Here is a 115,343-nt window from a genome sequence, read left to right as displayed (position 1 = left end):
GTTATTAATATTCCAAGTAAAATTGCTCCTCTAACATTATAACTTAAAAGTATCGATATTATAATAATTCCTATAATCGCAAGCAATCCGTTTCCCGAAGTTATATTTCCAAGTCCTATTAATGTGGCATCATTATTAACTATAATTTGAGAATTTTGAAGTCCAATAAAAGCTATAAAAAGTCCAATTCCTACCGATATCGCTCTTTTCATATTAAGAGGGATACTATTAACTATAGCCTCTCTTACATTAAAAGCCGTAAGAATTATAAATATAATTCCTTCAATTAAAACCGCAGTTAAAGCAGTTTGCCAACTTTGTCCCATTCCTATAACTACAGTATATGCAAAAAATGCGTTCAATCCCATTCCAGGCGCCAATGCGAAAGGAAGATTTGCCAAAAGCGCCATTACCAAAGTGGCTATTAAAGAAGATATAACGGTAGCCGTAAATACAGCTCCTTTATCCATTCCCGTTGCTCCAAGTATATCGGGATTAACGGCTAATATATAAGCCATTGTCATAAAAGTTGTAAATCCCGCTATAATTTCAGTTTTAATATTTGTTCCGTTTTCTTTTAATTTAAAAAACTTTTCCATAAATAGAATCCTATATATTTTTATTTTTTCATTTCTATGAAAGATAATATTTTATACGATAGATTTATTTTTGTCAATTAATATTAATGGTTTAGTTTATTATCATATAATTAAAAACTATAAAATTAAATTCTCTTAATTATAATAAATAATTTTATCTACAATTAATACTTTACACTAAATAATTTTTACTATAATATAAAATTCTATGACAAAAAGAAACAATATAAATAATAAATTAGAAATATTAAAAGAATATACCAAAGAAAATTTTTTAATTTCTTTAACAAATAAAGGAATATATAACAGAGCGTTAAAAGATTTTAAAAATATAAAAAATATAAAAATCGAAGAAGCGGAAGATAAAATAAAAATTTCGTTTGATAATATTGAAATATTTTTTACAGAAATCATAAAAGAAACAAAATGCAATTGTCCTTCTCAAAATATTTGTAAACATATAATTATAGCTTTATTATATATAAAAGAATATTCAAAATCTTTTGAAAATAAAAATTCTAAAAATAAAAAAATAAATAAAATTCCTAATAAAAATATTTTTGAAGAATTAAATAATTCAAAAAAAATAAAAATTAAAAAAAAAGAAAAAATTATAGACGATAATATTTTAAACATTTCAAAAAATTTTATAGAAAATATTTTTGCAAAAGGATTTTATGCATGCAATGAAAAAGATTTTGACAAAGCCGAACAAATCGCTACAAAATTAAATATTAACAATATGCCCGAACTTTCTAAACTTTTTAGAAGTTTATCTCGAAACATAGATGCCATGTTAAATAAAACAATTCTATTCAATAAAATATTTACAATGCATACAATATCTAAAATCTATAATACGATTAGAGCTATTGAAAACGCTAAAAAAAATAAAGACGATAAAACTTTTAAATTATTAACGGGCGAGATTAAAAGCGAATATATTGGCAAAAATTCGGGAGAGTTTATAGGTTTGGGAGCTTATCCTTTAATTTCTTCAAGTTATTTAGGTTTAACTTCTATACTTTATAATTTAAACTCTAAAAAAATTTATTTCTTTTCTCATGTAGTTCCGACATTTTACGATAATTCAAAAAATTCTTATGACGATATTCTTTATAATTATAGAAAAAAAATTCATTTGGAAAATAATATTTCTATCGAAGATATTTCAAAACATAAAATAAAATTAACAAATTATAAAATAAATAACGAAGAGAGAATTTCAGATAGTAAAAAAACTTCTGCAATTTTAAATAAAAGAATAGATTATAATTTTTTAAAAAATATTATTAAAGATTGCAATTTATTTATTTCAAATTATGACGATTTAAAAAATATAGATTTTAAATATAATTATTTTAATAATAAAAATAAAGTAAAATTTTTTATTGTCGAATTTCAAAAAATAGAAAATATTAATTTCGATAAAGTTAATCAAATTCTTTTTTTCGATATTATAAATAATAATCAAAGTTTAACTTTAAACATAAAATATAATTTGATTAATTCAAAAGGATTCGATTATATAAAAAATTATAGAAACTCAAAATTAGACAAAAATAAATTTATGGTTTTTTCAGCTATAGAAAAATTAAAATATTTTCCAATAAGCGTTATAAATATTAATTCCGTTATAAATATATTTTTTGAAAATTAAATTTAAATTATTTCGATAATTATAAATACAAATAAAAAATAACGGCGAGATTATGATAAAAGAATCTATTGAATATATATTATCCGATTACAGTATTTTAGAAATAGCGACAAGAATAATGGTAGCTTATATAATGGGAATTTTTATAGGTTGGGAGAGAGCGCAACATAAAAAACCTATCGGAAGTAGAACGACAAGCATAGTATGTATGGGCGCTGCGATTTTATCATGCTATGAAGAAGTTTTTGCAAAAACTATAATGCTTCAAAATTACGAACTTGTAAATATAGGCGGCGAGATATTATACACGACTCCAGATTATAATAGAATAACCGCTCAAATAGTTTCGGGAATAGGTTTTTTGGGAGCGGGAATGATTATACAAAATAGAGGAAAACTTCATGGAATTACGACAGCCGCTATAGTTTGGGTTACTGCATGTTTGGGAATTGTAATCGGTTCTGGGCAATGGGTTTTATCGGGAATAGGTTGCTTATGCATATTTTTAAGTTCTTCAATTTATAGAGTTCCTTATTTTATGGCTAAAAAAAGAAAAACTTTATTTTATTTAATAGAATACTCCGACAGAATAAATATTGAAGATGAGCTTGAAAGATTTGGAATAAGAACGGTTAATATAGAAATAGTCGGTTGGAATGAATCTCAAAATAAAGACTTTGAATCTCCAAATTTGATAAGTAAAATTTCTATAATAGTTCCAAATGTTGATTATAAAAATTTAGAAAATATTTTTAAAAGTTTATCTATTAAGCCAATAAAAAAACTTTCAAATATGAGAGAGAAAGTGGATTTATAGAATGTTTAAATAAATATTAATTAAAAGAAGTTTATTTTTTAACAAAAATTACCATATGATTTGTAGTAAATGTTGAATTATAGTAAAAATATTCTATAAAAAATGTTTAAAATACTAATAATTTTAAAAATTAATATTTACATTATTTATAAATAATGTATAATTAAATTAACAGTTCCGCAGGGCTTATCTATTGATAGCTCACTCTGCGGACATATTTTTTAAATTATGATTTAACTATGTCAAGTTATAATAAACCTTATAAATCAATAGACGAGCATATAGAACTTCTTAAAAATAGAGGATTAAAAATAACTAACGAGAATTTTGCAAAAAATTTATTAAAGAGTTTAAACTATTATAATTTTAGCGGTTATTTGTATGTTTTTGAAAATAAAGACCCAAATAAAAGAAGCCATCGGTTTGAGGATACGACTTTTGAAGAAGTGTATAGATTTTTTAATATAGATACAAAAATAAGGCAATTACTTTTTTCTTGTATTTCGTATATAGAAATATATATGAGAAATGTTATAAGCAGATGTTTTTCAGAGTTATACAGTGACCCATTTTTGAATTATAAATTACCTAATTATAAAAATATTAATAAAAATCTTATTAAGGATGCCGAAAACTCTAAAGAAAAATTTATTATGCATTATAAAGATAAATATTATAGTAATTTCCCGAAACTCCCAATATGGATAAGCATTGAAATTATGAGTTTAGGGACCCTATCTAAATTTTTTGCTTCTTCAGAAAATAAATTAAAATGTGAAATAGCAAAATATATGAATATTTATCATCATATATATCTAAATAGTTGGTTATATTCTATATCGTTTATCAGAAATAAATGCGCTCATCATTCAAGATTATTATGTTTGCCATTAAATAAGATACCTATTATACCAAAGAAAAACAATATACGGTTAGCCTCTAATTATGAATGGAATATATTGCCGAAAGATAGTCTTTTTAATTTTATCATTACTTTAGAATATTTGGTAAAGAAATCGGAAATATATAAGACTTCCACTTTATTTTTTATAAATAAAATATATCAGCAATTATATAAATTAAGCCAAGATAATTTATTGAAAAATAAAGATTTTTTATTAAACGAAATAGGAATTCCTAAAAATTGGAAAGGGGATAAATTTTTTATAAGTTAGATTTAATAAATATTTCATTATAAAAATATTTAAGAATTAAAATTTACTTTATAAAAATTTATTTAAGTTACACTGTTTTATTATTTCTTGCTATACAAATATCTAAATATTCAGATAAAGAATTATATAAAAATTCTTTTTTGTCAATTTGAATTAAAAATACTTGCCCTTTTTCATTAACAATGATTAGTTTTGCATCTATTCCTAAATCTTCTAATACAAAACTATCCAATGGGAAATTTTTATTAACGCTTCTTTCTTGTTTTGTGACTTCAACTACATTTAAATATCCACTAACATTTAATCCAAACCATTCTTTTGAACTAAATCTTATAGTTCCAAATTCTTTTAAAAATTCAATATATTCTTCTGGAAAAGTAATATTTAACTCTTGTTGAGCCAATTTTATCTGACTTGCAGAACAACCTCCTACTTTTTCTAAATCTTTAATACAGTTTAATTTTTCTATTATATTACTCATTATTTTACCTCCATAATATTTAAATATTTATTCTATTTTTCCAATGATTTTCTCTTTCTGGGTCCCATTGATTTCCATCTCCATGAACTTCAGTTGGTTTGCTGTTATCATGTAGTATAGTATGATTTCCACCTGTTCTATGTTGTTCAAATGTCAATTCAGCTAAAGGCGAATCTGGACGCTGTCCTATATGATGCAACTGAATAGGCTTCCCATTTTTATCTAATGGAGCAAATCCTTTTTCCATTCTTTCTGCATTTGTCATTTCTCTTTTAAATGGGTCGCTTTTTTGTTCCATATCTATATCAGGTTTGATAAGACATTTCTTACCGTTTATTTCAGCTTGAACCAATCCAGCTTTTTTATATATTTTATATTCTTTCCATGAACCTATTGCATTCACAATTTCATTACTCCATCCTGTTAATATTTTTATTATTAATTTTTCAAATATAAAAGACAAAGCAGCAATTTTATTTATGACTAATAATAAAATTAACAATAATAAAATAATTAAAATTATAATTAATAATATTTTTAAATCAATATTAAATTTGTTTTTACTATCGACTTTAATTAAATTAGTTTGAAGTTCAAAAGTTTCTTCAACCAAATCAATAAAAATATCGGCTCTTCTATTGATAGCTCTTCCTTCTTCTGTGCGATTGTCGGCTATAGAATTGCTATAACCGAAAGATTTTAATGCTATATTTTGCAAATTACGGTTAGTAAATATTATATTGCTTACGGTTAATGCCCTTTGAAGTCCAAGTTTATAATTATACTCAGCTCTGCCTTTACTATCGGTATGTCCTTCTATATAAATTTTTACAATATTTTTATTAGTTTCTAAACTTGGTATTATTGAATCTTCTATAAATTCTCTTCCTAAATTAAATTTATTAAAATCAAAATTAACTCTCACTATTTGTATTTTATTCGTTTTATACAAATTAGTGGATATTACTTCTCTATATTCTTTATTATTATTAGAAGAACAAGAAATTATAGAATAAAAATAGAATTAATAGTAATTTCTTCATAAAAACATCCTTAAAATACATTCTACAAAAAGCCTCTTAAGATATTATATTTATTAGATAAATACATATAATATTAGTTAGAATACCATTAAAAAGTCAAGCGTTTTATATAATTTATAATAATTTTATTCGCTTTAATGATTATAATTATAATATTTCTAAAAATAAATTTCAACCGTTTTTATTGACTAATTATAGTTTATAATTATAATAAGTAATAAAATTAAATCGCATAAAATAAAGTTTGTCGAATATATTATACTTTATAAATCGATAAAAAAGTTTATTAAATATTATTTGGAGGAAAAATAATTTGGATGTTTATAAAATCAACGATATTGAAGAGATTATAAAAAATAATTCTTATCTTGGAAGAGGCATAATAATTGGCAAAAGCAATGACGGAAAAAATGCCGTTTGCTCTTATTTTATTATGGGAAGAAGTTCAAATAGTAGAAATCGTATTTTTTCTTTTAAGGATAATATTTTATATACCGAGCCTTTAGATAAAAATAAAACTGTAAATCCCGAACTTATAATTTACGCTGCATTAAGAGAGTATAAAAATAAACTTATTATAACCAATGGCAATCAAACAGATACGATATTTAACGGATTAAAAGATAAAATAAGTTTTGAAGAATCTTTAAAAAGTAGAAAATTTGAGCCTGATTCTCCGCATTTTACTCCAAGAATAAGCGGACTATTATGTTTTAAAGACAATGATTTTGATTATAAAATAAGCATTCTAAAAAGCGCAAATAAAGAAGGCGAGGCTTGTTATAGATATACTTTCGATTATGAATCCGTATGCGGAATTGGACATTTTATACATACTTATTTGCAAGACAATAATCCTCTTCCTTCATTTTACGGCGAGCCAAAAAAAATAGAAATTTTAAACGATATTGACGAGTTTACAAATAAAATTTGGCAATCATTAAACGAAGATAATAAAATATCTATATTTTCGCGTTATACGAATTTGAAAACGGGAGAAAAAATCGATAGAATTATTAATAAATATAAATTATAAGGAGCATACAAAATGAAAGAATTTCAATTAAAATACGGATGCAATCCAAATCAAAAACCTGCAAAAATTTTTATGAAAGAAGGATGCGAACTTCCAATAAAAATATTAAACGGAAATCCTGGATATATAAATTTTATGGACGCTTTTAACGGTTGGCAACTTGTTAAAGAACTTAAAGAAGCTATTGGACTTCCTTCGGCTACTTCTTTTAAGCATGTAAGTCCTACATCCGCGGCGGTTGGCTCTCCTCTTTCAAATAAATTAAAAAAAATATATTTCTATGACGATATTGACGAATTAAACGATTCTCCTATTGCCTGCGCTTATGCAAGAGCGAGAGGAACTGATAGAATGTCTTCTTTTGGCGATTGGATAGCTCTTTCCGATAAATGCGATAAAACTACCGCAAAATTAATCGCGCGGGAAGTTTCAGACGGAATAATAGCGCCCGAATATACTAAAGAAGCTCTTGAAATTTTAAAATCTAAAAGAAACGGAAATTATAATATTATAATTATCGATAAAAATTATATTCCTTCTAAAAAAGAAAATAGAGATATTTTTGGAATAACTTTTGAACAAGAAAGAAACAATTTTAAAATAGATAAAAATTTACTTTCTAATATCGTGACGGAAAATAAAAATTTAACTGAAAATGCAATAAGAGATATTATAATATCGCTTATAACTCTTAAATATACTCAATCAAATTCTGTTTGCTACGCTTACGATGGACAGGCTATAGGAGTTGGAGCGGGACAACAATCGCGAATTCATTGCGTTCGTCTTGCGGGAGATAAAGCTAATACTTGGTTTTTAAGAGGGCATGAAAAAGTTTTAAATCTTTCTTTTAAAGATTCTTTAAGTAGAGCTGAAAGAGATAATATTATAGACGGATATATTAATAAAAATGAAGAGGATGTTTGCGAAGAAGGAATTTGGCAAAAATATTTTGACAAAAAACCCGAAAAGTTTACCGAAAAAGAAATAAAAGAATATCTTTCGGAAATAGACGAAGTTTCTTTAGGTTCGGATGCATTTTTTCCTTTTTACGATAATATAGATAGAGCAAAAAAAAGCGGAGTAAAATATATAGCTCAACCAGGCGGTTCTTTAAAAGATAATCTTGTTATAGAAAGATGCAATAAATATAAAATGGTTATGGCTTTTACTGAAATGAGATTATTTCATCATTAAAATTATAAAAAATTTATAAATAGGATAAAACATGAAAATTTTAGTTATAGGAAGCGGCGGAAGAGAGCATGCGATAATAAAAAAAATAAAACAAAATAAAAATGTATCTGAAATTTACGCTATCCCAGGAAACGGCGGAATTGAAAGAGACGCTATTTGCATTGATATTAAAGCGACTGATATAAACGCTATAAAAGATTTTGCTAAAAAAAATAATATCGATTACGCTATAGTGACTCCTGACGACCCTCTCGTTGCAGGTTTGGTTGACGCTTTGGAAGAAATAAAAATTCCATGTTTCGGACCAAATAAAAATGCGGCGATTATTGAAGGAAGTAAAGTATTTGCAAAAAATTTAATGAAAAAATATAAAATCCCGACTGCGAAATACGAAACATTTGAAAGCTATGATAAAGCGATTGAATATTTGAAAACCGCTTCAATGCCTACTGTAATTAAAGCCGATGGACTTGCGCTCGGCAAAGGCGTGATTATAGCGGAAACTAAAGAAAAAGCTTTTGACACGGTAAAAAATATTATAAAAGATAAAGCTTTTGGAAAATCGGGAGATAGAATAGTTATAGAAGAATTTTTAGAAGGAGTCGAAATTTCAATTCTTTCTTTTACGGACGGAAAAACTATAATTCCTATGATTTCATCTATGGACCATAAAAGAATCGGAGATAAAGATACGGGATTAAATACTGGAGGCATGGGAACGATTGCCCCAAATCCTTATTATACAAAAGAAATAGCAAAAGAATGTTTTGATAAAATTTTTATTCCGACTATTTCGGCAATGAATAAAGAAGGAAGAACTTTTAAGGGTTGTTTATATTTCGGACTTATGATTACAAAAGACGGTGCTAAAGTAATAGAATATAATTGTAGATTTGGCGACCCTGAAACTCAAGTAATTTTGCCTTTATTAAAAAGCGATTTGCTTGATATTATGATTGCCACTACTAACGGAAATTTAGATAAAGTAAAAGTTGAATTTGAAAATAAATCTGCAGCCTGCATAATTATGGCAAGCGAAGGTTATCCTTTAGAATATAAAAAAGGTTTCGCTATAAATATTCCTAAAGATATTATTGAAAGAGTTTATTTTGCGGGAGTTAAAAAAGAAAACGAAAAACTTTTTACTAACGGAGGAAGAGTATTGGGAATAACAAATATCGCCGATACTTTGGATAAAGCGATTAAACTTTCTTATGAAGACGCAAGACAAATTTCGTTTGAAAGCGCTTATTATAGAAAAGATATAGGCGAGAAAGCTTTACTTAAAAAAGGAAATAATTAAAAATGGTTTATAGAATATTCGTAGAAAAAAAAGACGGTTTTAATAACGAAGCAAAATCTTTATATTCGGATATAACGGAATTTTTAGGAATAAAAAGATTAAATAAATTAAGAATTTTTAATCGATATGACGCCGAAAATATTTCTGAAAAAATTTTTGATTATGCAATAAAAACCGTTTTCTCTGAACCTCAACTTGATAATGTTTATAAAGAATTAAATATAAATAAAGCGTTTGTTTTTGCAACGGAATATTTGCCTGGACAATTTGACCAAAGAGCGGAAAGCGCATCTCAATGCATTCAAATTATATCTCAAGGCAAAAAGCCTTTAATTAAAACCGCAAAAGTTTACGCTTTATACGGAAATCTAACAAAGAAAGATATTGAAGAAATAAAAAAATATATTATAAATCCCGTTGAAATAAGAGAGGCAAATTTTCTAAAACCAGGCACATTAAAAGAAAAATATAAAATTCCAAAAACCGTAAAAATGTTAAAAGGTTTTATAGATTTAAACGATAAGGAACTTTTTGATTTTATAAAGTCTTATGATTTGGCTATGGATTTTGACGATTTAAAATTTTGCCGTGAATATTTTTTATCAGAAAAAAGAAACCCGACTATAACCGAAATAAAAGTAATAGACACTTATTGGTCCGACCATTGCAGGCACACGACATTTTTAACGATTATAGATAATGTAGAATTTGAAGACGAATTATTACAAAAAACTTATAAAGAATATCTTACAATTAGAAAAGAATTAAAAGATAATAAACCAATTTGTCTTATGGATTTAGCTACCGTTTTAATAAAATATTTCAAAAAAAATGGAAAGCTTAAAAAACTTGACGAATCGGAAGAGATTAACGCTTGCTCTGTAAAAATAAATATAGAAGTTGACGGAAAAATTGAAAATTGGATTTTGCTTTTCAAAAACGAAACTCATAATCATCCAACCGAAATAGAGCCTTTTGGAGGAGCGGCTACCTGCATAGGCGGAGCTATAAGAGACCCGCTTTCTGGGAGAGGTTATGTTTATGGCGCTATGAGAATTACGGGAGCTGCAAATCCTACGGTTTCAATTTCTAAAACTTTAAAAGGCAAATTGCCCCAAAGAAAAATAGTCACAACGGCGGCGGAAGGATATTCTTCTTATGGAAATCAAATAGGTTTGGCTACGGGAATTGTCGATGAAATTTATCATAATGGATATTTAGCAAAACACATGGAAATTGGAGCGGTTATAGCGGCTGTTCCCGAAAAAAATATTAAAAGAAAAAAACCGATTGCGGGCGATATAGTCATTCTTATAGGCGGAAGCACGGGAAGAGACGGATGCGGAGGCGCTACAGGTTCTTCAAAATCCCATACTGAAGAATCGATTGAAATATGCGGAGCTGAAGTTCAAAAAGGAAACGCTCCCGAAGAGAGAAAACTTCAAAGACTTTTTAGAAATCCAAAAGTTTCAAAACTTATAAAAAAATGCAATGATTTCGGAGCTGGCGGCGTTTCGGTTGCAATAGGCGAACTTTCTGACGGAATCGATATAAATCTTAACGCTATTTTGAAAAAATACGAAGGACTTGACGGAACGGAACTTGCAATATCCGAATCGCAAGAGAGAATGGCTGTAGTTATTGACAAAAAAGATATTGAAAAATTTTTAAGTTTTGCTAAAGAGGAAAATTTGCATGCTGTTAAAGTTGCTACGATAAAGAAAGAATCAAAATTAACAATGTTTTGGAATGGAAAAAAAATAGTCGATATATCGAGAGAATTTTTAAACTCAAACGGAGCAAAAAAACATATAAATGCAAAAATTAAATCTTTTAAAAATTTTGATAAAAAAATTCCAATAGATTTTGTAAAAGGTTATAAATCTCTTTTATCAGATATTAATGTATGCTCTAAACGAGGACTTTCGGAAAGATTCGATTCTACTATAGGAGCGGGAACGGTTTTAATGCCTTTCGGAGGAAAATTTCAACTTACGCCAATACAAGCGATGGTTCAAAAAATTTCAGTTGAAAAAAAAGAAACTAATAATTGTTCTTTAATGAGTTATGGTTTTAATCCTTTTATAATGGAGAAGAGTCCTTATCATGGAGCTTATTTTTCCGTAATAGAATCGGTTTGCAAATTAATAGCTACAGGTTCAGACTTTAAAGAAATATATCTTACTTTTCAAGAATATTTTGAAAAATTGGGAAAAGATAAAAATCGTTGGGGAAAACCTTTGGCTGCGCTTTTAGGAGCTTTTAAAGCTCAAAAAGAACTTGAAATTTGCTCGATAGGCGGAAAGGATTCTATGAGCGGAAGTTTTGAAAATATCAATGTTCCTCCGACTTTAGTGTCGTTTGCCATCTCTACAGCGAAGATAAAAAATATTATATCGCCCGAATTTAAAAAGTCTAAAAATAAAGTTTATCTTATAAAACCTAAATACGATAAAAATGGACTGCCCGAAACAAAATCTTTATTGTCTATTTTTTATAAAATAAATAATTTAATGAAAAATAAAAAAATTCTTTCATGCTATACATTAACCTACGGCGGAATTGCAGAAGCGGTTTATAAAATGTGCATAGGAAACGGATTTGGATTTGAATATAATTCTAAAATTTCATTAAAAGATTTATTTAAATATAATTACGGCGGATTTATTATAGAAACCGAAGAAAATATTGACGAAATATATTTAGGAAAAATAATTTCTGAAAAATATATTTTATACAAAAAAGAAAAAATTGACTTAAAAAAATTATCTTTAATTTACGAAAACAAACTTGAAAAAATATATTCTTGCAATATTAAAACCTATAAAAAACCGATTAAAAATTTTTCTTACGAAACAAAAAATAGAATCGTCTCAAAAATTAAAATTGCAAAACCAAAAGTTATTATTCCCGTTTTTCCTGGGACAAATTGCGAATACGAAAGCGCAAAAGCTTTTGAATATGCGGGAGCGAAAGCAAAGATTATGGTTATAAATAATTTGTCTTCGGATAATATTAAAAAAAGCGTTGATAATTTTTCAAAAGAATTAAAAACCTCTCAAATAATTTTTATTCCTGGCGGATTTTCGGGAGGAGACGAACCTGATGGAAGCGGAAAATTTATAACAGCATTTTTTAGAAATCATATTATAAAAGAAGAGACGATAAAACTTTTAGATAAGCGAGGCGGATTAATATTAGGAATATGCAACGGATTTCAAGCGTTAATTAAATTAGGATTAGTTCCTTTTGGCAAGATAATCGAAACGGATGAAAATTGTCCGACTCTTACTTTTAATGAGATTTCAAGGCATCAATCAAAAATTGTGAGAACGAGAATCGCTTCAAATAAATCTCCTTGGCTTTCTTATATGAATGTAGGCGATATAGTAAGCGTCCCGATATCTCATGGCGAAGGCAGATTTATTGCAAGTGAAGATTTAATAAAAAAACTTTCAGAAAACGGACAGATTGCAACTCAATATGTTGATTTTAAAGGAGACGCTTCAAACGATATTAGATTTAACCCAAACGGTTCTATATATGCAATAGAAGGAATTACATCTCCCGATGGAAGAGTTTTTGGAAAAATGGGACATAGCGAAAGAATCGGAAAAGGATTATATAAAAATGTTTTGGGAAATTACGACATAAAAATGTTTAAGTCGGCGGTTGAATATTTTAAATAAAAATGATTGAGAAAAAATAAACAAAAAAGTGTATTGCTAGCAATGACGATATCCTGCAAACAGAATACTTAATTGATTACAGCATGCATATTATCGTTTTTGATTAAAATGTATAAAAAATTTAAATATTAACTCTTTACTTTTTGAAATTATAACCTTTTTTAATTTAAACTTATTTCAAAAATGAAATTTCTAAAAAATTTAGCTCTAATAGTAAATTATCAATTAAAAATAGCTAAATTTTATAAAATCATCATATTTTTTCTTAATTTTTTTATTATAATGTTTGACATATTTTTTTAATGTTATATAATTTTAATTATGATAAATATAAATTACAGTTTCATGAAGCCAAGCCAAGCCAAGCCAAGCCAAGCCAAGCCAAGCCAAGCCAAGCATTTGCTTTAAACTTTTTAAAATTTTATGTTTACTTATTAATTACAAAAACTATTATATTTATTTGGAATTCATATTTGGTAAAATCATTTATTCAATTAAATGTTTTTATAAATTATTTTTATTAAATTAAAATAAGGAGTTATTATGTTATCAGTTTTATTATATTCTTTTTTATCTATGCTTGTTGCAATACTTTTAAACAAGATATTCGAATTTGTTAAAATTAGAATAGTTGTCGCTTCTATATTATCGTTAATAGCGTTATTATCCTTAATAGTGTATGCAAGGCAAAGCGTTTTTCATACGATATTATGCTTATTAATGTTATTTAGTATATTCTTAAAAATAATACAAGATATTGTAGTATTCAAAATAAGAAAACTTAATTATGTAAAATTTGTAAGTTTTGTCTATTATTTTGGTGTTTATACCATGTCTATTTTATATATATTTTATTCGGTATCGTTAGAAATTAGCGGAAATAATATTATCTTACATAATATAACTTTAAGAATAATCGCTTTTATTTTTGTAATTGGTTCATTATTTTATTCTTTTGATTTAGTAATATTTATGCGTAAAATGTCAAAAGTTATTAAAAGTTTAACATATAGTAATTTTGAAGGTTTATGCGAAAAATTAGAAATACATTATAAAGACGAAAAAACTAAAATTAAAAAACAGAAAAAAGCTAAAGAGGATGACGAAATTGAAGGTAAAAGAGCTATACTAATGTTAACTTTAGAAAGATTAATAGATAAAAATAAAGTTAATACAGTTCATTTATCTAATACCGATATATATTTTAATCCAGATTTTTTGAATACTTGTAAATCTTTAGCCGAAGATATTTCTAAATTGGATGTTAGAGTTGATAAAAATATAGCTATAAACAGTATTAAAGAAACTCTTTCGTTACCAAATAATTTATTATCCGACTTTTTTATTATTGAAAATGATAATATAAAATTGCATGAATTTGACGATGGCGATTTTTTCGTAAACGATATTAATGTAGATAAAATAGTAGTCTGCGCTTCATGTGGTAAAGCAAAATTATCGTCTATGATGGAAAATATAGAAGGTGAATGGTTCTGTTCCGATATGTGCGAAGAAACGGAAAATTTATGTTATAAAATAGCTTATGATAAAGATTTTGGAGAAAAACCTATAGGAGAAAGCATAAGCGATGGCGGAGCTATGGGTGTTGCTTCTATTAGTGCCTCACAATATTTTAATGAAGAAGCAAGAAGTATTTTTAGTAAAGGGGGTGGACATGGAGTAGCTGCCGAGAGAATAAATGATTTTATAGATAGAATTCAAGGAAAAGATGCAAAGATACTTGGAGATGATAACGCTAAAGACGGAGCGGATAGAATAGTTGATGGCATTAAAATTCAAACCAAATATTACGCAACGGCTCGAGAAAGCGTAAACAAGGCTTTTAGAGATGGCAAATATAGATATATGGATAATGGAAAACCTATGCAGTTGGAAGTTCCAAAAGACCAATATGAGGCAGCCATAAAAGAAATGGAAAAAAGAATAGAAAACGGTGAAGTTCAGGGTATAACCGACCCTAATGATGCTAAAAATATCATTAGAAAGGGACATCTAACTCAAGAGCAGGCTGTAAATACGACTAAATTCGGAACTATAGAAAGTTTACTATATGATTTTAGAAAAGGAGCAATTATTGGATTTTCTGCTGGCGGAATATCATTTGCTATTAATACGGCTATTACATATTGGCGAACTAAAGATATGAAACTTGCTATAAAATCTTCAGCAATAATTGGAATAAAAACGGCTGGAAAAACAACTGCTATATTTATGGTATCCGCTCAAATGCAAAGAATACCTCAAGTTAAGTTATTTTTAGATGAAGCTATAAATTTTAACTTCAATAAATTACCAAATGGTAAATTTTTAAGAGGCGGATTGTATAAAATAGGAAGGAGTGGCAATGCAAGTCATACAGCTAAAAGCACTCCAACAGAAATAGCCAACAGAACATTACGAGGTGCTGCTGTTGCTGCGTCATCAACTATAGCCGTTACTTCGACTATTGAAATTATAAGAATGGCTAGAGGTAGAATATCTGGAATGCAATGTATTAAAAATATAGTCGTTTCGGCAAGCGGAGTTACGGGCGGGACTATAGGGGGACTTGTAGGAGGCGTTTTATTATCGCCTATACCTATAGTTGGCCCTATAGTCGGTTCTTTTGTTGGAGGTGCTGTCGGAGGAATGGTAGCTACAACTGTTGCTAAAACTGTAATGGATGAGTTTATAGTAGACGATACTGTTGCAATGATGGAAATTGTCACAAGACATTTAGAATATTTGGCTTCAAACTTCTTATTATCCGATAAAGAGATGAAATTATTAACAAATGAAGTAGACAATATAATAACTCAAAATAAAGCTTTCTTGGAATATGTATTTGCTTCAAGTTATAGAAGAGCGTTTGTTAACAGCAAATTAAAACCTATAGTTGTTAGAATAATAAAAGATAGAGCAAAAATACCTTACGAGGCTTTAGAAGAGAAAAATATTATAGATGTTATAGCTGAAGAAGTTCCAGCTTAATAGTATTTTTTAATCTAAATAATTTTTTGTTTATTATATTAATTTAATCCAAACGCTTAAATTAATAATATTTAAAATAGAAAAATTATAACCATACTAAAAAATTTATAAATCAAATAATTAAATGTTTTAAAAATAAAATATATAAAATAATAATTTAAAAATCTATAACAGAATTTTGAATTTTATTATTATAAAAACTAATATTACGAAATAAAACGCCAAACTTCTTTAAATATATTTTCTCTCAAAATCTCTCTATTCAATTTTATTTTATCTAAAATATCAATCCCGATTTTAATCTCTTTCAAAGATTTTCTTATCTGCCAAAAACCGCAATCCCATAAAGAAATTTTATATTTATTCAAATTTATTTTTTCAATATTTTCGTAAAAAAATTTATATAATTCTTTTCCGATATTTAATAAATCAAAAGATTCTTTCGTCATAATTTTTTCTTTATTTTTTAAATATTCAAATGCAAATCTTTTTTCGTTGTTATAATCAAAAAAATTATTATTTGAAAAAACTTCTTTATAATCAAAAGGATAAAAATGATTTTCTATTTTATAATATTTATCTTTATAAAAAACATTATTCATTGAAACCGTTTGATTAGAGCTTGCAAATAAACTCCAAATAACGCAGTCGATTTTAAACTTTTCGCTTAATCCTTCAATATCGCATTTCGGAATTATAAATTGGTCGCTTCCGTTAAGCCAATTAACTTTTGTAATTCTTCTAATCGCATGAATAATCATAGCCTTTTGAAAATTATCTTTTGTTATTGAAAGAGAGCCTGCGGATGCTTGAGGAGCTGAAAATATAGCGGTTAAATTTTGTTTTTGCAAATCGCTTCCGCAACTCATAAGAGAGCCTAAAAAACCATCGCAAATTTTATCTCTAATATCGCTCCCCGAAACTTTAACTTTTATGGCGGAAGATAACGGAACGAAAGAGCGCGAATTTCTAACTCTCTTTATCCATTTATTTAATAATTTTTCTCTATCGACTACGGCATAATTTTTTTTGCCGATTTTATCACAATTATTATTTAATATATTCAATAAAATATTTTCATTTTTTATATTATAATTATTTGCAATTTTCCAAATTATAAAACTTACGGGAAACGGAATAGCTTTTGAAGTGCTTTCAAAATTTAAAGAAGAAAAAACAAATCCGTTTACAAATTTATAATTGCAAACATTATCTCTAAATCTTTGATTATTATTCGCCTTTATATAATTTATCTTTGAAAAAATCGCCAAATAAATATTTTTTGAGTTTACAAATTCTTTATTTATTCTAAACATAAATTGAGCAGATAATTCTCGCGAAGATTCTCCCAATTTATTTTTATGCATAATATCTCTTATCAAACTTGAGCTTACATTTTTTTTGCTTTTAGAATTTGTTCCCGCAACCTGACTCGTAGCGTAAGGCGGATTTATAAATATAAGCCAATTCAATTTTTTATTTTGCAAATCTGATTTTAATTTATTTGGAATTTTTTTATAATCAAATATTTTAAATATTTTTTCTTTTGATTTTATATTTTCTTCTATATCATCATTTAAATAATCGTATTGAAATACGCATGCGTTTTTAAATTTATCTTTGCAATAATTTATATCTTCTTTGTCTATAGTCGACATATACAAATATTGATAAACCGATTTATCTAAATAATATTCCAAATTTCCTTTTCCGCATGCCATATCCCAAATTCTATAATTTCCGCTTTTTAATTCTTCTATGCTTATTATTTTATTTATATATTCCAAAGATTTTTTAGCGAATATTAAAGGAGTGTAGAATTCTCCTAAATATCTTTTTTTTGAATCATGTTCTTTCATTTTATATTTTATAATTTAATCGAATATTAAAATCTTGCGCTCAAATAAGGCATTGGATTTTTATGGTCGCCGTTTATTCTAACTTCAAAATGACAATGAATTCCCGTAGTTCTTCCCGTATTTCCAATAAGCGCAATTTTATCGCCTCTTTTAACTTTATGCCCGACACTAACTAAAAGTTTTGAATTATGTCCATAAGCGGTTTGATAGCCGTTCGCATGATTTATTATAAGAAACCAACCATATCCGTTTCTCCAACCAGCATAAGAAATCACGCCATCGGCAACCGCTAAAATCGGAGTTCCGTAAGGTCCCGCGATATCGACTCCGTAATGATAACTTTTTTCTTTAGTAAAAGGCGATAATCTCGCTCCAAATCCGCTTGAAATTCTTCCGCCGCCAGCAACGGGCCAACCTGTTGGAATTTCTTTATGCAATATAGAAGATATTTTTAAAAAAGATAAAATATTTTTTTGATATATATCGACTTCATTTAAAATTTTGTTTATATTAGTGGCTTCATTTTTTTTAATAGAATAGTTATCGTTATAATCTATGCTATAAGAAATATTTTTTAAATAATTATTATAATCTATTAAAGCCGAAGAATATCTATTTATTGAAGTTTTATAATCTTGTATTAATTTATAAGTTTGAGCTTCTCTATCGGATAGAGCGATATAAAAATTACCCGCATTTTTTTGTCTATAATAAGCGTCTATTCCCGTATAAACCAAAGACGAAAATATTAAAAGTAAATATAATATAATAAAATTATTAATCGGCTATCTTATTCCTTTTTCGTCATCGTTATAAAATAAGAGTATGCTTCTTTCGTTATTTCCTTTTTTTATAATAGTGTTAATTATAATTTTGAAAAAATTTCTTATTCCGCTAGTTAAATTATATAAGGCTTTAAAAAATTTATTTATCTTTCCAATAAATTTGCTTCTTGATTTTACATAAGGATTTTTATAAATTTTTACTTTTTTCTTCTTAAGCGATTTATAAAAATATTTATTTAAACTTTTATCGCTTTTAGAATTTTTTTTATCTATTTTTTCATTTTTAGAATCTAAATTACCTACAAATTTACTCGCAATATCTTTAGCTTCTTTTGAGCTTTCTTCCGTTATATAATATTTATCTAATTCGGCGTTTAATTCTTCAGTTTTGTCAAATAAATCTCTCGTCTGAATAATACTCTCCTCGTTTATAAACTATCAAATAAACTATTCTCTTTATAGTTATCGTCATATATTTTTGAAACATTTAAATAAGAAAAAGCCTTTTTTGTGGCGACTCTTCCTTTCGACGTTCTCTTTATAAAACCGCATTGAATCAAATAAGGCTCAATAATATCTTCTATAGTTTCTATTTGTTCGGATAATGAAACTGAAATAGTGTCTATTCCAACAGGTCCTCCGTTATAATGTTTAACTATAGCGTTTAAGTATTGTCTATCAAGCGCTTCAAATCCGTTTTTATCGACTCCCAATTTTTCCATAGAATCGCATGCAAAATTTTCATCCATTTTTATAACATTTGAAACTATTGCAAAGTCAAATATTCTCCTTAAAAGTCTATTTGCAATTCTTGGCGTTCCTCTCGCTCTCGATGCTATAGAATGCGCAGCCGAATCGGTTATTTCTATATTTAAAAAATTTGAACTTCTTTTAACTATATTAGCCAAATCGCTTTCGTTATAAAATTCCAATCTTTCCACTATTCCGAATCTGTCGTATAAAGGCGTGCTTAAAAGTCCGCTTCTTGTAGTCGCTCCGATAAGAGTAAAATGAGGCAGTTTAACTCTAAAACTTTTCGCGCTCGTTCCTTCTCCAACTTTTATATCTACAAAAAAATCTTCCATTGCAGAATATAAAACTTCTTCTACAACCGTTTTTAATCTGTGAATTTCGTCTATAAATAATATATCTTTTTCTCCCAAAGTCGTTAATATAGAAGCTAAATCTCCAGGTCTTTCTATAACGGGAGCGGATGTAGATTTTATATTGCATCCAAGTTCATTCGCTATAATTTGAGCGAGAGTAGTTTTTCCCAAACCAGGCGGTCCGTAAAAAAGTATATGGTCCAAAGAAACATCTATTTTTTTTGCGCTTTCTATATAAACATTTAATTTAGACTTTATATTATCTTGTCCTATAAAATCGTAAAAACCTTTAGGTCTTATAGAAGTATTTTCCAAATTATCGTAAGAAGTTTCTTCGGCATTTGTTAAACTTTGATTTTCTTTTTCCATATTTATTTTTATTAAGCAATTAAAATAATTCTGATATTATATTACAATAATAATTATTAGTCTATATATAATATTTTAAATATTTAACTATTATTCTCGCCATACCAATCTACATTTCTTGAAAAATACATTCCCGCCGCTATAACTATAAATAATCCTAAAGTTCCCATAAGAAAAGCGTAATCGGTAAGTTGCAATATGCCAAATAAAAATATATAAATCAAAATTTCTACAATAGCCATATAGAGAATATATTTTTTCGATTTTATTATATAACCTATATACATTGAAGTTAATAAAACTACCATAATCGCGCTTATTAAATAACTTAAATTAAAATTTATATGCTCTGAAATCGCAAGCAGTAATAAATAAAATATCGCGTTAGATATTCCAATCAATATATATTGAACGGGATGAATTCGTTTTTTAGAAATTACCTCGCATAAAAATAAAACAAAGAAAGGAATAAATATAAAAAGTATAGAATATTTCACGCTTCTTAAAATTTTTTGATAATTATCGTTAAGAAGTAAAAAAGATATTATTACATTATTTGCATTTTGATTATCTTTAAATTCATATTCGTTATTTTTATCTTCTTCTTCGCTTGTCCAATATTTATTATATGAAGTATTAAAGCTTGCGATATTCCATTCCGCATTAAATCCGTTTTTAGACAATTCTCTTTTTGTAGGAAGAAATCCGCCCGTAAAACTTGGGTCGCTCCATTTTGAAGATATATTAAAATAATTATCCGAAGCCATAGGATTTATAATCAAAGAATTTCCGCCTTGAATATCAATGCTCGTTTCAAATTCAAAACCGTTAAATAATTTTTCTTTTGAAATATTAAATAAAAATATATTGCTAAACATAGGCAAATTTATTTTTACGGTTTTCTCGTAATATTTAAGCTCTTCGTTTTCGTTTATAATTATTTTAGGCAATTTGAGTAAATTCTTTTTATTTCTAATTCCAAATATAATAATCGCTTCGTCAAATAATATTTCGGCGTCTTTTTCATTTAAATTATACAAATCAGAATTATATTTATCAAACTTTCCTTTTATATTTAAAGTCGAATTTAAAACGGGAACTTTAAATATTCCTCTTTTAAGCAAACTTATTTCAACATTTCCAAAAATATTATAACTATTTGGCATATAAAAAATATATTCTCTTTTATAAGTTATTTCTTTCGTGTTTTCGTATATAACTTTTTTCAAATAAGGAATCGCGATAATCAAACCTTCTATATTTGCCTCTCCTCCGATTGGCTCTATTATCGAGTCTACGGCTTCAGATTGATAATTTTTTCTATCTCTCACAACCGAGTCGATAAAAGTCATGGGAATTAAAAGGAAAAGCCCCAATATAAGAATAGTAAAAATTTTAAATCCAAAAGTTTTTGAAACATTATAAATATTTTTTATCATAATTAAAACTCCAATTTAGAAAATATAATTTTTTTATTAATATAATTATAGTCGATTAAATATTTTTAACAAGATGAATTATTTAGTATTTCTTTTTGACGCTGCCCGTATTTACCAATGGTAGACTTTAGTCTGATGCGATTCTTTCTTGACAAGAAAATAACAAAGAATTTGATTTAGAAATCCACAAACTTTAATAAACCATATCAAATTTTCTATCAACAATATATTAAAAAATCTTTATGTTTTAACATACATTTTTATTTAGAATACTATAAATCTATAGTGGATTTTTCAAATACAAAATTATTGAATATTGAAACCGAATATATTGAAGATTTTAAATTTAATATTTGGTAAACTTTAATTAATAGCGGTTGGTTTAGAGAATATAACGACGATATTACCGAAATAATAGAAGAATTGGAAAGCATAATTGCAAACAATTAAATAATTATTAAAAAATATAATTCCCAAATTTATCGACTTTTATTTTCAATTCCTCTTTATCTATTTGAAACAAATCGTAGCCCGTTTTTAAATCTTTCCAAAAATTAATTAATTCTTCGCTATAATATTTTTTATAATAATCAAAATTTGAATTCGTCATTTTGAACGGAAATATATAAACGGGTATTTTCTTCTGTCCGCAATCCGTAGCGTAAACAGAATAAAGATAAACTTCTTTGATTTTATCGTCCGTTATCGGAATGCATCCTATTGTAACAGTCGAGCCATGAATAAATATGTCGCCTCCGAGTTTCGATTTGTAGCCTTTTATTTTATCCGAAGCGTTTGGATAATTTATTCCCAAAGACAAATAATAAGAACTTGCGGGATTAAAAATTTCTATATTGTAAAAACCTTCGGGAACTTGCAAATCTCCTTCTTTTCGTTTTGGTCCAAGCACTCCCGATTTTTCAGCTATATTATATTCGCAAATTTTTTTATAGATTTTATCCGATTTATTTTTAGCGTATAATTCCAAAATCGCTTCTTCTTTAAAAGCTATCATTAATATATTTAATTCTTCGATTTTTATATTATTATTTTTCAAATTATTTTCGATTAAATTATATTTCTCTTTTATCGCATCCCGAACTCTGCCATACATTTTTTGTTCGTTTATAAAATTGCCTGAAAATAGTAAATTATTCATTATAGCCAATATTAAAATTATTTTAAACATTTTAAGCCTCGATATATTATCGATATTATCGGAGATTTTTCAATTGATAAAAAATATTATTTATTATATGATTTAAATTATAAACTTAAATATTATTGGAGGAATAATGTTAACTTTTAAGAAAATAGACGATAAAGAAATGCAAAATATAATCGACACTAAAGAAGTAAGCGACAATATAAAAAACGCTTCTGAAAATGTTTTAGCGATTTTTACGCAAGATTGGTGTGGAGATTGGAAAGGTTTAGAAAGAGAATTAAAAGCAAACGAAGAAAACTCGCCTGTTGATATTACAATTTTTATTTGTTTATATAACGAGAGTCCTTTATACGAATCTTTTATGAACTTCAAAGAAAATACTTGGAATAACGAATTGATTCCGTATTTACGATATTATAAAAAAGGCGAATTATTGAAGGATGGAAATCATTTGCCTTTTCAAAGATTAATTAAAGTTTTTGAATAATGTTTAAAATAGAAAGGGCAAAAATAAACGATATAGAAGAAATATCCGATTTGGTAAAAAGAATTTATTTAAAATATAATTCTAAAATCGACAGCGAAGAAGGAATAAATAATATATTAACTTTTATGTCTAAAGAAAATATGCGATTAAGATTTTATATAGAAGGCGCTTTAATGTTAGTCGCAAGAGATAAAAATAACAAAATAGTCGGAGCTATAGAATTAAAAAATTTTGAACATATTTCGCTTTTCTTTGTTGACGATAAATATTTTAAATTCGGAATTGGAAAGAAACTTTTTGAAGAGGTTAAAAATATTTTAGAGCTTGAAAAATACAGCGTCAATGCAAGCGATTACGCTTTGGAGTTTTATAAAAGGTTAGGATTTATTCAAATAACCGATTCTATAAAAATTGAAAACGGAGTTCATTTTTATCCTATGCTTTACTAAAAAATAATTAAAACTCCTTACCATAAATAATAAATTCGTTTATAAAAGTTTCGTTAGAATTTTCGGCGGAAAAATATCTAAATTTGAAATTTTTTCCCGTAGATTTGCAGATTTTCAAAAGTGTCGAATTATTTTTAATATCATTCAATGTATTTTCTTTAACCGCCGTAAAATATATATCTTTATTTTCTAAAATAAAATATATATCTCCTTCTAAAATATAATTGAAAACTATTTTATCGGGAGGAAAATAAAAAACTTTAGTCATTGTGGTAATTTCGTCAATCCTACTTGGAAGACTTTGATTTATTCTTTTTACAAATTCCTCAACAATATTTTCTCTGTTTTGCCTTTGGCGCGGAAAATAATCGAAGAAAAAATAATTAGCCAAGCCAATAAGTAATGCAAGAGATAAAATATAATTTCTATAAGGTTTTAGTTTGTTTATAAAATTTTTCATTTTCATTCCTTTAAATTTAATTAAATAACCTCTGAATTATAAATAGTTTTCAAATAAAGTCAAATTATTTATATAAGCATTGTTTTTTATAATAAAAAAATATATTATTTAGTAATAATTTTTTGAGGCTGATTTATGGAATTAAAAGTATTAAATAAACAAAATAATTCAAGAATGTGTTTGGTTTGCGGATTTAAAAACGATTTAAGTTTAAAAGCGGAATTTTACGAATTGGAAGACAAATCTTTATGCGCGCTTGTAAAATTCAAAGATGTTCATCAAGGTTATCCCGCGAGAGTTCATGGCGGAATTTTGGCGGCTATTTTAGACGAAACTATTGGCAGAGCAATGATGCCTTACACGGGAGAAGAAAAATGGGGAGTCACTATTTCATTAACAACAAAATATAAAAAGCCTGTTCCAATAAACGAAGAGATAAGGATAATTGGAAAAATCACCTCCGACAACGGACGAGTTTACGAAGGCGAAGGTTATATACTTTTAAATGACGACAAAATCGCGGCAACCGCAAAAGGAACTTATCTTTGTATGGGGCTTGATAAAATCGCTGAAATGGACCCAGAAAGCAAAGAAGATTGGTTTGTCGAGAAAAAAGAAAGCGACCCTAAAATTATAAATATTCCTTAAATTTTATAATATTACCGTTTTACCTAACATATTTATATCTATATCTTTAAAAGAATTATCAATTAACATTTTAATTTTTTTTACTCCAAGTTTTTTTAATTCTTCAATTGCTTCATAATAAAATTTATCCAAACCGTTAATTGAATGAGCGTCAGTATTTAGCATTAAAGGGATATTCATTTTCAAAATTTTTTTAATCGTCATTTTATTAGGATAATGAGCGTCAAGATTTGATTTACTCATAAGCTTTATATTAACTTCGACTATGCAATTATTTTCTTTTATATTTTCTAAAACTTCTTCGACTTTTTCAATATACCAATACTCCTCTTCGGTAAAATATTCCTTTTTTAAATTATATTTTCTAACCAAATCTAAATGTCCAATAATATCGGGTTTTTGAGTATTTGTCATTTTAATTATATTGTCAAAATATTTTTCTATAACGATTTTTATGTTTCCGAAATGTTTAATCGTTTCTTCAAAATTATCTTTCGACATATCAATGCAAAAATAATTTTTATTGTCGTCTATAAAATGAACAGAACCTATTCTATAATCGAGAGCCATTTCTTTATCGGTATTTTTATTTAAGTTGGAATAATAATCCGCTTCTATGCCAGAATAAATTTGAATTTTGTCTTTGTATATTTCTTTATATTTTTTTATATCGCTTAAATATTTAATCGTGCCTTCTTTCGTCATAGAACAATCGTCTTTAATAAAATTTGAATGCCCAGAAAAACCTAAACTTATAAATTCTTTTTCTATCGCGTATTTTATATTTTCTTCTATAGAATTTTTACCATCGCAATAATTTGTATGCGTATGCAAATTTGAAATATATTTCATTTATAAAAAGCCTTTATTTTTTTACAAATTATAACATAAATTACATTAAAATAAAATTTATTTTTGAAATCTAATTAATTAAAATTAATTAGAATTATATTTTTTATAAAAAATAACCCCGCTATTAAAAAGCAGGGTTATTTATATAGATTAGTATTTTTTAATTATCTTCTTTTAGAAACAACCTTTTTCTTTGAAGCCGTTTTTTTATTTGTAGACTTCTTTTTTAATACTTTTTTAGCGTTTGACTTTTTAGCCGAAGCTTTTAAAGTTTTTCCCGCTTTTTTTACAGCCTTTTTTATATTTTTAGAGGCTTTTTTAACGGCTTTATTTACCGTCTTTTTAGCAGTTTGTTTAGCTTTTTTCTTTTGTTCTATAACGCCTTGCGCTGCTGCGAGTCTAGCTATCGGCACTCTATAAGGAGAACAACTTACATAATTTAAACCTATATCATGGCAGAACATAACGGTAGCAGGGTCGCCTCCATGCTCTCCGCATATTCCTATAATAAGTTTTTTATTTGTCGCTCTTCCTTTTTCAACTCCTATTTTCAAAAGCTCTCCTATTCCTTCTTGGTCTAAAGATTGGAAAGGGTCTTTTTCGTATATCTCTTTATCGACATAATCTTTTAAGAATTTGCTCGCGTCGTCTCTCGAGAAACCGCCTCCCATTTGAGTTAAGTCATTTGTTCCGAATGAGAAGAATTCCGCTTCCGTGGCGATTTTATCAGCTACTAAAGCGGCTCTTGGCACTTCTATCATAGTTCCAACTTTATAAGAAACTCTTACTCCCTCTTTTTCAAATACTTCTTCGGCTATTTTTATTATTCTATCTTTTATAATTTTTAGCTCTTTCAAAGTTCCAACCAAAGGAATCATTATTTCAGGATGAACTTTAACTCCGTTTTTGCTTACTTTAACCGCAGCTTCAATTATCGCTTTTGCTTGCATATCGTATATTTCAGGATAAGTTATACCAAGACGGCAACCTCTATGTCCAAGCATTGGGTTAACTTCATGCAAACTATCTCTTATCGCTCTTAATTTCTCGAAAGCTACTCCCATATCGTTTGATAATTCTTCTAATTGAGAATCTTCATGAGGAATAAACTCATGCAAAGGCGGGTCCAAAAGTCTAACCGTTACGGGATAACCATCCATAGCTTTAAATATTCCAATAAAATCTTCCATTTGCATTGGGAATAAATTATCCAAAGCTTCATCATATAATCTTTTTGGCTCTCTATAAGCGTCTTTTAATTCGCTAACCAAATTATTTTTTCCCGCTCTTTCAACTTCGCTTATTTGAGCTTGCAATTGTTTAACATCTTCGGCAACTAGTATTAATTGTCTAACGCTTTTAATTCTATCGGCATTAAAAAACATATGCTCCGTTCTGCATAATCCTATTCCTTCCGCTCCAAAACTTCGCGCTATTTGAGCGTCATGAGGAGTGTCGGCATTTGTATGAACTTCCAATTTTCTTGTATCGTCAGCCCATTTCATAAGCTTTTTAAAATCTTCAGACATTTCTGCTTCTTTAGTCGCAACTTGTCCTAACATTACCTCGCCCGTAGAACCGTCTATTGAAATATAATCTCCTTCTTTTACAATCTCATTTCCCACTTTCATACTTCCTGAAGAATAATCTATATCTAAAGCGCTACATCCCGCAACGCAGCATTTTCCCATTCCTCTTGCAACAACGGCTGCATGAGATGTCGCTCCGCCTCTTGCCGTTAAAATACCTTCTGCGGCATTCATACCTTTAATATCTTCTGGGCTTGTTTCTATTCTAACGAGTATTACATTTTCGCCTTCTTCTTTTTGTTTTTCCGCTCTATCCGCTGCAAATACTACTTTACCAACGGCGGCTCCAGGCGAAGCGTTTAATCCTTTTGCCAAAATCGTAGCTTCTTTTTTAGCTTCTGGGTCGAAAGTAGGATGCAAAAGCTGGTCTAAATCTGAAGGATTAACTCTCATTATAGCTTCTTCTTTTGAAATTATATTAGCTTCTGCAAGTTCAACCGCTATTCTAACCGCTGCGGCTGCCGTTCTTTTTCCGTTTCTTGTTTGAAGCATATAAAGTTTGCCTTCTTGAATCGTAAATTCCATATCTTGCATATCGCTATAATATTTTTCTAATTGATTTTTATAACTTACAAGCTGTTTATATACATTAGGCATAACTTCTTCAAGCGAAGGATATTTTCCTTTTCTTTCAAATTCGCTTATATTATTATTTTTAGCCCAATCTAAACTGCCTTCAAGAGTAATTTCTTGAGGAGTTCTTATTCCTGCAACGACATCTTCGCCTTGAGCGTTTATTAAAAACTCTCCGTAGAATTTATTTTCGCCCGTTGCTGGATTACGAGAGAAACAAACTCCCGTAGCGGAAGTATCGCCCATATTTCCAAATACCATTGCCTGAACATTAACCGCTGTTCCTAAAAGATTTCTTATATCGTTTAATTTTCTATAGGCTTCGGCTCTTGGATTATTCCAACTTCTAAATACCGCATTTATAGCATGCCATAATTGAACTTTTGGGTCTTCTGGGAAATCTTCTCCCATTTCTCTTTTATACATTTCTTTATATTTATCAACAACTTCTTTTAAGTCATCAACATTTAAATCCGTATCTTTAACTTCTTTTGCAGGTTTGCCTACTCTGGTAGCTATAGAATGTTTTGCATTGTCTAATATCTCTTCAAATTTATCATGGTCGACTCCCATAGCCACATCGCCAAACATTTGAATAAATCTTCTGTAAGCGTCCCATGCGAATCTTGGATTATTAGTTTTCTTAATCATTCCATTAACCACTTTTTCATTAATGCCCAAATTAAGAATAGTATCCATCATTCCTGGCATTGAGATTGCAGCTCCCGAACGAACAGAAACCAATAAAGGTTTTTCTTCGTTGCCGAATTCCATATTCATAGCTTTTTCAAGCTTCTTAATATTTTCGTCTACGAGTTTTTTCAAATCTTTCGGATACGATTTATTTTTTGAATAATAATCGCATACTTCGGTTGTGATTGTAAAACCCGCTGGAACTGGAACTTTGCTTTCCGTCATTTGAGCCAAACCCAAACCTTTACCGCCTAAAAGCGCTTTAGTTTCTTTAGCTCCTTCCGACTTACCGTTCCCAAAAAAGTAAACCATTTTTTTTAATGCCATAATAAGCCCCCGTAAAATAATCTTATTAATATATATTTATTATATAGTTATTTTTTTTATTGTCAATTTTTATTTTAAAAAATTTTTATAATAATTAAAATTTTAAGATATATAAGTCGACAATTAAATATAGTATTCTTTAATTAAAATATATACTTAATTTTAAATTATTGTATAATATTGTAATTAGAAAATAAGGAATTATTATGAAACTTAAAATTCATAATTTTATTATATTATTTTTTTTAATAATTATGATTATAACATGCCAAAGTTCTATAGTTATATCTAATAACCGAAGAAATGATAAAATAAATAATGCGGCTACAAATAATATAATAACAAATATTATAGCCAATAATACGAGAACAAATAATATTGCAACAAATCAAGCTCAAAAAAATATACAACCGCAAATACAAATTGCATATCAATATAGATTAACCGAAAGAGGAAAAATTTTAATAGTTCCTGAAAATATACTTTTTGAACAAAATAGCAGTAAAGTTAATGTCAATAGATACGAAAAAACTATAATATATGTTTCTTCTTTATTAGGATTAACAAATATTATGAATATAATTGTCGAAGGACATACGGATAATTCTAGACGAGAAAATGTTGATAATTCATCTTATAATTTAAGCAGAACTAACGATATATTATATTTATACGATAGCAAAAAAAATGAAACCAATTTATCATATTTGCGAGCTGTGGCTGTATCGTCATATTTAACAAACGCTATGAAAATAAAATTAATAAATATAGGCGTTCAGAATTTAATTAATCCTTATGACACTGACGCTTTAAATAGGAGAGTAGAGTTTATTATAATAGAAAATTCAAGCGATATTGATATTTATAATAATTATTTTAGGAATAATTAAATATAGATTTTTTAATAAAAGCCATATTAAAATATAATAACAAAAATTATTATGATAATTTGCGAAATTCTAATTTAATTATTAATTGACATAAAAAAAACATTGTATATAATTAAAGTAATTTAATAAAAATATTTTATAAAGAAAGAAGGATAAAAAATGAAATTAAAACATACGATAGATTTTATTAAAAAAGATACGGTTGCGATTTTTGTAAAAGTTGAAAAAGAGCAGCCAAAAGTTTGCACTTTCGATAAGGAATATATAGATTTGTTTAATAGTTTGGTTAAAGATAAATATTATACAATCTCTACTCCGTTTGCTTTTGCATTTTCTAAAAATACGAGAGTAATTTATATAACTTATAGAGAAGTTAAAAATTATATGTATGAAACTTGGAAATGCGCTGGAGCTTCTTTAATAAAAATAATGAAAGATTTGCATATAAGCGATATTGAAGTCGATATGGCGGAATTATTTGCAGAAATAGGCTCTATGGAATCATACGAACAATTTTGTTTAGGAATGCTTTTAGCTTCTTATAATTTCAATAATTATTTGGGAGAAAAAAGATTAAAAGAAAAAACGAATATTAAAAACATACTTTTAGTTTCAGAACATAAAAAAGACACAGAAAACGCGATAGCGAGAGCGTCTCAAATAGCGGAAAATATTTTTTGGACAAGAGATATGGTTAATGAGCCTAGCAATGTAATTAATTCTTTAACATTTATTGAAAGAGCTAAAAAAATTGCAGAAAAGAAAAAAATTACAACGACTATTTTGGATGAGAAACAATTAAAAAATCTAAATATGAACGGAATTTTGGGAGTAAACGCTGGAAGTAAAAATCCCCCAAGATTATTTGTCGCTCAATATAAAAATAGTAAAGCTAAAAAGCATATAGTTTTAGTCGGAAAAGGAATAACTTTCGATACGGGCGGAATGTCGTTAAAACCTTCGGATGCTATGCTTGGAATGAAAGACGATATGGCGGGAGCGGCTGCGGTTTGCGGAGCTTTATTTTTAATAGCCGATAGAGGATTAAAGGCTAATGTCACGGTAATTTGTCCTTTAACGGATAATAAAACGGGAAGCGGCGCTATTAATCCTGGCGATATTTTGAAAATGCATAACGGAGTCACCGTAGAAGTGGTAAATACGGACGCTGAAGGAAGACTTATACTTTCGGACGCTTTATCTTACGGAATAAAAAAATATAAACCCGATTATATAATCGATATTGCCACTTTAACGGGAGCTTGTTCAATCGCTTTGGGAAAACATGCCACAGGATTATTATCAACCGATGAAAAGTTGGCGAATATTATTAAAGACGCTGGAAACGACACTTACGAAAGAGTTTGGGAACTTCCTTTATTTGAAGAATATAAAGAATCTATAAAATCGGATATTGCCGATATAAAAAATACGGGCGGAAGAGAAGCGGGAACTATTACAGCAGGACAGTTTTTATCGTATTTTACAGAAGGAAGCAAATGGGCGCATTTGGATATAGCATGCACTTCTTATTCAAATGTCGCTGAAAAATATACTTCAAAAGGCGCTACTGGAGTAGGAGTTTATCTGCTTGCCAAGACTGTGGAAAAATTAGTTGAAAACGAATAAATAAAAATTATGTAAATAATAATAAATAATTTAAGAGGGATTTATTTTTATAAGTTCCTCTTTTTTAGTTTTATACTTTATATAAAGCTTGTATTTATTTGTATATTTTCAAAAACATAATCTCTACTTATTATTCATACTCTCTTGTTTTAATTTTTTATCTATAATTGAGCGTTTTGATAATTCGTCTTTTATATCATTTAAAGTTATATTTTTTTCAACCATTAAAACCAAACTATGGTAAAACAAATCTGAAAGCTCGTATATAATCTCTTCCTTGCTTCCGTTTTTAGCGCCAATTATAACTTCGGAAGATTCTTCGCCGATTTTTTTTAATATCTTATCAATTCCGCTATTAAAAAGGTAAGTCGTATATGAGCCTTCAGTCATATTTATTTTTCGTCCTCTTATAAGTTCGTATAATTTATATATTGAAAAATCTTTATAATTTTCTTTTTGATAAACTTCATTCATAAAACAAGATTCCGCTCCAGTATGGCATGCGGGACCGTCTTTAATAACTTCTATAACCAAAGCGTCATTATCGCAATCGCTTTTAATATTTTGTATATGCTGATAATTTTTTGAAGTCTCGCCTTTTCTCCAAAGTTCTTTTCTGCTTCTGCTATAGAAACAAGTTTTGCCTTCTTTTAAGCTTATCTCTAAACTCTCTTTATTCATGTAGGCTAAAGTTAAAACTTCTTTCGTATAATAATCAATTATTATAGCGGGAATTAATCCTTTATCGTCAAATTTTAATTTATCAATGTTTAAAATATTTTGCATAATTTATAATCTCACTTTTATATTATTATTTTTTAAATATTCTTTTAAATCTTTTATATCTATCTCTTTAAAATGAAATATCGAAGCGGCAAGCCCAGCGTCAACTCCTTTCACTTCAAAAACTTCTTTAAAATGTTCCATAGTTCCCGCTCCGCCCGAAGCTATTATTGGAATTGAAACATTGCTCGCTATTTCTTTTAATAAATCTATATCAAAGCCGTTTTTAATTCCGTCCGTGTCGATGCTGTTTATTACAAGCTCGCCCGCTCCGTTTTTCTCTCCATTAATAACCCATTCTATAGCGTCAATATTAGTATTCTCTCTTCCGCCTTTAACAAATACTAAATATTTATTATTAACTTTTTTTATATCAACGGAAAGAACAACGCATTGATTTCCGTATTTTTCCGCAGCTTCTCTTATCAAATTAGGATTTTTAACCGCTCCAGAATTCACGCTAACTTTATCGGCTCCAGATTTTAAAACTCTGTCAAAATCTTCTATAGTATTTATTCCGCCTCCAACAGTTAATGGAATAAAAATTTCTTTCGCAACTTTTTCAAGCGCGCTTACGAATAAATTTCTATTTTCATAAGAAGCCGTTATATCGTAAAATACAAGTTCGTCAGCCATAGAATTATTATAATATTTTGCAAGCTCAACAGGGTCGTTCACATCTTTAAGCCCGATAAAATTCGCACCTTTTACAACTCTTCCGTCTTTAACATCCAAACATGGTATAATTCTTTTAGTTATCATTATTTATTCCAAAAATTATTTTGCAATTTTTATTATTTTTTTCAAATCTATTTTTTTTTCGTATATTGCTTTTCCAACAATAGCTCCGTCAATATTCATTTCTTTAAGTTTTATAATTTCCTCTTCATAAGTTATTCCGCCCGAAGCGATTATATTGCAAGAGATTTTATTTTTAAGCTCTTTATAAATATTCAAATTAGTTCCCGATAGTTTTCCGTCTTTCGATATATCGGTATAAATTATAGTTTCAATTCCCATATCGTCAAGTTTTTTGCAAAAATCTATAGAATCTTCTTTTTTAATTTCTTTCCATCCTTTAATTGCAATCATTCTATCTCTAGCGTCTACCGATACGGCGATATTTTTTTTATACTTATTTATCATTTTCTCCAAAAAATCTAAATTTTCAACGGCAATAGTTCCAAGTATAACTCTTCCAACTCCGATATCCAAATATTTTTTTATCGTCTCTTCGCTTCTTATTCCGCCTCCGACTTGAGTAAATAAATCGCATTTTTTAATTATTTTTTCTATCGTCTTAAAATTAAAAGTATTTCCTCCTCTCGCTCCGTCCAAATCTACAATATGCAAATTTTCGCCTCCGCTTTCAATAAAAAAATCTAATACTTCCATAGGATTTGTAAAATAAGTTTTTTTATTATTATAATCTCCTTCGACTAATCGAACTACTTCTCCGTTTTTCAAATCTATCGCGGGAAATATTTTCATTTTATAATCTCTCCTTAATTATAAATCAAATCTTTAAAACCTTTTAAAATATTAAGTCCCGTGTTTCCGCTTTTTTCGGGATGAAATTGTATTCCGTAAATATTATTTTTTTTAACAACCGCGGGAATTTCAATATCGTATTCGCTGCCTGCTATTATGCTTTTAGAACAATTTTTTGCATAATATGAATGAACAAAATAAACAAATTCGTTATTCTTAATATATTTAAAAATTTTATCTTCTTTCTTTATATTTAAATTATTCCAACCCATATGCGGAACTTTTAATTCTTTATTTTTCAAATCTTTTTCTATAGGACAAATTTCCCCTTCTATTAAACCGAGTCCTTTATATTCTCCATACTCAAAACTTTTATCAAAAAACATTTGCATTCCTAAACATATTCCTAAAATTATTTTTCCTTTTTTGCTTTCTTCAACTAAAGTTTCTTTTAAAATTCCACAGTTCTTTTTTTCTAATTTTTCAATTGCGTCTCTAAACGCTCCGACTCCCGGCAAAATTATTGCGGCGGATTTTTTTATAATATTTTCTCTATCCGTTAATTTATTTTCTATGCCGACATAATTTAAAGAAGACATTAAAGAAAATAAATTTCCAACTCCATAATCTATTATCGCAACCATTTATAATATGCCTTTAGTTGATAAAATTTCGTCTTTGTATTTTTCGTCTATTTCTACGGCTTGAGATAAAGCTTTAGCAAAACCTTTAAAAATAGATTCTATAATATGATGCGTATTTTCTCCATGAAAAGTTTTTATATGCATCGTTATATTCATGGAATTTGTAAAAGCCGTAAAAAATTCTTTAACCAATTCCGTGTCGAAATCTCCAATTTTTTGATTAATCAAATCGGCGTCAAAAATTAAATGACTTCTTCCGCATATATCAATCGCTACCAAAGTTAAAGCTTCGCACATTGGCATAAAAAAATTGCCGTATCTTTTTATTCCTTTTAAATCTCCCAAAGCTTCGGCGAAACATTTTCCTAAAACTATAGCCGTGTCTTCAACCGAATGATGATAATCTATATGAGTGTCGCCATCGCATATAGTTTCTAAATCGAATCTTCCATGTCGAGCAAATAAATCGAGCATATGGTCTAAAAATCCAACTTTAGTTTTATTTAAATATTTTCCCGTTCCGTCTATATTTAATTTAATTTTAATTTTAGTTTCGTTTGTATTTCTTTCAATTTCCGATTTTCTCATTTTAAATTCTCCTTAAAATAAAAAATATAAAAGTATAAAAATATTTAATTAATAATTTCTTTCAAAGCGTTTATAAAAATAATCATTTCTTCATAAGTTCCTATAGTCACTCTTATAAAATTATTAATAATTTCTTTTTTAAAATATCTAACCAAAATTCCTTTCTCTTTCAATTTCAAATAAATATTCTCGCCCAAAATTTTATTATGCGATATAAATAAAAAATTTGATTTTGAATCTAAAACCTTAAAACCTAATTTTTTTAATTCTTCTTTAGTTTTTTCTCTCGTTATTATAATTTTTGAAACGGACTTTTTAAAATATTCTTCGTCTTTAAAAGCTTCGATTCCCGCTAAAATTGAAAGCCTATTTATAGTGTAAGAATTAAAAGAAAATTTTATATTTTTAAGCCCTTTTATCAATTCTTTATTTCCAATGGCAAATCCTAAACGCATTCCTGCCAAGCTTCTCGATTTTGAAAAAGTTTGAATGACAAGCAAATTATTATATTTGTTTATAAGTTTAATCGCCGACTCTCCGCCAAAATCTATATAAGCTTCGTCTATTATAACGATATTATTTAAGTTATTTTTAATTATCTCTTCAATTTCGTTTAATTCTAATAAAAGTCCCGTTGGAGCGTTTGGGTTTGCAATAATTATTCCCGAATCTAAATTTTTATAATTATTTATATCTATAGAAAAATCTTCTTTAAGAGGAATTTTTTTTTCGCTTAAATCAAATAAATCGGAATAAACGGAATAAAAACTATAGGTTATATTAGGATAATAAATTTTATCTTTTTTATTAAAAAATGCCATAAAAGAAAACGCCAATATTTCGTCAGAACCGTTTCCAATAAAAATATTTTCGCTTTCAAGTTTATATTTTTCTGCAATTATATTTTTCAAAACGCTAATATCTGGGTCGGGATAAAGACGCAAATCGTTAAAATCGCTTTCTATAATAGTTTTTTTTACATTTTTTGAAGGAGGATAAGGAGATTCGTTTGTATTAAGTTTAATATATTTTTTATCTTTAGGTTGTTCGCCTTGAACATAAGGAATAACGGAATTCGCTTTATCGCTTAAAAATTTATTCATATTAAACTCTTCATTAATTATTTTTGAAAGTATTATTATATATGATATTTGATATAAATAAAAGTATTTATAAAATATTTTCTTTTATAAAAATAATATTTTTTAAAACTGAATGATAAAAATAACCTATTGTAAAAGATATTATAATCAATAATTTAAATTCAATCTAAAATTGAGAGGATATAAAAATTTAAAGCCATTATTTACCCCCCCCCTTTTTTTTTATGAATTTATAAAAGAATTTATTTCTAAAATTATCTCGCCATTTTCTAATCTTCATTCAAATGTTTTAAAATATTCAAAATCTATTTTTCGTGTATTTTCGTTCATAACTATAAAACCTCATTAATCAAATTTATATTTGTATAAATAATATAGCTATTAATAAATAATTTTAAGTCTATAAATATTATAATTCTATTTTTCAAATCTCAATTTTATAGAATTTGCATGCGCTTCCAATTTTTCATTTTCTGCAAAATTAATTACATTATCTTTAACTTTTTTCAAAGCGTCTTTAGTATAATAAGTGTAATAAGATTTTTTAATAAAATCATCAACCGAAAGAGGAGAAGAAAATTTTGCAGTTCCGCTTGTTGGCAAAACATGATTCGTGCCAGATAAATAATCTCCCAAAGCTTCGGGAGTGTTCGCTCCTAAAAATATAGAGCCTGCATTTTTTATTTTTGATAAAATTGAAAAAGGTTCTTTTATATTTATTTCCAAATGTTCGGGAGCTAATTCATTGCTTATAAAAATCGCCTCTTCGATAGTATTAGTTATAATTATTTTTCCGTTATTTTTTATCGATTCTTCCGCTATTTCTTTTCTGCTTAAATTTTTTAATTGTTTATATAATTCTTCTTTTACTTTACTTGCTATATTTTCGCTTGTCGTAATTAAAACGCTTGAGGCTAATTTATCATGTTCGGCTTGAGCGAGCATATCTGCAGCAATATGAATCGGATTTGCATTTTCATCCGCTATAATTAAAATTTCGCTCGGTCCTGCAAACATATCTATAGAAATTTCGCCATAAACGAGTCTCTTTGCCGTTGCGACATAAATATTTCCAGGTCCTACTATTTTGTAAACTTTAGGGACGCTTTCAGTTCCATAACTTAAAGCCGCAATTGCCTGCGCTCCGCCAATTTTAAAAACTCTATCGACTCCAGATATTTTTGCAGCAGCCAAAATAATATCGCTTATTTTCCCATTTTTATTTGGAGGCGAGACAAGAATAATTTCAGGCACTTTAGCAACTTTCGCGGGAATAACATTCATTAAAACCGTTGAAGGATAAATTGCAGTTCCGCCAGGAATATAAACGCCGACTTTTTCAATCGGATTTATTATTTGTCCCATAACGATTCCGTTTTCTTCGTTAGTTATGAATCCATTTCTAATTTGTTTTTTATGGAATTTTTCAATATTCTTATAAGCCAAATGCAAAGTTTTTTTAAATTTATTATCTATTCTATTATAAGCTCCGTCAATTTCTTTTTTAGAAACTTCCAAAATTTTTGTGTCGGCTTTATCAAATTCTTTATTATATTTAATCAAAGCCTTATCGCCGTTTTTTTTTACATCTTCAATTATCGCTTTAACTTTTTTATTAATATTATCATAACTAAATTGACTTCTTGCTAAAATTGGTTTTAAAGAATCTCCGTTTTTATAATTTATAATTTTAATCATAATACTTCCTCAATATTTTTAACTATCTCTGTTATTAAATTATTTTTAAACTTGAAACTCACTTTATTTACAATCAATCTTGAGCTTATATAATCTACTATATCTTTAATCACAATTAAATTATTTTCTTTTAAAGTGCTTCCCGTTTCCACAATATCTATAATAACATCGGATAAATTAAGTATCGGCGCTAATTCTACCGAACCGTTTAATTTTATTATTTCGACATCTCTATTTATAGAATCAAAATATTTTTTCGACACATTTATATATTTTGTGGCGACTCTTAATCTTCTCTCAATATCTTCTTTATAATCCTTAATTGAAGCCATACATATTTTGCATTTTCCAAATTTCAAATCTAATAATTCGTAAATATCATGAGAGTTTTCAAGCAAAATATCTTTTCCTACAATTCCAATATCTGCGACTCCTTTTTCTACATAAATTCCGACATCGGAAGGTTTGACAATTAAATATCTTATTCCTTTATTTTCAAAAACAAGTTTTCTATTGTCTTCAAGCAATTCTTTATTTTCGTATCCTATCTTTTTAAATAAATCGTAGACTTTTTTTAATAATCTGCCTTTCGGCAAAGCTATATTAATTTTATTCATTTTATAATTTTCTTTTTTATTTTAATGAAATTTATTTTTTATTTATTTTTGTTTATTATTAAAATCATTATATAATAAAATTAAATTTTTTGTAGTAAAAACAAGATAATTATTGAATTGAAATTATAAATGTTATGATAAAATATGGATTGATTTAATTTTAATGACTAACAATTTAAGAAATCTTTATTTTTTAGTAGTAATAATTTATAATACTATAATAAAAAATATTTAAATAATATAAATACAAAATTAAAATGAGTAAAAAAAATAACGCCGAAATAGAAATAAAAGCTTACATTGAAAATGTAAAATCAACTTTAGATTTTTTATATAAGAACGCAAAATTCAAAAAAAAATATTTTAAAAAAGATATTTATTTTGCCAAAAACTCCGAGATAAAAAGCGGAAATATAAATTTAAATAATTGCATAAGATTAAGAATTGAACATGGCGGTTATACTTTTTGCTCAAAAATAAGAAGTATAATAGACGCAGTTGAAGTTAATGAAGAGAGAGAGATTAAAGTAAGCAAAAAAAAATCTAAATTCATAATCAATTTTTTATCTTCTTTAATGGATTATAGAGAATATGTTAAAAAAGAAAAAAAAGGTTATGCTTTCAAATATAAAAACGCTTTAATTGAAGTGTCGAATATAAAAAATTTGGGCGACTTTATAGAAATTGAATTTTTAAATAATGAAGAGTCGATAGAAAATCAAATAAAAAAATTAAAATCGATATTAAAAGAAATAGGAATTGAAGAATCTTCTATAGAAACAGAACCTTATATAAACCTTCTTAAAAAAAAATTATAAAGAAAAATTTATTTTACCGTTTTCAACATTAACGCTTGCCACAAAAATTTTAACTCTATCTCCAAGTTCATAAGCTTTTACTTTTTCTATAAAAACGCATTGCATATCTTGATAAAATCTATAATCAGAACCGACATAATGCGACTCAATAAATCCTTCAATTTCAAGCCCTTCGATTTCAACAGTTATTCCGTATTTAGACATAGAGCTTATAATTCCAAAATATTCGTCTCCGAGTCTGTCTTTCATGAATCTTGCCGCTTTAACTTGTCTAACATTTCTTTCGGCTTTATTTGAAGTTTTATCAAGAATAGATAATTTATCGAAAGAATCTTTGCATAAATCTTTTAATTTTAAATCTATCTCTTTATCTTTATTTATTAAAACCGATTTAACTATTCTATGAATAAGCAAATCTGCATATCTTCTTATTGGCGATGTAAAATAAGTATAATAATCTAATCCTAAACCGAAATGACTTTTATTTACTATGCTATAAGAAGATGGCGTCATAGAACGAAGCAAAACGGAAGTAAGCAAATTTTCTTCCGCTTTTCCTTTTACTCTTTCTATAAATTCTTTTATATCGTATCCGCCATTTTCAAGTTTTTTTAATTCATAGCCTTTATTATGAGCGAGTATTTTAAAATTATTAAATCTATATTCGTCAGGCAAACCATGATATCTAAATATTACTCCGTCATAATCTTTTAATTTTTTAGCTATTTCGCTATTTGCCAAAAGCATTAATTCCTCTATTATATGAGCGGATTGCTTTTTTTCTTCTCCGTAAAATTCTATAGGAATTCCTTCCTCGTTTAAAACTATTTTTATATCGTTATTGTCGAATTCTATTCCTATGCCTTCTTTTCTTTTTTTATATAAAATATTTTTTACATCCAAAGAATTATTTATTAATTCCAAAAGCCAATTTTCTTCTTCGACTTTTTTATTTATAATATCTTCCGCATAATTATAAGATAATCTTCTGTCGGATTTTATTAAACTTTTTAAAATATTAGATTCTAAAATATTGCCTTCTTTATCAATAATAAAAATTAAAGTTAAGGCAAATCTTTCTTCGTTTTCATTTAAAGACATTATATTATTTGATAAAATCTCGGGAAACATATTATAAACTTTATCGATTAAATAAGATGAATTTCCTCTGCTTTTAGCTTCCAAATCTAAAGGAGAATCAATATCTATAAAATGGCTTACATCCGATATATGAACATAAACTTTATAATTATCTTCAATTTTTTCTACGCTTATTGCATCGTCCAAATCTTTTGAAGTTTCGCCGTCTATAGTTATTGTTTTTATTTCTCTTAAGTCAATTCTATCTTTACAATCAAATATTGCATTATTATTTATTTCGTTTGCGATTTTTAATAATTCTTCGCTAAAATCGGATTTTATATTATAAGCTTCCGCTATGATTTTTGAATCCAATTTTGCATTTTGCGGATTTACCGATATTTTTTTATTTTGAATTGTTTTAGGAGCTATTTCTTTTCCTTCAAGTTTATTTATATATTCTCTTCCTTCTTTCGTAATTTTTAATAAATTATTGTCCGTTTTTTGAATATAATTTTCGCTAATCGCTTTTCTTATTAAATTAGTCAATGCGGTTTTTTCGATTACGGTTTTTGAATTGAATTTTATAAATACATTATAATCAATTTGATTTTTTATTAATTTTCTTATTAACTCTTCAATAGTTATCATAAATTTATAAATGAAATTAATTTTTAAATAATAAAAAGTATTATTTATTTTTCAAATCTTCCAAATATCCAGATTCTTCAAGTTTTTGTTTGAATTCTGATTCAGAAAGAATATTTTTTATGCCTATAACTTTTACGCCTTTATCGATAGCTTCTTTGAACATATCAATAAAATTTACAGGACAAAATATAATATCATAATTAACGGCAGAATGTTCGCAGCCCGATAAAGCGCAAGTTTGAATATCAAAATCTTTAATTTCTAACGATTTTAATACATTTTCAGTCGTTTTCTTCATCATTAAACTTGTTCCCGTTCCGTTAGCGCAGGATACTAATACTTTTAACATAATTTTATCCTCCATATTATAACTTAATATTAATTTATAATAAATTTAGTAAACCCTCTTCGTCAATATCATTTTTTATTAATTTTTCAACTTTTTCATCGTCTCCCAAAAAGTCCGCAAGTTCGGCGATTGCATCCTGATGTCCATCCGAATCTTCAGCCGCTAATGTAAAAAACAAATAAACTTTTTCTTCGGTTTTATAAAAATCAACGCCGTTTTTCACTTTTAGAAAACTCATTCCTTTTTTTATAACGCCTTCTTCGGGGCGAGAATGCGGCATTGCAACTCCATCCATAAGAACAATATAAGGACCGTTTTTATAAACATTATCGATAATCGCTTGAATATATCTTTCTTCAATATTGCCGTTTCTTACCAAAGACTCCGCTCCGATTTTCAAAGCCTCTTCCCAATTTGCTACCGAATCGACTATTTTTACATTTCCTTTTATAAACTCTTTAAGCATAAAAGCTCCAAATAAATTAAATAATAGCCTTATATTATAGTATTTTTATTTTTTGTCAAATTTTTGAAAATAATATATATATAAAATTCGCAATTTTTTTGCTATTATATAAATGAATTATAAGCCTTATATACCGAAATTTAATATATAACAATTATTTTAAAAATAGGTTATTATTATTAATATTAATATATTTGGAGGCGCGCCCTAGTGCGTAAAAAAAAGCGCTCTTTATTTAAAATGTATATGGCGACAACCTTGTTAGCTTTTTTAATTCCGACAATTTTTAGCGCGACTTTGGTTTTGAAAAATAAGCAAAAATATTTAGACAATATCGTATCTTATATAAATAGAGTCTCACCAATAAATATATCGATATCGGATATTAGCGTATCTTATAAATTAGAAATTATTTTAGAAGATGTTAAACTATATTCAAAAAATAATTCAAACGCTTTTTTTGATTTAGATTTTGCTTCCGTTAGATTTAATCCTTTAAGGCTTTTAATAAATAGAGATATTTTTTATATGTTTAGCGAAGCCGATATTAATAACGCTAATTTTTATCCCGCTTTATTTGACAATTCTATTTTTAATAAAAAAACAGATAAGCCTTCAAAAAACAACAGCGATATAAAAACCGCTATAGATAATATTACCGATTTGTTTATTGATAAAAATATAAGAATAAAAAAATTCTCTACAAAAATTGTAGACAACGGCGAAGTGTCAGAAATATCTCTCGATTCTTTAAATGGAAATTTTAGAACTTATAGATATTTTTTATCTTATAATATTAATTTGCCCGATAAAACTTCAATATATTTTTCGATGGAAAGCAGTCCCGATTTATCTGAAATTCATTCTATAATATTAGGACATGACGAAAAGAAAGATTTATTTAAATATAATTTAGATTTTACAAACGATTATAATGATAAAATGGAAGGAGAGTTAAAAAACTACGATGATATTTTGGCGAATTTAATATACGATTATAACGATAAGAGATTAGATTTTTCAATTACAAATATCGATATAGACAAAAATACTATTTACAAATTAATGAATATAGCTTTGGATACGCCGATAGTTCATAAATTCGTCAAATTAGACAATAACAGAATAAAAAGCATAAGCAACTCTATTGAAGGATTTAAATATGCAAATATAAATGTTGTTGGAAATAGAAAAGAAAATGAAAATTTATATTTGGATATGGATTTGAAAGCGAAAGATAAATTTTACGATTTATTTGTGAAAGCTAAATTAACTAATAATAATATAGTTCTGTCAAACGCTATAATGAATTTATTAAACGGAAATATAATAGCAAGCGGAATAATTCCTATAGAAAATCCTATATTAAGCAAATTAGAATTAAATATTAACGATATATACGCTGGAGCAAATAATCTCTATTCAAAATTAACTTTAAAACCAATATCTTCAAGCAAAGAAAAAATTATAACGAGATTTACGATGCATGAATTAAGTTATAACGGAGCTTTAAAAGAACCTTTGGCTTGGAATATAATTTATAAAATTAAAGATAAAGAAGTAGATATTAATTTAGTTGAAGATAAATATAAAGAGCCTTTAAACGCTAATATTTCATTAGATAATACAAAACCCGTAATTGTAAACGCAAAAGGAACTATTCCTCAAGATATTTTTATTGTAATTTTAGGAAGAAATCCTATCGATAATTTATCTTCTTTAAATGTTAATTATAGTATGAGCAACGCTTTATATACGGACGGAAAGGGAAATATTCATTCTTTAGAATTGGCTTCGAGAAAAATTTATACGGAAGAATATTTAATAAGAATAGGCGCTTTGGCTTATAGCAATATAATAGAGCTTAACGATATTTATTATAAACTATCCGATAGCGGCGATATAAAAGCTAAAGCAAATATAGAATACGATAAAAAATTTAATGTAAAACTTAACGGAAATGTTGAAAGTCCTTTTGGAAAATATAATTTAAACGGTTTTACTTTAGATGCTACAAACGGAAATAAAATAATTTACGCCTCTACCGAAAAATCGGAAATTATCGCAAACGGTTCTATAACGACAAACGGAATTTTGAATTTAAATATTAAAACGCCTAAAGAATTAAGTATAAATAATAATGTTATTAACGCTGATATTTCAATCGACAATTATACTCAAAAACCTTTTTATATTTACGGAAATGTAAAATTCGATAAAAATGTCGCTCCGATTTTTACTTTAAATACTCAATTCGAGCTTTCAAATCAAAGTTTAGTTTTCACAAATATAATTGTAGATTATGGCGCAAATAGAGTTATGGGAAACGGAATTTTGGATAATAGAGACGGAATTAATAAATTTACGGCTTTATTTAAATCGGCGGATAATGACGGCGGATTGGTAATAGACGCTTCGATTAATAAAAATAATGTTTATGGAAAATTAACCGTTTCGGATTTGCCTTTTAATTTGAATTACGCCAACGGAATTTATGGAATATTATCGGCGGATGCTACCGTTATCGGTTTATTAAATAATCCAATTATTTATCTTGATAGATTTAATATAAAAAATTTGGAATTATTGGAAGATAGATTTGATATTTCATTAACGGGTTATTATGGAAAAAACGAATTTGAGTTTAAAGATTTTGTTATGACTAAAACGGGACAAGGCGGAATGGTTATAACTAAAGCGTTTAAAAAACCTCAACAGATTAGAATTCCTTACGCTTATTTTTCAAAAGATTTACAGAATATGCAAATAGAAGTTGATAATCTATTTATCTACAGTTCGTATAGCGGAAATATAAATTATAATATGAGAAAATTGCCAAATGGAATTTCGGAATATAGAATTCAAACGAGTCCGATAACGATTAACAGAAGAATATTGCCCGAATTTGGAACTATAATGACTTACTCGGACAATCTAATATCTTTTACAAATAATAAAACGCATGGAATAAACGGAACTATTTTAAGAGAAGAAAAAGAAAATAAAACTAAATTAAATTATATATACGATAATAATCAAATGCTAAATATAGACGGAGTTATAAGAAACGCTAAAAATAATCAAGTAGATTTATTATTAACTTCAAGCAAACTCAATGTTGAAATATTTGAAATATTTAATGTAATTTTTACCGAAATACAATCTTCGCCTACAAATTTTATAATCGATAATAAGCCTTACACTTTATACGCGAGAGTTCATGGCGATAAAGATAATTTGGCTATAAACGGAAGATTTTTAGGGCATGGCAAAAAAGTAAAGATAGCTTATTTTTCAGACATATTCGATAACGCTATAGTAGATTTTAATTTTGACGGAAATATGTTTAATATTAATAATTTAACTTTCTATACGAAAAGAAAAAAGAATTTAAGCGTTACGGGAGAGGCGGAAATTTTTAGAAACGCCGTAAATTATATGGATTTCGATTTGCTTTCTTCAGACGAACAATTAGGACTTTTGGAAGGCGATATAGATTTTAATGTGGCGAAAATAAAAGGACCTTTGCATTTGGATATGAATGTCGGCGGAAACTTATCCGCTCCAAGAATCGGCGGAATATTAACTTTAATGAAAAGCGATATTCAAATTAACACTATAAATAATAGAAATACTTATTCACAGCATATTTATGGAATAGCAAGCAGAATATATTGGGATTTTATAATCGAAGCTTGGAAACAGGTTAGAGCTTATAATGCTTTAGTTGGAGATTTTTATTTGGAAGAAGGCTCTAAAATGGGAGTTTATAGTTCCATAATGGACGGAATAGAATTAACGGGAACGATTAATTTGGCAAGAGGAAATATTTATTATTTACAAAATATATATAAATTAGAAAGCGGTTCTATAACTTTTCCGAATAATAACAGTTCTGACCCTATAATAGAAGCTACGGCTTTTGCAAATAAAAAATATTATCCTTCTACTGCAAATAATACATCTTCAGAATCTTTTGAAAATGAAGTATCGAGAGAGAGCATTACTTTATATATGGAAATGAACGCGAGATTATCTCAATTATTATATCCCGATACTTCGGGAATATTGCCCGTTAGATTTTACACAATACCTACATTAGGACAATATCAAGTAAATCAATTAGCGGGAATACCGCAAGGAACTTTTGACAATAGAGAAGAGCAGATGTATGCTCAAACTACAAGTTATTTTAATAGCAGAAGCGAAAATAATAATCAAGTCGGACAGGTTGTGGGAAGCTATAGCGATTTAATATTTGGAAATACTATTTTAAGACCTTTTGAAAGATGGATAATGAGAATTGGAATAATAGATTCTTTTAATATAAGCAGCTCCGCCGTAAATAATATTATAACTTATAATAATAATTTGAGTCTTGCTAAATTTTTTAATAATACGAGCGCAAGTATTGGAAAAACTTTTTCAAAATATTTGTATGTAAAATGGGATATTACTTATAACGCTAAAGACCCGAATAGACCGAATCTTTTTGGCAGACCTAAAGATTCTTTCTATTTTGATAATAGAGTCGGTTTTGAAATATCAGCTCCAATTATTTGGCAAAATTACAGACTTGCAAATTTGACATTTGAATATAAAATAAACCCACAATACATTCAAGAAATAGGGCAAGATTTTAATTTAATCGGTCGTTGGAGATTCAAAACTAGATTTTGATATTGTTGGCAACTTGGAGATTTTAGTGAATTTTTGTAAAAAATATTTTATTATTTTATTTTCTGTATTTATTCTTTTATTTACTTTTATTTTATTAATAGCCGTTGAAAGCGATTTTGATAATTTAAAAAACGCGAGAAATATAGCCGCTTACGAAGGATTAATAATAAACGATATAGAAGTAACGGGCGAGGTTAGACTTACTGAAACTCAAATAAAAAATAGTTTTCCGATTAAAGCGGGAAGCAAATTTTCAAGAGCCGAAATTAACGAAGCGATAAAAAAATTATTCGATACTCAATCTTTTGAAAGAGTCGCAATCGATGCGAGAAGCGATGGAAACGGAGTAATATTAAATATAATCGTAGCCGAAAGATTTTTAATAAAAGACATTACATATACGGGAAATAAAAGATTAACAAGAACGGCTTTAAACGATGTTATAAAACCTATAATGAAAGCGGGCGACCCTTATATTCCGCAGAATTTAAATGACGCTGTTAATTCTATAATAACGAATTATCAAGATAAAGGATATTTAAAAGCTTATGTAAAACCGAAAGTTACTGAAAATAAAGAATTGTTTGAAGTAAATATAGAAATGGATATTGTCGAAGGAAACGAGATAAAAGTTGCATTTATAAAATTTCATGGAAATACGCATTTTTCGGATAACGAACTTAAAAGGCAAATGTCCACTAAAGAAAACGGATTTTTATCTTTAGGAAAATTTAACGAATTCAAATTTGAAGACGATAAAGCAAAAGTAGTAAAATATTACGCCGACAGAGGATATTATAAAGCCGCGGTAGATAATGTTAAATTTACTTATCAATGGAGAGACCCGCAGATAAAAGACGACCAGGATTTGATAATCGATATTTATTTAACGGAAGGCGAAAAATATTATTTTGGAGATATAGGATTTAAAGGAAATTTAATTATTACTTCGGATAATATACAAAAAGATATAAAATCGAAAAAAGGCGCTTTATATAATTATACTTATCATATGACGGATTATCAAGGAATTCAAAATAAATATTCTGAAAGAGGATACATATTTAGGCAAGTTATTCCCGTTATTACCGTAAACGAAGATGCAAAGATAGTAAATATTATGTATGATATAGTTGAAAATGATAAAGCGCATATAGAAAATATTTCAATAGCGGGAAATACAAAAACAAAAGATTTCGTTATACAAAGATACATTGATATAAAACCAGGCGAAGTTTTCAATTCAGTAAAAATTCAAAGAGTGCAGGAAAGATTATATAATACGCAATTTTTTGAAAATATAAATATAAATGTAAAACCAGGCTCTGCAGAAGGATTAATGGAATTAGCATTAAATGTAACGGACGGAAGGTCGGCTATGGTTTCAGGCGGAGGAGGATTTTCAACAGGTTCGGGTTTTAAAGTTTTCGCTTCAATTAGAGAAATGAATTTTTTGGGAAGAGGTTTGCAAATAGGATTAAGCGGAGAATTCGGACAGAATCAAAGAAGAATAGCTTTCAATTTTGCCGAGCCTTATTTACTTAATTTGCCAATATATTTGGGATTGGATTTATCTTATTTTTACGAAAATGTAAACACAGGCGACCAAATAGGCACGGGAGATTTTGGGCTTCCTAAATATTCTTATTATACAAGGCACGGTTTAGAGGGAATAGTTCGTGTCGGATATTATTTTTACGATTATTATTCTACATTCTTAACTTTCGATACATTAGTTCAACAATATATGCAATGGGATGACCAAGGAGCGAGCGATAGCGGACCAGACCATGTTTTGAATGATATTAAAAAATATTTGAAACATAGAATAGAGAAAAAAGTTGGAGGAAATAAGAGATGGGAAAGCGATTGGTTTACTACTTTTATAGTTTCTTATTCTTTATTAAGAGATAGCAGAAACGATTATTCAAATCCTACAAGAGGAAGTTTTTTAAGAGGAACGGTTGATTTTTATTTTCTTCATACTCAACTTATGAGATTAAACGCTACGGGATTTTTAGCAGTTCCCGTTAATGATAGACTTTCATTTGCATTCTACGGCGAGATTGCTCAAATTGTTAAAATACCTGGAATGGATATTAGAAACGATGCGGATGTTTTATATTATCTTAATCCGTTTGAAGATGTTAGAGGTTGGGATACTTCAAGATACACGCTTTTTAAACATAATAGAGGCTTGTCAACTTACGATATGGTTGGAAGTGACGGTTCTAAAGATTCTTGGGCTTATGGAAGAGCTAAAGTGAGAATATTTGCCGAATTAAGAGTCCCTATTATTCCAAAAACTTTAGGATTTGTAACTTTCTTGGATGCGGGACAATTATGGATGCCAGGAAGTTCGGGACTCAATCAAGATGGAGACGCTTATTCTTATCCTTCGCAATTTATGAATATTAAAGATATATTCGACCCTTCGCAATATATGTATTCTTGGGGTTTTGGATTAAGATTAACGATTCCTATATTTAATATAAGATTCTATTTTGCTCAAAGATTCGTTTATAATAAAGATAATGTCGGATTTGGAAAAGGCATACAAGCTTTTGAAGGCGATTCATTCTCTCCGCTTGGCAAATGGCTTGGAAGAGGTTGGGGAATAGCTTTTACAATGAATCATCCTTTTTATTAAAGCTATTGAAAAAATTGATTATATTGTATAATAATTATTGATTTTATATAAAAAAATTAATAAAAAAATTTTAAGGAGAAAAAAATGAAAAAGTATTATATTTTTGGTTTAATATTTACGGCTGTTTTATTTGTTTCGATAATAAGCCCAAGATTATTCACTCAATCTTATAGACTTACAAAAGTAGGATATATAGATTTGCAAAGAGTAATAAAAGAAGTTACAAGCGACCAGGAATTAGCCGATAAATTAAAAGAAAAGCAAGAAGAATATAAACAACAAAATTCTACCGAAGATAATTCTGAAAATTCTATTGCAAATACTAGAGACACTTCTTTAAAAGGAATGGTAAAGAGACAGGTTGCAAATTCTTTAATGAATATAGTTAAAAAAGAAGGCTATACTTTGATTTTGGAAAGAACGGAAAATTCTATATTATACGCCGACAGAACTTTTGATATTACAGAATCGGTTATTGCGGATGTAAAAGCGTCTTTAAAAAAATAAAAAATTTTGGGAGATAAAATGAAAGTAAAAGATATATTTAATTTTTTGAACGCTAAAAAAATAATAGGAGATGAAAATTTAGATATATCTACTCTCTCGCCTATAAACGATATTATTGAAAACTCTATTATTTGCATTGATAATAATAAATACATTGAAACGGCATTTAATAGCAAAGCTAACGCTATTATAATGAGAGAAGATACTGCGGAAAGTATTAAAGATTTTAAAAATAAAACTATTATAATTTATCAAAATCCTAAAGAAGCTTTTATTAAATTATTGTATTTTATGTTTGAAGATAAAAAATATAATTTGGGAACGATTAAACAAACGGCGATTATAGAAGAAAATTCAAATATCGACAAAGAAGTTTATATTGGCGATTATGTTCGCATAGGTAAAAATTGCATTATAAAAAAAGGAGCGATTATAGAAAGCGGAACGTTTTTAGGAGATAATGTTATCATTGGAGAGAGTTGCATAATTCATTCAAATGTTTCAATTCATGATAGATGCGTTATTAAAGACAGAGTAATAATTGGCTCTTCTACGGTTATAGGAAACGATGGATTTGGATTTTTTGAAGTAAATGGAAAGCAAATGAAAATTCCTCAAAGGGGAAATGTTATAATAGAAAACGATGTTGAAATTGGCGCTAATGTTTGTATTGACAGAGCGACTTTAGGCTCAACTATTATAAGAGAAGGCGTTAAAATAGACAATCTCGTTCAAATAGCTCATAATTGCGATATTGGAGAGCATTCGATAATAGTTTCGCAAGTCGGGATAGCAGGAAGCAGTAAAATTGGGCATAATTGCGTATTGGCGGGACAAGTCGGACTATCGGACCATGTGGTTTTGGGCGATAGAGTAATTTTGGGAGGACAAAGCGGCGTTATGTCAAAAGTTAAAATTGAATCAAATTCTATTATGCTTGGAAGCCCCGCTCAAAATATTGATAGAGAAAAATTAAAAATGATAGCCGAGCAAAAATTGCCCGAACTTATAAAATTGGTTGAAGAAAAATTTGAAACTAAAATAAGAAGAGTGAAATAATTATTTAACGGCTTTAATTAAACAAAATATATGATTATAAAAAAATCTCCTTGCAAAATTAATTTATTTTTAGATATAAAATCAAAAAGAGAAGACGGTTATCATTTAATAGAATCTTTATTTCATACGATTGATTTATTTGATATAATAAAAATTGAAGAAGATAAAGAATTTAAAATTTCAACGAGCGGAAAATATAAATTAAACGACAACGAAGAAAATATAGTTTCAAAAATATTTTATTATTTCAAAAATGAAATGAATCTTAAAAAAAATTATAAAATAAATATAGAAAAAAATATTCCAACGGGAGCGGGACTCGGCGGAGGTTCTTCAAATACGGCTACTATAATAAACTTTTTTTTAGAAGAATTAAATATAAAGCCCGACAATCGATTAATAGAATCTTTTTCAAAATTCGGAGCGGACATTCCGTTTTTTATAAATGGAGGTTTAAGTTGGGTATCGGGAATTGGAGAGAAAATTTTTTTATATAATTTTACTTTTCCTTATAAAATAATTTTAATCTATCCAAATATAATAGTTTCTACAAAATTGGCTTATTCAAAATTTGCAGAAAACGATTTTAACAAATCCGATATTTTTTATATTAAAAATTTGCTTGATAAAAATGAGAAAATAAAATTTGAAGATTTATATTCGCATACTTACAATATATTTGAAAAAAATGTTTTTAAGATTGAGCCTAAAATAAAAGAATATAAAGAAAAAGCTGAAAATGAAATTAAAAGAAAAATTTGCATGAGCGGTTCGGGTTCTTCGCTTTTCGCTTTATATGACAAAAATGAAAATATAATAAACGAAGATTATAATAAATTAAAAAATATATTTAAAGATTTGGATATATATAAACTAAATTTAATTTGATAAAGAAATTTCATTTTTTATATAATCGTAAAATATATTAAAAGTTTCTTCAATATTTTCTTCCCAAGTATTATGAGTAAAAATTATATCGGCGCTTTCTTTATATAAAGGTTCGCGCTCTTTCGATAATTCGATTAATTTATTTTTATCTTTAGTTAATAAAGGTCTTTCGCTTGCGTCTATATTGTTAAGAAGAATGTCGAGGTTTCTATTTATAAAAATCGTTATTCCTTTTTTTTTCATTATCTCTCTATTTTTTTGAGACAATATTATTCCGCCGCCTGTAGATACAACGGCGTTTTTTAATTCGCTTAACTCTTCTAAAATCTCGCTTTCTTTTTCTCTAAAATATTTTTCTCCGCGCATTTCAAATATTTGACTTATCTTCATTTTTTCTTTTTTTTCTATTATTAAATCCAAGTCATAAAAATTATAATTCAAATATTTAGCTAGAATTTTTGATAAAGTAGTTTTACCGCAGCCTGGCAAACCTATTATAAATAAAGTTTTTTTCTTTTCTATTTTATTATTCATCGTATATTCCAAGTATGGTAAAATTTTCAACGGAATTTTTAAAATCGTCTAAAGTAGATTCGTCAAAATTTCCCGTCATATCGATATAAAAATAATATTGCCATTTTCTCTCTCTATGCGGACGACTTACGATTGATGTCAAATTAAAATTTTTTAGTTTTAAAAGAGCGTTTGCCAAAGAGCCGTTTTCATGCGGAAGCAAAAATCTTATAGTCATTTTATTTCCGTTTTTAAGAGCGTTATCGTAATTTGAAACTATAATAAATCTTGTCGTATTTCCTTTTATATTTTCTATATTTTCTTTTAAAATTTCCAAATTATAAATTTTTGCAGCGTTTTTATTCGATATTGAAGCCAAAGAATTATCTTCGCTTTTTGAAACTATATAAGCCGCTTCAGCCGTATTGCTTGCCGTTAATTCTTCAAAATTATTTTTCTTTATAAAATCCGAACATTGCTTTAACGCCTGCGGATGAGAGATAACTTTTTTTATATCTTTTATTTTATCTCCTTTTTTTGCCATAAGTCCGTATTCTATCGGAAGATAAATCTCTCCGACTATTTTGCAATTATAAAGAACAAGTATATCTAAAACTTCATTAACCATTCCCGTAGAAGAATTTTCAAGAGGCAGAATTCCATAATAGCTTTCTTTATTTCTTATGCTTTCAAGAACATCTTCAAAACTCGCTTTATTTATTAATTTATTTTTATTATTAAAAAATTTTTTAGCCGCTTCATATCCGTTTCCGCCTTCTCGTCCTTGATAAGCTACAATTTTATTATAATCTATTTTTTTATTAATTTTATTTTTATTATCTTTTTCGATTAAATTTTTTTGCAATGATTTTGAAACCGACATTATATCGTTATAAATTGTGATTATAAGATTAGACAAATCTTTATTTTTTAATAATTTTATTTTTTCTTCTATTAATTCTTTTTCTCTTTCAGCGTCAAAAACGGGAATATTATTTTCTTTTTTAAGCTCGCCTACTTTAACGCTCACTTTCATTCTATTCTCTATAAGTTTTACTATTTGTTTGTCTATATCGTCAATTTCGGCTCTTAATTTTTTTAACTTTTCCATAATTTAAATTTAATAAAAAATGTTTTAATTTTAATAAATATTATTTAAGTTTAATTTAAAAATAAAAAAACTCAATATTATTTTAATTATAACGCTTGACATATTTTTTTAAATATTGTATAATTTGAATGTAAATAAAATAAACTATAAAAATTAATGGGTATTTTATATGAGATTTAAAAACACTGTAACTATGTTGAACAGAACAGAACAGAACAGAACAGAACAAGCAGTTTAAACTTTTTCAAAATTTATTTCGTAAAAATAAAAATCAATCAATCAAAATATTTATTAAATTTTTATCCATCTCTTTTGGATATTTTCTCAATTTGTATAGCTTATCGAATAGCGATATTCGTTTGGTTATAAATAAAAATCTATTAAAAGGAGTTCATATTATGAATTTCAAAAAACTATTTTTAATTACTTTCTGCTTAACTTTTATTTTATTTCTTGTAAGTTGTCAAACTATAGCAACCGCCGACAACATTCCTCAATCTCTTCAACTTTCTGGAAACGATATAACCGTTGGAGAAGTTTTAACGGCGGAACTCAAATATGACGCTAAAGATAACACTTTGAAAGAAAGACTTATAGCCGAAGCTTTAAAAGGAACGACTTATGATTTCTTAATTATGCCTCGTTATGAGATTTTCAAATCTGGTTTAATCACAAAAATGAGAGTTAGAGGAAAAGGCGCAAGAGTTAAATAAAATTTATTAATCTATTGTTAAGCGGAAAATAGAGGCGTCATTTTTTAATGGCGTCTTTTTTTTATTTATAAATACTTGACAAATAAAAAAATAGTATTATATTATGTAAACCTAAAATTATTTTTATAAATTAATTAAAAAAAATATTATTATGAATTACTCAAAAAATAAAATATTCGGAAATTGGGATTTCTATAAATTATGCATTTCTGTAGCCGTTCCCGTTATGGCACAACAATTAATAATGGGAATGGTTTCGCTTATAGACAATTTTATGGTTGCGGGACTTGGCGATACAAAAATGGCGGCGGTTAATGTTGCAAATCAATTAAATTTTATATATTTGGTTTTATTATATACTTTCTACGGAGCTGGCGGAATATATATGGCTCAAAATAGCGGCGCAGATAATCAAGAAGGAATGCAACAGGCTTTTAGATTTAAAGTAATACTTCCGTTTATAATTTCAGTTATATATATGATTTTAATGCTAATAAATCCCGAAATTTTTATGCGACTTCTTACGCAAGGAAATTATGCTCAAAAAGAAATATTAGAATCTAGTTCAAAATATATGAAAATAATAGCGTTTACATTTATTCCAATTTCAATTTCGGGAGCTATAGGAAGTTCTTATAGAGAAATTGGAAAGCCTCATATTCCTTTAGTAATATCGGTTATAGCGACAGCATGCAATACTTTTGGAAATTGGATTTTAATTTATGGAAATTTGGGCGCTCCGAAACTTGAAGAAACGGGAGCTGCAATTGCGACTTTAATAGCAAGAATATTAGAAATGGCGATTTTTATAATATATATTAAATTGCATAAAGAAAAATTTTATGTTAGAACGAGAGAAATATTAAAAGTTAAAATTGGCGTTTTTATCGATATGGTTAATAAATCGAGTCTCATATTTTTAAGCGAAATTAGTTGGGGATTAAGCGAAATGTTTATGACGGCGCTTTATAATAGCAGAGGCGGAGCGGAAACGGTTGCGGGAATGGCTTCGGGTTTTACGATTGCAAATATATTTTATTTGGTATTTCAAGGAGTTCATGTAGCGTCTATGGTTATTGTTGGCGGAACTTTAGGAAGAGGAGAACTTAAAGAAGCTAAAGATAAGGCAAAATGGATAATGAACGGTTCTATAATAGCGGGTTTAATAGTCGGATTAATAGAAATGTCTTCAATATTTTTAATTCCTTTTATATTTTCAAAACTTACTGTTAACGCTCAAGCGATTACAAGAAATTTAGTAATATTGATTTCATGCTATATGCCCGTATGGACTTATATTAACTCTCAATTTTCTGTTTCAAGAGCGGGCGGAGACGCTTTATTTGGTTTTGCGGTTGATGTTCCCGTATCTTTATTTTTATTCGCTCCTGCGGCTTTAATTTTGGCTAAATTTACTTCGGTTGGTCCTGTAGCTATGTTTGGAATAGCAAAATTAACCGATTTTATAAAGATAACGATTGGCATTATAATGCTTAAAAAAGAGAGATGGATTAGAAAATTAACGGATTAGAAATAAATATAAATACTTAATGATAAATTCCGATTATATAAACGATATTGTATTATTATGTATTTAATAGAAAATTTCTTATAAATAAAGGATTTTATAGTTTTTATGGATAGATTTTATGGATAGAAATTTCTTTCATATATTTTTTGAATTAGGCATTCCAACCATAGGAACTTTTATGGGTTTTGTAGGCATAATACTTTACGCCTATATATATTTAAAATTATTTGAGGAAAGCCAATTAATAACTTTATCGATAGGAATTTTAGCTTTTTTATTTTCGCTTTTAGAATTTTTAAATATAATAATATCTCTATCGGATTATAATAATCAAATAGCTTTTCATTTATATAGAGTAGAGCAAATGATTTTATCCGTAACGGTTATTCCTTGGATGATTTATGTAAAAAATAATTTGGAATTAAATAAAAAATATCATAAAGCTTTGGAATTTCTTTATAGTTTGACGGTATTTTTAGTCGCTATAATTATAGTAATATCGATAGTTTATCCCGAAGTTTTTATTTCAAAGACGGAGGCGATAAACACTTTAAATGAAACTATGAAAGGCAGCATAAAAATTAGAGGGAAAATAGGACCTTTATATGTTTTTAGAGATTTTGTAGTTTCTTGTTCTATGTTAATTGTAATAAGCGCGTTTATATACGAAGTAGTCGTTATTAAAAATTTTGCAAAAAATACGCAATATTTAATTTTAGCTTCTATAATAGCGATATTTTTCTTTGACGACTTTAACGGAATTTCAGTATATCAATCGAGAGGAGATTTTTTAATTTTGAGAAGTATTCCATTTTCGAGAATAACTTTAGCTTATGTAATTTATAATATTATAATTATTCACTCTTCGGTAAATCAATTTATTTCTTCGGTTTTTCGTAGAAGAACTAAACAAAGTTATAATTTTGAAGAGATTAGAGCGCAAGATACGGTTATAATAAATACGGCTTCAAATACTTCAAAAAAAATGCTTGAATATAAAGAAGATTTTCAAAAAGCGGTAAACGAATTAAAAGAAGATGTTTCAAATTCTTATTCTTCGGTTAGCAATTTAAAATCGGAAATTGTAAAAATTATAGATTCAATAAACGAATTCATTGCTATAGAAAACTTTCAGGTAAACGATGCGTATTCAAATATTGAAAAGATTAACGAACTTATAGAAACTTATCCGAAATTAAAAGAAGTTTCAAAATCTCAAAAATTAATGCTTGAATCTTTAAATATAACTTTACAAAAATCAATAGAACAAATTTATAATTTGCAAGCAGAGAGCGTAAATATGCTTGATAAATTCGATTCTTTTCAAGGAGGATTGGAAAAAGAAAGATATAATATAGGATTAGAATTAAATAAAACTTCAGAAATAAGTCATTTAAATATTCAAATAAATAAAATTATAGCGTTTATGACGAATATGTCGGATAAGGCAAAAACTTTGGCGATAAACTCGGGAATTCAAGCTTCAAAATCGGGAGCTTATTCAAATGACTTTGCTTTAATTTCAAAATCAGTATCCGAGTTAGTCGGAGAATCTTTGAGCGTATCTGAGAAAATGCAAAAACTTTTATTTCAAATAGAAGATATTTTTAAGAGATTTAATCATGCAAGCGTTAATATAAATAATAATTTTACGGAATTAATAAAAGAAATATCGTCATATTATGATAAATTAATTCAGTTTAATAAAGGAATGGAAAGGCAAAACGATTTTAATATGACTATCGTAAAAAATACGGATAAAATGTTTAATTCCGTTTCGGATATTAAAGATATAATAACGAGCGAAGAAAACGATTTTATGAATATAAGATTAAGAATTGAAGAGTTTAACGATTATATAATAGATATTTCAGAAAAGGCTTTTGAACAAAATTCGGAAATAAAAAATTTAATGAAGGATATGAATAAACTTTTAGCGACTTCGGAAGATTTGGAATCCGTTAGCGGAAAACTTAACGATGAAAAAGAAAAACTTTTAGAATATTCAAATAATTTAGACGATGTAATTAAAGAACATTCTAAAGTTATATAAAGGGTTTTTATGGATTTGCTTACAAATTTTATATTAGGATATAATATTAATATCATTAAACTTTTAACTCCCGTGATAAATTTATCGTTTATGACAATACTTGCCGTTGTATTTATTTTGCTTTCAAGAAGAACAAAAAGCTTTGTTTATACGATAGTCGCTATAACTTTGGAATTATTGTCTTTATATAATATTATATCTATAGCGATTATATTTTTAGAATTATACGGAGTTTATCCGAATATAGCTTCTAATTTATATATTTTTAATAATATACTTTTATTATTTACGGTTATGCTTATGCCTCTTAATAATAAAAGTTTTTTAAGCGATAATAGAACTCTTAATAGTTTGAGCGATGCAATTTTAATTATAACGGGAATTTTAATAATAGCTCTTATTACAATAAGCCTTATAAATTTTGAAACCTCTTTTTATGTAATATATAACGATATAGGCGATTTTTATAGCATTGAGCCTAAAGGTTCATTTTATCTTTATAAAATGTATATAATATTATTCTTATTTGCAGCTATTTTGATTCCCGTAATACTCGATATTATAGCAAGACATAATATAGCAATTAATATAGTGTTTACAATTTTTAGTTTAATAGGATTATATTTAATCGTTACCGATATAATTCATTTTGGAGGAGATTTAAACGCCGATTTTGACAGAACAGCGCTTGCAATAACTCTCTCTTATATGATTAGATTTATAGCGACTTTTTCAAGTTTTACGATAAGCGCATTAAACGAAATAAATAAAGATACCGTTTTGATAAATAAATTAAAAAATAACTTAAATATCTTAAAAAATATAAATGGAATCTCAGACAAATTAAACTCTGTGGATAAAAATTTTATGGACTCTTCGCTTTTCGTATTTGAAATAGACAAAGAAAATAAAGACGCTTTAGATATGATGAACTCAAAAGTAAATAATATTTTAGAATCTAAAGATAAACTTACCGAAACAAAAGATAATAAAAATCAAATAATTAGAGAAGGAATAAAATTTACAAGTTCCGTATTTAGCTTTTTTGAAAGATATAAAAATCAATTGCAAGATAGTTGTAAATTATTAAACGGAATTATAAAAAGAATTAAAGAAACCGATTTTTCTCATAACGAACTTATAGAGCTTTCTGAAGATTTAAAAAATATTAAAAATAATCTTAATCAAACTTCTAAAAAATTTATAGACAATATTGTAGAATATGCAAGCCAATTTAAAGACATAAGCGCGATAACGGGCGAAATTTACGAAACGATAGAATATATAAAAAATATTACAAATAAAACAAATTTACTTTCAATAAACGCGGGAATTCAATCTTCAAAAGCGGGAGTTTATGGAAAAAGTTTTTCTGTTGTCGCTAAAGAAATAGGAAATTTATCTAATGAAATATCTTTAGGCACGCAGTCGATAGAGAAAATTCTTATAAATATATTTTCTGGTTTGGTTATGGTTGAAAATTCTTCTTTTTATGTGGAAGAGCATTGCGAGATAATAAAAAAATCCGTTCAAAAAATAACCGAAGAGATTGACAATTATTTAAAAATAATAGAAAACGATATGAGTTTTGAATCTTCAAATATAGATTCTTTTGAAGCTTTAGAAAATTTTAATAATAAAATATTTGAATTGGTGGAAGAACAAAATGATATAGTTTCATACATAAGAGAAAATATTAACGCGATGCTTGATATTCAAAATCAATTAAATTCTAAAATAGATTTTCAAAATCAGGATATAATAAAAATATTTAATAATTTCAATAATGTAATAGAAAATAGAGAGCGATTAAACGGAGCGATTAAAAAAGTTGGAAATTATTCTTCTATGTCTCATACGAATATAGAGGCTTTATCGAATATTATAAATACGCATAAAATGAAAAGCAGTATTACTTTCGCTCCTATAATAGCGTTATTAAAAAGCAGTAAAATAAGATAATGTTTAATTCTTTAGATATATTTATAATAATAATTTTATTTTTAATTTTTTTATACGGATTATACAAAGGCATAATTTCTATAACCGTTCCGATAATCGCAATAATCATAACTTTTATAATCGCGCCTTTAATATATAATTTTGCATCAAAATATTTTAATCATTCTATTATATTAAAAATAATTTCTTTTATAGTAAGTTATTCAATAATTCGTATAATTTTATCGAAAGTTGAAGACAGCATAAAAAAATTATTGAAAATCATATTTTTAGGTTGGGTTGACAGACTTCTTGGCGCTATAGTTTTAACTTTTATAGCTTGCATAACAATCGCTTTTATTTCTTCAATAATACTTTCAATGCCTGAAGAATATGAGAATATTAATAAGATTATAGATATAATTAATAATTCTAAAATTTTAATGTCGATTAATAATTTATTTAAAATAAGTTTTTATATAGAAAAAATTTTTATTTGAAATGATAATGCATAAATTTATTTTATTATTTTCTTTTCGCTAGAAATTTTCTTATCGGTATAAAATCTATCGGATTTAAAGCTTCGCCGTTTCTTCTAACTTCAAAATGCAAATGGCTTCCCGTAGAATTTCCCGTGCTTCCCATTCTGCCTATCATAATTCCGACTCCGACATTAGCTCCGATTTTTGTAGTAATTTTATTAAGATGTCCATAATAAGTCGTATAGCCTTTATCATGACGAACAATTACTAAATTTCCATAACCTCCGCTATAGCCTGCAAATATTACCTTTCCTTTTCTTGCAGCATAAACGGGCGTATTCAAACTTCCAGGAATATCGACTCCCGTATGTTTCGTTCTAGCTTTTGTAATAGGATGAACTCTATAACCAAATAAACTGCTTATTCTCGTTACGGTAACGGGCAAGCTAAACATTTGTCCGAATTTTTCTATTCTCTCGTCTAAAGTATATTTTGCGCCTGGTAAAAATATATCGTCTCCGATTTCTATATCCGAAATTTCGTCAATTTTATTGAAAGCTAAAATTCTATTTAATTGAATATCGTATTTACTTGCAACATCTTCTATATTTTCATTTTGTTTAATCGTATATAATAATCCGTTTCTATTTGGAATTATAATTTTCTGTCCTGGTTTTAATTTATTTGCATTTGTTATTTTATTAACGCTTACTAAAGTGTCCAAATTTACTCCGATTTTTCGCGATATTGTGGTTAGATTTTCTCCTTCTCCAATCGTATATTCTTCGTATTTTACGCCTATTACTCCATCGCTATTTAAAGTATTGTCGGAAGATATATAATCGTAAAAAATTTCAGATACTTTGCCGTCTATATTCGCTATTGAAGTAATTTGAGGTATTTTTGGCAAATAATTTTCTATAATATCGTTAGTTTCTGGATTCATTTCGGATAATATTTTTCTGTAAGTTTTGTCGGAATTATCAAATTTTTTATTAAAATAAAAATTATTGTTAGATTTATTTTTAATAGCAAATATCGAAATATTAAATAATATTATAAATGCAATTACCGAAACGGACAAGAAAATTTTATTTTTAAATAAATTTAATACATTTGGCAAATTTATATTTTCTAAAAAAAATTCTAATTTGTATTTAATATATTCAAAAAGTAAAAGAATATTTTTTTTAAAATTTTTCCTCGCTATATTTTTTTTATAGCTTTTTAAAATTTTTGTATATTTAATCTTCATATTTCTCATAATTAATTATTAATATTATAGAATTCTAAATAATATATAATATTTTTTAAATATTGTCAACTTGAATTTTAATATATAAAAATAAATTAAAAAATTTTCTTTTTTAAAGATTCTATATTTAACTTAATAGAATTCTTTTTAAAAATATATCTATCATAAGCGTCAGCGTCTTTAGTTTCATTATTTATTATATAAAGATTATAATTAATAACTTCAAAAAGTTTATTATAATAAATTAAAGCGTTATCATAATCTCCGATTTTTTCGTATAATTTTGAAATCTCCTCCAAAGCCTCTTCGTCATTTTTATTTATTTCTATTATTTTTTTCAAATAACTTATAACTTCGTTTCCGTTTTTATTTATATCTCTTTTTAATAAAGATACAAATTCTTTTATAATATTTATATCATCGTTAAGTTTAATCGCTTCTTCATAATATTTAATAGCGTTATCATAATCGTTTTTTAAAATATAAGCGTTTGCCAATCTATAATAATATTTATAATAATTATTTTTTAATTTCAAAGCTTTATTGTAATTTTCTATAGACGCTTCAATATCGCTTAAAATAACATTAACTTTATATTTTCCATAATGCATACATCCGAGCGAATATAAATAATAATGATTTTTCTTTTTATTGATATAATTCTGCATATTTTTAATTAAACCGTTTATTATATCTACGCTTGTTCTATCCGATTTATCGGTTAAATATTCCAAATAATCTATATTAAAATAAATATTGTCTTTATGGAAATCGTAAAATAATTTATAAATATTATCTTCGTTATTAGTTAAAATTATTTTTTGAGAATAATATCCTAAAAGCGAAATATAATCTTTTTCTTTTATATAAGTTATTTTATTTTTTATTTTTGAAATCTCATAAATATCTTTTAAAATTTTATTAATAGAAATAAATAAATCTTCTTCTTTTGAATAAACGCTTTTTTCAATCCATTCGTTTGGTTTTTCATTATCAAAAATAATATAATTAATCAAAATTCCGTTTTTAAAATTTTGAATTTGATAAGCGATAGAAATATTTGCATTATTATTAATCGTTAATTTTTTTATTTGAGATTTTATTTTATTATAGCTTGAATAATTTGAATGCGAGTTCATAATTTTTAAATTAGAATAAAGAAATATATTTTTAATTATCAAATCGTAAATCGCGTAATTCATATAATTATTTGAATAATCGTTTTTAAATATTATTATACTTTTTTGAGAAAAACCTTTTGAAGTAAAAATTATTAATATAAAAAATATTATAAATGTATTTTTAATAAATTTAATCATATTTAATTATTTTAAATGAATTAATAAAATTTTCAATTATTAAAATTATTAAAACGATTTTATCAATTTAAAATTTATACTCAAAAATTCCGAAACTATATAAAGTTAATATTTTAAACTTTAAACAAGGAAAAATTATGCGTTATTTTGCTTTCAGTTTAATATTTTTAATTATCAATTTTTATGCCTTCGCTCAAAATTTTATTTCGTCAGAAACTAATACGGGAAAATTGGAACAATTATTAGAATATGCAAATTCCGATAATGCGGAAGGATTAAGAAATTTAATCTCTCAAGGCGGAATTTCAAATTTTATAAATTTTGGCGATAGTTTAGGACATAACGCTTTAATAATATCCGCTTCAAAAGGATATAAAAATATTGCAATTATTCTTTTATCTCAATCTTTAGATATCAATCTTACTTGCCGTCATGGCAATACCGCTTTAACTTATGCGGCGGATTCAGGATATATTGATATAGTTTCTTATCTGCTCGCTAAAAATGCAAATCCAAATATTATAATTAACGGAGGAACTACGGCGCTTTTACAAGCTGCGGGAAAAGGTTATTATAGCATAGTCGAAACTCTTATTAATGCAAAAGCCGATTTAAGATTAGCGGGAATTTATAGAAGCGGAAATAATGACGGAGTCGATTATAATATGACGCCTCTTATGATAGCCGCTTTTAATAATCATGATTTAATCGTCAAACTATTATTAGATAAAGGAAGCGAAATTAATCGAATAAACGAATATGGAGCGAACGCTTTATTTTACGCGATAGCTAAAGGCAATAACGAAGTGGCAAAAACGCTTTTAGAAAATGGCGCTGAAGGAAATATTTCCGCTTCTTATAATTCTTATAATAATATAACTCCTCTCGCTTTGGCTTCTACTTTAGGCTCAACCGATATAATATCTTCGCTTTTAATAGGAAAGGCAAATATTAATTATAAAATGAAAGACGGAAAAACCGCTTTAATTTGGGCTGCAATATCTTCAAAAAGCGAATCGGTTTTAACTCTTATAAATGCAAGAGCGGATATAAACTCTTCCGATAATGAAGGCAAAACCGCTTTAATGTATGCGGCTGAAAACGGAGATTATAATTCCGTAGAATATTTAATAAACGCTGGAGCGGATATAAATATTTTAGATAAATCTTCAAAAAACGCTTTAATGTTTGCTATGGAAAACGGCAATTTAGATATAGTCGATTTAATTACAAAAGTTAGTTTGAATAAAAAATAAATTTAAATCAATTAATTGACATAACTTGCTTTTATAATATAATAATTCTTATGAATAAATTAAATAAATATATCGCCATACATAAAATAATTAATCTTTCAATATTTATGCTTTTTCCAATAGCGGGAAATATTATATTAATGCATAACAAAATTAAAAACGGATTTTACTCAATTTTATTAATTCTTAATTTAGTAGAAATTGGAATTTTTACCGCTTTTATTATTGTCGCTTCAAAATGCGAATGGGGAACTAGAAAACAACATGCCGTTTTGAAAGGAGCGATTTCTTTTTTCATATATATTATTATAACGATATTTACTATAATCTATATAATTTAATCTTTAATTAAGCAAGGAGAAAAAATGGGAATTTTAGATTTTTTTAATAAAAAAGAAAATAAAGATAAATATATTAAATGGCTTAAAAAGAACGCTGGCGAAAGAATGGATGCAAACAGAAAAGAATTATTCAAACCCGACAGATGCGATTTTCATTTGGATAGATACGAATTTGCTTCAAAATATATAAAAGACGGAAATAAAGTTTTGGATGTTGCAAGCGGAACGGGATACGGAGCTTTTAATATGAGAAAAAATAATCCCGCTATAGATATAATCGGCGTTGAGATAGACGAGATGGCTGTAGAATATGCAAATTTCATATACGGGGGGGGGTAATTTCATATTTAAAAGGCAGCATATTAAATTTGCCTTTTGAAGATAATACTTTTAATGTCGTTACTTCGTTTGAAACTATAGAACATATTGAGGACGACAAAGGACAAGTAAAAGAAGTTTTAAGAGTATTGAAAGACGGAGGACTTTATATAGTTTCTACGCCGAACGCTTGGAGTAAACATTTATTTGGAAAAACTAAATATCATGTAAGAGATTATACTTACGAGGAAATAACTTCTCTTTTAAGCGATTATTGTAAAATCCTTGAATGTTATAATCAAAATAGCGGAAGTATAACCCCGTTTAATCATAGGCAGAAGCGAGGAATAGTAAAAACTACAAATGAAAATAAGGAGTTGGCAGAATGTTTTATTTTAGTATGTCAGAAAACTTCTTAAAATTATTTATATTAGGAAAGTTAAGTGATTTTTATATATGCGATTTATGTTATTTTAATGTATTTATTTTATCCGTTAATATTTATTGTATTTTCAATAATGGCGCTTTTCAATAAACCTATAAGAAAAGGCGCTTTATCGAGATTGGGTTTTATATATCCGAAAGAAAATAATAAAAATGCAATTTGGATTCATGCCGTAAGCGTTGGCGAGATTGTAGCGGTTAAAGAGATAGTTTTTACTTTGGCTGAAAAAGGTTATTCAGTTTATCTTTCTACAACCACAGTCGGAGGTTTCGATATTGCTAAAAAAAATTACGGAGATAAAGTGGAATTATTTTATTTAACTTTAGATTATCCTAATATGATAAATAAACTTATTAAATTAATTTCGCCCGAATATGTAATGATAACGGAAATAGAAATTTGGCCATCAATGATTTATTGCCTTCATAAAAAACTTATTCCGCTTTATATGATTAACGGAAGAATCGGAAAAAAAGAAATAAAAGGTTATAAGAATTTTCAATTTTTCTTTAAGCCTTATTTTAATATGTATAGAAAAATTCTAGCTCAAAGTCAAATTGATAAAAAAAATATGATTAAAATTGGAATGCCCGAAAGTTTAATAACCGTAACGGGAAATTTGAAATACGATATTAATTATTCGGTTAATGAAGAGAAAATAGACGATTTGGAAAGTAGAATTCCTGCAAACAAATTCGTAATAACCGTTGGAAGTACACATAGCAATGAAGAAGAGATTATATTAAAGGCTATAAATTCTTTAGGAATAAAAGAAAATATTTTTATAGTAATCGTTCCGAGAGATATTAACAGAGGAAACGAAATAAAAGAAATTGCCGCAAAATTAGACTATAATTTGCCTCTTTATATGGAATACGAAACAAACTCAGAAGACGGAATTATAATAAATACGATTGGCGAGCTTTTAAATTGGTATAAACTCTCAGATTTAGTTATAATGGGCGGAACTTTTATTGGAAATGTAGGCGGACATAATATTTTGGAAGCGATTTATTTTAAGAAACCCGTTATTGTCGGAAGATATATGTATAATTTTATTGAAATCTACGAATACATGAGAGAATGCGTTTTTAATTGCGAAGACAAAAATAAACTTGCAGAAGTAATAAAATACGCTTACGAAAATAAAAATATTAGAGATGCAATTTCCGAAAAAGCTTATAATTTGCTTATACAAAATAACGGCGCTTCAAAAAGGACTATGGATATTATAAATAAATTTCAAGGAATACAAAATTAAATATTTAAGTTAATATAATCGCTTGCGCTATATAAAGAGCCTATAACTAAAGCGGGAATATTTTTTTCTTTCGATAATTTTTGCATATATTTCACGGCTTCGTTAAAATTTTCTATATGAATTATATTATCTCTTTCTTTCAAGTATTGATAAGTTTTATAACTGTCATTTTCTTTATAATTTGTATTTGGCGAACTTACTATAATAAAAGAGTCGCTATTTTGTAAAATTTCGCACATTCCTTTTATATCTTTTTCGCTTAAAGGCGCAAAAAGTATTATAAGATAATCATACCATTTATAAATCGTTTTTAATATTCTAAAAAGAGATTTTGAATTATGCGCTCCGTCAATTATTATATCGGGATTTCTTTGAACGAAAGTAAGTCTTGCATTTATACTAAAATTTTTTATAGAGTCAACGGCTTTATAATATAATTTTTCATTATTTATAAGCAGAGTAAAAGTTTTAAAAGCTAAAGAAATATTTTCCGATTGATGCTCTCCTAAAAGAGTAGTTTCAAATTTATATTTTTTTTCATTTTCAATATAAATAAATTCTAAAATTTTATTTGTATTTGAAATTATATCGACATCAAAATCTTTTTTGAAAACATATAATTTTGATTTTTTTTCTTTTGAAATTTTTTTTATTATATTTATAGATTCTTTCTCTTGCGCCGCCGAAACGACTAAAGAATTTTCTTTTATTATTCCCGCTTTCTGCACCGTTATCTCTTCTATAGTATTTCCTAATATTTCCATATGGTCGTAAGATATTGAAGTTATTACGCTTATAGAAGAATCTACAATATTTGTGCAATCTAATTTTCCGCCAATTCCAACTTCAATGCATGCATAATCTACATTTTGAATATAAAAATAATATAGTCCGATTATAGTAAATATTTCAAAAACGGTTATATTATATATTTTGTTTTCTTCTAAAATATTTTTTATTTTTTTAGTTATATTTATAAAGTCCTCTTCGCTTATCCATTGATTATTTATAGCTATTCTCTCTCTGACATTTATTATATGAGGAGAGACGAAAGAAGCGGTTTTATATCCTGCAAACTTTAGCATATTCGATAAAACTAAAGTAGCAGAACCTTTGCCTTTAGTTCCCGTTATATGAATAATCTTAAAAGTTTGTTTATATCCTAAAATATTTAAAATTTCTTTAACATTATTAATATGATTGAAACTATTTTTATGCAAATTTTTTTTACCCATAAAAGAGTAAATATAATTTAAAGCTTCGTTTATATTGTTCATTTTTATTCCAAATTTATTTTAATTAGTAAATAAGATTTTTCATTTTCCTTTATTTTTTAGATTAAAGCATATAATATTTTTAAAAAATTGAAATAATTTATTTTATAATAGTCGTTTATAATAATAAAATAATGGTTTGCCATTTGCAAAAGCTTGCATAATGTATGCATGGTAAAGTTTTAAGTTAATAAGTAATAAATTATGGATAATTTTTTTAAATAAACGCTTGAAATATTTTTAAAAAGATTGTATAATAATTAATAAATATTTAAATTATTTTGTTGACAAAAATTTTTAAATATTGTAAAATATTGTTAAATTAAATTAATCAATATTGAAAAAAAAATTTAAAATAAACTATTGACTAATTTTTTAGATATTGTATAATTTAATTGTAAAAATATTTGCCAAGAAATTGGTGAGGAAAGTTTGATATGAAAATTACGACAAATAACAATACTGTAATTTTGTTAAGCAAAGCAAGGCAAAGCAAAGCCATAATTATATCTTAAATAATTATTTTAAATTTCTATTTCAAAAATATTTTTTACATTTAGTTAAAATATTTTTAACTTTAATCAATTTCGATAGCTTATCAAGGAAAATTAAAAATCCTTGTTTAGTTATAAAAAAATTTTATTCAAAAGGAGTGTGCAAAATGAAACACACAAAAAACATTCTTAAATCTTTATTAATAATGGTAATGGCTTTATCATTATTGGCAGTTAGCTGTAGCAAGGACGAAGGCGGAAGTAAACCTACCAACCCAGCGCCAAGTAGACTGGAATTAGCAGCTCAAGCAGTAGTAGCGGCAGCAGCAGCAACAAAAGTAGATGCAACTGAAGTAAAAACAAAAGCTGGAAACTTAAAAACAGCAGTTATTGCCTTAAAAACAGAAGTTAATAAGTTAATAAAATAAGCAGTAAATATATTATCATATAAACTAAAGATTTAAGACAACAACCTCTATGTTCAAAAAGAGCATGGGGGTTTTTATTTTTTTAATGAATGAAGGTAATAATTTATTTTTATCTGTTTTGACGCGGTTTATACTTAATTGCATAAACCATTTTTTTGCTGTTATTTTTTGTTATCAAAAAGAATATATTATATTGACTTTTTTAATAATTAAAATTAACATAACACATTAATAATTTATAAAAAATAATCGAACTACAAAGCGGATAAAAAATGTTGAAAGAGTCGAATAATGATTCAATAAATTTTGAGAAAAAAAAATTTAATAATAAAAATTATAACGATAAATTTAATGAAAATAAAAATCTAAACGAGCGTCAAAATTGGCTTTATTATACGAGAGCGCCGTTAATGGAAAATTACCGAGATAATCTTTATAGAGAATATTTCGGGCTTTCAATTTTGCTTTCGGTTAGAGGCGAAGGCAACGAAAAAATTCTTGGACTTTCATTAAAATTAATCGATAACGAATGCAAAAAAGAATTGAGAATAAACGAACTTGAAAATTTTTTATTTTCATGCATTGTCGGAGAAAAGCAAAATATAGAAGATAAAGAATATAAAATAGAACTTGAAGATTTTAGCAGAGAAGAGGCAAGATTAATAAGATTTTTAAATAATATTTATAGCGAAGGTTTGCAAAAAGAAGAAAACGGAAAATTATGGTTTAAAGATTATGACGCTAATAAATGTTTAAGTTTATTAAAAAATATTTCAAATATAAGACTCGAAAGCAAGGCTATTATATTTGCAGATGAAATTTTGAATCTCTCTCTAAATATTTTTTATAACGAAGAGAAAGATTTGATTTTGAATATAAATATAAAAGATTTCGATTTGAATAAAATTTATACTTTCGGAGAGAATTGCAATTTTATACTTTATAAAGATATTTTTTACGAAACGAAACCGTCTTATGCGAAAATAAAAAAAAATATATTTAAAAATTCGATTATAATAAATAAAGATTATATAAAAGATTTCTGCTCAAGAGTTTTGCCTAATCTAAAAAAAGATTTTTCTGTGCAACTTCCCGAAGATATATCCGAAAACGAAATTCTTGCATTTCCCGTTCAGGCTTTAGTTTATTTGGATTATGACGGAGCGAATGTTTTTTCTACTATTAAATTTAAATACGGTTCTTTTATTCTCGACCCTTACACGAATAAATTCACAAGCGGTTATATGTTTGATAATGAAGAAATTTACAGAGATATTGAAAAAGAAAATTATTTTTGCGAAACTCTTTCAAAATATTTGAATAGAGCGGGAGATTATACTTTTTCTACTTCGGACGATGAAAAAATATTTTATTTATGTTATAAAGTTCTTCCAATGCTTCAAGATAAAGGATGGACATTTTTTTATAGCGAATCTTTTAAATCGTTAAAACTAAATGTTAAGCCTTTAAAAATGAAAGCCTCTTTGACGAAAGATATAAATTTTTTTGAAATTAATTTTTCTTTTGAAGGAGTTAAAGAAATTTACGATTTGTCGGATATAATAAGAGCGGTTAAAACTGAAAACAAAGAATATATAAGACTTCAAAACGGTTCTTTTGTTCCGATTGATTTGGAGATTATAGATTATTTGGCTAAAATGTTTAAAGAAAATCCGATTGAAGAGATAAAAGAAAAAGAAAATAACCGCTATTTGATTCCAATGTTCAGCGCTCCATATTTTGCCGATATGCTTGAAAAACACAGCGGAATAGAATTAAATTTAGACGATAGCGCCGCAAAAACTATAGACGATATAAAAAAAGTCGATTATGACGAAAATCCGCCGAAAAATATAAAAGGAGAGTTTAGAAATTATCAATTAATCGGTTATAAATGGCTTAGAAAACTTGCCGATATGTCTTTAAACGGAATTCTTGCTGACGATATGGGACTTGGAAAAAGTTTTCAAACAATAGCGTCAATTTTAAAAGAAAAAGAAAACGGCTCAAAATTAACTTCTTTAATAGTAGCGCCGACTTCCTGCGTTGCAAATTGGTATTACGAAATAAAAAAATTCGCTCCTTCGCTTGAAGTTATAACTTTGACGGGAAATTTAAAATCGAGAATGAAGAGAATAAAAGCCGTGAATAATTACGATATAGCTATAGTTTCTTATTCTACTTTAAGAAGAGATATAAAATTTTTAAGCGAAAAAGAATTTAATTATGTAGTGCTTGACGAAGCGCAGCATATAAAAAATGCAAATACTCAAAACGCTAAAACTGTAAAGAGTTTAAAATCTCAAAAACGACTCGCTTTAAGCGGAACGCCTATAGAAAATTCTATAAGCGAAATGTGGTCAATGTTCGATTTTTTAATGCCTGGATTTTTAGGAAAGCATAAAGATTTTTTGGAAGATTATGAAGCGCCAATAATTTCTGCAAACGAAGATTCAAAGGAAGCGTTAGAAAATCTAAAAAACAGAATCGCTCCTTTTATATTAAGAAGATTAAAAAAAGATGTATTAAAAGATTTGCCTCCAAAACATACGGTTATAAATTATTGCGATTTGACTAAAGAACAAAAAGAACTTTATATGTCGATACTTGAAGCTGCAAGAATTGAAATATTTGAAACGGTTAAAAGAAAAGGATTCGCTCAATCGCATATAGAAATATTTTCTGCATTAACGAGATTAAGACAGGTTTGTTGTCATCCAAGATTATTGCATTCGGATTTGAGAAAGGATATTCGCTCAAGCGGAAAATTTAATTTATTTATTGAAATGATAAGAGAAGCAATTGCAGGCGGACATAGTATTTTGGTTTTTAGTTCTTTTACAAAAATGCTTAATATAATGAGAGATGCTTTGAAAAAATTGAATATTGATTATTTATATTTGGACGGAAAAACTAAAGATAGAATGCCTTTGATTCAAAAATTCAATAACGGAGAAGCGCCGATATTTTTATTAAGCTTAAAAGCTGCTGGAACAGGTTTGACATTGACTCAAGCGGACACGGTTATTCATTACGATTTATGGTGGAATCCCGCAGTTGAAAATCAAGCGACAGATAGAGCCTACAGAATCGGACAAAAACGAGCGGTTACAAATTATAAATTAATTACAAGAGGAACTATAGAAGAGAAAATATTAGAACTTCAAAATAAAAAGAAAAAACTTATAGATAATGTTGTAGGCGATTGTGTGAACGATATAAATAAATTAAGTTGGGATGAAGTAAAAAATCTTATCGATTAAAATTATTTTTTTTCATTGATAGGTTATTTATAGACGAGACTAAAGTCCGCCTTTGGCGAGCAATAGATTTTTAATAAAATTCAATTATTAATGAAATAAAATTTTTAAAATTAACTTTTTAAAATATGCATTGACTTGCAATTAAGAATTTTTAATCATCCAAACCATCGCTTTCTTCCTCTTCGGTATTTCCCGAAGCTTCTCTTAAAACTTGCTTTATAGCGTCAAATATTACTCTCGCTTTAGCTTTATTTATTTCGGAAGTTTTGGTTTTTTTATTAATCGAAGATTTTTTTAATATCATAGCGCCGTAATTTTCTCCAATTCCGCTTATTATAAGAGGATTTGTTATTAATTTCTCCACAGTAGTTTGATTTTCAGAAAGTAATTGACAGAATAAATTATAATTAAACTGTTTTGTTAACGGGTCGTATCCGACTTGAGGCATCGTTGTAAAATCTTTCCATATAGGAATAATTTTTGTAAAATCGTTTTTATTTTCTCCATCATCAACAATAAATAAATTTCCTATATCGGTTTCCAATTTTATTATGCTATTTTTATAATTTACATTTTCCGTTAGAACAAAAGAACCTTCAGAACCTAAATCAATAAGCATTGCATCTTGAGAAAATTGAAATTGTATATATCCGCCATGCCTCAATATGTCGATTATTTTTTGTCCTTTAATATTTTCCATCTCTTTATAACTTTTATCAACGGCGACTATTTTATTAATATAAGAATAACAGACTTCGCCTTTTATTGAATTGATTAATTTAATTAAATCTGGTAACTCTTTCATTTTATTTATTATCCTATATTATGTTTACTTTATATATTGTATCATTTAAAATAAAAAAATCAAATCATAAAATTTAATATTTGATAAAAAATTAATTAAAATAATAAATGCAAAATTGTATATATTTTTTCTATAAATATGGCTATAGTTAAAGGCAATATTCCCATAAACATAAAAACAAATAAAGTAAAAAATATAAATATTATTAACAGCAATGTAATAATCGTATATTTAAATATATTGGCAAACATAAAAAATAATCCGTTTTATATATTATTTTTCTTATGAGCAAAAAAATAAATATTATGTCCCATAGCTCGCATTTTCTCCTCGTATAAAGTTATTCCGTAATTTTCAATTTTTTCCTCGTATTCTTTTTCCAAAATGTTTTTAAATATTTCGGATTCTTTATATATTGGATTCATTATTTTTAAAGCGTAATTGTCATCGTCTGTTGCAGAATAAAATATTCCGTTATCTTTAAGTATAGAATAAATTTTATTTAAAAATTCTTTATTAAATATTCTTCTATGCGAATGTCTTTTTTTGGGCCAAGGGTCGGGAAAATTTAAATAAATATTCTCGAAACTATATTTGTTATTAAAATATTTTTCTATAACAGAATTTGCCTCGCCGAATATTATAGTAAGATTTTTTATATTTCTTTTATAAGCTTTCTCTACCGTTTTTTTAGCCGCCTTAAAAGAATATTCTATTCCTAAAAAATATTTGTCTTTATTATTAATCGCAAGTTCTACGATAAATTTTCCGTTTCCGCTTCCAATTTCCAAATCAATATTTTTATAACCGAATAATCTTTTTTCAAGTTCGTTTATTATAATATTATTGTCTGTTATATTAAAGTCGTCAAGTATATATTCTTCTAAAATATTTTGATTAAGATTTAAACTTCTTATAATAATTCTCCTAAATAATTTTTATAATAAATTTTTTAAAATAAAGCTTTCAATCCTATATAATATCTGCCGTCCGTAGAACCTTGAAAACCGAAATAAACGGGCGAAAATTTTAAATAAAACGAATATTCAAAACAGAATGAATCTCTTTTTTCTTTATAAATTTCTTTTGTATTATTATCTTTTATATAAAATAAAGGACGAATCGCAAAATTAAGCATTTTCCATTCCAAACCCAATTCAAATCTTAAATAATGAGCGTCATTTTGTCTCCAAGTATATTCACCCAACATATTAATCCAAATCATTTTATCTAGTAAAGGCAATTTTCCCATAGCGGATAATTGAATTATATGACGAGTATTATCATAACCGTAATTATGCGGAGAGAGATTATTTTTATCGTATTGATAAAGAAAATGAGTTTTAAAAAAATCTCCATTTATTTTAAATAAAATAGCCAAAGGCGAATATTTTTCAGAAAAACCTTGAGAATAAGAAAGTTCAAAATAATGTCCTATAAAACCCGCTCTTAATCCCATTTCATTATTTACTCTAGGCAAATACCAATGCGGAATATCTTCAAAATTTTCAGTTGCAGAATCGACAACCGAAGGAATAAGCATAAAAGTCGAACCGTTAATATCGTTTGCGGCTTTTACTCTAAAAGATAATAATATTCTTGTAAATGTTATCGTTTCTATTCCTGCATCGTAAAGTTCTATTTTTCCTGTAGCTTTATTTTTATCTAATATATCAAATTTTCCAGATAAAGTCGCAAAAGGCGTGGCGGAAAAAATCCAATCGTAATGAAAACTTTTGCCAAGCGAAAGATACATATCGGGCATACTAAATCGTTTTTTTTCTAAATTAGCTCCTATCAAAGTATTCATGTGAAACTCTATAGTTGATAATTCGTATAAAGCTCTTGAAGAAAAAGAATCTTTTCTTGGATTATTTCGTTTATAACTTTCATGAATATAATCATAATCGATAAAACTTTCCGTAGGTCTTTCAATTTCAACTAAAGAAAAAAGAGTTGTCATCGATTTAAAAAATTTTTGGTCTTTTTCCGTATAAGGAGATTGCGCATAAATTTTTATATGACTTAAAAACAAAGTTAATAATATTATTTTAATTAATATTTTCATTTTATTTAATTTTATAGTTATATTATTTAAATATTATTTTATTCTATCATATAATTTAAAATTGACAATTCTATTATATATGATACAATTTATACGAATGCTATTTTGGAGTTGAAAAGTGGAAGAATTTAGTATTTTAGAGAGAAAGGTAAAAGATTTATTAAACAGATACGAATCTATTTTGGCGGAACATAGAGCATTAACCGAAAATATAAGTTTTTTAAATAAAGTGAAATTAGAACTTGAAACTAAAATTAATTCTTTTAAAGAAGAAAAAACTATACTCGAAACCGATAAAAGAAATATTATAGATAATCTTAATAACCTTAAAGAAGAGAGAGATAATTTATTTAAACAACTTGAAGCTGCAAGAATAGAAAAAGATAATTTCAAAATAAACGCGGAAAAAACCGAAAAAGATTCTATAAGTTTAATAGAAGAAAACGATAATCTTAAAAATAAAATCAATTTGCTTAATTCGGAAAATGAAAACTTAAAAAGAGAAAATACGAAATTAAAAAGCAAACTCTCTCAATTAATAAGCGATATCGACAGCGCAATGAAATATAATCAGGAATTTAATCAAGAGTCGATTCAAAATAAAAATAATAATCAAACATTTAATTATCATAAAGAAGAAATTGAAAATAAAAATGATTTTGAAAATACTTTAGATAATAAAGAAAGCGATAATAATGATAATGTAGAAAATTACAAAGTAGAAAATGAAGAAAAAGAAGAAGATTTTATTGAAGATAATATATTTGATAATAAAGAAAATAGCGATAATGAAATATCTAATTATAGTTATGAAAAAAATTCAAATATTGCATCCGTAAAAGTTTCAGAGGACGAAGACCCTTTTTCAAGCGCTTCCGATTCGAGTTGGGATAACGATATAAAAATTGAAGACGAACATAAAGAATATAAATTTGAAGAAGATAAAGAAAATATAGACGAAGAAATGGACGATATAAATAATAACGATGAAAATGAAGACGATTATTTATTTGAAGAAAACGAAGAAGATAATTATATGTTTGGAGACGATGAGGAAGAAGAATTTTTCTTTGATAACGAATCGAGATAAAAAAATAATAAATAGGAAAAATGATGAGCAATAGTTTAGAAGTTAATATTTTTGGAAGAACTTTGAATATAAAATCGAGCGAAGAGAATATTGAATATTTAATAGAGCTTGCCGATTTTGTAGACAAAAGTATGAACGATATAGCGCAACATTACGGACAAGATAAACCGAGAGATGTTATAGCGATATTAGCCTGTTTGAATATAGCCGATAATTTGAAATTAGAAATTGCAAACAGCAAAGCGGGAAGCGACACTTTAGCGGCATTAAAAGAAAGTATAGCAAGCAGGTCGAGAGAATTAATAAGACTTATAGACGCTATAGAAGAAAAATAAAATATGAAAACTTTTTATTATTTTATTTGTATTTATGTTATTTTTTTTGATAACAAAAAATCTAAAAAGCGAATTCTTTTTTCAATGTAAAGAAGTAAAAAATTAACAGTCGGAATTTCTAGTTATTTAACTTATTTTTAATTTTAATTTGTATTAAATTAAGTAAGGGAAATTATAGCCGTGATTTAGTCCTCTTTGACGACTTTATGCGAAAAGGAAAAAAAGATTTCCCAAAGCGTTTTGAAAATATAGCCGAGACAATCTTACGAAACGAAATCAAAAAAGAACAGTTTGAAAGTTTTATTGAAAAAGCTTTTGAAAATGATAATAATTCTAAAAATATAACCGCAGTCGGTTTTATTTCTTCGGCTATTTCAAAATACTTAAAAAATAAAATTGGAATAGATATCGGCGAAAGCGTTACAGTAGGACTTGAAGCAAGATTATTAAACGGATTAAAAGCGAAAAGACATGCATTAAAAAACGAGGCTTTAGAAAAATCGGACGCCGATTATATTTTGAAATGTTTGCTTTATGGAGATGTTTATTTTCAAAAGAATAATAAAAATCTTTTATATCTCTATAAAGTCGGAGAGGATAGATATTTGCAAATAGCCGTGAATACAAAATATAGTTTATCTCACAAAAGCGTTTCAATAAAAATACCGCTTATTAGAAATATTCAATTTTTAAGTTACAGACAAGTTGAAAGTAAATATATTAAAAATAAATTATTGGAGGTAATAAAATGACTAATGAGATATTAGATAGTAATTGCGAGTGGATATGTCCTTATAATTATGATTGTAAAAATTGCAAAAAATGAAAGATTGGATTTAAGCAGCCAGTCCTATAACAATTACTCGTTATAGCGTTGAGTCTCTTGCGAAAATCCAACCTATACTTAATATAATAAATTAATCGGCAAAAGTCAAGGGGAATAATGAGAAATTTTTTATTTTTTTGTTTATCTTTACCAAACTACGATTAATAACTAAAATAGAATTGTCAATTTGGAAAGACGAATAATAGGGCATTTACATTCCAATATGGTTAGATTTATTATCTTGGAAATAATAAAGGACGATTTTGGAAAGATTTAATTTACATTCCAATATGGTTAGATTTATTATATATTTGCGGTATAGGTTCGTCAGTCAAAAATGTATATTTACATTCCAATATGGTTAGATTTATTATGGAGCGGGAGTAATGAAAAATTATACTCTTTTGAGAATTTACATTCCAATATGGTTAGATTTATTATCTGCAGCAACGGGCGTAAAATTTCAAGATATATCAGATTTACATTCCAATATGGTTAGATTTATTATCGATATATATAATACACTTGACATATTATATATATATTTACATTCCAATATGGTTAGATTTATTATTTTTTTTCGTAAAGTCATTTGGTATCTATCATTGATATTTACATTCCAATATGGTTAGATTTATTATCTTATATTGATTTAGATAAACACAAATTAATTGAAGATTTACATTCCAATATGGTTAGATTTATTATTTGACCAAAATATCACTGTTTCTACTGCTTATAATGTATTTACATTCCAATATGGTTAGATTTATTATCGCGATTCAAAGAAGCGTAGCCGACCACCAAAAAGCATTTACATTCCAATATGGTTAGATTTATTATCCGTTTTTTCTCTCTGAAATATGCAAAACTAATATTTTCTACATATTAATTTGATACAAGTATTGATATAAAATAATATAACAATACAAAATACGACATTAATTTTAAAAATCGTCTGTCGATAATCCGTAAATTATTATAGATTAAACATCGACATACTTGTATTTTATATAAAATTTGAAGTTTTGTCAATATCTTCTTTCACTAAAAACTCTTTTTCAAGCCACTTTTCGTTTCTGCTTTTAAATATTATACATGAGTCTTTATGTTCTCTTAATATGTCAAAGAGCTCTTCTTTTAATTTAAGGTATTTAGGTTCTGAAAGTTCGCCTTCAAATACCGATTTTTGTATATGATTAAGATACCTTTTGCAAATATTAAAAACTTTTTTCAATACATAAGGATTATCTTCATCGTTTACCTGAATATCATATATTAAAATTATATACATTTCTACCACCATATTTTAAACGGGGAATATTCTTTTTCTCCGAGCAAATGTTTTATTATTTTATAAAGTTCAAGTCTCATTAAATATCTATAAGAAACATCTCTATTTAATGTTCTATGTTTTATAGTAGTCTTTAATCTTTTTTCTACTTCTCCCATAATATTTTGAAGAACATTTTCTTTTAATCTTAAAAAATTGCTTTCTTTATCAAAATCATTTTCAGATATAATATTTTTATTTAATAAATAAAATATTAATCTGTCGACTATTAAAGGTTTAAAAATTTCGGCGACATCCAAAGATAAAGAAAATCTTTTAACCGAAGGTTCATGCAAATAACTAATAGTTGGATTTAATTGCGTTCTATAAATTTCAGAAAGTATTTTTGTATAAAGAACGGAGTTTAAAAAACTTATTAAAGAGTTTATCATATTGTCGGGCGGACGTTTTACTCTTTTTTCAAAATCTATTTCTTGATTTATAATTTTATTCCAACTTCTGTAATATATTCTGTGAACATTTCCTTCAATTCCCATTATTTCATCTATTCTGTTATAAGAATCTAAACTTTCTTCAAGTTTTGTTATCGATTCTATCTCTTCGTTTAAATCTCGTCCTCTAACATTATAATATTTCAAATTTCTTAATATATTTTCAGTCGCTCCGTAAACGAATTTTTTAGCTAGCGAAACTCTTTTTTTATAAATCCTAGTCAAAAGAGTGATAACCTATATTATCTAAAGTTGTATGCTTTAGTTTTGCTTCTGTCATTTTAATTCCTTTTTGTTTTATTATTATATAACATATTATTTAAAAATTAAAATACGATTATAATTCTTTTGCTCTCAAACAAGCTACATAATGATTATTATTAACTTCTTCCAATTTTATATTTTCGTTTAAACAGTATTCTTTAGCGTAAACACATCTGTTATAAAATCGGCATCCTTTTTTAGGATTAATCGGAGAGGAAATTTCGCCTTTTAATATAATATTCTTTTTTATTTTATCATTTTCATTAAAATTTATAGAAGGTATGGCGGAAAGCAAGGCTTTTGTATATGGATGCATAGGAGATTCAAATAAAGATTTTTTATCGCAGCTTTCTATTATCTCGCCCAAATACATAACGGATATATTATTTGATATATGTTTTACCACAGATAAATCATGCGATATAAACATATATGTAAGCTTTAACGATTTTTGCAAATCCATAAGCAGATTTATTATTTGAGCCTGTATCGAAACATCCAACGCACTTACGGGTTCATCACAAACTATAAATTTTGGATTTATTGAAAGCGCTCGTGCTATTACTATTCTCTGTCTTCTTCCTCCGTCAAATTCATGCGGATACATATTATAGCATCTCTTACTTAAACCCACTATATCCATAAGCTCTTCCACTCTCGATTTTTTATCTCTATGATTTTCGTATATATTAAAAAAATTAAGAGGTTCGGATATTATTTCCGATACCGTATATCTCGGATTTAAAGAAGAATAGGGGTCTTGAAATATTATCTGCATATATCTTCTCATTTTTCTCATGTCGCTGTCGTTTAATTTTGTAATATCCATACCGTCATAATATATATTTCCGCTATCTGGTTCTTGAAGTCTTAAAATAACTCTTCCCAAAGTGCTTTTTCCACATCCCGATTCTCCCACAATTCCAAGCGTTTCGCCTTCGTTCATACCTATATTTATATTGTCTACGGCATGCAATTTACCACTTGGAGTGTCGAAATATTTATATAAATTTTTTGTTTGTATAAACATTATATTTACTCTCCGTTATCAAACGAAAAATGACAGCTATATCCATGATTAACGCCAGTAAATTTAGGTTTTTTATTTATGCATATATCTTTTTTGTATACGCATCTTGGATGAAAATAACATCCGCTTGGCAGATTTGCAGGATTAACCATGTCGCCTTCTATCGGGGTAAGTCTTTCGTTATCAATATCTAATCTTGGTATGGAATTAAAAAGTCCTTTTGTATATGGGTGTTTGGTATTTAAATAAACATCTTTTACATTACCGCTTTCAACTACTTCGCCCGCATAAACTATAAATATTCTATCGCAAATTTCGGCTACTATTCCCAAATCATGAGTTATAAGAATAAGAGACATATTAAATTTTTCTTTAAGGCTGTTTATTATATCCAAAACTTGAGCTTGTATAGTGACATCCAACGCTGTAGTCGGTTCATCGGCTATTAAAATTTTTGGTTTTAATAATAAAGACATAGCTATTACAACCCTTTGCTTCATGCCTCCCGAAAACTGATGAGGATATTCTTTTAATCTATCTCTTTGAACTCCTACCATTTCAAGTAATTCTATAACGGTTTTTCTTTTTTCATTTTTACTCATATTTTTTTCATGGCTGTCCAATACTTCCATTAATTGTTTTTCAATAGTCATCGTAGGATTTAGAGCGGTCATAGGGTCTTGAAATATCATAGATATGCCCTTGCCTCTTATGTTTTGGTATTCTTTTTTATCGCTATTTATTATATTTTTTCCTTCGTAATATATTTCTCCGTCCACTATAATTCCAGGAGGATACGGTATAAGTCCCATTATAGACAACGCCATAGTAGTTTTTCCCGCTCCAGTTTCTCCAACTATACCTATACTTTCTCCTTTTTTTAACGAGATATTTATACCGTTAACGGCTTTAACCGTTTCGTCTTCTTTAATATAATGAACATGCAAATTCTTTATATTCAGTAAATCGTTTTCTTTCATAAATTATTTTTTACCTTTATTTATATTTATTTATTCATTATTTTATTTCATTCTCGGGTCTAAAGCGTCTCTCAAACCGTCTCCTAAAAAATTAAAAGCCAATACCATTAATATAATCGCAAGTCCAGGAAATATGGCTATATAAGGATTGGTTTCAAGATATACGCTTCCCGTTTTTAATATATTTCCCCATTCTGGTATATGAGGCTCTATACCTAAACCCAAAAAACTTAAACTGCTGGTTTGCAAAACCGCAGAGCCTATATCTAAAGACATTCTAACTATTACGGGAGATAATACATTTGGAATAATATGTTTATAAATAACTATAAAATTATTTGCTCCTAAAGCTTTAGCCGCTTCTACAAATTCCATATTTGATACCGAAATTACGCTCGCTCTGACAGTCCTTGCATATTTTGGAATCGCGCTGATACTTAACGCTATTATCAATACAAAAACATTAGCGCCAAAAACCGATATAATAGCTATCGCAAGAAGTATATTGGGAATAGAATATAATACATCCAAAGCTCTCATTATTATATTATCAACATTTCTTTTATAATAACCCGATAACGCGCCTAATATTCCGCCTATTACAATCGGTATTAAAGTGGATATTATTCCTATTATTAAAGATATTCTCGCTCCAAAAACTATTCTACTAAAAACATCTCTGCCGTAATTATCAGTTCCAAAAGGATAAGATAACGAAGGATGATTTAATAACGCCGAATAATTATTTTCTATGGCATCGGAATAATTAAATGTAAATACGCTGTTTATAGACAATGAAAATAAAAATATAACAAAAAACATACCTATAACCGCCATTTCATTTTTGAATATTCTATATAAAGTATCGACAAATTCTATAGATATATCTTCGTCTTTATGATTTATCTTAATTATAATCGTAATTCCAGATAGCAATGCAAATATATTTCCAAATACAACCGTAATTATACATATTATAGCGATAATATAAAAAATTTTCTTATTCGATTTTAAATCTTTTTTAGAAACAAAATATATGGAAATTAAATAAAATAACGAAGTAATAAAAAGTATCGTTATTCCAATATAAAATTTTTGAGGTATACTTTCTTTAAATAAATTAATAAACGAAACCAATATAATATAAATATTTATTAAAAAAGCTTCAAATAATAATATATATTCAAGTTCTTTCTTTTTAGCTATCAAAAGAAAACCAGAAGAAACGGCGAATATATTTGCAAATAATATAAAAGATATTAATATAAATCCTAATTTTCTCGTATTTTGTTTTATATAATTAAATTTTTTGACATCTTCTTTTAATTTATTTAATATTATATAAGAGACTATAGACGAAAGAAAATATAAAATCGATACGATTATAACATATATATTAAAACTTCTTTTAGGAATATCTATAGAAAATAAAAATAATAAAATACCGACAAATAAAGAAGCTCCTATTGAAAATTTGAGCGAACCGTATTCTCTAAATTTTATAAATTTGCTTTCTTCTAATCTTTTTCTATAATTCATAATTATACTCTAATAATTTTTCATATCCGATTTAATTCTTGGGTCTAAAAAAGCGTATAATATATCCATTATTAAATTAACTATACTTACGACTATTGAAATATATACTACTCCAGCTAAAATAACGGGTATATCTGGTATAAATTGTTTATCGACTATATAACTTCCTATGCCGTTAATATTAAATACTTTTTCCGTAACCGCCGCTCCGCCAAGTATAGAACCAAGTTGTATTCCAATAACCGTTATTATTGGTATTAAAGCGTTTTTAAATATATGCCTAAATATAACGATATTTTCATTTAACCCTTTGCTTCGAGCGGTTAAAACGAATTCCGATGATTTTATCTCCAACATAGAAGCTCTTGTCATTCTCGCTACCGCCGCCGAAAGTCCCGTTCCCAAAACTATTGTCGGCATAATATAAGAACTTATATTATGAACCGAAAAAGACGCAGGAAAAATATTAAGATTAATTGAAAAATTTAATATCAATATTAATCCTATCCAAAAATTTGGTATAGATAAACCTATTAAAGCTACAAGCATAAAAACATAATCGAATATAGAATATTGTTTTATAGAAGATATTACTCCCGCGGGTATCGCTATAATTATTGCAAGTAACAACGATAAAAACGAAATAGATAAAGTTATAGGAAATTTGCGCGCGATTGCCGAAAATATATCTTCGTTTCCAACATAAGATTTGCCTAAATTAAATGTAATAATATTTTTCAAAGAATAGAATAACTGTTCTATATACGATTTATCCAAACCGTATGATTTATTAAAAGCTTCTATTTGCTCTTTAGTGGCGTCCTGTCCTAAAATATTTACGGCGCTATCCATTGGAGAAATATATAATATTGTAAATACTAAAAAAATTACCCCAAACATTACGAATAACATCATAACTATTCTTTCAAATATATATTTCATATACCAATGAGAAAAAATATATATTAATATATACATTGGCAATGAAAATATAACGGAATATATAAAAAATATATTATTTTCTAATAAATTTTTTAATATGGCGGAATCTTCAATATTGGATTTGATTTCTTTATTGATATATTTATTCATAGATTTTTTAATATTGTCTATATATTTTTTTATTCGACTTTCTTTTTCCTCTTTTGATATGTTTTTTGATAATATCTCTTTTTCTTTTTCAATATGAAAAGAGTATTCTTCCGCTAATTTTTCAAAATCCGTTTCAGAATAAATATAATTGTTTCTATATAGTTTTTTATGATATTTATACAAGATATATTTTTTTACCCATATAAATAAATAAGTAAATATGCCAAAAATCGTTATAGCAATTTTATATAGAAACAATTTCTGCATTTTATAAAAATTATTTGTAATATTGTTAATTATATTATTTTTCATATATAAATTTTAATATTTTATTTGTTTTCTTCATAGGCTTTTAAATATTCTTTAACTTTATCTCTATCTTGATTAAGAATATTTCCAGTATCAATTAAAGGGCTAATAGTAGTATAAGCTCTATATCCATAATTATCATTAACCGCTATAAACGCGTTTTGGTCTATAGAATATAAAATCGCCTTTCTAATATTAACATCGGAAGTTATATGCCCATCCGACATATTTATAAATGCAAATATTAATGCATTGCTTGGAACTTTTTGAAGAAGCAAATTAGAGTCGGATTCTATTACTTTTAATTTATCTGGAATAATATCGTATAGAACATAAATATCTCCGCTTCTTAAAGCCGAAACAGAAGCGTCCAAATCTCTAATAAATTTTATATTTAAAGTTTTTATATTCGGGTAATATACAGTGTCTTTCATAAAAGCGGGATTTCTTTCCAATAATATTTCATAATCGTTTTTATAAATAGCTATATATTGTCCGCTCACAACTAAAGTATTATTATAACTCGCTCCTTCGGTTATTGTAGATTCGTCCCCGTAAGCTATATCGTTTTTTGGGTCGTAATTTTCAACCTTATAAGTATTAACTTTTTTAATTTGTTTTTCGCTTACTATTCCAGCGGATTGATGAGCAAGATAATTTAACACTTGAGGAAAAGGTTTTATAGTAGTTATCTTTACAACTTGATAAACTCCGTTTTTATTATTTGCTTGAGAGCTAACGGAAGTTAAAGAGGTTATAGGAGCGGGTAAATTTTGAGAAAGTTCCGTATAAACATCGCTATTTTCAGTTTTTGTATTTCTTAATTCGTTTATATCGGTAACTATCGATATTCTTTCCATACTGCTATGCAAACTATATGTTCTATGGTTAGGGACGCTATTTCTATCTTTCGCTCTTTTTAACGAAAATACTACATCGCTTGCTCCAACTCTCTCCCCAGTATTTACAGCCTGCCTATTTTCAACTTTTGCAAAATAAACATCGTCTCTTAAAATAAAATAATAATCTTTGTTTCCTTGAGCTATAGCGTAATTATATGATAAAGAATATCTTGTGGTTATTTGGTCGTTTGTAGTAAGATTTACTATTCTTATATACATTTGATTATTTATCATATTAATAGAACCGTCATTACCTTTTATAGGGTCTAAAGAGGTCAAAGTAGATAATGTCTGACTTACATATAACGGGTCTGTTTCATTTTTACTTTTATCAATAAAAGACATTTCGCTTATATTCAAACTTGCGACTTTATAAATATTAACCGTGCTTTCATCCAATATTTTTTTATTAAAAGCCTGCGTTTTTACTCTATTGTATAACGGTATAATATAAGCGTTTTCGTCTATAATAACTTTTTCTATGTCGTTATATGTATTTTTAGCCGCATCCGAGCTTTCGGTTGACGCTTTTTCTATAAGGTTGTCAAGTTTTTCGTTAGATATTTTTGAACGATTATAATCTCCCCCGCTTATAAATAACGACCTTACGGCATAATCTGGATTACCTGTTACAGTATTCCAGCTGTTTATTGCAATATCGTAATTATTTGCCTCTAATTGCCCAATAAAACTTGCATAATCAGGCAGCATATTTATTTTTGGATTAAAACCATTTTTTGAAAGTATGTCTCTCATAACATTCAATTCTTTTTCATTTATAGCCATCCCTATTATTTGAACATCCACATTATTTGCGGATTGTTGAGAAGAACCGCATGATATTAAAATAAGCAATATAAATATAAAATATAATTTTGACATTTTTAAACTCCTTGTCAGTTGTAAATAAATTGTATTTTAACATTATTATTTTAATTGTCAATAAGAAATATGATAATTTATTAAAAATAAATAAAATTGAAAAGTTTTATAAAAATTTATTTAAATATGTCGTTAGTAGCGTCAAACCAAAAAACAAAATCTAAATATTCCATCGGTATATTTTCTTTTTTAGAATATTCTACTAAATTCTCTTCTACTTTTAAATAATTATTTTTAGTTAAACTTGTTTTTGGAGTCATTCCTTCGGGAAGTATTTCAAGTTTATCCATAACTCGCATAATATGTCTGTCCAATATTCCTATTTTCTGCCCGAATCCGATATTTCTTAAAAAATGACTCGCTTCTTTAAGTCCATAGCCTTTAACTTCTTTAGCAAGTTGATTGCGAAGTTCAACCATAGAATCGTTTTTTATTGCATAGTTTATTCTTTCTTTTAAAATGAATTTTTCTTTCGGAAAATAGAGTTTTCTTGCAAGAATTATATTTTGAGCTTTCATATTATGAAACCTCACATGCTTAATTAAAATATTTGCAACTTTTTCCGCGCTTCCATTAAAAAGCAAATTATGATTATAAAGGTCTATTATAGCCGCCGCTCCGCTTCTTGCTTTTGTTTGCGGAGTGCATATACAAAATGCAAGTTCTGCAAATAGTCTTTTATCGTTATCTCTTTTGTAAACTCTCTTAAAATATTCCAATCTTCTTTTCATTCTTTCATGCAATATTTTATCTTTATATATTCCCATTAAATGTTTAGCGTATTCTTTATCCATAAAATAATAAACCTTATTTAGAAATTTAAATTTAATCGATTTTATAATTAAATATTATAAGGATTTCAAATCTTGAAACCATAATATTATTTTACTTTTATATTCGTATTTTTTCAACTTTTAATTTTTATACAAAATATGCAAAAACAAAACTGTATAAAATCATACTTGAAACAATATTATAAACAAAATATACTATATTAAAAAAATATATAAACTCTAAAGGTTCTGAAATTATAATGCATAGAATAGATATAAATAATTTAAATCCTATAATAAAAGATTTGCTTAATTTAAGAGGAATAAAAACAAAATCCGATATATTCGATTTCTTTTTTCAAGATATATATTCTCTTTCAAGTCCTTTTGGAATAAAAGATATGAATATATTTGTCGATAGATTAAAAGAGGCGATAGAAAGCGAAGAAAAAATATTAATATACGGAGATAAAGACGCTGACGGAATAACTGCGGCGTCAATAATATATAACACTTTAAAATCCGTCACAAAAAATGTGGAGGCTTTCGTTCCCAATCATTCTACAGGTTATGGGCTTTCAAAATCCGTTATAGAAGAATATGCAAATTCTGGGACGAGTTTAATAATTACGGTAGACTGTGGAATTTCAAATGTAGAAGAAGTTGAATTTGCAAGAGAGCATTCTATAGATATAATAGTAACCGACCATCATGATATACCCGAAATTCTTCCAAACGCTTACGCTATTTTTAATCCAAAACTTTCAAATACGGGATTCGTTTCAAAAAATTTTGCAGGTTGCGTTGTCGCTTTTAAGTTGATGCAAGCTTTCGTTTTATCATATACAAGAGTTTATAATAAAGATATTATAATATTAGATTACGAAATCGATAAAAAAAATAATATTTTAAAAAAAGTAAAAGCTTTAAAATCTACTAATTTTGTTCTAAATAGCGAGCCTTTCGGATTTGAAATCGTAAAAGAAAATGAAAATTCTTATAAATCAATATATTCCGATTTTTATGACGAATTATTAACCGAAGACGAATTATTGGAAGAGCTTGCCACATATATGTTTGAAGGAGACGGAGCTATACTTGTTTTAACGGGAGGCGAAGATAGATTAAAAAGATTATTATATATATTTGAAAAATACGAAATATTTTTACCTGCATTTGATAAAGTTTACGATTTACTTCAACTTGGAGCGGCTTACGGAAATATCAATATAAAAAATTTTAAAACTCTCAATGAATTTGCTCTCGCTTTAAATGTTAATATTTATAAATACGAAGATATTGAATATAGAGATTTAATAATAAAAATGGAAATATTTAAACGAATGTTTTATATGAGTCAAAAACAATTCCAGAATTATTTAAAAAGAGAATCTATATTGGCGGCTTTTGGAATCGTAGCCGATGTTGTTCCCGTTATAGAAGAAAATAGAGCTTATATAAAATGCGCTTTAGAAGAATTATCAAAACCGTCTCATATAAGATATAACGCCATTTTAGAAAAAATGAATCTATTAAATACAAAAATCGATACGCAAACTATAGGTTGGAGATTAGCGCCTTTTATAAATGCGGCGGGAAGAATGAATAAACCCGAATATGCTTTACAACTTTTAACTTCCGAATTGAAAGAAGAAGCTTTAAAACTTTCCGAAGAAGTTTATAACATGAATGAAACTAGAAAATCTTTAACTGACGAATGTTTTAATACGGTTAGCGAATATATTAAAAATAATGATTCTCTCTCTATGCCTATTATATTAGTAAAAAGCAAAGAAATTGAGCAAGGCTTAACGGGATTAATAGCGGGAAAAGTTTTAAATGAATACGGAAAAACCGCGATTATTTTGCACGAAGATGAAGAACTTGGAATTTGCACGGGAAGTATAAGAAGCAGAGGAAATAATAACGCGAGAGAAATGCTTGAGTTTACGAGCGTTTATTTAAATAAATTTGGCGGACATAAAAATGCGGCGGGATTTAGTTTAAATATTGATAAATTTGATAAGTTTGCAGAAAAAATAATTAATTATTCTTTAGAAAATAATTTTGAATCTTCAGAAAAAGAATCTAAAAATTACGATATGATTTTGGATTTAAAATATATAAATGTAGAATTAGCGGAAATTATAGAAGCTTTCGAGCCTTTCGGAGTTTCAAACGAAGAGCCGATATTTTATTGCAATAAAGTTAAAGTTGTAAAAATTAAAACTTTGTCAAAAAACGATAAATTGCATTTAAAAATTGAACTTAATCAAGGCGATAAAAATATAGCCGCTATGTTATGGGATTCAAACGAAGAAGAAGTTAAAAAATTGGAAAATTCAAATTATATTGATATATGCTATAAATTAAAAATTGATAGGTATAATGGAAGAAAATTAGAACAATTAATATTAGAAAATTATATAATTCATTAAATTATTTGTATATCGTTTATTTTTAATATTATATTTTAAAATTTATCCGATATTTATAAAAAATTCATTGATTTTATATGCAATATATTATATAATCGATTAAATAATTATTAAAAATACAAAATAAATTTTAAGGCGGTGCAATTTATGAAAATAAATAAATATATGGTTTCTCCATCTCTTCCTAAAGAATTAGAACCTTTATTAGAGATAACTAAAAACTTTTGGTGGTGCTGGAATCAAAAAGCTGTAAATTTATTAAGAACCATAGACATTGATAACTATGACGAAAAGGACCATAACCCGATAAGAATTTTAGGGGAATCTTCACAGGAATGTTTTTACAATATGCTTCATGATGATGCGGCTATGATGAATTTAGCGGAGGTTTACGATGAGTTTAAAACTTATATGAATCAGGAAACTTGGTATGCAAGTTTAGACGATTCTCAAAAAACGGAAAATGAAAAAATAGCTTATTTCTCTTTTGAATACGGACTTCATGAATCTTTGCCTAATTATTCTGGCGGACTTGGAATATTATCTGGCGACCATTTGAAATCTGCAAGCGATTTAGGTTTGCCTTTCATTGCCGTTGGGCTTTTATATAGAAAAGGATATTTTAGGCAATATTTAAATGCGGATGGTTGGCAACAAGAATACGATATTGAAAACGACTTTTTTAATTTAGCTTTGGAAAAAGTTTTAGATTCAAACGGCGAAACTATGAAAGTTGATGTAGATTTGCCAGGAAGAAAAGTTTACGCTCAAATATGGAAAGCAAATGTTGGAAGAATACAACTTTATTATTTGGATGCAAATATAGAAGAAAATAGCGTTGAAGATAGAGATATTACGGCTCAACTTTACGGCGGAAATCTTGAAACAAGAATACAGCAGGAAATATTGCTTGGAATTGGAGGAATTAAAGCGTTAAAAAAATTAGGAATAAAACCCACAATTTACCATATGAACGAAGGACATAGCGCTTTTTTATCTTTAGAAAGAATAAGACAATTAATGATAGACGATAAATTAGATAGAAAAACTGCAAGAGAAGTTGTTTTTAGCTCAAATGTATTTACGACTCATACTCCCGTTCCCGCTGGAAACGATGTATTTCCTATCGAAATGATGCAAAAATATTTTGTAGATTATATAAAACAAATAGATATGTCTATGGAAGAATTTCTTAAATTAGGAAAGATAGACCCAAATAATCAAAAAGAAGATTTTTGTATGACGGTTTTGGCTTTGAATTTATCCGCTGAAAATAACGGAGTAAGCGAACTTCATGGACATGTATCTCGAGATATGTGGAAAGATATTTGGAAAGGAGTTCCTGCAAAAGAGCTTCCAATAGATTCAATAACTAACGGAATTCATACTTTAAGTTGGATTTCATTTGATATGCAAAATCTTTTGGATAGATATTTAGGACCGCGATGGAGAACAAAACCTTTGGAATATGGAATTTGGGAAAGAGTTCAAAAAATTCCTGACGCTGAACTTTGGAGAACTCATGAAAGAAGAAAAGAAAGATTAATAGATTTTTGTAGAGAAAGATTAAAAGCTCAAATAATTAATAGAGGATTTACAAAAAATGAAATAAATCATGCAGAACAGATTTTAACTCCCGAAGCTTTGACTATAGGATTTGCAAGAAGATTTGCGACTTATAAGAGAGGAACTTTATTATTTAGAGATATTGAGAGACTTAAAAAAATTATAAGCAATCCTCATCGTCCAGTTCAAATTATATTCGCGGGAAAAGCGCATCCTCATGATAATGGCGGTAAAGAGTTAATAAAAAATATAGCCGAAATATGCAGAAGAGAAGAGTTTAGAGACCATATAGTATTTTTAGAAGATTACGATATAAATGTTGCAAGGTATATGGTTCAAGGAGTCGATGTTTGGCTTAATAATCCAAGAAGACCTTTAGAAGCGAGCGGCACAAGCGGTATGAAAGTTCCGCCTAATGGAGGATTAAACTTTAGCATATTAGACGGTTGGTGGGATGAAGCTTATGACGGACAAAACGGTTGGGCTATAGGAAACAGAGAAGAATATACGGATTTAGAATATCAAGACGAAGTTGAAAGTAACGCTTTATACAATGTTTTGGAAAATGAGATTATTCCTTTATATTATGAAAGAGGAAGAGACGATATTCCGAGACAATGGGTTACGGCTATGAAGTGGAGCATGCAAACCGTATGTCCTCAATTTTCAACAAATAGAATGGTTGCCGATTATTTCAATAAATTCTATACTAATGCAAGCAGAAGATATATCAATATGACAAGCGATGATTTTAAAAAGTCAAAAGAATTAAAATCTTGGAAAGATAATATATATTCAAAATGGTCTAAAGTTTCTTTTGAAAATACTATGTCTGAAATGCCTTCAAGGAATTTGCAAGTCGGAAGTAAATTTGAAGTAAAAACAATAGTTAATTTAGGAAATATCGCTCCCGATTCCGTTAGAGTAGAATTATATCATGGAAAATTGAGTATGAAAGACGAGATTACAGAACCTACAATAGTGGAAATGAAGCATTCTTCCGATTTAGGAAACGGCAGACATTCTTTTATAGGTTCTTTAGAATGCGTTAATACAGGACAAAGCGGATATGCGATAAGAATGTATCCTTATCATAAAGATTTGGGTTATAAATTCGACATGAAGATGATAATTTGGAGCTAAAAACATAACAATACTAAAAAATTAAGCTTGGCTTTAATTAAGTCAAGCTTTTTTATTTTCTTTTTATTATTAAATATTATATAAAATATTTTTAAAAGTAATAATTATAGAGAATAAACGAAGAATAGTGAAAATAGCAAAAATAAATTTAAAAAATCTATTCGCCATTATTTATTAAAATATTCTCTGTAGTTATTACAAATTAAAGTTTCAATAAACCTGTAAAAATTTTATTTAGTATAAACTCTTCCATTATGTTTAGCTTTTATCTTTAATACAGTTTCCGATATCATATTAACAGCCTCCATTATATCTGCAAATACTTCAGGTTTTATAGATTGCGCTCCATCGCATAATGCATGCTCAGGGTCGTTATGAACTTCTATTATCATTCCGTCAGCTCCAGCAGATAACGCGGCTAATGTTAATGGAAGCGCCATCCAAGATTTTCCGCTCGCATGCGAAGGGTCGCCTATCACAGGCAAATGACTTACTCGCTTTATCATTGGAATTGCGCTAACATCAAAAGTATTACGCGTATAATTTTCAAATGTCCTTATTCCTCGCTCGCATAAAACGACATCGCTATTGCCTTTATCTAAAATATATTCGGCGCTCATTAACCATTCTTCCATAGTATTTGCAAGCCCTCTTTTTAATAAAATCGGTTTTTTCAATTTTCCAACTTCTTTTAATAACTCAAAGTTTTGCATATTTCTTGCTCCAATTTGAATCATATCTACAGTATTATCAAATTCTTCCAAATGCCTAATTGAAACGATTTCGCTTACGATTGGAATTCCAACTTCTTCTTTAGCAAGCTTTAAAATTTTAAGTCCGTCCAAAGCCAAGCCTTGAAAAGCGTAAGGGGAAGTTCTAGGCTTGAAAGCTCCTCCTCTTAAAATAGAAGCTCCAGCAGATTTAACGCTTTTAGCGATATTAATAACTTGCTCTTCGCTTTCAACGGAACAAGGTCCTGCGATAATAACGGGTTTATTTTCTCCGATTTTAACTCCCGAAACATTGACAATAGTGTCTTCTTTTTTGAAGGCTCTATTTGCTCTTTTAAATGGCTCTTGAACTTTTAAAACTCTCGCAACTCCTGGCAAAGTAGATATTAATTCTCTGTCTACTTTTGAAGTATCTCCGACTATGCCGATAACCGTGCAATCTACTCCGACAATTTTATTTGTTCCAAGTCCTGCGTTAATTAATCTTTCGGTAATATTGTTTATATATTCCTCTTTTGCGTTTGGTTTCATTACTACTATCATAATTATCTCCTTAAAATTTTATAATTAAATTTATTAAAATATTTTCTTACAAATTATAGTTTCGTCTCGTCTAGCGCCAACCGATATTATAGATATTTCTGTTTCCGTTATTTCGCTTAATCTATTCAAATATATTTTTGCATTTTCGGGAAGTTTATTATAATCTCTTATATTTCTTGTATCAGTTTTCCAACCTTCAAACTCTTCGTAAACTGCTTCAACTTTTGAAAGAATATCCAAATCTGCAGGATAATCTTCTATTATTTCTCCGTTATATTTATAAGCTACGCATAATTTTAATTTATCCAAATCGTCCAATATATCTAATCTTGTGATAGCCAAAGAATCGAGTCCGTTAATATACGATGCATATTTTATAACGCATGCATCAAGCCAACCGCATCTTCTCGCTCTTCCCGTAACCGTTCCGTATTCGTTTCCTCTATCTCTTATATGATTTCCTATTTCGTCAAAAAGTTCCGAAGGAAAAGGTCCCTCTCCGACTCTTGTGGAATACGCTTTTACAACGCCTATAACATTGTCTATATTTCTTGGTCCAACTCCGCTTCCAACGCATGCTCCTCCTGAAGACGGAATAGAGGAAGTTACAAAAGGATAAGTGCCATGTTCTAAATCGAGCATAGTCGCTTGAGCGCCTTCAAAAAGAATATTATTTTTTTCTTTTATCGCTTTATTTAATATTGTAGTAGTGTCGGCTATATAAGGCTTTAATCTTTCTCCGTATTCTAAATATTCTTTTAATATTTCTTCAAAATCAAAACCGTTATGATTATAAAGTTTTTTGAGAAGTTTATTTTTTAATTCCAAATTGAATTTTAATTTTTTAGAAAATAATTCTTTGTTAATTAAATCGCAAATTCTTATTCCTATTCGCATAGCTTTATCCATGTAGCATGGTCCGATTCCGTTTTTTGTAGTGCCTATTTTATTTTCTCCCAAATCTTTCTCTTGAAGTTCGTCAAGGACTTTATGATAAGGCAAAATTATATGAGCGCGGTTTGATATTTTTAAATTCGATATTTTTATTCCTTTGTTTTTAAGCTCGTCAACTTCTTTCAAAAATATTTTAGGCTCTATAACGACTCCGTTTCCAAGAATGCAAATTTTATCTTCGTATAATATGCCAGAAGGAAGAAGTCTCAATTTATATTTATTTTGATTAACGACAACGGTATGTCCAGCGTTGCTCCCGCCTTGAGAACGAACTACATACTGACATTTTTCGGCAAGATAATCTACAATTTTTCCTTTGCCTTCGTCTCCCCATTGAGTTCCGACCACGATAACAGAAGCCATTTATTCCCCCGACTCTATAATTTTTTATATCTTTAAATTTCTATAAATAATAATGTCAAACCCGAATAATTATATAAATATTTATTAATAATTTCAAGATTTTTTAATTCTGAAATTTCTATTATTTGTTTTTAATAATAAACTATATAACATTTATTATTAAACATAAAAAACGCTTGATATATTTGCAAATGTGAATTATTATTAATCATTAAAAATAAAATTAAATAAAGGAGTTTTTATGGCAAGAGTAAAATATGTAGAATATGAAGAAGCTCAAGGAAAAGTAAAAGAAGCCTTTGACGAACAAATAAAGAAAAGCGGAAGCATAACAAACATGAAAAAAGCGCTTTTGAACGATTACGCTACTTATGACGCTTTTATGGGTTGGTATGTTTCTTTTGGAAGACTCGTTGAAATCGTTGGAAAAAGAGCGGCTATGATATTGGCGCATTCTGTTTCTACAACAAACGGTTGTATGTTATGCTCGTTATTTTTTATAAGAGATTTAAAGGCTATCGGAGATAATCCGAAAAATCTTAAATTAGACGAAAAAGAAAAATTATTATCCGAACTTGGAATGCAAATGGTTAAAGACCCAAACGCCGTTTCTGACGAATTGATTAATAATTTGAAAAAACATTTTTCAGATTCGGAAATTGTAACTATAGTAGGATTTGCAGCTCAAATGATGGCAACGAATAATTTTAACGCCGTTTTAAAAATAGATTTGGACGATTCTTTAGTTCCTATTGCGGACGAATTTGAAAAAGAAACTTGGCGAGCTAAAAATAAATAAATTTAATTTATGGTAAGTATCGTAATAACTACAAAAAATGCCGAAGAGTTTATAGCCGATTGTATAAAGTCGGTTGTAAACTCTAATTATATTAAAGAAGGCGGAAAAGTAGAAATAATATTAGTCGATAATCATTCAACTGACAAAACGGTAGAAATTGCAAAATCTTTTGGAGTGAAAACTTTTATAAAAGGTCCCGAGCGTTCGGCTCAAAGAAATTACGGAGTAGAAATGGCTTTTGGTGAGATTGTCGGAATTTTAGATGTTGACATGACATTATCCGAAACAGTTATAAGCGAATGCGTTGAAATATTTGAAAATAACGAAAATATAAAAGCCGTTTATGTTCCCGAGAAAATTTTTGGAGAAGGATTTTTTAATAAAGTTAGAAATTTTGAACGCTCATTTTATAACGCTACAGTAATTGACGGAGCGAGATTTTTCAGAAGAGAGAGTTTTTTACAAATAGGCGGATTTGATATTTCGCTTTTTGCCGCCGAAGATTGGGATATAGACAGAAGAATAAAAAATATTGGCGAAGTTTCAATAATAAAATCGAATTTATTTCATCATGAAAATCATAATCTCAAAAAATATATTATAAAGAAAAGTTATTACGCTTCCAATTTTGACAATTATTTTAAAAAATGGGGATTTGACGAAATTACTAAAAAACAATTTGGACTTTATTATCGTTATTTTGGCGTGTTTATCGAAAAAGGAAAATGGAAAAAATTATTCGCTCATCCTTTGCTTTCATTTTCAATGTATTTTTTATTATTTTTAAGAGGCTGCGTTTTTATACTTTCTAAATTTAATATATCGAAAAAAGAAAGCGTTTATAAATAATTAATTTTTTATTAAAAGAAAATTTATTTTATTTCTTTATAAACCGTATAAATTCCATTGCTTGAAATTATTTCTAAATTCATATTTGTAATGTTTTTAGAATTATACAAATAATAAATTATATTAACATTATTTTTAGTTTCGTCAAAATCTCCATGATAAATAAAATTTGTAGTAGAATCTTTATTTATCTCAACGGAAGCCTCGTTCCATTTATCGTTATAAGAAAAACCCATTTGACTAAAATATGCAGAACCGTTTCTTATAATAAATTTTTCTCCGTTTGAATCATTTGCGATATTTCTAACAGTGTCTATATAATCGCTCCATTTATAAGGCTCTTGATAATTTTTATAGAATATCATTATATTAAAAGTCATTGCAATCGCGCTTAACATATAAAAAATAGAAATATAATTTAAATATTTAAACTTAAAATTAATTTTCAAATTATAAAGAAAATAAATCATTGGAATAAAAGATAAAGCGAAAGCTCCGTAATGATATCTAAATTGTCCTGCAATTCCTCTGCCTAAAATAGTTATTAAAATCGTTATTGGAAAATAAAGCAAGAATAATAAAAATAATTCTCTTATCAAAATTAAACTTTTATCTTTATTGTTATAATCAATTTTAAATTCTTTATTTTTAAAAAATTTTATAATAGAATATATAAAAGCTGTAAAAATTAAAATTATCGATAAAACTAAAATAATTAAACAAAATATAAAATATGGATTATCATTTAAATAAAAATCCATTATCTTTTTAAAATTATTCGCCGCATACATTGTTGAAAATTCATTTGTCGGAAACATAATCAAAGAATGAACTTGAGGAAAAGGGAAAACTTTTCGCAAATCGCTTGTGGATGAAAAATTAAGCATTTTATTAGTATTCAAAAAACCGTTTTTTATTTCGGCGATTAAATAAGGCAAATAAGTTAAAAGCGATAAAAATATTCCAATTAAAATATATTTAATATTTTTCAAAGTGATTTTATATCTTAAAATCAAATACGCGATAACTGTCGGAACTATTCCGTAATAAACCGCAAAATGCGCTTGTCCCATTAAAGCCAAACATGGAAAAAACATCATAGCGGGAATATTTAAATAATGGTTTTCTTCATAATATATGTATTCGCCAAATAAAGTTAAAAATAAAAACGATAAAGACAAGGTTATATTCGGATTATAAAAAATATTATTCGTATAAACAAAATAAATATTAAATAAAATCAAAACCGACAAAACGCTAAAAATTGAAAATCCAAATCTTTTATAAATCCAAAATAAAAATATTAAAGCGGGAATAAACATAGTTATAAAATTAAAAACTCTTGTAATTTCTATATTTTCGCTAGCCAATTTATAACATAATAAATAATGAATATAGAAAAATCCGCCAGGAACTCTCGGAGCGACTTCTTTTAACATTGGTCCCATTTCAAATCTTGCGCCCGTTGTCGGAATTATATTATTTTTATAATATTGTTTCATGTCGTAAAAATGCGTCATAAAATCTACAAAATCAGTCCCAGCTTTATTAAAAGCGTATATTCTATTAAATATAGTTAAGAAAACCGATAAAATTAAAAGAATAGCGGAAATACAAATTAAAGTTTTTTGAGAATTCATTTTTAAACCTTATAAATAAAAAACGGCATCATATTAAAAAATACAATGCCGTAGGATTGGACTTTAATTTTTATTATGTTCTTTTTGGTCTAAATTGGCTACAAATTTGTCGAAAGTATATAAGTTTCTGCCTTTCAAATCGCCAAGAATTTTAATCGTATCAATTATATTATTAAATAATCCTTCTTCTTCAAATTGTTCGTTCATAAACCAATCTAAAAAATTTAAGGTTATATAATCTTTATCGTCCATAGATTTGTCTACAAGTTTTTTTATCAAAGCGGTTATATATCTTTCATGTTTAACAACTTTATCAAAAACTTCTTCAACGGATTTAAAATCATATTCGGGTTCTTTCATAGCGCTTATAATAGGTTGTCCTCCAGCCTTTTTAATAAAATCGCTAAATTTTTCTAAATGCGTGTGTTCTTCGGCGGCATGATTATTCAAAAAAGCGGCGCAACCGTTTAAGCCCTGTTTTGAACACCAACCTGCCATATTAAAATAAAGATTTGCAGAATAATGCTCTTCGTTTAATTGTTTGTTTAAAAGTTTAATAGTCGCTTCTGAAATTATAGGCATAAAATCTCCTTATATTTAATTTTTATTTGTTATATTATATTAATAATTTTAAATATATCAAGTAATGAAATTATAGAGAGTATAATTTATAAACTTGAAAAAATCAAGCAATTTATACGAAACAAAATTAATATGCAAATTAAATTTATCTTTACAAAAGAAATATTTATACAAGTTATTATATATAAAAAATTAAAGTTTATAAAATGTTTAGATTGATATTTTTTATATAATATTATATTATTAAAGTTAAATAAATTATAAAAGAAAAATATATGAAAAAATTCATTGTAATATTTTTATTTATATCGGCGCTTGCCTATTCTTTTCCTTACAAAATGTATACGGGAATGACGGGAGCTTTAAGACTTGGCGGAACTCTTTATTTGGATAATTCAAAAATAAAAAAAGGAAGCAAAGAATATACTTTATCAAGTCCGATAATGCTTAATTTTGGAGTGTTAAGAAATTTCGATATATTTGCAAGAGTTCTTCCTATAACATATTTGCCTAAAGTCGGAGTCGGAATAGAAGGACAACCTCAATTTTCGATTATGCCGAGATATCAATTTTTTAACGGTTTTATCGGAGCGGTTGAATTTTTATTTCCAGGCTCTTCAAAACAAAAATTTGGAATTAATCCGCAATTGCATTATTTAATAGGTTTGGGCGATTTCTTTACAATGTTTGCAAATTTAGAATTGCCAATGTATTTTAAGGATACGAGAGGAGTCGTTGAATCGATAAGATTAAAATTTGCAGTCGGAGTATATCCAGGTTCTTTATTTGGTTTTTCTTTAGCGGGAATATATTTGGAATATCATTTTGCTTACGATTTTTATAATAAGACTGTTTTATATTTAAATCATTTAGGACCTGGAATTTATTTGGTTTTAAATAACGAAGCGAGTTTATCTTTGAATTTTAGTATTTATTGCGAACAATTTGCAAGCGGTTTCTATTGCGGAATCGGAGCTTATATTTCATATACTTTTGATTTTAATAGGTTTATAAAAAATTAAATAATGAAAAATATAAATATAACCGAAGAATACTTTTTACAACATAATAAAATAAAATTTTCAGATACGATGCATAAAGATAAAAATAAAAAAATTATTCTAAAAAATAAAAAATCAAATACAAATAAAAAAATCGATACAATAAATAAAATTAATGATAATACAAATAATAATGAAATTAAAAACGAAGAATTAAAAGAAATATATTTAGAAGTAAAGCGCTGTATGAAATGCGAACAATTATGCAAAACGAGATTAAATGTCGTATTTGGACGAGGCGATGAAAATCCCGATATAGTTTTTGTTGGCGAAGCTCCAGGCGCTGACGAGGATAGATTGGGCTTTCCATTCGTTGGAAGAGCGGGAAAACTTTTAGACAAATGGATTGAAGAGCTTAAAATAAATAAATATAATTTTTATATAATGAACGCCTTAAAATGTCGTCCGCCAGAAAATAGAGACCCTTTGCCTGAAGAAAAAATTAATTGCAGAAACTTTTTTACGCGTCAGCTTGAAATACTTAATCCTAAAATAATATGCGCGCTTGGACGACATGGTTTTGGAAATTTAATCGAGTTTGATTTGAAAATGCCTTTTGGAAAAGCAAGAAGTAAAATTCATTATTATAAAAATAAAGATAAAGATAAAGAAGTTCCCGTAATTGCTACTTATCATCCCGCTTATATTTTAAGAAATCAAAAAGAAGAAGTTAAAGTAATAGAAGATTTTAAATTTATGTTAAAAGAATTAAATAATATTATCGGAGAATAATTGAGAATATATTTTTTAATTATAATTTATATCGTTTTAATTTTTCAAAATTATCTTTATTCAAATTCATTATTAGAAGAAAATGATTATAATCAAATTATAGAAACCATAGAAGAAGAGGAAAAAGAAATTGAGGAAATTCAAAATTCAAATATCCCCGAAAAACCAAATATATTTGATAAAATAAATAATAGAGAAAGCGTAAGAAATATGATATTAAATATTTCTTTATATTTAGAAAATGGCGGCGATATAAATGTAGCGGATAGCGAAGGAAATACTTTATTAATGAAATCGGTTTATTTAGGATATTACGATTTAGCGGATTATATTTTATTAAATAACGCCGATATTTCATTGACTAATAATAACGGAGAGAACGCTTTAATTTTGTCCGCCGATTATCCTTATATAATAAATTTGATTTTGAATAATAATATTGATAATTTAGATAGCGCAGATAATAAAGGAAAAACCGCATTATTTCATGCATGCGAGTTTGGAAATTTAAATTCGGTTAGAATATTAATAAAAAGCGGAAGCGATATAAATAAAAGAGATATTTTTGGAAAAACTATTTTAATGTATGCCGTTGAAAGCGAGAATTTGGAACTTATAAAATATTTAATTGAAGATATTGAAGTCGATATAAACGAAAAAGACGATTGGGGACAGAATGCGATATTTTTTGCAACAAAAATAAATATAGCGAGATATTTAATTTATAAAGATATTGATTATTCAGAACCTAATTCAATAGGATTAAAAGCCTATGAAGTTTTAAGATATAACGGTTATAATAATTTGTCGACATATTTAAAAAAATTAGAAAAGAAGTAGTTTTAAAATATTTTTAATAATTTTAATCGATTAAACTATTGACAAAATTTTTAAATATTATAGAATATTGTTAAATTAAATTAATCAATATTGAAAAAAATTTAAAATAAACTATTGACTAATTTTTTTAAATGTTGTATAATTTAATTGTAAAAATATTTGCCGAGAAATCGGTGAGGAAAGTTTAATATGAAAATTACGATAAATAACAATACTGTAAATTTGTTAAGCAAAGCAAAGCAAAGCAAAGCAAAGCAAAGCAAAGCAAAGCAAAGCAAAGCAAAGCAAAGCAAAGCAAAGCAAAGCAAAGCAAAGCAAAGCAAAGCCATAATTGTCTTTTAAATAATAATTTTAAATTTTATATATCTCAATTTTTAAAGGCATTTAAATTTTTAAGCGCTTCAATTTTATTGCAAAAATTTTTATCAAATAAAAAACTAATATTTGAATTATTTCAATTCAATCAAAATTTTAATTTCGCAAGAAACATTTATTTAAATGTTTTTAATAAAAATTAAGGAGTGTAGTATGAAACTACTAAAAAAAATTACAATCTTATTATGCTTTTTATCTTTGATAGCTTTCATAAGCTGTAGCGCCGAAGATAAAAGCGGAGTAAAAGGAAAGGACAATACTGGACATGTCGGTGTTGGAACGGGCGGAAACTCTGAAATGGGCAAAGCAGATGGAAATGGCGGAAGCGGGGTAACTGGAACAGTCGAAATTCCTAAAAGTGTAATGGAAACTTACGAAACTAATTTTTCTACACTTGATGGAACATATAAAGGCACTATAGGTGAAGTTCAAGTTAAAAACCCAGGTACGCCTGCTGACATAACGGGAAATTTATTTATCGTAGATAAAGATGGAAGAAAATTTGCAAGATTTGGTTTTAATGTTCCAAAATGGAAGAAAAGAAACGAAGACGGAGAAGATATTAAACTTGAATCAGTATATGCAACAAACTCATGGGGTTGGGATTATAATCATACAAATATTAATATTGTTTATTATTACGATACTTCAACTTTAAAAATAACTTTTAAAGATGGTAAGGATGGAAATGAGTGGTCATTTGAAGGAACTAAACAACCTTGAATAATATAATATAATTTCAAACATCAAGTTAAACGGGCGAGGTTAAAACTTCGTCCGTTGTTTTTTATTAAAAATATATTTAAAAATTTTTCAATAATCCGAAAATATTTAATAGCATAATCGGAGTAAATATGAATATTAAAATTGTTTTACTGTTTATTATAATAAATATTTTTCTTTTCGCTCAATATACTGCAAATAACGATATATTGATTAATACGGGAGCGGGAAGAGTGGACTATACTACATATACAATTTATGCGGACGCTACCGCCGATATGATTACAGATAAAGCATTGCAACCCGAAGCTTTTTTAATATTGCAACAACAAGCGGAAGAAGAGACAATAAAAACTTTATACGACACTTTGGCGAGAGTTTCGATAAATAGCGATTATACGATATATAATTTAATGGAAAGCGATAAAGATTTGACGGAAAAAATAATGGATTCTCTAAACAACGCGAGACTTTTGGGAGTTTCTTATCCGACAAGAACGAGCGTTAAAGTTCTTATGGCTTTAGATATAATAACGAATAATTTAATTTCCGATTTTATTAAAAGCGTTGACGCGTATAAAACCGAACCTATAGTAACTTATTTTGACGCGGGAGAAGATTATGACAGTTTGGTTGTAGACGCGAGAAATATAGGTTTTAATCCTTCTTTATTTCCTACAATTTATGACGAAGATGGAAACGCTATTTACGATATAGCTTATATAAATAAAAAATCTGCCGCTACAAACGGTTATATAACATATTCAACAAATTCTTATTTAACAAACGAAAATATTAAAAATGCAATCGGCAAAAAACCTTATAATGTCGTGGCTTGGAGAACGAGAGGAAGACTTTCAAGCGATTTGGTTATAGGAAATGAAGATGCAAGCATAATAATGAGCGGAGTTAAATTAAAAACCGCTTTAAAAAATTGTAAGGTAGTTTTTATAATAGATTAATATTTACTGCTTAATCAATTTTATAATATATAATTAATATCAATATTATAAAATAGAATTTCTTTATAGAATTTATTATTGCTTTTTATTTAAATATAATTCAAAATAAATAAAATGAAAAAAGTAAAAGATTTCTACTACAAAAAAGCAAAAGAAGAAAATTATAAAGCGCGAAGCGTATTCAAACTTGAAGAAGCGCAAAATAAATTTAAGTTTATAAAATCTTCCGATAGAGTTTTGGATATAGGATGCTCTCCTGGTTCTTTTAGTCAATATATGCTTAATAAAATTTTAAAAAGCGGTTTTGTCGTGGGAGTTGATATTATTCCAAATTCTTTTTCTCATCAGAGATTTACTTTTATACTTGGCGATATTAAAGAAATGAATTTAAAAACTTTTAATAATATAGAATTCGATGTCGTTATAAGCGATGCTATGCCAAATACTACTTCCGATAAAGAAACAAATCATTTTCGCTCAATAGCTTTAGCAAAATCTATATTTTCTCTTACAAAAGAAGTTCTTAAAAACGGAGGAAATTTTTTTATAAAAGTTTTTGACGGAAAAGATTTGTCCGATTTTAAAAACGAAATTAAAAAATATTTTAAATCGCTTGAAATATTTAAACCTAAAAGTTCGAGAGACGAAAGCAGAGAAATATTTTTAATCGCAAAATATTTTAATAAATCGATTGATACAAAATGATTTTTTATATATAATATTTTTAATTTGAATAAAAGGATAAATTATGAAAAGAGAATTCGCATTGGTTTTAGAAACCTATGATAATAATATAGCAAAAGTAGAATTGCAAAGAAGTTCAAGTTGCGAAGGTTGTTCAATTTGTTCTTCGGGCAAACCTATCGTTTTACGAGCTTTAAATAATATAAACGCGGAAAAAGGCGATAATGTTATAATAGAAGTCGAAGAATTAAAAAAAGGATTAAATTTTTTAGTTTATGCCGTTCCTTTAATTTGTCTTATAATCGGATATGTTATCGGAGATTATTTTTCAAAATTAATATCGATAAAACAAAATTTAGGACCAGTATTTTCTTTCGCTTTATTTTTTATCTACATTATTTTTGGAATTTTAAAATTAAAAAAGAATAATAAAATAATAGCGAATATAATTTGCAAAAACGAAGTTATATCAGATAATGAAAAATAAAACTATAATCACGGCATTAACCGTTATAATAGCTTCTTTAATAACTTATTTTTTTGTTTCAATAAAAAAAGAATATCCGCAACTTTATAATATAGAAAACGATGTTATATCTTCTGTTAATAAAGTTAATGGATTAAAAATTATTCCTAAAATTGAAAATTTAGAAAACGAAAAAATAAAAATTTTAACTTTTAATAAAGTTTCAAATTCAATTTCTAACGCCGTAAAATATGCAAATTATTTATGGAAAAACGAAGGTTACTATATAATAACGAATAATAATTTCGGAAAAGAAAACGGAAGAGTAGAGCTTGCAAAAAATTCTTCAGAAAATGGAAAAATATTAAAAGTAAATGTAAATTGTTATACAAACGATTCTTTTTCCGTTGTTATAAGTCTTATAAACGGAAGTCTTTTATTAAAAAACAATATAAGCAATAATTAAATATCGCTCATACTAAAATTTAGCCAATATCCTAATTCTACAAATAACTTTTTTTCTTCTTCCTCAAAATGAATATTTCCGCTTTTATATTTTTCAAGTATTTTATAAAAAATATTTTCGTAAGTGTTTCTATCTATCGGCATATCGTTATTTGATAAAAATTGTATATCGCTTAAAAGCTCAAATATTATTTTAGGATTTCCCGTTTCATATAATTGATTCAAAGCGTTTTTAATATTGTCTCCTATTAAACTTGATATTCCGCTATTTGAAACAAACATTCCCGCATGCCTTGCATTTTTTAAACCTTCGGAAACTTCATCGTAAGCGTCTCTTCCTCTTTCAAGAATTTTTTCTCTTAAAATCGGAGAAGCCATAGCGCCCATAAGTCGCCTATAATCGTAATCGGGAGTTATTCCGTTTGAATTAAAATATTCAAATAATTCTTTATACTCGGGATAAATATCATGCATTAATTTATCTAATTTTTTTATGTCGTCTTTAAATATCTCGTTTGCAAATTTATCTCTAACATCGGAAGTTAAATCTTTTAAAGATAAAGTATAAACTTGAGAATTGTCAATCTCTTCGTAAATTTGAGAGATTTGAATTTGATTTTTTAATTCGTAATTTTCTTTAATTGTTTTCGCCTTAAAATATATATCGGAATCTATATTATCTATCAATATTCCCTCGATATAATTTTTTTCTTTTTTTGTCGCTCTAACTATATGTTTAAATATATTTAAATTATCTTCTTTATAATCTGACGCGATTAAATTAAATATAAAATGATTTATTATATATAATTTATAAAACGAATCTTCTTTTTCTTCTTTCTCGTAAAAATATCTCGCCGTGAGATGCTCGGGTTTATTGCTTATTGATTTTTCTAAAGTCTCTAAAAATTCTTTATAAGCTTCTTCTACGAATTTTGCATTTTTATTTTTTACGAGCATTCTCGCATAATGAAAAGACTGTTCTGCATATTGCATATTTTTAACGGGTTCTAATCTCGAAACATCTTCAAAAAACCATCCGCAAGAAGTATAAGAAAATAAAGAATATTTATAAGATTCCATTAAAAATATAAATTCTTTAAACGAAATATATTTATTGCATATCTCATACAAATCTTTAGCGTCCGAATCGTTATATATCGCTCTAACATATTCTTCTCTTAAAGAATTTCTCGTATCGTTAGTGAAATCTAAAAAAGTGCTGAATAATTTATCTTGCATATTTCTTAAAATATCGAAAGCTTCTCTTAAAGGTTGCCTCCAAGATAAATCGCATCCGTCCCAACCTCCGCAACCGCAGGCGCTTCTCCATCTTTCAACTCCATGCGAACAACTCCATGAAGTTCCGCGTCCGCCCTCGCCTTCATGCAATATAACCTCTTCGGTTGGCGGAAACATATTCAAATAATGCTCGTAATTTGTAGGAATAATATTATCTCGATGAATATTTTCTTTAAAATACCATGAAAGACACATATCGGCAAAAGCTTCATGATGTCCGTAGCTCTCTCCGTCTGTAGCAATATTTACTAAATTTCTATTTCCATAAGCGTTTCTTATTCTCTCGGCGAATTTATCGGCAGACCTTAATAAATGCTGAAAAGCTATATCGTTTGAAATATAAGGGTCGTAAAAAAACACGGCTATTTTTTTACCGTTATGTCCGTATAACCAATAAGGTTTTGAAGTGTCGATTTGTCCGCCCGAAACATCTATTAAAGTTGAATTTTTTACATAATGCGCTTGATAAGGCGATAAGATAGTAAATTTAACTCCGCAGTCGTATAAAGCGTCAACTACATCTAAATTAATAGCAGTTTCCGAAAGCCACATTCCGTTTGATTTTCTTTTAAAATATTTTTCAAAATTATATAAGCCCCATTTTATCTCGACTCTCATATCTTCTTTTTTAGCCAAAGGCAAAATAATATGATTGTAAACTTGAGCTATAGCGTTTCCAAAACCTAATCTTTCTATGCTTTTTTTATCGGCTTCGACTATTCTCTCAAGCAAATCGTTTCTTGTTTTTGCAATATAATCTATAAGAGTCGGACCGAAATTAAAACTCATAAACTGATAGTTATTTGACATATCGGCTATTTTTCCGCCCAAATCAAGTATTCGCGAATAAGCGTTCGGGCTATAACATTCTTTAGTTATTCTTTCATTCCAATCATGCGAAGGAGATGCGCTCGCTTCTTTAGGAATTTCTCCCAAAAAAGGATTCTCTCTCGGCGGTTGATAGAAATGTCCATGTAAAATTAAGTATCTCATGTTTGATATTATATTATAAAATTATTTAATTTGCAAGAACATATATATACAAAGCGCCTCGTATAAAAATCATAAAAAATATATTGTTTATAAAGTTTAAATAAAAAAGACACCGTAATAAATACGATGCCTTTTGTCTTATCTTATCAGTTTTTATTAATTTTAAATTTTATTGTTTTTTAAATGGCTCATAAACTCCTGGTTTCGATTTTAAAGTGACAATGCAAGTAGTTGAGCTTGTAAATGAAAAAGTTACTTCGTCTTTACCACTTGTAAAATTGAAAGTTAAAACAACATCAAATTTATTAACAGTTGTGTCTTTGTTTTTATCCCAATCTGTTATTGTAGCTTTAACTCCATCATAAGTTATCTCTCCTTTATCGGTGAAAGTGAAAGATGTTGCTGTATCCGCTTGACTTTGCCAAGTTCCTACTAATATCAGAAGGTTTAAATGGCGAAGGTGCGCTTCCGCCACCTTCTGGATTTTCATTACTTTTACAAGAAGCAAAAGCAAAAACTAAAACTGATAAGAGCATAATAATAATTTGTTTAGATTTCATTGTGAAATCCTCCTTTAAAAAATTTTTATTTATAACTAAACAAGAAATTTTTATTTTCCTTGATAAGCTATCGAAAGTAAATTTGATTGAAGTTAAAAAAGATTTAACTAAATTATGCAATAAAATTGAGACACTTAAAAATTTAAATGCCTTTAAAAATTGAGATATATAAAATTTAAAATTATTATTTAAGATATAATTATGGCTTTGCTTTGCTTTGCTTTGCTTTGCTTTGCTTTGCTTTGCTTAACAAATTTACAGTATTTTTATTTGTTGTGATTTTCATATCAAACTTTCCTCACCGATTTCTCGGCAAATATTTTTACAATTAAATTATACAACATTTAAAAAAATTAGTCAATAGTTTATTTTAAATTTTTTTCAATATTGATTAATTTAATTTAACAATATTATAAAACATTTAAAAATTTTTGTCAATAATAAAATTTAAATATTTTTTAATTTATAGAAATTTTTAACATTGATTAAAAAATTTGTCAATACTTTATTTTAAAAAATTAAAAATATTTATTAATTAAATACGCTTGAAAAAATTATATTTATAGTATAATATTGATTATCTTAAAAAATTAAAATTATTAAACGGAGCGAAAAATGGATTACAGTTCCACAATAAACTTGCCAAAAACCGATTTCCCAATGAAAGCGGGATTAAAAGAAAAAGAGCCTAAAATAATACAAAAATGGGAAGAAGAAAAAAATTATAAGCGACTTAGAGAATTAAGAAAAGACGCTCCAAAATGCATTTTGCATGACGGTCCGCCTTACGCTAATGGCGATATTCATATAGGAACGGCATTAAATAAAATTATTAAAGATATTATAGTCCGATATAAATCGGCAAAAGGTTTTAACTCTCCTTATATTCCTGGATGGGATTGTCATGGAATGCCGATAGAATTAAAAGTGCAGGAAAGTTTGGGAGATAAATATAAAGAAACTTCCAAATTTATAATGCGAAAAAAATGCAGAGCCTACGCTCAAAAATATATCGATATTCAAAGAAAACAATTTAAAAGACTCGGAGTTATGGGAGATTGGGAAAATCCTTATCTCACTATGTCGCCCGAATACGAATCTGAAATAGTTTCGGTTTTTTCTCAACTTGTAGAGAGAGGATATATATTTAAAGGTTTAAGAACTATTCATTGGTGTATTCATTGCGAAACGGCTTTAGCGGCTGCAGAAATAGAATATGACGATAATCATGTATCAAACAGTATTTATGTTAGATTTCCCGTTTTAAATAAAATAAACGATAAATTAAACGGTAATGTAGATGTTATGATATGGACTACTACGCCTTGGACATTGCCGTCAAATATGGCTTGCGCTTTCAATAAAAATTTAGAATATGCGGCGGTTAAAATAGGCGATAGATACGCGATAATGACAACAACTTTAATAGAAACTGTTTTATCAAAAAATAATTTAACTTTAGAAGGACTTGATATAATTCCAATATCTTTGGAAGAGATAGAAAAATTGGAAATAGCGCATCCGTTTATAGAAAATAGAAAATCCGCTGTAGTATTTGCCGATTATGTTGAAACCACTTCAGGAACGGGAATAGTTCACACAGCGCCAGGACATGGTTTAGAAGACTATCAAACGGGATTAAATTACAATTTAGATATTTATTGCCCCGTAGATAGAGAAGGAAGATACACTAGCGATTATAAAGAAATGGAAGGCGTTAGAGTAACTGACGCTAATCCTAAAATAATAGAAATTCTAAAAAACAACGGAAGATTATTTTATAAAGAAGATATAAGCCATAGTTATCCGATTTGTTGGCGATGTAAAAATCCTTTAATATTTAGGGCTACAGACCAATGGTTTATGAATATGAAGCATGATAATATTGACGAGCGAACAGTTAAATCGCTTGAAAATATAAAATGGTATCCGATTTGGGGACATGATAGAATGAAAAAAATGCTTGATAATCGTCCCGATTGGTGTTTATCAAGACAGCGTTCTTGGGGAGTTCCGATTCCAGCTTTCTATTGTAAAAAGTGCGGTAAAACTTTACTTACTTCAGAATCTACAAAACATTTTGCAGAAATAGTAAAAGCTAAAGGAATGGATATTTGGTTTGAATTAGAGCCGAAAGATTTGCTTCCTGCGGGAACAAAATGCGAATGCGGAAGCGATGAATTCGGCAAAGAAGAAGATATATTAGATGTTTGGTTTGATTCGGGAGTTTCTTCTTTCGCTTCTCAAAAAACAAATAAAGATTTAGACGGAAATTTTCCCGTTGAAATATATTTAGAAGGAGGCGACCAATATAGAGGTTGGTTTCAGGCTGCAATTTGGCCCTCAATGGCTATAAGAGGAATTCCGCCATATAAAGAATTAATAACTCATGGATGGACATTAGACGAAAACGGAAAGGCAATGCATAAAAGCGCGGGAAATGTTGTCTCACCTTTGGATGTAATCGACAAATACGGAGCGGATATATTGCGACTTTGGTGCATAAGCGAAGATTTCACTCATAACGCGAGAGTGGGCGACAATATGATGAAAGCGATAGCCGACAATTACAGAAAAATAAGAAACACTTTCAGATATTTGCTCGGCAACTTAAACGATTTCGATTTTGAAAAAGATAAAATTGAAATTGAAAAACTTTTTCCCGTTGACAGATACGCTTTATCTAGATTATATAGTTTCGTTAAATCTGCAGAAAAATCCTGCGATAATTACGAGTTTCATGTATTCTATCAAAGACTAATAAATTATTGCGTAGTCGAACTTTCGGCAACCTATTTGGATATAATAAAAGATAGATTATATTGCGATAAAAAAGATTCTATATCTCGAAGAAGCGCTCAAACCGTTTTAATAGAAATTTTGGATGTGTTGGTTAAAGTAATCGCTCCTTTCCTACCTTTCACTATGGATGAAATTTGGGGACATTATAAAAAATCTTCTTCCGTTCATTTGGAATTATGGACGGAATTAAAAGAAGAATATATCGATTTGGAACTTGAAAAAGAATGGGAAACCTTGCTTAAAGTAAGAGGCGATGTTTTGCTTTCGCTTGAGCGGGCGAGAGACAATAATACAATCGGAAAATCTTTAGAAGCTTATATAAATATATCGCCAAAAGATTCAGCCGTTAAAGATTTGTTAATTAAATATAATAAATACTTAAACGAAATATTTATTGTAAGCAAAGTTATAGTCGAAGATAAAAAAGACGATTCTTTTATTGAAGGCGATGTTTCATTTGTAAAAACAATCAAAGCGGAACATGAAAAATGCATTCGTTGTTGGGGACATTATGAAACGGTTGGAGAGAATAAAGAACATAAAGAATTATGCGCAAGATGCGTTGAAGCTTTGAAATAAAAAATAAGTTTATAATAAATAGCTAATTAAAAATTAATTAAAAAACTATAAAAGAATAAATTTATTTAAATTCTTATTTTTCAACTTGAAATTTATAAATTATATTATAATATAAACAAATCGTTAATTTAAAACAAGGAGTATTTAATATGTCTTTAATAGATAATATAGTAGCGAGAGAAATTTTAGACTCGAGAGGAAATCCTACCGTAGAGGTGGATGTTTATTTGGATAGCGGAGCTTTTGGAAGAGCGGCAGTTCCATCTGGGGCTTCAACGGGAGAGCATGAAGCCGTAGAATTAAGAGACGGAGATAAAGCAAGATATTTAGGCAAAGGCGTTCAAAAAGCGGTTGAAAATGTAAATGAAATTATTTGCAATGAATTATTAGATATGGACGCTTTAGAGCAAGTTGAAATTGACAGAACTATGATAGAAATTGACGGCACGGAAAACAAGGGAAAACTTGGAGCAAATGCAATATTGGGAGTATCTCTTGCAGTAGCTAAAGCTGCCGCCGATGAACTTGGCATTCCTCTATACAGATATATTGGCGGAACAAACGCTAAAACTTTGCCCGTTCCTATGGCTAATATTTTAAATGGCGGCGCACACTCAAGCGCTCCTATAGATTTTCAAGAGTATATGGTTATGCCCGTAGGTTCTTCAAGTTTTAAAGAAGGAATTCGTTGCGTAGCCGAAGTTTTCCATAATTTGAAAAATATTCTTCATGATAAAGGTTTAAGCACAACCGTTGGAGATGAAGGCGGTTTTGCTCCAGATTTGAAAGACAATGAAGAGCCTTTGAAAGTTATTATGCAAGCAATAGAAAAAGCGGGTTATAAACCAGGCGAAGATGTATGCATTGCTATGGACCCAGCTTCAAGCGAATTTTACGATAAAGATAAAAAGAAATATATTTTCAAAAAGTCGGATAAAAGAGAGCTTACTTCCGCGGAAATGGTAGATTTTTACGCTCATTTGGTAAATAATTATCCTATCATATCAATAGAAGACGCTACGGCTGAAGACGATTGGCAAGGATGGAAAATCTTAACCGAAAAATTAGGCAAAAAAGTTCAGTTAGTTGGAGACGATTTATTTGTTACAAATGTTAAAAGACTTCAAATGGGACTCGATAAAGGAGTCGCTAATTCTATATTAATAAAAGTTAATCAAATAGGTTCTTTAACCGAAACTTTAGATTCAATCGAACTTGCTAAAACTCATAATTATACTTCCGTAGTTTCGCATCGTTCGGGAGAAACCGAAGACACTACAATAGCCGATATAGTTGTCGCCACAAACGCGGGACAGATAAAAACGGGAAGCGCTTCAAGGAGCGATAGAATAGCAAAATATAATCAACTTTTAAGAATAGAAGAAGAATTAGGAAATAGAGCCGTTTATTTAGGAAAAAAAGCTTTCTTTAATTTAAAATAATTCTTATATTAAGTATAGACAGACCTATTTCAAATTCTAAAAGGTTTGGAATAGGTTTTTTCATTATTTTTAATTAAAGGAGTAATTATGGATAAATGGATAGTATGGGATAAAAAATTTGAAGTCGGCTATAAAAGAATTGACGACCAACATAGAGAACTTATTAATATAATAAATGATTTGCATGCTGCGTCAGAATTGGGCGACTTATATAATTCCGAAGCTAGAGATAAATTTAAAATTGTTTTAAAAAGAACAGTTGATTATGCGACTTATCACTTTGCCACAGAAGAGAAGATAATGAAAGCCGTTCATTATAAATATTTTAAAGAACATATTTCAAAACATAGAGAATTTTCTAGCAAAGTTTTGGAGAATGTTATTAAATACACAAACGGCGAAAATGTCGATATGGATGATTTTATTGTTTATTTAAGAGATTGGCTTTTCAGTCATATTATAGGCGAAGATAAAAATTTTGTTGACGAATTAAAAAATACGCTTGAAAAAATGAAAGAAGAAGACGAAAGAGTAAAATAATATCTTAAAAATCAGGCTGTATTTTTTTAAGTATCATTATATAATCGTATTATCAAAAATAAAAAATATTTAAAATACTATTGATGCAAAACGAAATAAAAAAAATATGTATTATAACCGATATAAACGGAATATACGGATTCGGGCATTTTACTCGAATGAAATTTATAGCAAATAAACTTAACTTTTTTTACGATTTTATATTTTCTTCAATTAACGACAAAAGCGATATATATTCAAAGCCAAATATTGAAACTTGCAAATTTAACGAAATAAAAAATATTCGTCCTTATTTAACTATAATCGACTGCAGAGAAATCGATAAAAAATATATAAAATATTTAAAAAAATTATCTCCCGTTATAATCGTAGACAGCGTTGGCGAAGAAAGAAATTTTGCCGATATGATTATAGAAATGTTGCCGAATTTAGAAAACGGCGATTTGGTTAATATAAAGCCTTTTTTTACTACAATTCTTAATTCTAATATAAAGCCGAAATACGACAGCGAAGCTCCGATTCTAGTTTATTTGGGTTTTAATAATCGTTTAAAAAATAAAGCTTTTGAAATAATCTCAAAAATAGAAAATAAAAAATTTGTGTTTGTAGAATCTGAAAATAAAAACGAAAATATAATTTCAAAAAATTTTTCTCCCGATATATTTGAAAATTCTTACTCGGCGGTTATAACTTATTTTGGGCTTACCGCTTTTGAATGCATTGAAGCTAAAATTCCCGTAATATTATTATCGCCTACAAAATATCATAACGATTTGGGAGAAAAATGCAAAGATATATTTTTTAATTTAGGATTTTTTGAAGAAGTTGATATTGAAGAGGCTTTTAATAAAATAAATAATTTTCTTTTTGATTTTAATTTGCAAAATAAATATAAAGAAAATTCTAAAAATATAGATACTGAAAAATCTATTGAAAGAATAAAAATTATAATCGATAATATCGCGGATTTTAAAAATATAAAATGTCCTTTTTGCAAATCAAAAAATATAAAATTAAAAAATAGAAATGCAGAATCGAATTTATATAAATGTAGAAAATGTAATTCTTTATTTAGAAAATTTTTCTTTCCCATTTCAACCGATTATTCTTCAAAATATTTTATTGAAGATTATAAAAATCAATACGGAAAAACTTACGAAGAAGACGAAGAAAATTTGAAAGCTCTCGCAAAAAATCGTTTGGAGATAATAAAGAATATTAAGCCCGAAGGCAAAATATTAGATTTAGGTTCGGCAATGGGATTTTTCTTAAAAGAAGCTTCATTAAACGGATACGAAACCGAAGGAATAGAGATAAGCGAATATGCGGCAAACTACTGCGTGAGTAATCTTAATTTAAATGTTCATAATATTTCTTTACTCGATTTTGAATATAAAGAAAAAGAATACGATATAATAACGGCTTGGTATGTTTTAGAGCATATATACAATTTCGACAAACTGCTTGAAAAAATATTATTTTCTCTTAAAGAAGACGGAATTTTTGCTTTGGCTATGCCCAACGGAAACGGAATTAGCGGAAAGTTTAATAAAAATTATTTTAAGATTGTTCCCACAGACCATGCTTTTGAAACAAATTATAAAGCTTTAGATAATTTTTTAAAAAAATATTCTCTAAAAAGAATTCATTTAGAAAACAAAAGCGTTTATTATAATAGATTTTGCGATATTTTTAATTTAGGATTTTTAAAAGAAAATAAAGGATTCAAAAATTTTTATAATTTATTTGCAAAAAAATATAATTTAGGCGACACTTTTGAATGTATATATAGAAAGATTAAATAGTTATTATAATTTCAAATTTATCGCTCTCAATGACATTCAAATAAAATTAACTTAATAAATACTTTAAACAAAAAATAAAGCGCCCTTCGTCCGCAATAAACCATAACATAAAAAATTATAAAAATCATTTTGACAAATAAAAATATTCTGTTATAATATTCTTATTATTAAAAAATATTTTATATTTTTAAACGACTATTTTATAAGTTTTCTTTTAGTATTAAATAATATAGTCAAAATATTTTGAAAATTTATTGGTTTAAATTTTTAAATATATCAAAGAAAATATTTATTATATAACTAAAAAACTAAAACAAATGAACATAGATAATGCTTCAATAAGCAAAGCTACAGGTTTGAGTATAGACGAAATAAAAAACTGTAAAATCTCATTTGATTAAAAATTGATTTTATAAAAATATTCTTAATTTCTTTATATAAAAAATTATAAAATAAAGCGTATAAAATACGAATATTATAATATATTTTATATTTAGGATTTTAATTTTTAATGAAAAAAATATTGATTTTTATTTTAACTTCTATTTTATTATATTCTCAAAATATAACCGAAAACTCTCTGCCTTTAAGGGCAAAAAATTTTATAAATATAAATTTTCCTGGCGATAAAATCGAAAGCGTTAATTTGCATAAAAATGGCGAAGGCTATGAAGTAAAAATAAAATCGGGATTTGACTTTATTTTTTATGAAACGGGATTATGGAAAAGCGTTAAAGCAAACGATACAAATTTAACTATTCCAAGAAGTTGCATCCATAAAAATATGGTTAATACTATAGATAGAGAATATCCTTTATCAAAAATAAATTATATAGAGAGAAGAGATAAAAATTTTTTAATAATATTAAATAATAAAATTGAAATTGAATTAAGCGGATACGGTTTAATTATAAATAAAAGAGATATAAATTAAATATAGAATTTATTTTTTGCGATTGATTTATTTTTTTTTAATGTTAACATTTTAAATTAATTATCTTAATAAAAAATAATCGATTATATTATGATTGAAAATATAAAGAAAAGAAGAAAGAAAATAAAAAAACTTCTTAAAAGAAAGAGAAGACAAAAGAGAATGAATTATATTAATAATTTATCTATTATTAAATTTATGTCTCAAATAGACGACAAATTATTTTTAAAAATTTTCAAAGATAATAGAAGAGGATATTTTAAAAGTTTTATGAAACTTATGAGCAGACTTGGTGACGGTTATGTATGGGCTTTCTTATATTTTTCGCTTTATATGTTTAGAATAAAATACGCCATTTTATATTTTGCGAGAGCTGCCTCCGCCGTATTTATTTGTATATTTGTTT

General features: G+C 27.3%; 97 protein-coding genes and 1 CRISPR repeat array (2 of these 98 running past the window's edge). Of the genes, 53 read left to right on the top strand and 44 right to left on the bottom strand.

Annotated elements, in window-relative coordinates:
- Positions 1-599, bottom strand: the beginning of a protein-coding gene (locus tag EPJ79_RS08550) for an NCS2 family permease (protein ID WP_147526373.1). The gene continues 712 nt to the left of window position 1, outside the view; the window shows 599 of its 1,311 coding nt (coding positions 1-599); it begins with the start codon at positions 597-599; its stop codon lies off the left edge, out of view.
- Positions 600-807: 208 nt separating this feature from the next.
- Between EPJ79_RS08550 and EPJ79_RS08545 the strand changes: the two genes are divergently transcribed.
- From EPJ79_RS08545 to EPJ79_RS08535, 3 genes are all read left to right on the top strand, one after another.
- Positions 808-2,259, top strand: a complete 1,452-nt coding sequence (locus EPJ79_RS08545; RefSeq protein ID WP_147739173.1) for an SWIM zinc finger family protein — start codon at positions 808-810, stop codon at positions 2,257-2,259.
- A 52-nt stretch (positions 2,260-2,311) separates the two neighbouring features.
- Positions 2,312-3,076 (top strand): MgtC/SapB family protein, encoded by a 765-nt coding sequence (locus tag EPJ79_RS08540; RefSeq protein ID WP_147739172.1) that lies wholly within the window; start codon positions 2,312-2,314, stop codon positions 3,074-3,076.
- A gap of 239 nt (positions 3,077-3,315) precedes the next feature.
- Positions 3,316-4,251 (top strand): Abi family protein, encoded by a 936-nt coding sequence (locus EPJ79_RS08535; protein ID WP_147739171.1) that lies wholly within the window; start codon positions 3,316-3,318, stop codon positions 4,249-4,251.
- A 67-nt stretch (positions 4,252-4,318) separates the two neighbouring features.
- On the opposite strand, the gene EPJ79_RS08530 is transcribed toward EPJ79_RS08535, so the two are convergent.
- Positions 4,319-4,732, bottom strand: a complete 414-nt coding sequence (locus EPJ79_RS08530; protein WP_147739170.1) for an SMI1/KNR4 family protein — start codon at positions 4,730-4,732, stop codon at positions 4,319-4,321.
- A 19-nt stretch (positions 4,733-4,751) separates the two neighbouring features.
- Positions 4,752-5,684 carry an HNH/ENDO VII family nuclease gene (locus EPJ79_RS08525; protein ID WP_147739169.1) on the bottom strand — a complete coding sequence of 311 codons (933 nt, stop codon included), beginning with the start codon at positions 5,682-5,684 and terminating at the stop codon, positions 4,752-4,754.
- Between the two features lie 404 nt (positions 5,685-6,088).
- On the opposite strand from EPJ79_RS08525, the gene EPJ79_RS08520 reads away from it, so the two are divergent.
- The 5 genes from EPJ79_RS08520 (at position 6,089) to EPJ79_RS08500 (ending at position 15,991) form a co-directional block, all read left to right on the top strand.
- The gene (locus tag EPJ79_RS08520) at positions 6,089-6,811 is read left to right on the top strand and encodes an IMP cyclohydrolase (protein WP_208745262.1); all 723 of its coding nucleotides are present in this window, start codon (positions 6,089-6,091) and stop codon (positions 6,809-6,811) included.
- Positions 6,812-6,823: 12 nt separating this feature from the next.
- The gene (locus tag EPJ79_RS08515; RefSeq protein ID WP_147739168.1) at positions 6,824-8,008 is read left to right on the top strand and encodes a phosphoribosylaminoimidazolecarboxamide formyltransferase; all 1,185 of its coding nucleotides are present in this window, start codon (positions 6,824-6,826) and stop codon (positions 8,006-8,008) included.
- Positions 8,009-8,039: 31 nt separating this feature from the next.
- Entirely contained in the window at positions 8,040-9,311 is a 1,272-nt protein-coding gene (gene purD / locus EPJ79_RS08510; protein WP_147739167.1) for a phosphoribosylamine--glycine ligase, read from the top strand.
- A 2-nt stretch (positions 9,312-9,313) separates the two neighbouring features.
- Positions 9,314-13,000 carry a phosphoribosylformylglycinamidine synthase gene (locus EPJ79_RS08505; protein WP_147739166.1) on the top strand — a complete coding sequence of 1,229 codons (3,687 nt, stop codon included), beginning with the start codon at positions 9,314-9,316 and terminating at the stop codon, positions 12,998-13,000.
- A 543-nt stretch (positions 13,001-13,543) separates the two neighbouring features.
- The gene (locus EPJ79_RS08500; protein WP_147739165.1) at positions 13,544-15,991 is read left to right on the top strand and encodes a hypothetical protein; all 2,448 of its coding nucleotides are present in this window, start codon (positions 13,544-13,546) and stop codon (positions 15,989-15,991) included.
- 206 nt (positions 15,992-16,197) lie between these two features.
- Here EPJ79_RS08500 and EPJ79_RS08495 read toward each other — a convergent pair whose 3' ends face one another.
- From EPJ79_RS08495 to EPJ79_RS08475, 5 genes are all read right to left on the bottom strand, one after another.
- The gene (locus EPJ79_RS08495; RefSeq protein ID WP_147739164.1) at positions 16,198-17,850 is read right to left on the bottom strand and encodes a hypothetical protein; all 1,653 of its coding nucleotides are present in this window, start codon (positions 17,848-17,850) and stop codon (positions 16,198-16,200) included.
- 26 nt (positions 17,851-17,876) lie between these two features.
- Complete coding sequence (locus tag EPJ79_RS11965; RefSeq protein WP_338134177.1) at positions 17,877-18,587, bottom strand: M23 family metallopeptidase; 711 nt, start codon at positions 18,585-18,587, stop codon at positions 17,877-17,879.
- A gap of 476 nt (positions 18,588-19,063) precedes the next feature.
- Positions 19,064-20,110, bottom strand: a complete 1,047-nt coding sequence (ruvB, locus tag EPJ79_RS08485) for a Holliday junction branch migration DNA helicase RuvB (protein ID WP_147739163.1) — start codon at positions 20,108-20,110, stop codon at positions 19,064-19,066.
- A gap of 83 nt (positions 20,111-20,193) precedes the next feature.
- A complete protein-coding gene (gene creD, locus EPJ79_RS08480; RefSeq protein WP_147739162.1) occupies positions 20,194-21,549 on the bottom strand; it encodes a cell envelope integrity protein CreD in 1,356 nt (451 codons plus the stop codon).
- Positions 21,550-22,006: 457 nt separating this feature from the next.
- A complete protein-coding gene (locus EPJ79_RS08475) occupies positions 22,007-22,738 on the bottom strand; it encodes a L,D-transpeptidase family protein (protein ID WP_147739161.1) in 732 nt (243 codons plus the stop codon).
- A gap of 106 nt (positions 22,739-22,844) precedes the next feature.
- Between EPJ79_RS08475 and EPJ79_RS08470 the strand changes: the two genes are divergently transcribed.
- A complete protein-coding gene (locus EPJ79_RS08470; RefSeq protein WP_147739160.1) occupies positions 22,845-23,204 on the top strand; it encodes a hypothetical protein in 360 nt (119 codons plus the stop codon).
- Positions 23,204-23,653 carry a GNAT family N-acetyltransferase gene (locus EPJ79_RS08465; RefSeq protein WP_147739159.1) on the top strand — a complete coding sequence of 150 codons (450 nt, stop codon included), beginning with the start codon at positions 23,204-23,206 and terminating at the stop codon, positions 23,651-23,653. The genes EPJ79_RS08470 and EPJ79_RS08465 overlap by 1 nt, the downstream gene beginning before the upstream one ends.
- A gap of 7 nt (positions 23,654-23,660) precedes the next feature.
- Here the strand turns inward: EPJ79_RS08465 and EPJ79_RS08460 are convergent, their stop codons facing one another.
- On the bottom strand, positions 23,661-24,113 hold the full coding sequence (locus EPJ79_RS08460) for a hypothetical protein (protein ID WP_147739158.1): 453 nt from the start codon (positions 24,111-24,113) through the stop codon (positions 23,661-23,663).
- 135 nt (positions 24,114-24,248) lie between these two features.
- On the opposite strand from EPJ79_RS08460, the gene EPJ79_RS08455 reads away from it, so the two are divergent.
- Complete coding sequence (locus EPJ79_RS08455) at positions 24,249-24,761, top strand: PaaI family thioesterase (RefSeq protein ID WP_147739157.1); 513 nt, start codon at positions 24,249-24,251, stop codon at positions 24,759-24,761.
- 3 nt (positions 24,762-24,764) lie between these two features.
- Here EPJ79_RS08455 and hisJ read toward each other — a convergent pair whose 3' ends face one another.
- Both hisJ and ppdK read right to left on the bottom strand, forming a co-directional pair.
- Positions 24,765-25,613: a histidinol-phosphatase HisJ gene (gene hisJ, locus EPJ79_RS08450; RefSeq protein WP_147739156.1), complete on the bottom strand. Its 849-nt coding sequence runs from the start codon at positions 25,611-25,613 to the stop codon at positions 24,765-24,767.
- 164 nt (positions 25,614-25,777) lie between these two features.
- Positions 25,778-28,795, bottom strand: a complete 3,018-nt coding sequence (gene ppdK, locus EPJ79_RS08445) for a pyruvate, phosphate dikinase (protein ID WP_147739155.1) — start codon at positions 28,793-28,795, stop codon at positions 25,778-25,780.
- A 206-nt stretch (positions 28,796-29,001) separates the two neighbouring features.
- Between ppdK and EPJ79_RS08440 the strand changes: the two genes are divergently transcribed.
- Both EPJ79_RS08440 and EPJ79_RS08435 read left to right on the top strand, forming a co-directional pair.
- Entirely contained in the window at positions 29,002-29,685 is a 684-nt protein-coding gene (locus tag EPJ79_RS08440) for an OmpA family protein (protein ID WP_244289092.1), read from the top strand.
- Positions 29,686-29,844: 159 nt separating this feature from the next.
- Positions 29,845-31,314: a leucyl aminopeptidase family protein gene (locus EPJ79_RS08435; protein WP_147739154.1), complete on the top strand. Its 1,470-nt coding sequence runs from the start codon at positions 29,845-29,847 to the stop codon at positions 31,312-31,314.
- A gap of 123 nt (positions 31,315-31,437) precedes the next feature.
- Here EPJ79_RS08435 and hisIE read toward each other — a convergent pair whose 3' ends face one another.
- From hisIE to hisG, 8 genes are all read right to left on the bottom strand, one after another.
- Positions 31,438-32,100: a bifunctional phosphoribosyl-AMP cyclohydrolase/phosphoribosyl-ATP diphosphatase HisIE gene (hisIE, locus tag EPJ79_RS08430; protein WP_147739153.1), complete on the bottom strand. Its 663-nt coding sequence runs from the start codon at positions 32,098-32,100 to the stop codon at positions 31,438-31,440.
- A gap of 3 nt (positions 32,101-32,103) precedes the next feature.
- Entirely contained in the window at positions 32,104-32,859 is a 756-nt protein-coding gene (gene hisF, locus EPJ79_RS08425) for an imidazole glycerol phosphate synthase subunit HisF (RefSeq protein ID WP_147739152.1), read from the bottom strand.
- A 15-nt stretch (positions 32,860-32,874) separates the two neighbouring features.
- A complete protein-coding gene (gene hisA, locus EPJ79_RS08420; protein ID WP_147739151.1) occupies positions 32,875-33,588 on the bottom strand; it encodes a 1-(5-phosphoribosyl)-5-[(5-phosphoribosylamino)methylideneamino]imidazole-4-carboxamide isomerase in 714 nt (237 codons plus the stop codon).
- Between the two features lie 14 nt (positions 33,589-33,602).
- Positions 33,603-34,232: an imidazole glycerol phosphate synthase subunit HisH gene (gene hisH / locus EPJ79_RS08415; RefSeq protein ID WP_147739150.1), complete on the bottom strand. Its 630-nt coding sequence runs from the start codon at positions 34,230-34,232 to the stop codon at positions 33,603-33,605.
- Entirely contained in the window at positions 34,233-34,820 is a 588-nt protein-coding gene (gene hisB / locus EPJ79_RS08410) for an imidazoleglycerol-phosphate dehydratase HisB (RefSeq protein WP_147739149.1), read from the bottom strand.
- Between the two features lie 44 nt (positions 34,821-34,864).
- Entirely contained in the window at positions 34,865-35,923 is a 1,059-nt protein-coding gene (gene hisC / locus EPJ79_RS08405) for a histidinol-phosphate transaminase (protein WP_147739148.1), read from the bottom strand.
- A 417-nt stretch (positions 35,924-36,340) separates the two neighbouring features.
- Positions 36,341-37,621, bottom strand: a complete 1,281-nt coding sequence (gene hisD, locus EPJ79_RS08400) for a histidinol dehydrogenase (protein ID WP_147739147.1) — start codon at positions 37,619-37,621, stop codon at positions 36,341-36,343.
- The gene (gene hisG, locus EPJ79_RS08395; protein WP_147526394.1) at positions 37,618-38,238 is read right to left on the bottom strand and encodes an ATP phosphoribosyltransferase; all 621 of its coding nucleotides are present in this window, start codon (positions 38,236-38,238) and stop codon (positions 37,618-37,620) included. Before hisG ends, hisD begins: the two co-directional genes overlap by 4 nt.
- Positions 38,239-38,495: 257 nt before the next feature.
- Here hisG and EPJ79_RS08390 point away from each other — a divergent pair, with 257 nt between their 5' ends.
- Positions 38,496-39,056, top strand: coding sequence for a CYTH domain-containing protein (locus EPJ79_RS08390; RefSeq protein ID WP_147739146.1), 561 nt, complete (start codon positions 38,496-38,498; stop codon positions 39,054-39,056).
- Here EPJ79_RS08390 and EPJ79_RS08385 read toward each other — a convergent pair.
- From EPJ79_RS08385 to EPJ79_RS08375, 3 genes are read right to left on the bottom strand one after another with little or no spacing between them, the layout of a single operon-like run.
- Entirely contained in the window at positions 39,051-40,787 is a 1,737-nt protein-coding gene (locus EPJ79_RS08385; RefSeq protein WP_147739145.1) for an RNB domain-containing ribonuclease, read from the bottom strand. The genes EPJ79_RS08390 and EPJ79_RS08385 overlap by 6 nt on opposite strands.
- 40 nt (positions 40,788-40,827) lie before the next feature.
- Positions 40,828-41,136 (bottom strand): PTS sugar transporter subunit IIB, encoded by a 309-nt coding sequence (locus EPJ79_RS08380; RefSeq protein WP_147739144.1) that lies wholly within the window; start codon positions 41,134-41,136, stop codon positions 40,828-40,830.
- 34 nt (positions 41,137-41,170) lie between these two features.
- Complete coding sequence (locus EPJ79_RS08375; protein ID WP_021958781.1) at positions 41,171-41,602, bottom strand: PTS sugar transporter subunit IIA; 432 nt, start codon at positions 41,600-41,602, stop codon at positions 41,171-41,173.
- A 210-nt stretch (positions 41,603-41,812) separates the two neighbouring features.
- Here EPJ79_RS08375 and EPJ79_RS08370 point away from each other — a divergent pair, with 210 nt between their 5' ends.
- From EPJ79_RS08370 to ispE, 5 genes are all read left to right on the top strand, one after another.
- The gene (locus EPJ79_RS08370; protein ID WP_147739143.1) at positions 41,813-46,282 is read left to right on the top strand and encodes a translocation/assembly module TamB domain-containing protein; all 4,470 of its coding nucleotides are present in this window, start codon (positions 41,813-41,815) and stop codon (positions 46,280-46,282) included.
- Between the two features lie 25 nt (positions 46,283-46,307).
- Positions 46,308-48,932: an outer membrane protein assembly factor BamA gene (gene bamA, locus EPJ79_RS08365; RefSeq protein WP_147739142.1), complete on the top strand. Its 2,625-nt coding sequence runs from the start codon at positions 46,308-46,310 to the stop codon at positions 48,930-48,932.
- 84 nt (positions 48,933-49,016) lie between these two features.
- Positions 49,017-49,439, top strand: coding sequence for an OmpH/Skp family outer membrane protein (locus EPJ79_RS08360; RefSeq protein WP_147527405.1), 423 nt, complete (start codon positions 49,017-49,019; stop codon positions 49,437-49,439).
- 18 nt (positions 49,440-49,457) lie between these two features.
- A complete protein-coding gene (gene lpxD, locus EPJ79_RS08355; protein ID WP_147739141.1) occupies positions 49,458-50,498 on the top strand; it encodes a UDP-3-O-(3-hydroxymyristoyl)glucosamine N-acyltransferase in 1,041 nt (346 codons plus the stop codon).
- A 30-nt stretch (positions 50,499-50,528) separates the two neighbouring features.
- Positions 50,529-51,386 carry a 4-(cytidine 5'-diphospho)-2-C-methyl-D-erythritol kinase gene (gene ispE, locus EPJ79_RS08350; protein WP_147739140.1) on the top strand — a complete coding sequence of 286 codons (858 nt, stop codon included), beginning with the start codon at positions 50,529-50,531 and terminating at the stop codon, positions 51,384-51,386.
- Here the strand turns inward: ispE and EPJ79_RS08345 are convergent.
- Both EPJ79_RS08345 and EPJ79_RS08340 read right to left on the bottom strand, forming a co-directional pair.
- Positions 51,378-51,920 carry a shikimate kinase gene (locus EPJ79_RS08345; protein ID WP_147739139.1) on the bottom strand — a complete coding sequence of 181 codons (543 nt, stop codon included), beginning with the start codon at positions 51,918-51,920 and terminating at the stop codon, positions 51,378-51,380. The two genes, ispE and EPJ79_RS08345, sit on opposite strands and share 9 nt — an antisense overlap.
- A complete protein-coding gene (locus tag EPJ79_RS08340; RefSeq protein ID WP_147739138.1) occupies positions 51,913-53,010 on the bottom strand; it encodes a chorismate mutase in 1,098 nt (365 codons plus the stop codon). The genes EPJ79_RS08345 and EPJ79_RS08340 overlap by 8 nt, the downstream gene beginning before the upstream one ends.
- 398 nt (positions 53,011-53,408) lie before the next feature.
- Here EPJ79_RS08340 and EPJ79_RS08335 point away from each other — a divergent pair, with 398 nt between their 5' ends.
- The 5 genes from EPJ79_RS08335 to EPJ79_RS08315 all read left to right on the top strand — a co-directional run bounded on the left by EPJ79_RS08335 (position 53,409) and on the right by EPJ79_RS08315 (position 59,748).
- Complete coding sequence (locus EPJ79_RS08335) at positions 53,409-53,723, top strand: hypothetical protein (RefSeq protein WP_147718144.1); 315 nt, start codon at positions 53,409-53,411, stop codon at positions 53,721-53,723.
- Positions 53,724-53,874: 151 nt separating this feature from the next.
- Positions 53,875-55,254: an MATE family efflux transporter gene (locus tag EPJ79_RS08330; RefSeq protein ID WP_147739137.1), complete on the top strand. Its 1,380-nt coding sequence runs from the start codon at positions 53,875-53,877 to the stop codon at positions 55,252-55,254.
- A gap of 118 nt (positions 55,255-55,372) precedes the next feature.
- On the top strand, positions 55,373-57,307 hold the full coding sequence (locus EPJ79_RS08325) for a methyl-accepting chemotaxis protein (protein ID WP_147739136.1): 1,935 nt from the start codon (positions 55,373-55,375) through the stop codon (positions 57,305-57,307).
- 9 nt (positions 57,308-57,316) lie between these two features.
- The gene (locus tag EPJ79_RS08320; RefSeq protein WP_147739135.1) at positions 57,317-59,269 is read left to right on the top strand and encodes a methyl-accepting chemotaxis protein; all 1,953 of its coding nucleotides are present in this window, start codon (positions 57,317-57,319) and stop codon (positions 59,267-59,269) included.
- Positions 59,269-59,748, top strand: a complete 480-nt coding sequence (locus EPJ79_RS08315) for a CvpA family protein (RefSeq protein ID WP_147739134.1) — start codon at positions 59,269-59,271, stop codon at positions 59,746-59,748. The genes EPJ79_RS08320 and EPJ79_RS08315 overlap by 1 nt, the downstream gene beginning before the upstream one ends.
- 25 nt (positions 59,749-59,773) lie before the next feature.
- Here EPJ79_RS08315 and EPJ79_RS08310 read toward each other — a convergent pair whose 3' ends face one another.
- Together EPJ79_RS08310 and EPJ79_RS08305 are read right to left on the bottom strand one after the other, a co-directional pair.
- Complete coding sequence (locus EPJ79_RS08310; RefSeq protein WP_147739133.1) at positions 59,774-60,994, bottom strand: M23 family metallopeptidase; 1,221 nt, start codon at positions 60,992-60,994, stop codon at positions 59,774-59,776.
- 86 nt (positions 60,995-61,080) lie between these two features.
- Positions 61,081-62,304 carry a tetratricopeptide repeat protein gene (locus EPJ79_RS08305; RefSeq protein WP_147739132.1) on the bottom strand — a complete coding sequence of 408 codons (1,224 nt, stop codon included), beginning with the start codon at positions 62,302-62,304 and terminating at the stop codon, positions 61,081-61,083.
- Positions 62,305-62,441: 137 nt separating this feature from the next.
- Here EPJ79_RS08305 and EPJ79_RS08300 point away from each other — a divergent pair, with 137 nt between their 5' ends.
- Genes EPJ79_RS08300 through EPJ79_RS08280 form a run of 5 tightly spaced genes read left to right on the top strand, consistent with a single transcriptional unit; the run spans position 62,442 to position 65,925 of the window.
- Positions 62,442-63,560 carry an ankyrin repeat domain-containing protein gene (locus EPJ79_RS08300; protein ID WP_147739131.1) on the top strand — a complete coding sequence of 373 codons (1,119 nt, stop codon included), beginning with the start codon at positions 62,442-62,444 and terminating at the stop codon, positions 63,558-63,560.
- 50 nt (positions 63,561-63,610) lie between these two features.
- Positions 63,611-63,901, top strand: coding sequence for a hypothetical protein (locus tag EPJ79_RS08295; RefSeq protein WP_147739130.1), 291 nt, complete (start codon positions 63,611-63,613; stop codon positions 63,899-63,901).
- Positions 63,902-63,925: 24 nt separating this feature from the next.
- The gene (locus tag EPJ79_RS11925) at positions 63,926-64,240 is read left to right on the top strand and encodes a methyltransferase domain-containing protein (protein WP_147529504.1); all 315 of its coding nucleotides are present in this window, start codon (positions 63,926-63,928) and stop codon (positions 64,238-64,240) included.
- On the top strand, positions 64,210-64,638 hold the full coding sequence (locus EPJ79_RS08285) for a class I SAM-dependent methyltransferase (RefSeq protein WP_147529503.1): 429 nt from the start codon (positions 64,210-64,212) through the stop codon (positions 64,636-64,638). The genes EPJ79_RS11925 and EPJ79_RS08285 overlap by 31 nt, the downstream gene beginning before the upstream one ends.
- Positions 64,639-64,695: 57 nt before the next feature.
- The gene (locus EPJ79_RS08280; RefSeq protein ID WP_147739622.1) at positions 64,696-65,925 is read left to right on the top strand and encodes a 3-deoxy-D-manno-octulosonic acid transferase; all 1,230 of its coding nucleotides are present in this window, start codon (positions 64,696-64,698) and stop codon (positions 65,923-65,925) included.
- Here EPJ79_RS08280 and EPJ79_RS08275 read toward each other — a convergent pair.
- Positions 65,922-67,202 carry a bifunctional folylpolyglutamate synthase/dihydrofolate synthase gene (locus EPJ79_RS08275; RefSeq protein WP_147739129.1) on the bottom strand — a complete coding sequence of 427 codons (1,281 nt, stop codon included), beginning with the start codon at positions 67,200-67,202 and terminating at the stop codon, positions 65,922-65,924. The two genes, EPJ79_RS08280 and EPJ79_RS08275, sit on opposite strands and share 4 nt — an antisense overlap.
- 658 nt (positions 67,203-67,860) lie before the next feature.
- On the opposite strand from EPJ79_RS08275, the gene EPJ79_RS08270 reads away from it, so the two are divergent.
- Positions 67,861-68,121 carry a hypothetical protein gene (locus tag EPJ79_RS08270; protein WP_147739128.1) on the top strand — a complete coding sequence of 87 codons (261 nt, stop codon included), beginning with the start codon at positions 67,861-67,863 and terminating at the stop codon, positions 68,119-68,121.
- A gap of 272 nt (positions 68,122-68,393) precedes the next feature.
- Positions 68,394-71,384 (top strand): DEAD/DEAH box helicase, encoded by a 2,991-nt coding sequence (locus EPJ79_RS08265; protein ID WP_147739127.1) that lies wholly within the window; start codon positions 68,394-68,396, stop codon positions 71,382-71,384.
- A 151-nt stretch (positions 71,385-71,535) separates the two neighbouring features.
- On the opposite strand, the gene EPJ79_RS08260 is transcribed toward EPJ79_RS08265, so the two are convergent.
- From EPJ79_RS08260 to EPJ79_RS08250, 3 genes are all read right to left on the bottom strand, one after another.
- The gene (locus EPJ79_RS08260; protein WP_021958267.1) at positions 71,536-72,189 is read right to left on the bottom strand and encodes a DNA-formamidopyrimidine glycosylase family protein; all 654 of its coding nucleotides are present in this window, start codon (positions 72,187-72,189) and stop codon (positions 71,536-71,538) included.
- Between the two features lie 266 nt (positions 72,190-72,455).
- Positions 72,456-73,106: a tRNA (guanosine(46)-N7)-methyltransferase TrmB gene (trmB, locus tag EPJ79_RS08255; RefSeq protein WP_147739126.1), complete on the bottom strand. Its 651-nt coding sequence runs from the start codon at positions 73,104-73,106 to the stop codon at positions 72,456-72,458.
- Between the two features lie 35 nt (positions 73,107-73,141).
- The gene (locus tag EPJ79_RS08250; RefSeq protein WP_208745261.1) at positions 73,142-74,257 is read right to left on the bottom strand and encodes a hypothetical protein; all 1,116 of its coding nucleotides are present in this window, start codon (positions 74,255-74,257) and stop codon (positions 73,142-73,144) included.
- A 118-nt stretch (positions 74,258-74,375) separates the two neighbouring features.
- Between EPJ79_RS08250 and EPJ79_RS08245 the strand changes: the two genes are divergently transcribed.
- The 3 genes from EPJ79_RS08245 to EPJ79_RS08235 all read left to right on the top strand — a co-directional run bounded on the left by EPJ79_RS08245 (position 74,376) and on the right by EPJ79_RS08235 (position 76,434).
- A complete protein-coding gene (locus tag EPJ79_RS08245; protein WP_147739125.1) occupies positions 74,376-75,347 on the top strand; it encodes a coiled-coil domain-containing protein in 972 nt (323 codons plus the stop codon).
- A gap of 20 nt (positions 75,348-75,367) precedes the next feature.
- Complete coding sequence (locus EPJ79_RS08240; protein ID WP_147561724.1) at positions 75,368-75,682, top strand: cell division protein ZapA; 315 nt, start codon at positions 75,368-75,370, stop codon at positions 75,680-75,682.
- A 206-nt stretch (positions 75,683-75,888) separates the two neighbouring features.
- Positions 75,889-76,434, top strand: a complete 546-nt coding sequence (locus EPJ79_RS08235) for a hypothetical protein (protein WP_147739124.1) — start codon at positions 75,889-75,891, stop codon at positions 76,432-76,434.
- 283 nt (positions 76,435-76,717) lie between these two features.
- Positions 76,718-77,351: direct repeats of the CRISPR family, unit length 31 nt; unit sequence ATTTACATTCCAATATGGTTAGATTTATTAT.
- Positions 77,352-77,517: 166 nt separating this feature from the next.
- On the opposite strand, the gene cas2 is transcribed toward EPJ79_RS08235, so the two are convergent.
- The 8 genes from cas2 to EPJ79_RS08195 form a co-directional block, all read right to left on the bottom strand.
- The gene (gene cas2 / locus EPJ79_RS08230) at positions 77,518-77,802 is read right to left on the bottom strand and encodes a CRISPR-associated endonuclease Cas2 (protein ID WP_021958977.1); all 285 of its coding nucleotides are present in this window, start codon (positions 77,800-77,802) and stop codon (positions 77,518-77,520) included.
- 2 nt (positions 77,803-77,804) lie between these two features.
- Entirely contained in the window at positions 77,805-78,518 is a 714-nt protein-coding gene (cas1b, locus tag EPJ79_RS08225; RefSeq protein WP_244289090.1) for a type I-B CRISPR-associated endonuclease Cas1b, read from the bottom strand.
- Between the two features lie 112 nt (positions 78,519-78,630).
- Complete coding sequence (locus EPJ79_RS08220; RefSeq protein WP_147739123.1) at positions 78,631-79,587, bottom strand: ABC transporter ATP-binding protein; 957 nt, start codon at positions 79,585-79,587, stop codon at positions 78,631-78,633.
- A gap of 5 nt (positions 79,588-79,592) precedes the next feature.
- The gene (locus EPJ79_RS08215) at positions 79,593-80,567 is read right to left on the bottom strand and encodes an ABC transporter ATP-binding protein (protein ID WP_147739122.1); all 975 of its coding nucleotides are present in this window, start codon (positions 80,565-80,567) and stop codon (positions 79,593-79,595) included.
- 42 nt (positions 80,568-80,609) lie between these two features.
- A complete protein-coding gene (locus EPJ79_RS08210; RefSeq protein WP_147739121.1) occupies positions 80,610-82,106 on the bottom strand; it encodes an ABC transporter permease in 1,497 nt (498 codons plus the stop codon).
- 9 nt (positions 82,107-82,115) lie between these two features.
- The gene (locus tag EPJ79_RS08205; RefSeq protein ID WP_147739120.1) at positions 82,116-83,510 is read right to left on the bottom strand and encodes an ABC transporter permease; all 1,395 of its coding nucleotides are present in this window, start codon (positions 83,508-83,510) and stop codon (positions 82,116-82,118) included.
- Between the two features lie 17 nt (positions 83,511-83,527).
- Positions 83,528-85,291, bottom strand: a complete 1,764-nt coding sequence (locus EPJ79_RS08200; protein WP_147739119.1) for an ABC transporter substrate-binding protein — start codon at positions 85,289-85,291, stop codon at positions 83,528-83,530.
- A gap of 116 nt (positions 85,292-85,407) precedes the next feature.
- Complete coding sequence (locus tag EPJ79_RS08195; protein ID WP_147527585.1) at positions 85,408-86,085, bottom strand: 8-oxoguanine DNA glycosylase; 678 nt, start codon at positions 86,083-86,085, stop codon at positions 85,408-85,410.
- A gap of 239 nt (positions 86,086-86,324) precedes the next feature.
- On the opposite strand from EPJ79_RS08195, the gene recJ reads away from it, so the two are divergent.
- The gene (gene recJ, locus EPJ79_RS08190) at positions 86,325-88,502 is read left to right on the top strand and encodes a single-stranded-DNA-specific exonuclease RecJ (protein WP_147739118.1); all 2,178 of its coding nucleotides are present in this window, start codon (positions 86,325-86,327) and stop codon (positions 88,500-88,502) included.
- Positions 88,503-88,649: 147 nt separating this feature from the next.
- Positions 88,650-91,211 (top strand): alpha-glucan family phosphorylase, encoded by a 2,562-nt coding sequence (glgP, locus tag EPJ79_RS08185; RefSeq protein ID WP_147739117.1) that lies wholly within the window; start codon positions 88,650-88,652, stop codon positions 91,209-91,211.
- A 230-nt stretch (positions 91,212-91,441) separates the two neighbouring features.
- Here glgP and aroF read toward each other — a convergent pair whose 3' ends face one another.
- Complete coding sequence (gene aroF / locus EPJ79_RS08180; RefSeq protein ID WP_147736681.1) at positions 91,442-92,485, bottom strand: 3-deoxy-7-phosphoheptulonate synthase; 1,044 nt, start codon at positions 92,483-92,485, stop codon at positions 91,442-91,444.
- Positions 92,486-92,518: 33 nt separating this feature from the next.
- Positions 92,519-93,802, bottom strand: a complete 1,284-nt coding sequence (locus EPJ79_RS08175; RefSeq protein WP_147739116.1) for an adenylosuccinate synthase — start codon at positions 93,800-93,802, stop codon at positions 92,519-92,521.
- A gap of 241 nt (positions 93,803-94,043) precedes the next feature.
- Between EPJ79_RS08175 and EPJ79_RS08170 the strand changes: the two genes are divergently transcribed.
- Together EPJ79_RS08170 and EPJ79_RS08165 are read left to right on the top strand one after the other, a co-directional pair.
- Positions 94,044-94,601 carry a carboxymuconolactone decarboxylase family protein gene (locus EPJ79_RS08170; protein ID WP_021959005.1) on the top strand — a complete coding sequence of 186 codons (558 nt, stop codon included), beginning with the start codon at positions 94,044-94,046 and terminating at the stop codon, positions 94,599-94,601.
- Between the two features lie 9 nt (positions 94,602-94,610).
- On the top strand, positions 94,611-95,450 hold the full coding sequence (locus EPJ79_RS08165; protein ID WP_147739115.1) for a glycosyltransferase: 840 nt from the start codon (positions 94,611-94,613) through the stop codon (positions 95,448-95,450).
- A 23-nt stretch (positions 95,451-95,473) separates the two neighbouring features.
- On the opposite strand, the gene EPJ79_RS08160 is transcribed toward EPJ79_RS08165, so the two are convergent.
- Positions 95,474-97,090, bottom strand: a complete 1,617-nt coding sequence (locus EPJ79_RS08160) for a hypothetical protein (RefSeq protein WP_147739114.1) — start codon at positions 97,088-97,090, stop codon at positions 95,474-95,476.
- Positions 97,091-97,153: 63 nt separating this feature from the next.
- A complete protein-coding gene (locus EPJ79_RS08155; RefSeq protein ID WP_147739113.1) occupies positions 97,154-97,672 on the bottom strand; it encodes a ferritin in 519 nt (172 codons plus the stop codon).
- 275 nt (positions 97,673-97,947) lie between these two features.
- On the opposite strand from EPJ79_RS08155, the gene EPJ79_RS08150 reads away from it, so the two are divergent.
- The 9 genes from EPJ79_RS08150 (at position 97,948) to EPJ79_RS08115 (ending at position 103,981) form a co-directional block, all read left to right on the top strand.
- Positions 97,948-98,694, top strand: a complete 747-nt coding sequence (locus EPJ79_RS08150) for a hypothetical protein (protein ID WP_147739112.1) — start codon at positions 97,948-97,950, stop codon at positions 98,692-98,694.
- Between the two features lie 3 nt (positions 98,695-98,697).
- Positions 98,698-99,465: a uracil-DNA glycosylase gene (locus EPJ79_RS08145; RefSeq protein ID WP_147739111.1), complete on the top strand. Its 768-nt coding sequence runs from the start codon at positions 98,698-98,700 to the stop codon at positions 99,463-99,465.
- Positions 99,466-100,305: an ankyrin repeat domain-containing protein gene (locus EPJ79_RS08140; protein WP_420913205.1), complete on the top strand. Its 840-nt coding sequence runs from the start codon at positions 99,466-99,468 to the stop codon at positions 100,303-100,305.
- A gap of 189 nt (positions 100,306-100,494) precedes the next feature.
- Positions 100,495-100,647, top strand: a complete 153-nt coding sequence (locus EPJ79_RS11575; protein WP_158634364.1) for a hypothetical protein — start codon at positions 100,495-100,497, stop codon at positions 100,645-100,647.
- Positions 100,648-100,833: 186 nt separating this feature from the next.
- Positions 100,834-101,403, top strand: coding sequence for a hypothetical protein (locus tag EPJ79_RS08135; RefSeq protein WP_147739110.1), 570 nt, complete (start codon positions 100,834-100,836; stop codon positions 101,401-101,403).
- A gap of 131 nt (positions 101,404-101,534) precedes the next feature.
- The gene (locus tag EPJ79_RS08130) at positions 101,535-102,365 is read left to right on the top strand and encodes a hypothetical protein (protein ID WP_147739109.1); all 831 of its coding nucleotides are present in this window, start codon (positions 101,535-101,537) and stop codon (positions 102,363-102,365) included.
- A 114-nt stretch (positions 102,366-102,479) separates the two neighbouring features.
- Positions 102,480-103,070: an SAM-dependent methyltransferase gene (locus EPJ79_RS08125; protein WP_147739108.1), complete on the top strand. Its 591-nt coding sequence runs from the start codon at positions 102,480-102,482 to the stop codon at positions 103,068-103,070.
- Between the two features lie 43 nt (positions 103,071-103,113).
- Positions 103,114-103,536, top strand: coding sequence for a SoxR reducing system RseC family protein (locus tag EPJ79_RS08120; RefSeq protein ID WP_147739107.1), 423 nt, complete (start codon positions 103,114-103,116; stop codon positions 103,534-103,536).
- Complete coding sequence (locus EPJ79_RS08115; RefSeq protein ID WP_147739106.1) at positions 103,526-103,981, top strand: hypothetical protein; 456 nt, start codon at positions 103,526-103,528, stop codon at positions 103,979-103,981. The genes EPJ79_RS08120 and EPJ79_RS08115 overlap by 11 nt, the downstream gene beginning before the upstream one ends.
- Here EPJ79_RS08115 and EPJ79_RS08110 read toward each other — a convergent pair.
- Positions 103,978-106,275 (bottom strand): DUF3536 domain-containing protein, encoded by a 2,298-nt coding sequence (locus tag EPJ79_RS08110; protein WP_147739105.1) that lies wholly within the window; start codon positions 106,273-106,275, stop codon positions 103,978-103,980. The genes EPJ79_RS08115 and EPJ79_RS08110 overlap by 4 nt on opposite strands.
- Before the next feature lie 169 nt (positions 106,276-106,444).
- Positions 106,445-106,750 carry a hypothetical protein gene (locus tag EPJ79_RS08105; RefSeq protein WP_147739104.1) on the bottom strand — a complete coding sequence of 102 codons (306 nt, stop codon included), beginning with the start codon at positions 106,748-106,750 and terminating at the stop codon, positions 106,445-106,447.
- Between the two features lie 700 nt (positions 106,751-107,450).
- Between EPJ79_RS08105 and ileS the strand changes: the two genes are divergently transcribed.
- The 6 genes from ileS to EPJ79_RS08075 all read left to right on the top strand — a co-directional run.
- Positions 107,451-110,216 (top strand): isoleucine--tRNA ligase, encoded by a 2,766-nt coding sequence (ileS, locus tag EPJ79_RS08100; RefSeq protein ID WP_147739103.1) that lies wholly within the window; start codon positions 107,451-107,453, stop codon positions 110,214-110,216.
- 149 nt (positions 110,217-110,365) lie between these two features.
- Positions 110,366-111,658, top strand: a complete 1,293-nt coding sequence (gene eno / locus EPJ79_RS08095) for a phosphopyruvate hydratase (protein WP_147739102.1) — start codon at positions 110,366-110,368, stop codon at positions 111,656-111,658.
- An 87-nt stretch (positions 111,659-111,745) separates the two neighbouring features.
- Positions 111,746-112,198 (top strand): bacteriohemerythrin, encoded by a 453-nt coding sequence (locus EPJ79_RS08090; RefSeq protein WP_147527878.1) that lies wholly within the window; start codon positions 111,746-111,748, stop codon positions 112,196-112,198.
- 83 nt (positions 112,199-112,281) lie between these two features.
- The gene (locus tag EPJ79_RS08085; RefSeq protein WP_147739101.1) at positions 112,282-114,003 is read left to right on the top strand and encodes a class I SAM-dependent methyltransferase; all 1,722 of its coding nucleotides are present in this window, start codon (positions 112,282-112,284) and stop codon (positions 114,001-114,003) included.
- Between the two features lie 511 nt (positions 114,004-114,514).
- The gene (locus EPJ79_RS08080) at positions 114,515-114,937 is read left to right on the top strand and encodes a PepSY-like domain-containing protein (protein WP_147531468.1); all 423 of its coding nucleotides are present in this window, start codon (positions 114,515-114,517) and stop codon (positions 114,935-114,937) included.
- Between the two features lie 90 nt (positions 114,938-115,027).
- Positions 115,028-115,343, top strand: the 5' portion of a protein-coding gene (locus EPJ79_RS08075; RefSeq protein WP_147739100.1) for a phosphatase PAP2 family protein. 329 nt of this gene lie beyond the right edge of the window; 316 of the gene's 645 nt are visible here — the first part of the coding sequence; the start codon lies at positions 115,028-115,030; its stop codon lies beyond the right edge, outside the window.

Source organism: Brachyspira aalborgi (assembly GCF_008016455.1).
Taxonomy (GTDB): domain Bacteria; phylum Spirochaetota; class Brachyspiria; order Brachyspirales; family Brachyspiraceae; genus Brachyspira; species Brachyspira aalborgi.
The sequence above is the reverse complement of the archived record's forward strand: the minus strand, read 5'-3'. Positions and strand labels throughout refer to the sequence as shown.

What these genes read in the sequence shown, in the direction of transcription:
- EPJ79_RS08545 (WP_147739173.1), top strand. Translation starts at nt 808, where the DNA reads ATGACAAAAAGAAACAATATAAATAATAAATTAGAAATATTAAAAGAA.
- EPJ79_RS08540 (WP_147739172.1), top strand. Translation starts at nt 2,312, where the DNA reads ATGATAAAAGAATCTATTGAATATATATTATCCGATTACAGTATTTTA.
- EPJ79_RS08535 (WP_147739171.1), top strand. Translation starts at nt 3,316, where the DNA reads ATGTCAAGTTATAATAAACCTTATAAATCAATAGACGAGCATATAGAA.
- EPJ79_RS08530 (WP_147739170.1), bottom strand. Translation starts at nt 4,732, where the DNA reads ATGAGTAATATAATAGAAAAATTAAACTGTATTAAAGATTTAGAAAAA.
- EPJ79_RS08515 (WP_147739168.1), top strand. Translation starts at nt 6,824, where the DNA reads ATGAAAGAATTTCAATTAAAATACGGATGCAATCCAAATCAAAAACCT.
- purD (WP_147739167.1), top strand. Translation starts at nt 8,040, where the DNA reads ATGAAAATTTTAGTTATAGGAAGCGGCGGAAGAGAGCATGCGATAATA.
- EPJ79_RS08505 (WP_147739166.1), top strand. Translation starts at nt 9,314, where the DNA reads ATGGTTTATAGAATATTCGTAGAAAAAAAAGACGGTTTTAATAACGAA.
- EPJ79_RS08500 (WP_147739165.1), top strand. Translation starts at nt 13,544, where the DNA reads ATGTTATCAGTTTTATTATATTCTTTTTTATCTATGCTTGTTGCAATA.
- EPJ79_RS08495 (WP_147739164.1), bottom strand. Translation starts at nt 17,850, where the DNA reads ATGAAAGAACATGATTCAAAAAAAAGATATTTAGGAGAATTCTACACT.
- ruvB (WP_147739163.1), bottom strand. Translation starts at nt 20,110, where the DNA reads ATGGAAAAAGAAAATCAAAGTTTAACAAATGCCGAAGAAACTTCTTAC.
- creD (WP_147739162.1), bottom strand. Translation starts at nt 21,549, where the DNA reads ATGATAAAAAATATTTATAATGTTTCAAAAACTTTTGGATTTAAAATT.
- EPJ79_RS08475 (WP_147739161.1), bottom strand. Translation starts at nt 22,738, where the DNA reads ATGTTTAAAATAATTTTAATATTGGCTATAATGAATAATTTACTATTT.
- EPJ79_RS08470 (WP_147739160.1), top strand. Translation starts at nt 22,845, where the DNA reads ATGTTAACTTTTAAGAAAATAGACGATAAAGAAATGCAAAATATAATC.
- EPJ79_RS08465 (WP_147739159.1), top strand. Translation starts at nt 23,204, where the DNA reads ATGTTTAAAATAGAAAGGGCAAAAATAAACGATATAGAAGAAATATCC.
- EPJ79_RS08460 (WP_147739158.1), bottom strand. Translation starts at nt 24,113, where the DNA reads ATGAAAAATTTTATAAACAAACTAAAACCTTATAGAAATTATATTTTA.
- EPJ79_RS08455 (WP_147739157.1), top strand. Translation starts at nt 24,249, where the DNA reads ATGGAATTAAAAGTATTAAATAAACAAAATAATTCAAGAATGTGTTTG.
- hisJ (WP_147739156.1), bottom strand. Translation starts at nt 25,613, where the DNA reads ATGAAATATATTTCAAATTTGCATACGCATACAAATTATTGCGATGGT.
- ppdK (WP_147739155.1), bottom strand. Translation starts at nt 28,795, where the DNA reads ATGGCATTAAAAAAAATGGTTTACTTTTTTGGGAACGGTAAGTCGGAA.
- EPJ79_RS08440 (WP_244289092.1), top strand. Translation starts at nt 29,002, where the DNA reads ATGAAACTTAAAATTCATAATTTTATTATATTATTTTTTTTAATAATT.
- EPJ79_RS08435 (WP_147739154.1), top strand. Translation starts at nt 29,845, where the DNA reads ATGAAATTAAAACATACGATAGATTTTATTAAAAAAGATACGGTTGCG.
- hisIE (WP_147739153.1), bottom strand. Translation starts at nt 32,100, where the DNA reads ATGCAAAATATTTTAAACATTGATAAATTAAAATTTGACGATAAAGGA.
- hisF (WP_147739152.1), bottom strand. Translation starts at nt 32,859, where the DNA reads ATGATAACTAAAAGAATTATACCATGTTTGGATGTTAAAGACGGAAGA.
- hisA (WP_147739151.1), bottom strand. Translation starts at nt 33,588, where the DNA reads ATGAAAATATTTCCCGCGATAGATTTGAAAAACGGAGAAGTAGTTCGA.
- hisH (WP_147739150.1), bottom strand. Translation starts at nt 34,232, where the DNA reads ATGGTTGCGATAATAGATTATGGAGTTGGAAATTTATTTTCTTTAATG.
- hisB (WP_147739149.1), bottom strand. Translation starts at nt 34,820, where the DNA reads ATGAGAAAATCGGAAATTGAAAGAAATACAAACGAAACTAAAATTAAA.
- hisC (WP_147739148.1), bottom strand. Translation starts at nt 35,923, where the DNA reads ATGAATAAATTTTTAAGCGATAAAGCGAATTCCGTTATTCCTTATGTT.
- hisD (WP_147739147.1), bottom strand. Translation starts at nt 37,621, where the DNA reads ATGATTAAAATTATAAATTATAAAAACGGAGATTCTTTAAAACCAATT.
- hisG (WP_147526394.1), bottom strand. Translation starts at nt 38,238, where the DNA reads ATGAATAAAATTAATATAGCTTTGCCGAAAGGCAGATTATTAAAAAAA.
- EPJ79_RS08390 (WP_147739146.1), top strand. Translation starts at nt 38,496, where the DNA reads ATGAGTAAAAAAAATAACGCCGAAATAGAAATAAAAGCTTACATTGAA.
- EPJ79_RS08385 (WP_147739145.1), bottom strand. Translation starts at nt 40,787, where the DNA reads ATGATAACTATTGAAGAGTTAATAAGAAAATTAATAAAAAATCAAATT.
- EPJ79_RS08380 (WP_147739144.1), bottom strand. Translation starts at nt 41,136, where the DNA reads ATGTTAAAAGTATTAGTATCCTGCGCTAACGGAACGGGAACAAGTTTA.
- EPJ79_RS08375 (WP_021958781.1), bottom strand. Translation starts at nt 41,602, where the DNA reads ATGCTTAAAGAGTTTATAAAAGGAAATGTAAAAATAGTCGATTCGGTA.
- EPJ79_RS08360 (WP_147527405.1), top strand. Translation starts at nt 49,017, where the DNA reads ATGAAAAAGTATTATATTTTTGGTTTAATATTTACGGCTGTTTTATTT.
- lpxD (WP_147739141.1), top strand. Translation starts at nt 49,458, where the DNA reads ATGAAAGTAAAAGATATATTTAATTTTTTGAACGCTAAAAAAATAATA.
- ispE (WP_147739140.1), top strand. Translation starts at nt 50,529, where the DNA reads ATGATTATAAAAAAATCTCCTTGCAAAATTAATTTATTTTTAGATATA.
- EPJ79_RS08345 (WP_147739139.1), bottom strand. Translation starts at nt 51,920, where the DNA reads ATGAATAATAAAATAGAAAAGAAAAAAACTTTATTTATAATAGGTTTG.
- EPJ79_RS08340 (WP_147739138.1), bottom strand. Translation starts at nt 53,010, where the DNA reads ATGGAAAAGTTAAAAAAATTAAGAGCCGAAATTGACGATATAGACAAA.
- EPJ79_RS08335 (WP_147718144.1), top strand. Translation starts at nt 53,409, where the DNA reads ATGAATTTCAAAAAACTATTTTTAATTACTTTCTGCTTAACTTTTATT.
- EPJ79_RS08330 (WP_147739137.1), top strand. Translation starts at nt 53,875, where the DNA reads ATGAATTACTCAAAAAATAAAATATTCGGAAATTGGGATTTCTATAAA.
- EPJ79_RS08325 (WP_147739136.1), top strand. Translation starts at nt 55,373, where the DNA reads ATGGATAGAAATTTCTTTCATATATTTTTTGAATTAGGCATTCCAACC.
- EPJ79_RS08320 (WP_147739135.1), top strand. Translation starts at nt 57,317, where the DNA reads ATGGATTTGCTTACAAATTTTATATTAGGATATAATATTAATATCATT.
- EPJ79_RS08315 (WP_147739134.1), top strand. Translation starts at nt 59,269, where the DNA reads ATGTTTAATTCTTTAGATATATTTATAATAATAATTTTATTTTTAATT.
- EPJ79_RS08310 (WP_147739133.1), bottom strand. Translation starts at nt 60,994, where the DNA reads ATGAGAAATATGAAGATTAAATATACAAAAATTTTAAAAAGCTATAAA.
- EPJ79_RS08305 (WP_147739132.1), bottom strand. Translation starts at nt 62,304, where the DNA reads ATGATTAAATTTATTAAAAATACATTTATAATATTTTTTATATTAATA.
- EPJ79_RS08300 (WP_147739131.1), top strand. Translation starts at nt 62,442, where the DNA reads ATGCGTTATTTTGCTTTCAGTTTAATATTTTTAATTATCAATTTTTAT.
- EPJ79_RS08295 (WP_147739130.1), top strand. Translation starts at nt 63,611, where the DNA reads ATGAATAAATTAAATAAATATATCGCCATACATAAAATAATTAATCTT.
- EPJ79_RS11925 (WP_147529504.1), top strand. Translation starts at nt 63,926, where the DNA reads ATGGGAATTTTAGATTTTTTTAATAAAAAAGAAAATAAAGATAAATAT.
- EPJ79_RS08280 (WP_147739622.1), top strand. Translation starts at nt 64,696, where the DNA reads ATGTATTTATTTTATCCGTTAATATTTATTGTATTTTCAATAATGGCG.
- EPJ79_RS08275 (WP_147739129.1), bottom strand. Translation starts at nt 67,202, where the DNA reads ATGAACAATATAAACGAAGCTTTAAATTATATTTACTCTTTTATGGGT.
- EPJ79_RS08270 (WP_147739128.1), top strand. Translation starts at nt 67,861, where the DNA reads ATGAAACACACAAAAAACATTCTTAAATCTTTATTAATAATGGTAATG.
- EPJ79_RS08265 (WP_147739127.1), top strand. Translation starts at nt 68,394, where the DNA reads ATGTTGAAAGAGTCGAATAATGATTCAATAAATTTTGAGAAAAAAAAA.
- EPJ79_RS08260 (WP_021958267.1), bottom strand. Translation starts at nt 72,189, where the DNA reads ATGAAAGAGTTACCAGATTTAATTAAATTAATCAATTCAATAAAAGGC.
- EPJ79_RS08250 (WP_208745261.1), bottom strand. Translation starts at nt 74,257, where the DNA reads ATGAAAATATTAATTAAAATAATATTATTAACTTTGTTTTTAAGTCAT.
- EPJ79_RS08240 (WP_147561724.1), top strand. Translation starts at nt 75,368, where the DNA reads ATGATGAGCAATAGTTTAGAAGTTAATATTTTTGGAAGAACTTTGAAT.
- EPJ79_RS08235 (WP_147739124.1), top strand. Translation starts at nt 75,889, where the DNA reads ATGCGAAAAGGAAAAAAAGATTTCCCAAAGCGTTTTGAAAATATAGCC.
- cas2 (WP_021958977.1), bottom strand. Translation starts at nt 77,802, where the DNA reads ATGTATATAATTTTAATATATGATATTCAGGTAAACGATGAAGATAAT.
- EPJ79_RS08220 (WP_147739123.1), bottom strand. Translation starts at nt 79,587, where the DNA reads ATGTTTATACAAACAAAAAATTTATATAAATATTTCGACACTCCAAGT.
- EPJ79_RS08215 (WP_147739122.1), bottom strand. Translation starts at nt 80,567, where the DNA reads ATGAAAGAAAACGATTTACTGAATATAAAGAATTTGCATGTTCATTAT.
- EPJ79_RS08210 (WP_147739121.1), bottom strand. Translation starts at nt 82,106, where the DNA reads ATGAATTATAGAAAAAGATTAGAAGAAAGCAAATTTATAAAATTTAGA.
- EPJ79_RS08205 (WP_147739120.1), bottom strand. Translation starts at nt 83,510, where the DNA reads ATGAAAAATAATATAATTAACAATATTACAAATAATTTTTATAAAATG.
- EPJ79_RS08200 (WP_147739119.1), bottom strand. Translation starts at nt 85,291, where the DNA reads ATGTCAAAATTATATTTTATATTTATATTGCTTATTTTAATATCATGC.
- EPJ79_RS08195 (WP_147527585.1), bottom strand. Translation starts at nt 86,085, where the DNA reads ATGGATAAAGAATACGCTAAACATTTAATGGGAATATATAAAGATAAA.
- recJ (WP_147739118.1), top strand. Translation starts at nt 86,325, where the DNA reads ATGCATAGAATAGATATAAATAATTTAAATCCTATAATAAAAGATTTG.
- glgP (WP_147739117.1), top strand. Translation starts at nt 88,650, where the DNA reads ATGAAAATAAATAAATATATGGTTTCTCCATCTCTTCCTAAAGAATTA.
- aroF (WP_147736681.1), bottom strand. Translation starts at nt 92,485, where the DNA reads ATGATAGTAGTAATGAAACCAAACGCAAAAGAGGAATATATAAACAAT.
- EPJ79_RS08175 (WP_147739116.1), bottom strand. Translation starts at nt 93,802, where the DNA reads ATGGCTTCTGTTATCGTGGTCGGAACTCAATGGGGAGACGAAGGCAAA.
- EPJ79_RS08170 (WP_021959005.1), top strand. Translation starts at nt 94,044, where the DNA reads ATGGCAAGAGTAAAATATGTAGAATATGAAGAAGCTCAAGGAAAAGTA.
- EPJ79_RS08165 (WP_147739115.1), top strand. Translation starts at nt 94,611, where the DNA reads ATGGTAAGTATCGTAATAACTACAAAAAATGCCGAAGAGTTTATAGCC.
- EPJ79_RS08160 (WP_147739114.1), bottom strand. Translation starts at nt 97,090, where the DNA reads ATGAATTCTCAAAAAACTTTAATTTGTATTTCCGCTATTCTTTTAATT.
- EPJ79_RS08155 (WP_147739113.1), bottom strand. Translation starts at nt 97,672, where the DNA reads ATGCCTATAATTTCAGAAGCGACTATTAAACTTTTAAACAAACAATTA.
- EPJ79_RS08150 (WP_147739112.1), top strand. Translation starts at nt 97,948, where the DNA reads ATGAAAAAATTCATTGTAATATTTTTATTTATATCGGCGCTTGCCTAT.
- EPJ79_RS08145 (WP_147739111.1), top strand. Translation starts at nt 98,698, where the DNA reads ATGAAAAATATAAATATAACCGAAGAATACTTTTTACAACATAATAAA.
- EPJ79_RS11575 (WP_158634364.1), top strand. Translation starts at nt 100,495, where the DNA reads ATGAAAATTACGATAAATAACAATACTGTAAATTTGTTAAGCAAAGCA.
- EPJ79_RS08135 (WP_147739110.1), top strand. Translation starts at nt 100,834, where the DNA reads ATGAAACTACTAAAAAAAATTACAATCTTATTATGCTTTTTATCTTTG.
- EPJ79_RS08130 (WP_147739109.1), top strand. Translation starts at nt 101,535, where the DNA reads ATGAATATTAAAATTGTTTTACTGTTTATTATAATAAATATTTTTCTT.
- EPJ79_RS08125 (WP_147739108.1), top strand. Translation starts at nt 102,480, where the DNA reads ATGAAAAAAGTAAAAGATTTCTACTACAAAAAAGCAAAAGAAGAAAAT.
- EPJ79_RS08120 (WP_147739107.1), top strand. Translation starts at nt 103,114, where the DNA reads ATGAAAAGAGAATTCGCATTGGTTTTAGAAACCTATGATAATAATATA.
- EPJ79_RS08115 (WP_147739106.1), top strand. Translation starts at nt 103,526, where the DNA reads ATGAAAAATAAAACTATAATCACGGCATTAACCGTTATAATAGCTTCT.
- EPJ79_RS08110 (WP_147739105.1), bottom strand. Translation starts at nt 106,275, where the DNA reads ATGAGATACTTAATTTTACATGGACATTTCTATCAACCGCCGAGAGAG.
- ileS (WP_147739103.1), top strand. Translation starts at nt 107,451, where the DNA reads ATGGATTACAGTTCCACAATAAACTTGCCAAAAACCGATTTCCCAATG.
- eno (WP_147739102.1), top strand. Translation starts at nt 110,366, where the DNA reads ATGTCTTTAATAGATAATATAGTAGCGAGAGAAATTTTAGACTCGAGA.
- EPJ79_RS08090 (WP_147527878.1), top strand. Translation starts at nt 111,746, where the DNA reads ATGGATAAATGGATAGTATGGGATAAAAAATTTGAAGTCGGCTATAAA.
- EPJ79_RS08085 (WP_147739101.1), top strand. Translation starts at nt 112,282, where the DNA reads ATGCAAAACGAAATAAAAAAAATATGTATTATAACCGATATAAACGGA.
- EPJ79_RS08080 (WP_147531468.1), top strand. Translation starts at nt 114,515, where the DNA reads ATGAAAAAAATATTGATTTTTATTTTAACTTCTATTTTATTATATTCT.